We start from the raw sequence: 112116 nt of genomic DNA, 5'->3' as shown, positions 1-112116 counted from the left end.
AAGCGTTTAGCCGCGTGCGCTGGATGGACCTGTGCCGGTGACCTTCTGCATCGCTTTGAGGATTGCAGCTGACTGGTCAGCGCCCGATTGCGGGGCTGCAAGGTTGCTGAACTCGTTGATCTTGTTCCAGTTTTCAGCAAAGCCTTCGACGGTACGCTCACCATCGGGCAGCCATACCGCGTCGTTCATCACAACCCATGAGGAGTGGTAGCCACCTGCGCCAGCGCCAACGATGGCGTTGGTTGGGGCATCTTCGCTCACGAGGTAGAGTGCGGCTGGAACCACATTCACCGGATCGAACAGCTTGAAGGCTTCTTCAGGGAAGAGGTCTTCGGTCATGCGCGTGCCAGCAACCGGCGACAGCGAGTTTACGCGGATATTGTATTTCGCACCTTCGAGTTGCAGCGTCTTGGTAAGGCCGGCAAGGCCGAGTTTGGCCGCACCATAGTTGGCTTGACCAAAGTTACCGAACAGGCCGGTTGACGATGCCGTCATCAGGATGCGGCCATATCCTTGTTCGCGGAAGGTTTCCCAGCACGCCTTGGTGACGAAAGCAGAGCCCGTCAGGTGGACTTTGACGACGAATTCAAAGTCGTCAGGGGTCATCTTGGCGAAAGTCTTGTCGCGAAGGACGCCTGCGTTGTTGATGAGGATGTCGATGCGGCCCCATTTTTCCTTAACGTCGGCGACCATCTTTTCCATCTGGTCGTATTCGGTGACTGAGCCACCGTTCGACATGGCCTCACCGCCCATGGCTTCGATTTCTTTCACAACTTCAAGAGCCATGTCAGAGTGACCGGTGCCATCACGTGCGCCGCCAAGATCGTTGACGACGACTTTTGCGCCGCGGCGGGCAAGCTCAAGCGCGTATTCGCGGCCAAGACCGCCGCCTGCGCCGGTGACGATAGCAACTTTATCTTTGAAATCGATGCTCATGGGATCGTTCCTTTCCGTGCTGAATTGTTCTTTTTCGTTCGAGGTAGGAGCGCACCTTTACGCGCGCGTAAACTCAAATGTGGGCGCTGCGTGGCAGGATTTTCGCCGCCTTGCAACAGGGGGATTTGACGCAGCGCGCTGCCGTAGCGTCAGGCGCGTTGACTACAGCGTTTCAAGGGCCGGAATAAGGCCATCAAGCGAATCAATCACCGCGTCTGCGCCGAGTTCATGCGGGGGCTTGTCGCAATAACCATAGGCCGCACCGACCACCGGAACGCCAGCGGATTTGGCGGCGTTGACGTCATAGGTCGAGTCGCCGACAAAGGCGAAAGAACCGCCGCCGCAGATTTCGCGCGCTTTGAAGATCGGGTCGGGGTGGGGCTTTGCCAGGAATTGTCCGTCCGGCCCCTTGCCAAGCGAATTGCCGCCAATGACGGCCTCGAACGGTTCGATGAAATCGATCTGCGTCAGGATCGACCGGGCGAATTCCTCAAACTTGTTGGTGACGACGATGACTTTCACGCCGCGCGACTTCAGCTCGCCCACCACTTCGCGCGCGTGGGGGTAGGGCCGCGTGTGCACCGCATTGTTTTCAGAGTAGTAGGCCAGCATCTTTTTATAGAGCGCTTTGAACTCGTCCGCCGAAAGGCCCCCTTCTTTCCCGCTCTGCGCATCGACCGCCTTGGAGAGCATGATCTTCGCGCCCCCGCCGATCAGATCCTTGGAGCTATCCACCGGCACCTTTTCAAAGCCGCCCAGCTCAAGCGCGTGGTTCACCGCTTCGCCAAGGTCGCGGAAGCTGTCGACAAGGGTGCCATCAAGATCGAAACCGACGGCGTTAAAAGGAAATGTGGTCATAGCGCGCATTCGCGTGGCCCAGCGGACTTCAAACTGCAAGCATTTGCTGGCAAGCGGGCGGCAAGTTTCAGATTTACGTGTTATAGGGCCTTCGATGACTGATTTTGCCGCCATTATTCTTGCCGCTGGCAAGGGAACCCGGATGAAGAGCTCCGTACACAAGGTGCTGCACCCCATCGCGGGTAAGCCGATGCTAATGCACATTCTGGACGAGTTCGAGGTGCTCAAGCCCAAGCAGACGGTCGTGGTGGTGGGCGACCGGCGTGAACAGATTGATGCGAGCATCGCCGGCCGCGATGTCGTGACCGCGCTGCAGGACCCGCAGCATGGCACGGCGCACGCGGCTTTGCAGGCAAAGGCCGCCTTGCAAGGCTTTAGCGGCCATGTGCTTGTCACCTTTGGCGATGTGCCGATGGTGACGGCTGCGACCGTAGAGCGGCTTCTGGCCGCGTTGGCAGAGGGCGCGAAAGTCGCGGTGCTCGGTTTCAAGCCCGAAGACGCGCTCGCCTATGGCCGGATCATCGCTGACGATGATGGCACGGTTCACAAAATGGTCGAGTTCAAGGACGCGACCGAGCGCGAGAAGAAAACGCGGATGTGCAATTCGGGGCTGATTGTCGCCCATTCGGACGATATGTGGCCGCTTTTGGAGGCGGTCGACAACGACAATGCGCAAGGCGAATATTACCTTCCCGATGTCGCCACAGGCGCGATTGCGCGCGGGGACAAAGTGGTGGTTATCGAATGTGAGCCCGACGAGGTTGCAGGCATCAACAGCCGCGCGGAACTGGCCGAGGCCGAACAACGCTGGCAAGCCGCGCGCCGTGTGGAGGCAATGGACGAGGGCGCGACGCTCAAGGCTCCCGACACCGTATTTTTCAGCCACGACACGAAGCTTGGCCGCGACGTGACCATCGACCCACATGTGGTGTTCGGCCCGGGCGTCACCGTCGCCGATGACGTTCACGTCAAGGCATACACCCATCTTGAGGGTGCGACCCTCGAAAAAGGGGCGCAAGCCGGGCCCTTCGCGCGGCTTCGTCCTGGCGCGGTGATGGAAGAAGGCAGCTTTGTCGGCAATTTCGTCGAGATGAAGAAAGCGACCCTTGGTCCCGGAGCCAAGGCGAGCCACCTGTCCTACATCGGTGACGCCACCGTCGGCAAAGACGCCAATATCGGCGCAGGGACGATCACCTGCAATTACGATGGATACTTCAAATATCAGACCGTCATTGGCGATCGCGCTTTCATCGGTTCAAACTCGGCTCTGATCGCGCCTGTCACGATTGGACCTGATGCAATTGTCGCAGCAGGCAGCGCGGTCAGCCGCGATGTGGGTGCGGGCGACCTTCGCATGGTGCGCGCAGAACAACTGGTCAAACAAGGCTGGGCCGACCGCTTCCACGATGCGATGAAAAAGAAAAAGGCGGCGCAGAAAAACGGGTCAAAGAAAAGCTGACGCATGAGGGCAGGGTGCACGAGACAGTTTTGGCTGATCGCCGGATTGAGCAGCATTGCAGCATGCTCCCAAGGACCTGCAGAGCCCGTTCGCGAGGCCGAGGTGGGAACCGCCGTGGCCGCTCCGCTCAACCCTGCACCAACTGATGTTTTGGAAAGCTCGCCGGAAACGAAAGCCGATCCGAGCAAGAAAAGGACCGCCGACGCTGCATTCTGCAAGGCTGATGAGACGCCGATCTTTGCCTGTAATTTTGCCGATGGCAAGCAGGTTGCGGTCTGCGGATTGGCTAAGGGCGGCGCTGAATATCGTTTTGGCGGCGAAGAGCCTGAATTGACGCTGTTCGAGGATGTGTGGGCAACGGTCCCCTATTCTGGCGGCGGCGAGGCGCAGATCCAGTTTTCGAACGGCGACACCAATTACATCGTCTTCTCCCGCATGGTCAGGACCAATTTCAAAGAGGGCGAACCCAACAATCCGGCGATTTCCGACGGCGTGATTGTCGAGCGGTCAGGCGAGCTTTTATCGTTCAGGGTGTGTGATGGCGCGCGAGAGCCTCTCCCCATTCAGTACGATGCAGCGAACGCGGCGATGAAAAGGGTCGATGAGCTCTTCACCTTTGAAACAAGCAAAGCAGATCCGTGAATGGATGAAGAAACCGGGCCATTAACCTGCTGGCTTTGCGGGCGCGGGTTTGAAACGCTTATCCAGTGGCACCATCCGGTGCCAAAATCGAAGAAGGGCCGCGAGACTGTGCCCGTCCACCCCATCTGTCACAAGACGATCCACACCAACTTCACCAATGCCGAACTTGCGCGCATTGGCGATGATCCCGACACGATCAGGGAGCACCCGGCGATTGCCAAATTCGTGCATTGGGTGAGACGCAAAGAGCCCGATTTCCACGCGCCGACACGGCGTTAAAGCTGTGAAGCCAAGCCTCTGTCCGGGAACCATTGGCCCTTACGATTGCTAGACAAGCAGACGTGAATAAGGAGCAAAACAGTGGCTATCGGTAAATGGGTTCTTGGCGGGGTTGGCATTGCAGCGGTTGGCGCAGCGATCGCATGGGCGCAATATCGCGACATCGAAAAGCCCGCTTATGAAGTGACGCTGGCCGACGGCGATTTCGAGCTGCGCCAATACGCGCCCATGATCGTTGCAGAAGTCACCCACAAAGGCACGCGCGAGGATGTGCGGGGCAAAAGCTTTCGCAGGCTTGCGGCCTATATTTTTGGCGATGACCGTCCCGACGGCGGTGAAGAGATCGCGATGACTTCTCCGGTGATGTCTTCGCGCGTCGATCAAAATGAAGAAATCGCCATGACCTCTCCTGTGATGAGCGAAGAAACGGGGGAGGGCGAATGGCGTATGCGCTTTGTCATGCCGTCTAAATACACGATGGAAACCCTGCCTACGCCTCCGTCGGACATCTCGCTCACCAAGGTGGATGGGCGCCGCATGGCAGCGGTTCAATTCAGCGGAGATGCGAAGGAGGCCGACCTTGCCCAATGGGAGGCGAAACTTGGCCAATGGGTCGAGGCGCAAGGCCTCACGACAGTGGGCGGCGCCGAATATGCATTTTATGATGCGCCGATGGTGCCCGGACCATTGCGCCGCAATGAGGTAATGGTCGAAGTCGCTTCAGAAAGCTGAGCGATGAAAGCGGCCCGAACGGGTCGAGGTCGTCGCCTGGGGCCTGGCCCAAACGGGTAGGGGTCAGGTCTGAAACCAGATCCCGATGCGACGACCTCTAGGGGGCCAAGACGCTTGTTACACACGCTCCAATGCAGAAGGTGTGGCTGAAGCGCTGCCAGGAGAAAAATCGCGTTCCCATTCTTCGAACTCGCTGCGCGAGAGAAGATAGCGTTCGCGAGCTTCATGGAAACTGATTGCGCGTTCCTGCACCGCTCGCACCACGCCTGCTTTACGTGCAGGGGACCAGTGTGCGCGGTGGTTCTTAGGCAGACCATATTGCTTGATTGCCTGGGCGATCGACATATCGCGGGGGTACGCCATGATATTGTACTCCTTCATAAAAAATTTCGTTCCTCACGCCCCGAATGACCTGAATTTTGGCGAGCGCGCTTAACGGGGGCTTTTCAAACAGGGTTAAAACGTGATTGACGAACCCTGCCGTGGCGGGCGTGCGACGAATGGAGGCAAAAGTGTCGGCCTATTTTACAACGGCGCAAAAGCCTGCGGTAACGGCGGGGTAGGCGCTCAAGGAAAGGTCTCGAAAACGGGCAAGAAAAAGGGCGGCCTCGCGTTTGCGAAACCGCCCTTCTCGAAGTGCTTGATGCCAGGATCAGTCCATCAGTTGCTGCATCAGATAGACGAATTGCAGCGCTTGCAGCTTGGCGCGCTGTTCATTGTCAACGCCGCCTGAGTGCCCGCCGGTCATGTCCTCGAAGTAGTAATAGGGATGGCCCTGTTCCTTGAGACGCGCGGCGCCCTTGCGTGCGTGTGCTGGGTGAGTGCGATCATCGGCGGTCGATGCCCACAGGAAGGGCGTGGGATAATCCGCGTCCTCAACGATCATTTGATAGGGCGAATAGCCTTCGATCCATGCGCGCTGCTCTGGGATGCGAGGATCGCCATATTCGCCGATCCACGATGCGCCGCGCCCGATCACGTGATAGCGCAGCATATCGAACAGCGGGATCTGCACGATCGCAGCCCCGAACAGGTCCGGACGCTGTGTGAAGGCGGTCCCGACCAACAGGCCGCCCTGGCTGCCGCCCTGAATACCGAGATGTTCTGGCGAGGTGAACCCGCGCTCGACCAGATCATCGCCAATCGCGATGAAATCGTCCCAGGTGCGCTGCTTGTTTTCGCGGATCGCCGTCTGGTGCCAACCGGGGCCAAATTCGCCCCCGCCGCGCATATTGCCAAGGACAAAAGCCCCGCCGCGCGACAGCCACATCTTGCCCGTCGTGCCCAGATAGCCGGGCAGGCGCGGGACCTGAAAACCGCCGTAACCCGTCATCAGCACGGCGGTATCCCCGTTCATTTCCATACCTTCAGGTTTCACGATGAAGTAGGGGATTTTCGTCCCGTCTGCGCTGGTCGCCTCGTGCTGTTCGACTTCCATGCCGGCGGCATCGAAGTAGGACGGCGAGGTTTTGATCGGTTCAGGCGCAGCCGAACCATCGGTGTAGTAAAGCGTTGTGGGGTTGAGGAAGTCGGTGACAGAGAACATGATCTGCTCGCTCTCATTGGAGCTCGCCTCGACCTCAATGGTGGCATTGTCGGGCAGGGCGACCTCTTCGCTCACCCATGTGCCGCCTGATCCATCGGCTTCAAAATTGAACTTCAGAACCTTGCCAACGACATTATCGAGAAGCCCCACGTAAAGCGCGCCCGCCGTAATTGCGCCGCCGCGCTTCGTCTGGCGCTCTTGTGGGGCCCAGACGAGGGTCTTGGCCGCCGCATTGGGGTCTTGCTTGAACGCCTCCAGCTCGACTGCGACAAGGCTGTCTGCGGGGAAGGTGGTGTCGCCAACGGTCCAGTCGACATCGGTGGAAAGCAGCATATGCCCATCGACGATGCCGTAAGGCGATGCCTTTTTGGGAATATCCAGCTTCACCCACTCCTTGTCAGGATTGAGCCAGAAATATTCGCTCTCGTGGAAGCTGACCGCGCGAAAGGCCAGTGTTGCGTGAATTTCGCCGCTTGCATCGCGTACGAGGTTCGCGCCAGCCCAAACGTCGCTTGGCTCACCGCGAAAGAGTTCTTCGGCCTCGGCAATATCGGTGCCGCGCTTCCAGATGCGGGTGGTGAAGGGGTATTCGCTGTCGGTGAGCGTCCCTTCGCCAAAGTCACGGCCCACGAACAGTGTGTCCTCATCGAGCCATTCGACACCGCCCTGGCTTTTTTGCGGGAGCACAAAGCCGCCCTCGACGAACTGTTTGGTGGTGGTGTTGAATTCACGCAAGACGGTGGCATCCTCGCCCCCGTCGGAAAGCGCGATCATGCACATTTCCATATTTGTCGGCAGACAGGTGGAGCCTTTGTAAACCCATTCCTTGCCTTCCTCTGCGGCGAGCGCGTCAACGTCGAGCAGGACTTCCCACTCCGGCTCGTCGCTCTTGTAGCTTTCGAGGCTGGTGCGGCGCAGGAGGCCCTTGGGGTTCGCCTTGTCCTGCCAGAAATTGTAGAGGCCGTCGGGACGGAAGGTCACATACGGGATGCGGTCTTCGCTGTCGTAGATGGCGAGCGCCTCGGCCTTGAGCGTGTCGAAACGCGCGTCCTCTTCGAGCACGGCAAGGGTGCGCTTGTTCTCTGCCTCGACCCAGGAAAGCGCCTCTTCGCTGCGCGCTTCTTCGAGCCAGATGTACGGGTCTTCATCGGGACCGGGGACGCCGTCGTTCGCAGGGTCCTGGGCGTTTGCGGATGTGGTAGCGCCAATCGTCATGACTGCGGCCAGTACGCCAGCGATTGCAAGAGTTGATACAAGTTTCAAAGCCTTCTCTCCTGAAAGGATAATGGCTTTCAATGTGGGCCTTGCGGCGACGCTTGTGAAGGGATTTTTAGCGCAGACGGACGCGGGTTCTGTGTTGTTGGAGGTAGGGCGAAAGGGCCTCGCAAAACAAAAAGGGCGACCGCACTTTCGTGGGGCCGCCCTTTATCGCATTTGTTTTAGGTCCTAGCCTTCGACCTGCTCCGCCAGAACGGTGATGCCGTTTTCGCTCACCTCGGCAAAGCCGCCTTTGACATTGATCGTCTCAGGCTCGCCGCCAGCCGACTTGAACACCTGCACAGCGCCATCGTCGATGGTGCTCATGAAAGGCGCATGGCCTTCGAGGACGCCGAATTCGCCTTCTGCGCCGGGGACCACAACCATGTGGACTTCCTCGGAGCGGACCAGCTTGGCCGGGGTTACGAGTTCAAAGTGGAGCGCCATTGGGATTAGTCTTCCTCAGCGAGCTTGGCGGCTTTCTCAACCACCATGTCGATGCCGCCGACCATGTAGAAGGCTGCTTCCGGGAGGTGATCGTATTCACCGTCCACAACCGCCTTGAACGACTTCACCGTGTCTTCGAGCTGCACGAACAGGCCGGGGATGTTGGTGAAGACTTCTGCCACGTGGAAAGGCTGCGACAGGAACTTCTGGATCTTACGCGCACGCGCAACGACCAGTTTATCTTCTTCCGAAAGCTCGTCCATGCCGAGAATGGCGATGATGTCTTGCAGCGACTTGTACTTTTGAAGCGTTTCCTGAACGCGGCGAGCGGTGTCGTAGTGCTCTTGGCCAACAACCGAAGGCTCAAGAACGCGCGACGTTGAGTCCAGCGGGTCAACAGCCGGGTAAATGCCAAGCTCGGAGATGGCGCGCGACAGCGTGGTGGTCGCGTCCAAGTGAGCAAACGACGTTGCAGGCGCAGGGTCGGTCAAGTCATCTGCGGGAACGTAGATGGCTTGCACCGAGGTAATCGAACCTTTGTTGGTCGAGGTGATGCGCTCTTGAAGGTTACCCATGTCGGTCGACAGGGTAGGCTGATAGCCCACAGCCGAAGGAATACGGCCGAGAAGCGCGGACACTTCGGAACCGGCTTGCGTAAAGCGGAAGATGTTGTCGACGAAGAAGAGCACGTCCTGGCCTTCTTGGTCACGGAAGTATTCCGCCATTGTGAGGCCTGAAAGAGCCACACGTGCACGCGCCCCGGGAGGCTCGTTCATTTGACCGAAGACGAGGGCCACTTTCGAGCCGTCGCTGATCGCGTTGCCGTCTGCGTCTTTCGCAATAACGCCAGCGTCGAGGAATTCGTGATAAAGGTCGTTACCTTCGCGGGTACGCTCACCAACGCCTGCGAACACGGACACGCCGCCGTGGCCTTTTGCGATGTTGTTGATGAGTTCCTGAATAAGAACGGTCTTACCAACGCCGGCACCGCCGAACAGGCCGATCTTACCGCCCTTTGCGTATGGGGCGAGAAGGTCGATAACCTTAATGCCGGTGACGAGAATGGCTGCTTCGGTCGACTGGTCGACGAAGGCAGGCGCTTCTGCGTGGATTGGTGCGGTTGATTCAGCGCCGATAGGGCCGCGCTCGTCGATGGCTTCGCCAACAACGTTCATGATGCGGCCGAGCGTTTTCGGACCAACAGGCACAGAAATCTGCGCGCCGGTGTTCACAACTTCAGCGCCGCGAACGAGGCCTTCGGTTGCGTCCATTGCGATGGTGCGAACGGTGTTCTCGCCAAGGTGCTGGGCAACTTCGAGGACGAGCGTTTTGCCGTCGTTCTTGGTTTCAAGAGCGGTGAGAATTGCGGGCAGTTCACCAGAGAACTGCACGTCAACAACAGCGCCGATGACCTGGCTGATAGTGCCGTTGGTCGTTTGGTTAAGTGCGGGTGCGGTGGCCATGTGTCTTTCCTTAAGCCTAGCTTAGAGCGCTTCTGCGCCTGCGATAATTTCGATGAGTTCGGTGGTAATCGCCGCTTGCCGTGAGCGGTTGTACTGGATCGTCAGCTTGTTGATGAGGTCGCCAGCGTTGCGCGTTGCATTGTCCATGGCGGTCATCGATGCGCCCTGCTCGGATGCCTCACGCTCAAGCAGTGCGGTGAACACTTGTGTCTTCACATAACGCGGCAGAAGAGCTTCGAGGATTTCCTCTTCGCCCGGCTCATATTCGACCACGGCGCCGCCATCGTCCGAGGCTTCGGGCGAGGGGACAGGGATCAGCTGGTTGGCCGTCGGGTTTTGCACCAGAGCCGACTGGAAGGTCGGGAAGATCAGGTGCGCGACGTCAAACTTGCCCTCTTCGAACATTTCGATGAGTTCTGCTGCAATTGCGTCGGCTTCTTCAAAACCCGGCGTTTTCACAACCGAAGTGTCAAAGCCACCGGTGATGTGGTTGGCATACTCGCGTTTCAGGGGCGCACGGCCCTTTTTACCGACGAGGTAGAATTCCACCGATTTGCCTTGTGCGAGAAGCTCTTGCGCTTTCGCCTTGGCAGCTTTCACGAGGTTCGAGTTCAAACCGCCGCAAAGGCCTTTATCCGTGTTGACCACAACCAGAAGGTTGCGCTGGTCAGAGCCGGTGCCAGCCAGAAGCTTGGGCGCGCTGTCGCCGGAGACCTTGCCGGCGAGAGAGGCCATGACGGCGCTCAAACGCTCGGCATAAGGCCGACCCGCTTCAGCCGAGGCTTGCGCACGGCGCAGCTTTGCGGCTGCGACCATCTGCTTGGCCTTGGTGATCTTCTGGGTCGATTTAACCGACCCGATCCGATCTTTTAGTTCCTTAAGTGAGGGCACTGATGGCCTCCCTTATGCGAATTGCTTGGCGAATGCTTCGAGAGCAGCGACAGTTGCGTCCTTGGCGTCGTCGAACTTGCCGCTGTCGCGGATTGTTTTCAGAACGTCGGCGTGTTCGCTGCGGAAGTATGCAAGCATTTGCTCTTCATACTCACCGACGCGCTCAACCGGAACGCTGTCGATATAGCCGTTGGTGCCAGCGAAGATCGAAATCGTTTGCTCTTCAAATGGCATTGGCGAGAATTGCTTTTGCTTCAGAAGCTCGGTCAAACGCGCACCGCGGTTGAGGAGCTTTTGCGTTGAAGCATCGAGGTCCGAACCGAACTGGGCGAACGCCGCCATTTCGCGGTATTGCGCAAGGTCGAGTTTCATCGAGCCCGAAACCTTCTTCATCGCTTTCGTTTGAGCAGCGCCGCCCACACGAGACACCGACAGACCCACGTTAATCGCAGGACGGATACCTTGGTAGAAGAGGTCGGTTTCAAGGAAGATCTGACCGTCGGTGATCGAAATCACGTTGGTCGGAATGTATGCGGACACGTCGCCGGCCTGCGTTTCAATGATCGGCAGCGCGGTCAATGAGCCAGAGCCATTGTCAGGGTTCATCTTCGCCGCACGCTCAAGCAGGCGTGAGTGGAGATAGAAAACGTCACCTGGGTAAGCTTCACGGCCTGGAGGACGACGAAGCAGGAGCGACATCTGACGGTAAGCAACAGCTTGCTTCGAAAGATCGTCATACACGATCACGGCGTGCATGCCGTTGTCGCGGAAGAATTCACCCATCGCACAGCCGGTGTACGGCGCGAGGTACTGAAGCGGTGCAGGCTCGGAAGCGGTTGCAGCGACAACGATGGAATATTCCATCGCGCCGTTTTCTTCGAGTTGCTTCACGATTTGCGCAACGGTCGAACGCTTCTGACCAACGGCGACGTAAACGCAGTAGAGCTTCTTGCTCTCGTCATCGCCTGCGTTGACGCCCTTCTGGTTGATGAAGGTGTCGATCGCGACAGCGGTTTTACCGGTTTGACGGTCACCGATGATAAGTTCGCGCTGGCCACGGCCAACTGGCACCAGAGCGTCAACCGCTTTGAGGCCGGTTTGAACAGGCTCGGACACAGATTCGCGCGGGATAATACCGGGCGCTTTGACTTCAACACGCTGGCGAGTGACGTCGGTGATCGGGCCTTTGCCGTCGATCGGGTTGCCGAGCGCGTCAACAACGCGGCCCAGAAGGCCTTTACCAACCGGAACGTCCACGATGGTTTCGGTCCGCTTGACGGTGTCGCCTTCTTTAATCTCGGCGTCAGAGCCGAAGATCACGACGCCGACGTTGTCGCTTTCAAGGTTCAGAGCCATGCCCTGAACGCCGTTCGCGAATTCGACCATCTCACCAGCCTGAACCTTGTCGAGGCCGTGGATACGGGCGATGCCGTCACCAACGCTGAGCACGGTGCCAACTTCGCTGACTTCAGCTTCGGTGCCGAAATTGGCGATCTGGTCTTTGATGACCTTTGAAATTTCTGCGGCGCGGATTTCCATGTTTTCGAGTCCTTTAGGCCTTCATGGCTTGCGAAAGTGAGTTCAAACGGGTGCGGATCGAGGCGTCGATGCGCTCTGATCCAATGGTGACGACCAGACCGCCGAGAAGATCGGGGTTTGTGTCGGTTGTAAGCATTACGGTGCGGCCCACGCGAGCGGTGAGCTTGTCCTTGAGCGTTTTGACCTGATCGTCGGTCAGCGGGTGCGCTGAGGTGACGTTGGCCGAAACCTCGCCGCGTTGATTCGCTGCGATGGTTTTAAACGCCGAGATCATTTCCGGCAGTTTTGACAGGCGGCGGTTGCCAGCCAAAACGCCAAGGAAATTGGTGGTGAGCTCTGTCAGCTTCAATTTCTTGGCCACCGCGTTCACCGCTGCACCTTGTTCGGCGCGGGTCAGTTGCGGGTTGGTGGTGGCGGCTCGCAAATCGTCCGATTCGCTAAGGGCAGCACCCAGCGTTTCGAGATCTGTTTCGACCGCAGTCACGGTCCCGTTCTCGCTTGCGAGATCGAAGAGAGCCGAGGCGTAACGCCCTTGAAGGCTAGCCTGAATACCGGCGGAAGTTTCCACGCGCTTAGTGTCCTCTTTGAGGCATGAGAAAAAGTATGTCGGCAAGGCGAGTGATGGCGGGCATCATAAATCCCTCCTGCCGAAGTTGGCGCGCGCCTAGCAAAGGGCCTCCATCTATGCAAGCGGTCCGAGTGCGATACTCGCCGGATTCTCTGGACAGCCGCTGCAAGTTAAGTCACCTTACCAAGCGTCAAGGTGAAAACACCGTACGCAGGGAGAGAACAGATGGCACCGCAATCAGAGACGCTGACGCGCGAAAATTCCACAGCAAATCCGCTAACGATGACGCCAATGGCGCCCGAATGCGGTATCGAGGTTTCGGGCGTTTCGCTCGCTTCATGCAGCGATGAAGAAATGCAAGCGATCAAGCAGGCCATTTACGAACACGGCGTGGCGGTTTTTCGCGATCAGGAGTTTACCCCTGAAGATCATATCAAGTTTGGCCGCCGCTGGGGCGGGATTGATGTGAACAACTATTTCCCGCTGCAAGAAGAGTTCAGCGAGATCGCCATCGTCAAGAAAGAGCCCGATCAGCAGACCAATATTGGCGGGGCGTGGCACACCGACCATTCCTATGACCAGATACCGGCGATGGGTTCGGTTTTGGTGGCGCGTCATCTTCCGCCATCGGGCGGCGATACAATGTGGGCGCATATGGGCGCAGCGTACGATTCGCTGTCCGATGACCTTAAAGAGCAGATCGAAGGGCTCGAAGCGTTCCATACCGCCGACCATGTATATAAAGCCGATGGGCTGTATGCGCAGACCGACATGGGCAAGAACCTTCGCGGCCATGATCTTAAGACCGGCGCGGTCCACCCGGTCGTGATCCGCCACCCGCAAACAGGGCGCAGGATGCTTTATGTGAATAGCGGTTTCACCATCAACTTCGTGGGCCAGACCCGCGAGGAAAGCCTGCCGCTTCTGAACAAGCTTCTCGATGCAGCGTTGACCCAGACAAATCAGTGCCGCCTCCAATGGAAGCCCGGCACGATTGCGATCTGGGACAACCGCACCACCTGGCACAATGCGATGAACGACTATCAGGGGCACTATCGCGAAATGCACCGGATCACGTTGTCGGGTGAGGCGCTGGCGGCGTAGTTTGTTCGCCTACCGCTTCGCTATATGAAGCGGTGTTTTCTCTCGCTCCAATGCGGCCTTCGCTGCACTGGTGTGAGGGGGCGCTTTATAAACCGCGACGGCTTTGCGCGATCAGGCGGGCCGATTGATACGCTTTAAGCTTATTGGCCCGTGCCGAACTCTTCATCGAATGCCACGCCCAGCGCGCCCCCGATGCCGCCCGTTTTCTTCGTCTCGCACGAATAGACCAGCCGTTCGTTCGGGCGATCAGGCAGCATGGCAAGAAGCGCCGCTTGCTGTTCGCCCAGAACGCGCGCTGCATCGGTCACGCCGCAGGCGGGCGGGCTGTATTGCGCTCTCGCCTCGCGTGCCGCCTTCATCGATGCTTGCCCGAGGAGATAGCGGTCGGTGCGATAGGTTCTGGTTTCGGGGTCATAGGTGCTGACCGAGACAGCAGCCTCGGATGAAGGCACCAGAACGCGGGTCCATTCGCCGCCCACCAAGCCATATTGCGTGCGCTCATTGACGCAGCCGCCCGCCTGCCAGTCAAACTCGACATCATCGGTGCGCGCGCCGGTAATGCGGCTGCGTTCGGGGACGAGTGTGCAGATGAGCGTGCCATCGGCAGCAGGCTCTGCGCCAGCGGCTACCGCATCGGGGTCTTCGGCCTTGCCCATCAACACCGCAACGCGCTCTTCAATATCGGCATAGCTCGGGCGCGTGATCCAAACGAACACTGCCCCGATCAGGGCAGAGCCGGCGATCGCGGCTGCGAACAGGGCGCGCTGTTGGATTTGGGGCTGGTTCTGGGGCTTGTCCGCCATGCCGGCGCGCAATTGCGCGGCGGCATATCCTGCACCGATTGCCACCAGCAAGAGCACCATCGCCAGAGCCATCGCATTGTCGCGCGCGTCGAGAATTTCGATCTGCGCCTGCATTTGCGCGGCATCGCGCTTCTCTCTCACTTGATCCGCGCGCGCTTCCATCCGCGCTTCGGCCTCGGCGCGTTGCTGTTCGAAGCGGGCACGCTCCGCTGCGTTCAGATCGTCGATAGAGGTGCAGGGCAGTGAATTGACGCTCGGCTCTATTCCGTTTTCACGAAGAAAGGGGAGCAGTTCGCGCAAGGACACGGCGAAAAAGAACTCCGCGTCTGACCCGCCCGAATCCGCACCAAAACTGTTGACGCCCAGAACCCGGCCACACCCGTCGAGCAGCGGCCCGCCCGAATTGCCGCGCGCAATGGGCGCGGTGTGGAGGATGGTGTCAAACTGGCGGCTCGGTCGCTCGCCCGACAGGAACCCGCGGCTTTTAACAGGGGGCTGCGCGCGGAAGATGTCCTGGATCTCAAGCCCTTGTGCAAGGTCCACGTTCATCGGATAGCCTACGGCTGAAACCTCCCCCATATTCGCGCTTCCTCCGCCTGCGAGCGTGAGTGGCGGCAGGCGCAGCGATCCGTCGGTGATTTCGAGCAGGGCCAGATCATTGCGCGGCGACACGGCCACTGCCCGTGCAAAGGTCGCAGAATCGCCCTCGCTCGGCACGATCCCGATTTTCAGCGTATCATCGACCAATGCCTCTCGGATCACATGGGCGTTAGTAACAATCATGCGCGGAGCCACCGCAAAGCCGCTGCCGTGGGTCACGGGCGACGCTTCCTCAGAGCTTTGATCAATCAGCACAACGCGCACCACCCCGCGCGCGGCGGCGTCAATGTCGGCAGGGTCGGCCTTTGCCGCGACGGGCATCAGCAGGAGCGTGGTCAGGCCCAAAAGGATGTGAAGGTATCTGGTCATTGCCAGCGGTCTTTAGTCCTCTCCCAACATTGACCGCAAGCTTCGGGATGCGTTTAACTCTCGCAAGAGGCATTGTGCGCGCATGACCAATTCAACCAAGCTCACCGACGAGGATCGCTGGCAGGCGGTGCTGGAGAAAGACCGCCGCTTCGACGGTGCCTTTATTACAGGGGTTCATTCGACCGGCATTTACTGCCGCCCCTCGTGCCCCGCGCGAAAGCCATTGCGTAAGAACGTGAAGTTTTATACAAACGCCGCCGATGCCGAGGCTGCTGGATTGCGTCCCTGCAAGCGATGTTCACCTAACACCCAAAGCGCGGAGGAAGCGTGCGTCTTGGCCGCGATTGCTGCGATCCGTGCGCGGGTCGGGCAGGGGAAGGGGACTCTCACGCTGGATGAGCTTTCCGACCTGACCGGCTATTCCCCCACCCATTTCCAACGCCTGTTCAAGCGCACCGTGGGCCTTTCCCCTGCGGCTTTTGCGCGGGCCTTGCGAGAAGAAAGGGTGCGTGAGGCTTTGGAAGAAGGCGTGAATGTCACCGATGCGCTTTACAAGGCGGGCTATTGTGCACCTTCGAGGTTCTACGCAGATACGAAAGGACGATTGGGGATGGCGGCAAGTGAATGGGCCAATGGCGGGGAAGGCAAGCGCGTGCACTGGAGCGTGATCGACACCTCTTTGGGCGCGATGCTGGTTGCTGCGACGGAAAAAGGCGTATGCTGCCTTTCGTTTAACGAGGGTGAGGCGCAGCTGCGCGCGCGCTTTCCAAAGGCTGAAATCATCGAAGCGGGCAGTGATTTCAGAGCCTTGTTCCAGCAAGTTGTCGCAGCGGTTGAAGATCCGGCGCTCGACAATTCGCACATCCCCCTCGACGTGCATGGCACAGCGTTTCAGCAGAAATGCTGGGAGGCCCTGCGCCAGATTCCCGCAGGCGAGACGAGAAGCTATGGCGAACAGGCGGCGATGCTTGGCAATCCCAGGGCAAGCCGCGCGGTGGGCAGCGCGAATGGAGCCAACAATATCGCCATCCTCATCCCCTGCCACCGCGTGGTGCCGGCAAGCGGAGGGGTGGGCGGTTACGCCTACGGCCCCGAGATCAAGGCCGAATTGCTGAAGCGCGAAGGGGGCAAGCTGCTGTGAGGAAAGGGGGCTGGGTGCAATCCAACTTGGCGCTTTCCTAACCCCGTCCATTTCCTCTAAAGCGCGTGCTCGATGACACAGCCATACCGCCTTCCTTTTCTACCTTTTGCTACCCTTTTGGACAGCGAAAAATTCTCTGCCATTGGACAGTGTCTCAAGTGTCTCAAACATGGGCTAACCCTTTGTAATAGAGATCAGTTCTATGGAGCTTGAGATCGACTGCGAAGGCTGGCCCTCTGGCGATTGGGAAGGGCTTGCGACCCGTGCCGGCAAGGCGGCGGGCGAAATTGCGCCGGAGCTTGCCAATGCGCGCTTGCTCGTCAGCGTGCTTTTCACCTCCGATGATGAAGTCCACACATTGAACCGCGAATGGCGCGACCGGGACAAGCCCACCAATGTGTTGAGCTTCCCCATGATGGAGCGCGACGACTTGCTGAACCTTGCCGCTGACGGCCCGCCCGAAATGCTGGGCGATATCGCGCTCGCTTATGAGACTTGCGAAAGGGAGGCGGGGGAAAAAGAAGTCCCGCTTGAGCATCACGCGAGCCATCTCATTATCCACGGACTGCTGCATCTGGCGGGCCATGACCATGTCCATTCGGACGAAGAAGCCGAAGCAATGGAAGCTTTGGAGCGACAAGCTCTTGCCAAACTCGGTATCGCGGACCCATATGGTGATCGATAAATCGCGCCGCAAAAGCGGTGCGACAGTAGCACGGAGGACACCTCGTAGGCTTCATGCCAGATAACAATAATGCTTCCGCAGGAGATGCGGAGAGTAGCGCGGGGCTTTGGCCCCAGATAAAAAAGCTGGTTGGCCTCGGGGCTGACACACGCTCGCTTCGTGCGCAGCTTGAAGAGCAGATCGACGCTCACGAGGGCGAAAACGGCGATGGCGACGGCGAAACCAACGAAGACGCCAGCAGCAATAGTGGCGATTTGTCTCCGGTTGAGCGGCAGATGCTGCGCAACCTCCTGCACTTTTCCGATCATGATGCTGATGACGTTGCGGTCCCGCGCGGCGAGATCGTGGCTGTCGATGCTAGCATTTCCTGGGATGACCTTGTCGCGGCCTTTGCCGAGCATGGCCATTCGCGCATGCCGGTCTATCGCCACACCCTGGACGATGTGATCGGCATGATCCACATCAAGGATGTGTTCGCCTATCTTGCCAATGGCAAGGCGCCGCCGCGCGATTGGACCGTTCTGATGCGTCAGCCGCTCTATGTCCCGCAAACGCGCGGCGCATTGGATGTGCTTGCCGATATGCGCGCGCGCCGGGTGCATCTGGCGGTGGTGCTTGATGAATTTTCTGGCACCGATGGCCTGATCACGATCGAGGATCTGGTCGAGGAGATTGTCGGCGAAATCGAAGACGAACACGATGAGATGCCCGAAGAGTGGATCGCATCCATCGGCGAGGGCATGTGGGATTGCGACGCGCGCGCGGAGCTTGACGATGTGGGGCAATTAGTTGACCCGAGGCTCGCCGAGGTCGAAGAGTCTGTCGACACTCTGGGTGGCCTTGCTTTTGTGCTCGCAGAAGCGGTTCCCTCGGTCGGCACGATACTGGAACATTCAAGCGGCTGGCGCATTGAGGTTCTCGCAGGCGACGAAACCCATGTGAAACGTCTGCGTTTGCATGCGCCGACCTCCGAAATAGGTGCGAGCGACTTGCAATAATATCACCGACGGCGTGGTTTTTGCATTTTCTCTTCTCTTTTTTGCATCCTTTTCTGGCGCTCGTCGTAGCTCTTTGCAAAGGAGCTAATTGCAATGCCGTCACGTCGTCTTCCCCCTCTTCGCGCCCTCGAAGCGTTTATGCGCACAGTGCGCCTCGGCTCCGCGCGCGCGGCTGCTGAGGGGATTGGGTTGAGCCCGTCCGCTCTGTCGCGGCGGATCACCAACCTCGAAGAATTTGTCGGCAAAAAGTTGTTCACGCGCGCCCGCCAATCCATGCAGCTCACCGATGAGGGGCAGGCCTTTTTCGAGGCGGTGAACCCGCATATGGAAGCGCTTGCCCGCGCGGTGGAAAGCCAATCGGACAATATTGCGCTGCTTCGCCTGCGTCTGGGCGTTTTGCCGATGTTCGGCTCTCAACGCCTGTTTCCGCGTCTCGGTGAATTGCGCAAGCGTCACCCATTGCTTCACATCGACATCGACACAGCGCCCCATCTCGAAGACCGTGTGGGCGATACGCTCGATGCTGCGATCATCCTTTCACGCGGTCCGGCAAGCGGGCTTCACGCGGTCAGGCTTGATCACAATCTGGTCCACGCAATCTGCTCGCGCTCGGCCGCTGGTGTAATTGGCGAGCAGATGAATGAAGAGGTGCTCGCCAAGCAAACCTTCCTCATCCACAACGAGCTTCCCGAAAGCTTTGTCGCGTGGAAGAAGGCAAATGATCTTGAGGATCTGGAGCCGGCGGCAATTGACCATTACGATTCAGGTGCCTTGATGCTCGAAGCCGCAGCGCAGGGGCTTGGGATCGCTATCATGCACGATGACCACTTGCGCAGGGCAGGCGACAACCGCCTTACCAATCTGCCCGGTCCGGAAGTGCACAGCCCATACAGTTACTGGTTCGTGTGCAAGCCGACCGCGCTTGAGACGCGGCCCGTGCGGCTGTTCCACGATTGGCTGGTCAGAGCAGGGCTTTAACCCCTTGTGATGGAATGCTCCTTGGCCTTCTCATCCGCTTCATAGCGGATTGGCGGCACGTCGTGGGCAAAGTCGCGCAGCGGCTTTCCCAAGGCATCAAGCAGAGCCTCCTCGATACGCTTGCGTCCCTCATTGCCAATCGCTTTGCGACCCCGGAAATCGACCGGGCTGAACGGCTCGAGGAAATGGATGTGCAGGGGAAATGTGCCCTTGCGCGCAAGCACCCTCTTGGCGTTGTTCAATCCGCCTTCCTCTCCGATCCAGCCGATCCATTCGGCCATCGGGCCATAATCGATCAGCACAGGTTGAACCATGACGCCAGGTGGCGGCGGCTCGAGCACGGAAAGCATGCTGGTCTTGAACGGAAGCAGTGACTGCCCATCGGTCGTGGTGCCTTCGGGAAAGACAGTGACCGACCAATTGTCCGCGAGCGCCTCTTTCAAGGAATTGATCTGGTTCGCGACGCTCATGCGCTCCTCGCGCTTCACAAAGACGGTTCGGTTCATCTTCGCAAGCCAACCGACGAGGGGCGCGCGGGCCAGCTCCGCCTTGGCCACGAATGCGGTGCCGCAAGCGCCCGCAAGGCTGAGAATGTCGAGCCAGGAAACGTGATTGGCGATGTAGAAGACATCGCGCTTCAGATGGGTACCATGGACTTTGACCCTCGCGCCCGAAATCCGCGCGGCAAAGCGCAGGAACCACATGGGAAAAGGCGATCCATAGGCGAAGATGCGGAACAGATAGTGCATCGGCACCATCACCGTGATGAGCACGGCAAGTAGCGATGCGCGCGTGATAATCCGAAGCCATCCGAGCAAGGAGATCGGGGTTTTCTCGCCGCGCGCGGCCGCGACGCGCAATTGCCAGGCTTTCTCATCGTTGCGGGCTTGAATACCCGTGTCGGCCGCCGGCCCGCTGGCTAGATCGTGGCTCATCCCACCTGGCTCGGTCAGTCTTCGCGCGACAAGCGCACGCCGTAAAGTTCCATGCGGTGATCGACGAGACGATACCCCAGCTTTTCGGCAATCTGTTTTTGCAGCGCCTCGATTTCCGGGTCGACAAATTCAACGACCTTGCCGGTTTCCACATCGATCAGGTGATCGTGATGCGCCTCTGGCACAGGTTCATAGCGCGAGCGCCCGTCACCAAAATCATGACGGTCGAGAATGCCGGCTTCTTCAAACAGGCGCACGGTGCGATAAACCGTGGCGATCGAGATCTTGTCGTCGATCGCTGAAGCGCGTTCGTGCAGCAATTCCACGTCCGGATGGTCGTCGCTTTCCGATAGGACTTTTGCGATCACACGGCGTTGTTCGGTAATGCGCAGCCCTTTTTCGGCGCACAATTGTTCGAGGTCGATTTTCTGGCTCACGCCAAGGCATCCTTGTAAATGGGCGGCTTAGACCAGCCGGGGATCGCCTCTTCTCTACCCACGCTTGACCAAATGCTCAAGCGTGGCCCCTGTTGAAGAATGTTTGGTTGAAGAATGTCGCAAAGGCTAGCGGTTGCACAAAGCATCACCGCGCCCCCAATCAGGCAGGTGATGCTCTGATACAAACCTTGCAGCTTGCTTTACGCGGCTTTGCGACCACCAGGCTTGCGGCCAAGGCCGATTTTTTTGGCAAGATCGCGGCGCTTTTCAGCATAGTTGGGGGCAACCATCGGATAATCGGATGGCAAATTCCAACGCTGGCGATACTCTTCGGGCGTCATGTCGTAATTGGTGCGCAAGTACCGCTTGAGCATTTTGAGCTTCTTGCCGTCTTCGAGACACACGATGTAATCAGGCTTGACCGATGCGCGCACCGAAACGGCTGGCTCTGGTCGTTCTTCGACCGTGACGGGCTCTTCACCAAGGCCGGAAAGCGCGCCGTATACATTTGTGATCAGCCCCGGCACAGCGTCCACATCCACACTGTTGTTGCTAAGATGGGCTGCAACGATATCGCTGGTTAGCGTTATCAACGTCTCTTTCATTTCGATATCTATATTCTGCATGAGTTCCTCGTTTTTCTTATATTCGGATTTTTCCGATATTGTTCGCATGGCTTAACACGTGAAAATTGGCAAGTACGTGGGGCAATCACAGCCCTAAAAATCGCCAACATGTCCGATTATTGGATACAATCTATGTCTAGATTGTGCAGCCGAAAGTAATCGCATCCACCCGTTCGCCGGTGGTAAGCCGGTAGTAGTTTCGCCGTTCGCCGATGGGTTTAAATCCCACTTTCTCATACAGATGGACGGCAGGATTCCCCCTGCGCATCTCAAGGAAAATGTGCGCTGTGCCCTCATTGCGGGCGCGGTCGAACAAATGCTGGATAAGGATTTCGCCGAGGCCACGGCGCCGAAATTGAGGGGTAACCGCAATCAGTAGCAATTCTTCCTCATCAGCCGCTTTTCGGGTCAGAACGAAGCCTGCGGCGGTCCGCACGGCTTCCATATCCGAATCGTGGTGAGCCGTTTCGCCGGAAATTCGCGCCCCATCTGCGTCCACCAGCAGCGCCCGTGTCGTCGGCATCGCGAGCGCGTCGGTAATCTGCTGGCGGTTCCACGCTTCGCCATAGGTCGGGTCGAAGGCGGCCTCCATCACCTGCATGATGCGGTCTATGTCACCACAAACGGGGGCACTCATGGGGCCAGCGTCTCTCATTTGGACGGTCCAGCCGGTTTCCCGCTTGCCTGCGGTTTGGCATCGGGCTCTCGTCCATAGATCGGGGCCAGATTGCTGGTCAGCCGGCTTTCGTGCAGCAGATGGGCCGCGCGCGCATCGGGCAAGAGGTCTAGCGCGTGGCGTTCGTCATCGAACAGGGCCGCAAATTCCCTGGCTCTGTTGCCGACGATGACATTGTGAGCGCCTGCTGCGTGTGCATCATCGGGCGTGAGCGAGTGCACCGGACCCTCGGCGATGTCATTGGTGAAGTTCTGGACGAACCATTCGCCGTGCCCGCCATTCATGCAAACGGTAACCGGGCGAGGGGCGGGCTGCCAGGCGCGCACCGCCACAAGAGCAAGGGTTGGATAGCCCAGCACCTTTGCCCCCCAGGCAACGCCAAGCGCGCGGGCAGCCGCGATACCAATACGAACGCCGGTAAAGCTGCCCGGGCCAAGCGAGACGAGAATGCGATCCGCGCGCCCCTTATCAGGCAACGCTTCGATCATCGGGATAAGCCGCTCTGCGTGCCCACGCCCCATGACGCGGTGATCGGCGGCAAGCTCTTTTTGTCCATCGAACAGGGCGATAGAACACGCCTCGCTGGCGGTGTCGATTACAAGAGTGCGCGTGGCTACTGACATGGCATCGCCCTGCCAAAGGCGAGACGGGCTCGCAAGTCACTCCGTCGCGCGAAGCTCACACAATCTGGTTGAATTTACCAAATTCGGGGCGCGGCGAGCGGTCGAAAACGCTTTCCGGGTCGCCATAGCCGACCGAGCAGATGAAGTTCACGCGGTGGCGCGGGTTGTCACCGAAAAACGCCTCATTCACCTTGTCCGCGTCGAAACCCGACATTGGCCCGCAATCAAGACCAAGCGCGCGTGCGGCGAGGATCAGATAGGCGCCTTGCAGCGAGGAATTGCGAAACGCGCCTTCCTTGCGGCCCTCTTCGTCACCTTCAAACCAGCTTTTCGCATCGGTGTGGGGGAAAAGCCAGGGAAGCTCTTCGTGAAAGTCGATGTCATAGCCGATGATGGCGGTGACAGGCGCGGCGACGATCTTGTCCGCGTTTCCTTCCGAGGCAAGGCCGGCGAGGCGTTTCTTCTGTTCTTCGGATTTTACCCAGACAATGCGCACAGGCTGCATATTGGCCGAGGTCGGAGCCATCTTCATCAGGTCCCAGATCGCGTGCAATTGTTCGTCACCAACCGGCTTGTCGAGCCAGTCGTTATAAGTGCGCGCCTCGTTGAAAAGCTGCGCGAGGGCCTTTTCGTTCAGGACTTGGTCGTGGAATTGCTGGGTCATCAGGCTGCTCGCACTTCTGTAACTTCGGGAATGTAATGGGTGAGAAGGCTCTCGATGCCCTGTTTCAGGGTCATGGTGCTCGACGGGCAGCCGGCACATGCGCCTTGCAGGGTGAGGTAGACCACGCCTTCGGAAAAGCCGCGATAGGCGATGTCGCCCCCATCGCTGGCAACGGCAGGGCGAACGCGCGTTTCGAGAAGCTCGTGGATCGAGGCGATGATTTCGGCATCTTCCTCACGGTCCTCCACCATGGGGGAAAGCTCTTCTTCGGCGGGGACCGAAATGCCATCCGCGCTGCCGCCTGCGAACAGGGGCGCTTCGGATACAAAATGGTCGAGCAGGATCGTTACCACTTCGGGTTTCAACGCGCTCCAATCTACGCCCGGCGCTGCGGTCACAGTCACAAAGTCAAAACCGAAAAAGACATTAACGACCTCGCCTGTGTTGAAGATCGCCTCTGCCAGAGGGCTCGCCTCTGCTGCTTCGGGTGATGCAAATTCGCGCGTGCCGGTGGGCATCACAGTGCGTCCGGGCAGGAATTTGAGGCTGGATGGATTGGGGGTGCGTTCTGTCTCGATAAACATGAGTGATAAGATAGGTGGCGAACACGCCCCCGACAAGTGAGCTATTCTTGTCTCACATTCACTGGTCCTTCATCGCTTGGGTCCCTATAATGCTTCCCATGACCTTTCTTGTCCGGGCAAGTGTTGCCTTCTCCCTTATCGCTGTTCCCTTCGCACTCACCGCGCCAGTCGCGGCACAAGATGTGCTCCTGTCGAGCCCGCTTGCAGGCTACGAAGTGCCCGATCCCAAGGCCGTTCAGGGTGAGGATGAAACCCCGTGGCTTTACGAGGGAAGCAATGTTCCCGTCGACCGCGAGTGGGTCTTTGGCGAGATGGACAATGGCCTTCGCTATGCGGTGCGCAGGAACGGTGTGCCGCCAAACCAGGTTTCGATCCGGGTGCGTATTGACGCGGGTTCGCTTCACGAACGCGATAGCGAACAGGGCTATGCCCACCTTCTTGAACACCTCCTGTTCCGCGAAAGCACCCATCTCGGCAAAGCCGAGGCGATTGCCGCGTGGCAGCGTCTGGGCGCGACCTTTGGCGCGGATGCCAACGCCGAGACAAGCCCGACGCACACCGCCTACAAGCTCGATATTCCCGACATTGGCCCTGAAAAGCTGGACGAGAGTTTCAAACTCCTTTCAGGCATGATCAAGGGGCCGGTGCTAAGCGATGAAAACGTCGCGACCGAGCGTCCCATCGTTTTGGCCGAAAAGCGCGAGCGCGGCGGTGCGGCTTTGCGGGTAAGCGATCTTACACGCCGCACTTTCTTTGCCGGACAACGCCTTTCAGAGCGCAACCCCATCGGCACGGATGAAACTCTGGCGGCGGCCACAGGCAGTTCGGTTCAGGCGTTTTACGACCGTTGGTATCGCCCCGAAAAAACCGTGATTGTGGTGGCCGGTGATGCCGACCCGATGGTGCTCGCCAGCTATGTCGAAAAATGGTTCGGCGATTGGGAAGGGACGGGCGAGCCGGGCATTGCGCCCGATTTCGGCGATCCGGTGGCGCCTGAAGGCGCGGCCATGCTGGATGGCAGCGATCTTCCCATTGGCGAACTTGCGGTCGCGGTTGAGCCCGATCTTCCGCGCAATCTCACCTATGCCATCATGCGGCCATGGCGTCAGGTTGAAGACACGATTGTATACAATGAAGGCCTGCTTCTGGACGCGCTGGCGCAGTCGATCATCAATCGCCGTCTGGAAACCCGTGCGCGTGGTGGTGGCTCTTATCTTTATGCGCAGATTAATCAGGATGATGTCTCGCGCTCGATTGATGCAACCTTTGTCGCTTTTGCGCCGCTGGGTGAAGATTGGGAGGCGGCTCTTGCTGATGTGCGCGGCGTGATCGCCGATGCGATTGCGAACCCGCCCACACAAGAAGAGATTGACCGCGAAGCAGCCGAATTTGACGTCGCTTTCGTCAATTCGGTTGAGCAGGAAAGCGTTCAATCGGGCCGCGATCTGGCCGATAATATCGTCAATGCGGTCGACATTCGCGAAACCGTTGCAAGCCCTCAGGTGGTGCTCGACGTGTTTCGCGGGATGCGGGACCGGATGAAACCTGAAGAGGTCCACGCACGCACCAAGGCCCTGTTTGAAGGCGACGTCGTGCGCTCGGTCTATGTTACCCCGGCAATCGGTGAGGCCGACAAGGCCAAGCTCGAATTGGCGCTCGCAAGTGAGGTGACAATCGACGACACCGCGCGGCTTGCGGATAATGCGATCTCTTTTGAGGAACTTCCTCCCATCGGTGAACCGGGCACGATCACTGAGCAAGGCCCGCTTGGCATTCTCGACATCCAGAAAGTGTCCTTCGCCAATGGCGTCAATGCGATCCTTTGGTCAAACGATGCAGAGCCGGGCCGCGTGACGGTGAAAGTGCGCTTTGGCGCCGGCTACCGCGCATTTGACGAAGACACCGCCGTTTACGCCAATCTGGGGCAGGGCGCGCTTGTCGGTTCGGGCCTGGGCGACCTTGGACAGAATGAGCTCGACCTCCTCGCGACAGGGCGCAAGCTCGGGTTCAATTTCGACATTGATGATGCGGTTTTCACATTCACGGCGCAAACCCGTTCAAGCGATGTGGCCGATCAACTTTACCTGTTCGCTGCAAAGCTGGGCGACCCGCGCTGGGACGAAGATCCGGTGATCCGGGCAAAGGCAGCCGCAGAGCTTGCCTATAACACCTATTCAACCGGACCTGCCTCGGTGCTGAGCCGTGATCTTGAATATCTCACCACCGCCAAGGACCCGCGCTTTGCGATCCCGACGCCGGAAACCCTTTCGGGCGTCACGCCAGAGGGTTTCCGCGAGGTGTGGGAACCATTGCTTGCGCAAGGGCCGATCGAGGTGCTCGTCTTTGGCGAATTCGATCAGGCTGAAATCATCGAGAAGCTGCGCACAACGTTCGGCGCTTTGCCGGAGCGTGAAGCGATCGCGCCCGAGGTTGCCTCGCGCGTTCCGGCTTTCCCGGTTGGCGTAAACACTCCGCAGGTCGTCACCCATAGGGGCGATGCCGATCAAGCTGCCGCGGCAGTGGCATGGCCAAGCGGCGCAGGCATGACGCGTATCCGCGAATCGCGCCAGCTTGAAATCCTGGTGCAGATCTTCAGCAACCGCCTGCTCGATGCGATGCGCGAGCGGGCAGGGGCAAGCTATGCGCCGCAAGCCTATTCCGACTGGCCCAGCGACGTTAGCGCAGGGGGCAAGATCGTCGCTCTTGCCCAACTGAAGCCTGAATTCGTTCCTGTTTTCTTTGCCGAAGCACAAAAGATCGGTGCAGACCTTGCCGCCAATCCACCCACGGCAGACGAGATCAACCGCGTCACCGGCCCGCTGGGACAGCGCGTGCGGCGTGCCTCTACCGGAAACCAGTTCTGGCTCTACAACCTCGAAGGCGCGAGCGAGGACCCGCAGCGTATCGAGCTTCTTCGCTCGCTCCTGTCGGATTATTCCAACACCACGCCCGAAATCATGAAATTCCTTGCGCAAAGGTATTTCTCAGGCGTTGAACCCTTCAAGCTCGCTGTGCTCCCCGAGGGCACAGAACTCGGGGAAATTCCGGAGGTTGCCGGCGCTTCAACCGCTCCCGTGGCGGCGCCTTTACCGGCGCAGGCTACGGGCCGCTGATCGCGCTGATCGAGTGCGTCGTTCAGACTGCGCTTGAAATTAAATTGCCCCAAAGTTGGGCTATGCTTTACATATGCGCTGCGCGCGGATAGGCGCGCGCCCTGATTATTTAACAATGGACGATTTGACCGTGGCCCAAGATTGGCAACCCGAAAGCTGGAAGAGTTTCGAAGCAAAGCACCTGCCCCACTATGAGGACGCAGGCGAACTGGCTGAGGCAGAGGGGACGCTCGCTGCCTATCCGCCACTCGTCTTTGCAGGCGAAGCGCGCGCTCTGAAAGCTGACCTTGCCAAGGTCGCCAAGGGCGATGCTTTCCTTCTTCAAGGCGGAGACTGCGCGGAGAGCTTCAAGGAATTTCACCCCAACAACATCCGCGACACGTTCCGCGTTTTGTTGCAGATGGCGGTGGTGATGACCTTCGGGTCAAAGCGCCCCGTGGTGAAAGTGGGCCGCATGGCTGGCCAATTTGCAAAGCCGCGCTCTTCGCCGACCGAAACGCAAGGTGATGTGACCCTGCCAAGCTATCTTGGCGATAACATCAACGGCATCGAATTTGACGCTGTTCAGCGCCGCAACGATCCGGCCCGCATGGTGCGCGCGTATTCGCAAGCAGCTTCGACGCTGAACCTGCTGCGCGCCTTTGCTGGCGGTGGATATGCAAACCTTCGCCAGGTGCACCAGTGGACGCTCGAATTCATGGGCCGCACGCCTTGGACCGAAAGGTTCGCCGAGACTGCCGATCGCATTGGCGAGGCGCTCGATTTCATGGAAGCGTGCGGGGTTGATCCCAACACCGTGCCGCAATTGCAGGGCACCGATTTCTACACTAGCCACGAAGGGCTTTTGCTGCCTTACGAACAGGCGCTGACCCGCAAGGATTCGCTGACGGGCGATTGGTATGCGACCAGCGCCCATATGCTCTGGATCGGGGATCGCACTCGCTTCCCGGGCAGCGCGCACATTGAATTTGCGCGCGGTATTCAGAACCCTCTCGGCATGAAGTGCGGGCCGAGCCTTGAACCTGATGCGCTTCTCAAGCTGCTTGATGAGCTTAACCCGGGCCGCGAGGCGGGGCGCATTACGCTGATCTCGCGCTATGGCCACGACAAGGTGCTTGACGGCCTGCCCAAGCTGGTGCGCGCCGTGAAGGCCGAGGGGCATCCGGTGGTATGGTCGTGCGACCCGATGCACGGCAATGTGATCAAGTCGGACAGCGGCTATAAGACGCGGCCCTTCGACCGCATCCTCACCGAGGTCAAAGGCTTCTTCGACGTGCACCGCGCAGAAGGCACGCATCCGGGCGGCATCCACATCGAGATGACCGGTCAGGACGTGACCGAGTGCGTTGGCGGCGCGGTTGCGATCACCGACGATGCACTGGGCGACCGCTATCACACGCATTGCGACCCGCGCCTCAATGCCGAGCAATCGCTCGAGCTCGCCTTTGCGCTGGCCGAGATGCTCAACGCGGAAACCAGCGAGCAGCGCACGGCAGACGCGGCCTAGACCGCTTCGCACCTCGGTAATGTCCCTAGGGGCTATTCCGGCGCTGGCTATGGTAGGCCGGGGCCATGCTCCTCGCTGCGCCATCGACCGTCGCACCGCTTGCCATTCGCGCTGAGGACAGCGCAGTGGGCGGTGATGTGCTGCGCATGATGCTGGACACCGATACACTGCTTTTTGGCTGCATCGCTTTGGCCCTTCTGGCGATGGTGACGGTGAGCCGTGTCGCGGTAAAACGCCGGAAAAGCCGCCGTGTCCGGCGCGAGGCCCAAGCGCAAACACAGGCCATTCACGAATTTCTTGAAAACTTGCGCGAAAGCCCGGGCACTGCGCGGCAAGGTGTATGGCATTATGATTTCGTGACCGGGGCACAGCGGTCTTCGGATGAGTTGAAAGCCCTTTTCGGTGGCGAGACGGCGGCCAATGATCCGGCGCTGGATTTCGCCCGGTTCGCGCGTGAAAATGAAGCGGCAAGCAAGCCTTATGAAGCGCGCTTTGCCATCAATGGCGTTGAAGGCGCACAGCGTTGCTTTGTTCTTCGAGCCTGTAACCTGCCCGGTGCGGGCGGCACGAACCATCGTGCGCTTGCAATCGTGCGCGAAATCGAGCCTCCGGCAGCTTGTGATTGAAACCTATGGTTATCCTGCGCATTGAAGCGGCATGGATAGAACACACAGCGACATTCTCATCATCGGTGCCGGTATGGCGGGGCTCTCTTGCGCGGACGCGCTCAAAAAGGCGGGGCGCGAGGTGCGACTTCTGGACAAGGGACGCGGTCCGGGCGGGCGCATGGCGGCGCGGCGTGCGGAGATTTCGGGTGCAACGGTGTCCTTTGACCACGGCGCGCAATATTTCACCGCACGGGACGCTGCATTCAAAGAGGTGGTGGCCAACTGGCACGCGGCGGGCGTTGTCGCTCCATGGCCGGCGGCGGGCGAGGATGCCTGGGTCGGCGTTCCCGGAATGAATGGCCCCATTCGCGCCATGGGCATTGAACACGATGTGCACTGGGGCGTGCGCGGCCAAACTTTGAGCCGACTGGACCAAGGTTGGTTGGTCGATGCAGGCGATGATAGCTTCACTGCCGACACCGTCCTTATCGCTGTCCCGGCAGAGCAGGCCGCAGAAATCCTCGCCAATGTCGCGGATGATCTGGCGAGCGTGCCCGCGGGGGTCGAATCGGCCCCGTGCTGGGCGGTGATGGTGGCTTTTGAAGAGCGGTTACCCATCGAATCGGACGGGCTTCGTGATGCCGATGCGAGGATTTCCTGGGCGGCGCGCAATTCCGCCAAGCCACAGCGCACAGGAAGCGAAACCTGGGTGCTTCACGCATCACCGGAGCGATCCCGTGAGATCATCGATTCCCCCAAGGAGGAAGCTGCCAAACTTCTCCTCGCCGATTTCTTCGCGCAAACAGGCGCGGCGCCGCAAGAACCCGTGCACCTTGTGGCCCATCGCTGGCTCTACGCCATGCCCGCCGCCGTCAAAGGCGACGCTGCGCGCTTTGATACGGCGCTAAATCTGGGAATTGCGGGAGACTACCTCCACTCCCCGCGCGTCGAAGGCGCATTCCTCTCGGGCCGCGCTCTTGCAGAGGCGGTGATTGAGAGCGGCAAGTGAGGAAAACTGGCTGGGGTGGCAGGGATCGAACCTGCGAATGCCGGTACCAAAAACCGGTGCCTTACCACTTGGCTACACCCCAGCAGGAGGGGGCGATATAGCGGGTCTTTCGCGGATGTGAAGAGGCGATTTAAAGAAATTATGCACGCGCCGCGCGGCGCTGCGAAAGTTCGCTCTCTGCCTTGGCCAAAACCTTGTGGTTAATCCCGTAAAAGAACAGCGCGCCTGCCGCCGGGATTAGGATGCCTGCGGGGATGAAGGCAAAGGCGATCTGTATGCCCCAAAGCGCGGTTTCGCTCTGCTCGCCTTCTGCAACAAATCCGGTGAGGTCGAGCGCGAGACCGGGAAGAAACGAGCCGAGCCCAACGCCTGCTTTCACCCCGAACACCGATGCCGCAATCACAAGCGCGGTCATCTGTCGTCTGGTTTTCCAGTCGATATACTCTGCGATGTCAGTGAACATCGAATAGGAGAGAACCATCAGCAGGCCAAAGCCGATGCCAATGGCGAGCTGCATAAAGGTTTGCGGCCACACCGCGCCGAGCGGCAAGGTGTAAAAGACCATGATAAACACCGCCATCGACGCGCCAGCGCCGATCAGCAGGTGCGATTTTTCGAACCATCGCACGAGGAAATTGCCAAGGATAACGCCCGACACCTGTCCAATCGCAAGCGCGGTCAGGAACAGTGCGGGGCGATCAAAGAACAGGAACACCGGGCTTCCGTCATCACCTGCGACATATTTGAAGAAGAAGGGCGCCGTCGAGGCGCGCGCAGCGATGGAGGTGACGCCAAGGACCGCAGCGATCACGACGGCGATCCACGGACCTGTGCGCAGCAGCACTCCCAAATCCCCTTTGACCGATCCGTTCTGAGGGGTTGGCGGAATGCGCTCTTTGGTGGTGGCAAAGGTGGTGAGAAGGCAGGCGACTGACACCGCTGCGATGCACGAAACGGTAAGCAGCAGGCCCAACCGCTCATCCCCGCCGCCAAATTCGCGCACAAGCGTTGTTCCAAGCGCACCGACCAGAATACCGCCGCAGGCTGAAAAGAACATGCGAAAGGCGGTCACGCGGGAGCGTTGGTGCGAGGAGGGGGAAATCACGCCCAGCAATCCGCCATAGGGCACATTGGCCACCGTAAAGGCGAGCATGCACAGCGAGTATGTCGCATAGGCCCAGATGAGCAGGGCGGTGCCGCCCATATCCTGGGGCGCGCTGAAGATCAGCACCATGCTCAGCCCCAGAGGAACCGACCCGAACAGGATATAAGGCCGATAGCGGCCCCAGCGCGTGCGCGTGCGGTCGGCCACCATGCCCATCACCGGATCGGTGACAGCATCGATCAGTTTTGTGAGGAGAAACATGAGCCCGATAGCAGCGGGCGCAAGGCCGCCGAGGTCCACGAAGAAATAGAGCAGGTAAAAGCCGAAGAAATTCAGCATCAGGCCGGAAGCCAGATCTCCCACGCCATAGCCAAGCTTTTCACCAAGGCCGATGCGTTCATGTTGTGCGCTGTGCGCCTGATCGGCCAAATTCCGGTCCCTCTCCACTCTCGAAAATGACAATGGGCCGGAAGCCCGAAAACTTCCAGCCCATTCGACTGATCAGGTTGAGTGTCGGTCAGAACGTATAATCGAGGTTCTTGCCTTCAAAATCGGCGGGCGAATGGCGTTCGCGCAATTGCTGGTCCTCATCGCCCCACACCTTGTTGACAAGGCGGCCGCGCTGAACACCGGGGCGCTTGGCAATTTCGCGCACCCAACGGCCAACGTGGGGATAGTCTTCCTCGATCGAGAGGAATGTTTTTGCATCATTGTAAATCGTGCCGACAAAGAACGGCGCGAGCCATGGGAAGTTGGCAATGTCGGCGATCGTATATTCGTCGCCCGCAAGATATTGCGTCTTGGCAAGCTGATTGTTCGCAACATCAAAAATGCGCTTGGTTTCCATCGCATAGCGGTTGATCGGATATTCGTATTTCTCCGGCGCATAGGCATAAAAGTGCCCGAACCCGCCGCCGATGAAGGGGCCGGTGCCCACCTGCCAGAACACCCAGGAAAGCACTTCTGCGCGCGCTGCTGGATCGGTGGGAAGGAATTCGCCGAACTTTTCGGCCAGATGGACAAGGATCGCGCCGCTTTCAAAAACGCGAATGTCTTTCTCGCCGCTTGCATCGACCATCGCCGGGATTTTCGAATTGGGGTTCACTTCGACAAACCCGCTGGTGAATTGCTCGCCTTCGCCGATGTTGACGGTGTAGGCGTCATATTCTGCGCCTTCGTGCCCCTTTTCGATCAGCTCCTCGAGCATGACCGTCGCCTTCACCCCGTTGGGTGTCGCGAGCGAATAGAGTTGAAGCGCGTTCTCCCCTCGCGGCAATGCTTTCTCTTCGCGAGCGCCGGCAGTCGGGCGATTGATATTGGCAAAGCGGCCACCGCTTTCGGTATCGGCGCTCCAGACGGCGGGCGGGGTGTAAGTTGGGTCAGCCATAGATGCGTCTTCCTTTCATGCGAGGGGCAAGTGGTATTGCGCGCCCTCATCTTCGGGGCAAAACGTGGCGACTTCTCGTGCGCGATGCAAGCGGATTGGCCCCAAGCTTTCGCTGGCCGGAGGAAAGACGATCTTGTGTAACCAAGTGCGCAATGTTTGGAGCTTTCGCGGATAGCCGCTAGGAGGCGCATATGGCTGAAAACGCGCACTCCTTTTACGATATGCACGCCCACGGCATGGTCCGTGTCGCGACTGCAACACCGTGCCACCGCACCGCCGATGTGGCGTATAATACCAAGGGTATTCTAGCAGAGGCGAAGAAGGCGGGAGAGCGGCAAGTCGATCTTGTCGTCTATCCCGAGTTGTGCATCTCGTCCTACGCGATTGACGATCTCTTGCTTCAGGATGCGCTGCTCGATGCAAGCGAGGCCGCGATTGCAACGATTGCCGAAGCCAGCGCTGATATTTCGCCGGTCCTGATCGTGGGCGCGCCTCTGCGCCGTAACAACAAGCTCTACAACTGCGCCGTGGTGATTGCCGGGGGAGAGGTGCTGGGTGTGATCCCCAAGTCCTACCTCCCCAACTATCGCGAGTTTTATGAAAAGCGCCATTTCAGCCACGGGCGCGGCTGTCAGGATTTGTGGATCGGGATCAACGGCGAAGAAGTGCCCTTTGGCACCGACCTGATTTTCGCCGCTTCCAATCTTAAAGGTTTCACGTTCGGGGTCGAGATCTGCGAAGACTATTGGGCGCCCAATCCTCCGGGAACGATGGCTGCGCTCGCAGGCGCGCTGATCTTGTGCAATCTTTCGGCCTCTCCCATCACCATTGGCCGGGCCGATGATCGGCATTTGCACTGCCGCTCCAGTTCATCGCGTTCGATCTGCGCCTATGTCTATTCAGCAAGCGGCCATGGTGAAAGCACGACGGACCTTGCGTGGGACGGGCAGGGCGTGATCTACGAATTGGGCGACCTTCTTGCGCAAAGCGTCCGCTTTGATCTCGATGCCGAATTGTGCGTCACCGATATCGACACCGACCGGATCGCGGGCGAACGGATGCGCAATCAGACCTTCTCTGACGCCGCAGAGGCCCATGGCCGGCCCGAAGACACGTTTCGCCGGATCGTGTTCGAACACAATTACACCACGGGCGACATCGGCCTTGAGCGCAAGATCCGCCGCTTTCCCTTTGTGCCCAACAATCCCAAAACGCTTGAAGAGGATTGCTACGAGGCATTCAACATTCAGGTCGATGCGCTTTTAAGGCGCATCCAGGCCACCCGCGCAAAGAGCCTCGTGATCGGCATTTCAGGCGGGCTCGACAGCACCCACGCCCTTATCGTTGCGTGCAAGGCGTGTGACCGGCTGGGCCTGCCGCGCAGCACGGTGCGCGGGTACACCATGCCCGGTTTCGGCACGTCCGATGGGACCAAGTCCAACGCCTGGAAGCTGATGGAAGCGTTCGGCATCACCGCTGAAGAAATCGACATCAAGCCGGCTGCCACCAGAATGCTTGAAGACATGGGCCACCCGTTTGCAAAAGGTGAGCCGCATTATGATGTGACATTCGAGAACGTTCAGGCGGGACTGCGCACCGATTACCTTTTCCGTCTTGCAGGGCAACATTCCGGGTTCGTCGTTGGCACAGGCGACCTTAGCGAACTCGCGCTTGGCTGGTGCACCTATGGCGTGGGCGACCACATGAGCCATTACGGCGTGAATGCTGGCGTTCCCAAGACGCTTATCCGGTTTCTCATCCGCTGGACGGCTGAAACCGCGCAGTTTGACGACACCTGCAGCAAAATCCTGCTTAGCGTCTACGACACGGTGATTTCACCCGAACTCGTGCCGCCGGGCGAAGATGGTGCTATTCAGGACACCGAAGCGCACGTCGGCCCTTACGAGCTTCACGACTTTTTCATCCACCACTGTATCCGATACGGCCAACATCCCGGCAAGATTGCATTTCTAGCTTGGCACGCGTGGCGCGACGCCTCGGCGGGTGAATGGCCTGATGGCCTGTCCGAACACCGCAAGCGCGAATATGACCTTGCCGAAATTGCCAAATGGCTCGAGACATTCTTGCGGCGCTTCTTCGGCTTCTCCCAATTCAAGCGCAGCGCCATTCCCAACGGGCCCAAAGTGTCATCGGCTGGCGCGCTAAGCCCGCGCGGCGATTGGCGCGCCCCAAGTGATGCGGTGGCCGATGTGTGGTTGAATGAACTGCGCGACAGCCTGCCCGACGACGCTTTTTCCGAATAAAGCACCGGGAAGCTCGAAAGCCTCCCGGTGCCTTTTGCGATCCTCAAAATGGGGGGTGAGGATCGACTAACCGCGATCGAGTGAGAAACGGCCCGGACCAAAGGCGGCCACGACAAACATTCCTCCGGCAACCGACAGGTTTTTAAGGAAGGATGTCATCTGGTTCTGATCGGCAAAATCGGCATGGAACAGCGCGGCCGCAGCGATGCTGAACACCCCGAGGGCAGCGGCGGCATATCGCGCCTTGTAGCCGACCAAAAGCATCAGACCGCCAAGGATCTCTAGCGCGAGGGTGGCGTAGTAGATGGGCTCTGCCAGAGGCAGGCCGACGCTTGCGATGTAGCCGATGGTGCCTTCGGCCGCGCCAATCTTGTTCACGCCTGCAAGGATGAAAAGGCTGGCGAGGAGCAGACGACCGACAAGCGCAGCCGCGTCTTGCGACCGGCTGGCTGAAGCGGGCGTGGCCGGATTTGGCTGCAATGTGTCTGTGATCGTGTTCATGCAATTGGTCCTTTCTGGTGAGGGTGGACGGCTTAGGCCGCGAGCTTCGCGATTTCGTCGTGCGCGGCGTCGATCTTGGCGTCGCCGTCTTTGCCCATGATCCCGTCAGCTGCGATCACTTCAACCACTTCAATGCCGAGAAATCCAAGGAAGAAAGTGAGCCAGCCGGACATGAAGTCGATGTCCGAGCCGACCGGCGTGCCGCCCGATGCGATGGTGATAAAGGCCTTCTTGCCTTCCAGCAGGCCCTTGGGACCATTCTCGGTGTATTTGAACGTGGTGCCAGCGCGCGCGACAAGGTCGGCCCACGCCTTGACGCTTGCAGGCGCGCCAAAATTGTAGATCGGTGATGAAATCACGATTGTGTCGGCGGCCTGAAGCTCACCAATGAGCGTGTCGGCCAGCGCGGCGAGTTCGGATTGCTCCGGGCTGCGCTCATCCGGGCTGGTGAGCCCTGCGTTAAACCGCTCCCAGCTTTGATAGGGCAGATCATCGGTCGCAAGATCGCGCCGCGTCACGGTCGCCGCCTCTTGCGCGGAAAGTTTCTCGACAAGGGCACTGCCAAGATTGTTTGAAACGCTGTCATCGTTGCGGATGCTGGCGGTGATGTGAAGGATATGGGTCATGGGAAAAGCTCCTGAAACGGGTTGAATGAAAGGGGTGGGGCCGGCCTGTGGGGGTAAGGGAAGGGCCGGCCCCGGGGGGATGCGTCTCAGGCGGCGTCGACGAGGACGACTTCGCTGTCTTCGATCGCGGTGACAGTCACGCTCCTGGTGCCCGTAATTGCCACACCGTCGCGTGCATTGGCTTCGACGGTTTCGATGCGGACCTTGCCTTGTGCTGGCACGAGGTAGAGGTGGCGCGAGGCGTCAGCGACCTCGTAGGTGACACTGGTTCCGGCCTTGATCGTTGCGCCCAGAACCCGCGCATCGGTGCGGATGGGCAAGGCTTCGTTATCGTTGGCCGAACCACTTGCCAGAGGCACGAAAGAGCCGGCACGATCCCCCTTGGGAAAGGCGCGCGCGCCCCAATCGGGAGTGCCGCCGCGCTGGTCTGGAATGATCCAGATCTGGAAGATCTGCGTGTCCTCGTCTTCGCGGTTGTATTCAGAGTGCTGGATGCCGTTGCCCGCGCTCATCACCTGAACATCACCAGCCTCGGTGCGACCTTCGTTGCCCTGATTGTCGCGGTGCGTGATCGCGCCTTTGCGAACGTAGGTGATGATTTCCATGTCCGAGTGCGGATGCGGGGGAAAGCCGGTGCCCGGAGCGATGGTGTCATCGTTCCACACACGCAAGGACCCCCAGTTCACGCGGGCCGGATCGTGATAGCCAGCGAAGGAAAAGTGGTGATGCGCGTCGAGCCAGCCGTGGTTTGCGCTGCCAAGGCTCTCAAAAGGGCGCAGTTCAACAATGGGCTTTGTCATGGATGTAACTCCTGTTCCTTGAGAAGGACGCCTCGTTGCAGAGCGCGTTCCTCGCTTTGTTGAGCAAGGAATTAGGGGTGTTTCATCGAACAAGTAACTGCGATAAAACTTGCTAAAATGTTCAAATTATCTGAACATGAACCCATGAAGCTTGGCGAACCCAGTCTTGACCATCTGCGCATCTTCCTGACCGTGGTGGAGGAAGGAAGCTTTGGCGCAGCGGCGAGGCGCATGAACCGCGCCGTGTCTGCGATCAGCTATGGAATTGCACAGTTGGAGGCGCAGCTAGCGGTCACATTGTTTGAACGCGAAGGCTCCCGAAAGCCGGTCCTGACCAAGGCGGGCGAGGGGCTTTTGACAGAAGCGCGCCATGTCGCGGACGGGGTCGATAGCCTGCTTGCGAAGACGCGATCCTTGCACGCAGGGCTCGAAAGCAATCTGGCACTTGTGGTCGATGTCATGGTGCCGGGCGATGTGACCGCGCGCATCCTCGCCGCCTTTCGCGAACGGTATCCGACCGTTGCCCTGCGCTTGCGGGTCGAAGGGCTCGGCGCGGTGGCGCAATGCCTGATCGAGGAGGGCGCGCAGGCCGCCATCGGTGGCCCGGTGGTGAGCGATGAGCTCGGCCTTGAGCGGCAGGCTCTGGGAAAGGTGGATCTAATCCCCGTCGCCGCGCCTGACCATCCGCTCGCCGCCGCCGATATTGCGCCGGGTGAAAGCCGCAAGCACCTGCAACTGGTGCTCTCGGACCGGTCCACCCGAACCAAGGGGCGCGAGTTTTCAGTGCTGAGCCCGCTGACATGGCGGCTGGGCGATTTGTCGGCGAAGCATTCGCTTTTGAAAGAGGGGCTGGGCTGGGGCAATATGCCGCGCGCCATGGTGGCGGATGATCTGGCAGGCGGGCGCCTGGTTGAACTCGATCTTCCCGAAGAGCCCGGCGGTCATTACCCGCTTTATGCGCTGTGGCGGCGCGACACTGTGCTTGGCCCGGCGACCAGTTGGGTGATTGATGAATTTAAGGCTGCGCTGGCTGCCTGAAGTCTGATCAGCTTCTGAGCCAGGCGATTGCTTCGGCCCTGTTACCAAATATCTCGAGATTGATGCCGCTATTGATGCGCTTGTATTGCATCGTGACGAGCGCTGAATCTGCGACGATTGCGGTGCGAATGACCCCGAGCCTTGCTGATTCGTGCACCACGAGGCGAATACCGTCTGCGATTTCGCGCTTCTGCGTGACGAAGCCGGTCAAATCACCAAGCACGCGCATCTTGATCCCTGCGGAGTAGAATGGCTTGGCCTGAAGCAACAGTTCGCGCGAGAAATCGGCGAGCACGTCGGCATCCCAAAGACCGGATACTTTGAAGAAAACTTCGTTTCGGACCATATCCGGAACGACCGAAAAGGAAGGAGTGAGCGTTTCCATGCCTTCGATATAAAGAGGCTTGGTAAAAATATGCCTAAGCGGGAGCCTAGTCTGTTTCTCCGAACCACACCGGCTCGTCGCCGCTTTTCCAAGGTGTGAACTTGGGCATGACGTTCCTAAACAGATCGGACGCAAGATGCGCTTCGAGCCATGGGTGCAAGTTGGGCAAATCCTGCGCATCGAACCAGTCGCGATTGTGGTTGGCGAACTGGCGGATGAAGGGGAAGAGCGCGATATCGGCAAGGGTGCGTTCGGGGCCGCACATCTGGCCGTGCTCGCTAAGACGCGCGTCCCATTTTTGCAGGATTTTGAGCCCCTCGGCCTGATGATCGACTTCCCCGAACCCCGGCTCGTCCTCATAACGATTGGGGTATTTGTATCGGTCGAGGTGGTGCTTGAACGCGCCATCTGCCTCAGCGATCAGATCGGCGTCGTCGCCTGCGAGCCAGCCTTCGGGATCGTTTTGCAAGAGCGCCCAGCGGGCAACCGCGATGCTTTCGTCGATCACCTCGCCACTATCTAGCACAAGCACAGGCACGGTCGCCTTGGGACTCGCTTCGATCAATTCGGGAGGCTTGTTGGCGAGTTTCACCTCGCGCAAGGTCACCGTAATCCCTGCAATCCAAAGCCCCATGCGCCCGCGCATCGCATAGGGGCAGCGGCGGAAGGAGTAGAGGATGGGAGCTTGGCTCAGGGCTTTTCTCCGCGCTGCTTTGCCAAATCACGTTGACGCTGGCGCTCGGCATAGCGGGCGCGCTGGGCCTCGCTCTTTTCATCGTAGCAATGGGGGCACGAGACGCCTTCGACATAATGCTCATGCGTCATCTCTTTGTCCGTGATCGGGCGGCGGCACGCGCGGCAAAGGTGATAGTCGCCTTCTTCAAGCCCGTGTTTGACCGTCACGCGCTCATCGAAAACGAAGCAGTCGCCGTGCCACTTGCTCTCATCTTCGGGCACGGTTTCGAGATATTTCAAAATGCCGCCCTTGAGGTGATAGACCTCGTCCACGCCTTCACCCCGAAGGAAGCTCGTCGATTTCTCGCAGCGAATACCGCCGGTGCAGAACATTGCGACCTTCTTCTTGCCCTCAAGCAATTCCTCGCGGTTGTCGCGGAACCACTTGGGAAATTCGCGGAAAGAGGTCGTCTCCGGGTCCACCGCGCCCTCGAACGTGCCCACGGCGACTTCATAGTCATTGCGGGTGTCGATGACGATGGTGTCGGGGTCGGAGATAAGCGCGTTCCAATCCTCGGGCGCGACATAGCGGCCAACAGAGGCGCGCGGGTCAACGCCGGGTTCGCCCATAGTGACAATCTCGCGCTTGAGCCGCACTTTCATGCGGGCAAAGGGTTCTTCCGAAGCGGTCGAATATTTGACCTCAAGCCGCTCGCATCCGGGGAGCGAGCGGATATGATCCACCACCGCGCCGATTGCATTGTCGCTTCCAGCGATGGTGCCGTTGATGCCTTCATGCGCGAGCAGGAGCGTGCCCTTGGTCCCCGCCTCCTCGCAGAGCGCAAGCAATGGCTCGCGGATCGCCGCGGGGTCATCAAACGGCGTGAAGCAGTAGAGGGCTGCGACTGTGTATGTGTTGGCCGCCATGGCTCAAACCCGCATGACCCAGCCGTGCTGGTCCTCGATTTTGCCGTTCTGGATGCCCACGAGCTTCTCGCGCATTTTCTGGGCCATCTGGCCGATGCCGCCGGTGCCGATGGTGAACTCGCCCGAGGGGGAGGCTACTGTTCCAACGGGGGTTACGACCGCCGCTGTCCCGCAAGCGAGCGTCTCCAAAAGCTCTCCGCTTTCCGCTTCCTCGCGCCATTGGGTGATCGAATAGGGTTCCTCGCGCACCTCAAGCCCCTCTTCGCGCAGCATGGCGATAAGGCTGTCGCGGGTGATGCCGGGGAGGATCGTGCCGGTCAGCGGCGGGGTGATGACGCTGCCATCGCGGCGGATAAAGAACAGGTTCATGCCGCCCAATTCTTCGACCCATTTGTGTTCGATCGCATCGAGGAACACCACCTGGTCGCAGCCGTTCGCAATCGCCTCGGCCTGGGGCACCAGAGATGCCGCGTAATTGCCGCCCGTCTTGGCAGCGCCTGTGCCGCCGGGGGCAGCGCGCACGTAGTCCTGGCTGACCCAGATCTTGACCGGATTGACGCCGCCCTTGAAGTAATTGCCGCTGGATACGAGGATCACGACGAATTTGTATTGCGTTGCCGGACGCACGCCGAGAAAAGCCTCGGAGGCGAACATAAAGGGCCGGATGTAAAGCGAGCCGCCTTCGACCTCCGGCAACCAATTGGCGTCTTTCTGGACCAGCAATTTGACCGCTTCGAGGAACAATTCCTCGGGGATTTCGGGCATCGCCATGCGGCGCGCACTTGCATTAAAGCGGCGCGCGTTTTGCTCTGGCCGGAACATGGCGAGCCCGCCGTCTTCGTGACGGAAGGCTTTCATGCCCTCGAAAATCTCCTGCGCATAATGCAGCACCGATGCCGCCGGATCGAGCGCGATGGGTTCGCGCGGGCCAAGCGTCGCCTTGTGCCACCCGCCTTTGTCCGCGTCATAATCGATCACCACCATGTGATCGGTGTGCACCTTGCCAAAACCGGGATCGGCAATGCGCGACAGACGCTCTGCATCAGGGGAGGGCGAGGGGTGTGGGAGTGACGTAAATTGCATGGGAAACGCCGATAATGCGCAGTTGCTTTCCAATCAAATGAAAAGGGCCAATCCTCGCCCGTAGGAGGATTGACCCTTTCATGGTCAGCGGCGGTAAGCGCCGCTCACGAAGCCTTACTCGGTAGCCGAAATTACCGAGTATGCCTCGCGCGGAAACTTGCCGACCTCTCTACTGAACCATGAGACATCGGATCACCTCCTTTCGCGCTATTAAGCCAAGACCCCTGCCGATCACCGGGGGAGCCGAGAGCCGCGTTCGCCGCTGGCCTCGCCACTATATGTGAATCTTCACAGGCCTCTTCGCAAGACTTGAAATTATCTTTTCCCACGTCATACTCGGCCGCTGTCGCTCAGTGGTCTGAGTATCAAGCGCCCGAGGGTTTCCCGAGGGCGCTTTTTGATTCACACAGCCCAGGTGGATAAGGCTGGGGACGCAGCGTGCATAAGCCTGTGGATATTAATGTATAGAATCGGAAGGGGAGGGTCTTTGTTCGCGCACTCGCATCCGCGAGCGCGTCCGCGCTAGTTGTCCGCAGCGTAGCGTAGGGAATAGCACCGAGGACGAAAGCGCGGATGCGCTTTCGAAAAGCAAACAGCTCTACCGGCAATCCTCGATCACGCGCGTGATCTCTGCCCATGCAGGTAGGTAGAGCGTGTGTTCACCCTCGACACCGATCGCGATGCGGCCTTTTGTGATCGCCATTGCATCGAGCAAACTGTCTTGCGCAGACAGCGTGGCTGCCACAATCGGGCGGCCCTCGATGGGGCTTGCAGAAAGAGAGCGGCTCGTCGTTTCGGTCTGAACTTCCATTGCCAGCGGCAAGCGTGAAGGCCCCCGCGTGAAGCGCGCCAGTGCAATCTGACCGCCAGCGCATCGCACCATGAAGGCCGGTCCGGCTGTCTCAGTGCTCATGAACATTGCGAAGCTCTCGTCCCGCTCATCGGCATAGCGCCATATCCCCGGCGTTTGCGGCGCGTCGAGATAGTTTTCGAAAACAGGCTCGCGAACAATCGGGGGCGGCGTAGGCGCTGGCGGCGGGGCGGGCCTTGCGACCGGAGCAGGGGTGGGCGTCGCCCCTGGCTCTGGCATATCAGGGCCCGCAACGCAGGCCGCAATTCCGAATGTCAGGGCAAGCGCGCCCGCGGCGGTGAAGTAAGCTGCTTTCATAGCGCCTAAATGCGCGCTAACGCTGCGCGCGTCTATGACTAAAGCGCCGAAATCACCCAAATCTCGCGTGGATCACCTGCTGGTCGAGCGCGGTCTTGCCGAAAGCCGCACGCGCGCTCAGGCGCTGGTCATGGCGGGTGTGGTGTTCGTGGGCGAGCAAAAGGTCGCAAAGCCCGGGCAACAGGTGGCACAAGATGCCGATCTCGATGTGCGCGGGCGCGATCATCCCTGGGTGAGCCGCGGAGGGATCAAGCTGGCGCACGCAATAGAGCACTTCGGGATCGATGTCGCGGACGCTGTGGCGATGGATATCGGCAGTTCGACCGGCGGCTTTACCGATGTGCTGTTGCAGGGCGGGGCGGATCATGTCTTCGCAGTGGATTCGGGCACCAATCAGCTGGCATGGAAGCTGCGCCAGGACGAACGCGTCACCGTGCATGAACAGACCAGCGCACGCATCCTGACCCGCGATCATATCGACAAGGACTGCAACCTCGTCGTGTGCGATGCGAGCTTTATCGGGCTTGCAAAAGTGCTCGAACGCCCGCTCGAACTGGCGGCGCAAGAGTGCCGGTTGGTCGCGCTGATCAAGCCTCAGTTCGAGGTCGAAAAACACGAAGTCGGAAAAGGCGGTGTGGTGCGTGATACCGCTCTGCATGAACGTGTATGCGGTGAAGTTCGCGAGTGGTTAGAAGGGCTTGGCTGGACAATCGAAGGCATCGTGACAAGTCCGATCACCGGCCCGCAAGGCAATGTGGAATTCCTGATTTCGGCGGTTCGCAAATAGCGCGCTATTCCAGATCAAGCGATCCCAGCTTCGCGTCCAGATCGATTGCGATCTGGCCCAACACTTCAACGCCGCTCTCTTTGGCATAGGCATCGACGCCGTATTCCGCGACAAGTTCGGCTTGGCGCTGATCACGCTCGCGTAAAAGCTGCGCGATCTCTTCGCGATAAAGCGCAACCATGGCGGTCACGAAGCGGTTGACCAGACCGTCCTCTTGCGTGTGATCGACGCTAAAGTCGGGCAGGTGTTCGATCATGACATCGGCGGGATAAAGAAATTCATTGGTCACGAAGCGATTGGTCGTGAACCAGCTGTGCGGAATGCCATTGGTGTCGATCGAAAGCGCGATCAGATGCGTCACATGGGCGCGCGCGTCTTCGCCCTGGGGTGGCCAGACCTTAGGTTCCAGCCCTTCGGGCAATTGCGTGCGGTGGAGGAAAAGGTGGAAATGGCCGTGTTCGTCCGTGTCCCGGTTGCCCGGCGCATGGACGTGATAATACCAGCGGCTCTTGCAGAATTTGTCGCGCGCATCGCTCTTGGGATAATGGGTCCAGAAGGTTGCGCCGTCTTGCGGTACCACGCGCAGCATCAGTGGCTTTTGCTCCTGCGCCATCTGTGTGATCGTCTCGATCACGATAGCGGCGGCCTCTACCTCGCTCATCGCAGGTTTAGGCGCAGTCTCTGCACCGGTTATTGAGGCGGCTGCGGTAGTCATCGCGGCAGGTTTTAGCGATTGGGCAGCGATAGTAACAGCCTCAATTGCAATCAAATATGGGCGCCAGATACAAAACGACCGGCGGCACCATGATGTTGCCCCCGGTCGAATTACAGCGTCGTAATGCGCTTTGCTTGAGCTTATGCAGCTCCGCAATCGGCGCCTTCGCACGGAGCCATTTCGTCTTCGGCCATTTCACCTTCGACCATTTCGCCTTCGGCCATTTCGCCTTCAGCCATTTCGCCCTCGGCCATTTCGGCTTCGACAGCTTCTTCAACCGAAGTTTCGTCAGCCATCGTGTCAGCGTCTTCAGCAGGAGCCGAGCAAGCAGCGGTTGCCAGGGCCAGACCGCCAGAAACGGCGAGCAGCGAAGCAAAGTTGGTTTTTTTCATTAAATCTTCCCCTCGATGGGAGCGTGTGCCCGATACGGCATGATCCCAGTTGGTGGATGGAGCGCAAAGAAGGTCCTGCCGGCGCACCCCGAATCACGGCAAGAATGTGGCAACGCTAACAGAATGCCGCAAAAGGGCGAGCGCTCTTTCAAATTAGGCCATCACAAGGTCGCCGGCGCCGCTCTTTGTCCATTGATTTTGTAACATTTCGCCCGTTCCCCTGCGACACGGGCGGGCGTGAATTTGCAGAGATTGCCTGCTCGTGTATCGCTTCCCCAAACGCCCATGATGTGCGAATCGCACATAAATCGGGGCATCAGGAGACGCAGGTGAACTTTCTGGCATCGAAAGCACAATTGAGAGCAAGCTTTGTCCGTTGGTCGCTTTTTCTGGTTCCGCTGATCGTGCTTCTCGGTTTTCTGGCCGGGCAATTGGGCAGTCCATCGACGGCTTGGTTCCAGGCGCTGAACAAGCCCGCGATCTATCCTCCGCCTGCTGCGTTCGGGATCGTGTGGACCATTCTTTATGTGATGATCGGTTTTTCGGTCGCGCTGGTGGCAAGCGCGTGGGGAGCCTTTGGCCGAGGCATCGCCATCATTGCTTTTGCGGTGCATTTTATCGGCAATCTGGCTTGGACATATGCCTTTTTCGGGCTTCAGAACATGGAGCTTGGTCTTGGCGTTTTGATCTACACCGTGGTCACATTGCTGGTGGTCATGTGGCTGTTCTGGCGCGTGCGGCGCGTGGCTGCCCTGATCCTTGTGCCCTATCTTGCGTGGGTGCTTTTTGCGACTGCGCTCAACTGGCAATTCATCGCCGAAAATCCCGATGGCGGGGTGATCCCTCAAGAAACAAGAGCGGTCGAGCGTTTCGAGCTTTGACTTAACCCCTTGCTCTTGGGGCGGCAAATAGCCAAATAGAAGCCCATGCAAAGCCAGAACCCACTGATCGCCGACCTCGTCAAACTCGCCAATGGTGCCGCTGGAACGGTTGCCGGCATGTCGCGTGAAGCGCGCGAAAATGCGCGGGAGCGTTTGCGCGAAGGCCTTGCCGGCATGGACTTTGTGAGCCGTGAAGAGTTCGACACGGTGAAAGCCATGGCGCAAAAAGCACGCGAGCAGGCCGACGCTCTCGAAGCGAAAGTGGCCGAGCTCGAAGCGAAGCTTGCCAAGAAATAAGCCCCTCAGAATCGCTGCGTAAAACGGCATTGCGCGAAGGTGCGATTGCTCTAGTTTGCTGCTTGTCCGCAATTCTGGAGCAGCCCACATGAAACGTATTCTTCTATCGACCGCCGCAGCATTCGCGATGTGCGGCGCGCCCGCTTTCGGGCAAGACGGTGAGGAAACCTTCGGAGGCGCGAAGGGCGCTGACCTTTCGATTGAGGCGATGGAGCCCGATGGCTCGCCCGTCACCCTGGGCCGTGCGGGCGAATATCCGGCGGACATTGCGCGCTATCTTCTCGCAAACGGACCAGGCAGTGCCAATCTGTCGCCCGATGGCGAAACGATCGCTTTTTCATGGGATGTCACCGGCCAGCCCGAGCTTTGGGTGATGCCGGCATCGGGCGGCGTGCCCCAGCAGATGACCTTTCAGACGGGCGTGAACTTCCCGATCTGGACACCCGACGGATTGGCGCTTTTCTATTCCGCTGACCGTGACGGGAATGAGCAGCCGGGCTATTTCGCTCTTTCTGCCGATGGCTCCACCGAAACCGAAATCCTGCCCGCCAAACGCGGCGATTTTCGCAGCTTCGGCGGTTTTGCAGCTGACGGCAGCTTTATCTACGCCTCGACCGCGCGCGGTGCGGGCGTATTCGACATTTACCGCGGCCAGATGGACGGGTCATCGCAGATGATCTTCCAGTCCGAACTCGGCCACCAGGCGCGCTCGATCTCTCCTGATGGAAAATACGCCATCGTGACCGAGACAGTGGGCGAAGACGGCGACAACCTTTACCTGCTCAATCTTGAAAGCGGCGCAATGACCACCGTGTCAAAACCAGCCGAGGGCGACCGGGCGAGCCATACTCTGGGCGGGTTCGAGTGGCGACCTGATAGCGAGGGGTTTGGTTTTTCCACCAATTCCGGCCGCGAATATGGCGCGCTCTCGATCTACGACATCGAAAGCGGTGATATCGAAACGATCGCGGCGACTGATGCCGATATCGAGAACCTCGAAGTGTGCGGTAAGGAGGACGGCCAACTCGTCATCTATACCGAGAACCGCGACGGTTTTGACACGCTCCGTATCCGCAACGGGAGCGACGGCAGTGACCGCACAGTGCCCACCTTGCCGGAGGGCAAATATTCGCTCGATTGCGAGGGCGATGTCGATCCCAAGCTTCTGGTTCGCGTCAATGGCTGGCAAACGCCGGGCGAACTTTGGATGGTCGATCCGGTCGAAGGCACGGGCGAAAAAATCTTTGCGGCCAATCTTGCAGGGCTCGATCCCGAACGGCTGATCCGTCCGCAAGTGGTGCGCTATAAAGCGCGTGACGGGGTTGAGTTGCAAGGGCTTTTGTATCTCCCCGAAGGCGCAGAGCAGGGTGAGAATGCCCCTCCGGTTGTCTTCTCGGTTCACGGCGGACCGTCTGGACAATCACAGGCGAGCTTTGATCCGGTGGCGCAATATCACGCCGCGCGCGGCGTCGCCGTTTTTGAAAGCAATGTGCGAGGCAGCACCGGACTGGGTCGGACCTATGCAACACTCGATGACCGGGAGAACCGGCTGGATTCGGTGCGTGATCTTGTCGACCTCAAGAATGCGCTTGCGAACGATGGCCTGATCGACGCAGAGCGGGCGGCGGTCATGGGCGGTTCTTACGGCGGCTACATGGTCAACGCGGTGCTGGCTGAATATCCGGGCGAATTTGTCGCTGGCGTTTCCCTGTTTGGCGTGGCCGACTGGATCACCGCGCTCGAAGTGGCCTCGCCCTCGCTCAAGGCGTCAGACCGGATCGAATATGGCGATATCACTGAGGAGCGTTGGCGCGAGTTTTACAAGGTAAACTCCCCCATTCGCAAAGCCGATCAGATCACCGTGCCCGTGCTTTACTCACACGGCGTGCAGGACCCGCGTATCGACATTTATGAAACCGAGGTCATGGTCAAAACGCTGCGCGCAAACGGCGTGGACGCGCCCTTTGTGCGCATCCCGGATGAAGGGCATAGCTGGCGCAAGTTGTCGAACCAATTGTTCTATTTCCGCAAGCAGGCCGAGTTCCTGGAAGAGCAATTGGGGCTTTCGGGCGCCGAGTGAACCTAAGCGCTCCCGCCATACTCATCGCCAGCCGCCCGCATGGCGAGAACGCAAGCATTGCGCGGGTCCTGACCGAGGAACACGGCCTTGTTGCCGGATATGTTCCCGGCGGGCGGGGCAAGCGCATGGGGCCGGTGATGATCCCGGGCAACAGCGTTGCGATCGAACTGCGATCAAAGTCCGACGCGCAATTGCCCTATGCCAAGGTTGAACTGGCACAAAGCCGCGCGCCGTGGATGACCGAGCCGCTTCCCGCCGCTGCGATCAACTGGGCCTGCGCGCTCACGGCAACCACTCTGCCGGAGCGCAATCCGTATCCCTCGCTCTACGCCTCATTGAGCGCGCTGCTGGATGCGATCTGTTCGGCACCCAGCGCGCGCGGATGGCTGGCCGCGATGGTGGCTTATGAAGCAATTTTGTTGCGCGAACTGGGCTATGGCGGGGCAAAACCCGATATAAGCGCACCGTTTGAGGCACAATTTGAAAATTTTCGTGCGCTCCATCGACCCATTCGCGACTACCTGCTTGCAGGAAACCCGCGCGATGTTATGGCCGCCCGAACCGCTTTGGGAGAGCGGCTCAAACGCATGATTTAAGTGAGAACTGACATGAAAATCGCCGTTCTGCCCGGAGATGGCATCGGACCTGAAGTAACCGCCCAGGCGGTCAAGGTGATCGAAGCGCTGAACCTGCCGGGTGTCATTCTGTTTGACGGGGACGTGGGCGGTGCCGCCTACAAGGCGCATGGCCACCCGCTCCCGCCCGAAACACTGACCTTGGCGCGCGAATGCGACGCGGTGCTGTTTGGCGCGGTCGGCGACCCCGATTGCGACAATCTTGAACGGCATCTGCGCCCTGAACAGGCGATCCTTGGCCTGCGTAAAGAGCTTGGCCTGTTCGCCAATTTGCGCCCCGCCAAGGTGTTCGCAGGGCTCGAACATCTTTCCCCGCTAGCCCCCGAAAAGGCGGCGGCAATCGACATGATGTTCGTGCGCGAACTCAATGGCGATGTGTATTTCGGCGAGAAAGGCACAAGGGAAGGCAAGGACGGCTCGCGCGAGGGGTGGGACATGATGTCCTATTCCGAAAAGGAGGTAACGCGCATTGCGCAGGTTGCCTTCCGCACTGCGCGTGCGGGCGATGACAAACACCGTGTCACATCCGTCGATAAAGCCAACGTGCTTGAAACCAGCCAGGTGTGGCGCGATGCGGTGATTGCCGCGGCTGGCGCGCATCCCGATATCGCGCTCGACCATATGTATGTCGACAATGCCGCGATGCAGATCATTTCCAATCCGGAGCGTTTTGGCGTGATCCTGACGGGCAATCTGTTCGGAGATATCCTTTCCGATCTGGCCAGCGCGGCGGTGGGGTCGATCGGTCTTTTGGCCAGCGCCTCCATGGGCGAGCGGCAGACCGAGCATGGCCTGTTTGGCCTTTACGAACCCATTCACGGCAGCGCGCCTGATATTGCCGGTGAGGGCAAGGCGAACCCGATGGCGACAATCCTTTCAGCAGCGATGATGCTGCGCCATTCCTTCGGGCTTGAGGCCGAGGCAACCCGCGTCGAAGCAGCGGTTGCGAAAGCGCTTTCAGACGGCGTTCGTGGCGGGGACCTTGGCGGAACGCACGGGACCGAGGCGATCGGTCAGGCGGTGCGGGAGCGACTGTAACGCGGGAGCGGCGCGGTGCTTCAACTCGCGATTATCCTGCCAACGCTCAATGAAAGCGGCAATCTCGCGCCGCTGATTGCGCGAATTGAGGCGGCGCTCGGGCGCGACAATTGGGAAGTCCTCATCGTCGATGATGACAGCGCGGACGGCACCGCTGACGAGGCGCGAGCATTGGCTCTTGAAGACCCGCGCATCCGGGTCATTCAACGCATCGGCAGGCGCGGCCTTGCAAGCGCGGCAATCGAAGGGTTCTGTGCCACCGCTGCGCCATATGTTGCGGTTATGGATGCCGATCACCAGCATGACCCGGCGCTGCTGAAAGGAATGCTGGAGGCCTTGCAAAAGGGGGAGGCAGACATCTGTATCGCAAGCCGATTTGCCCCGGGTGCAAGCACCGATGGATGGGACGAGCCCGAGCGCGAGCGTTTATCGGGATTTGCCAACCGGCTGGCGCGCTGGATCACCGGAACCGAGCTTAGCGACCCCATGAGTGGCTATTTCATGCTGGCAAGCGAACGCGCCCGCAGCCTTGCGCCAAGGCTTTCCGGCATCGGCTTCAAGATATTGCTCGATGTGCTCGCAACATCGGACAGGCCCATGCGGGTCAAGGAATTTCCCCTGAACTTTGCCGCCAGGCGCGAAGGGACCAGCAAGCTTGACCGCGCGGTGGCATTCGATTTTCTGGCCGGGGTCTATGACAAGACCTTGGGGCGCGCAATCCCGACGCGCTTTGCCCTGTTCGGGACGGTCGGCGCGGCGGGCGTCGTGGTGCATATGGCCATGCTCGCGTTCCTTTATATCGCCGTGGGAGAAGGCTTTGCGCTATCGCAAGGGATCGCCGTTCTCACTGCGATGAGCTTCAACTTCTGGCTCAACAACTGGCTGACCTACCGCGACCGGAGGCTCAAGGGAGCGCGCGCTTTTGTGAAAGGGTGGATCGGCTTTTGCCTCGCCTGCTCGGTCGGGGCGCTTGCCAATGTGGCCGTGGCGACATTGCTGGAGGATGCCGGTGTGCTCTGGGTGGGCGCAGCCTTGGCGGGCATTGTGGTGGGGGCGGTGTGGAACTACGCGCTGTCGAGCCGCTTTGTGTGGGGGCGGTTTTAGTTACCTCCACCCGTCGAGCCACATCCAGAATTCAAAGCTTCTCTCTCCGTCGAGCGGCGCAGCGGTAAGGATGGGAAAGAATACCGCGAATACCGCGATACTGCTTGCCAGCGCGGCGTAGCTCAGTTTTGACCAGCCCGCCTCGCGAAGGTCGCTCAACGCCAGGGCGAGGGCAGCGAGCAGGAAGAGGCTGGGCGTCACATAGTGATAGTAGAATTGCACAGGCTTGGGCGCGAAGGCCCAGAAGCCGAGCGCAACGCAGTATCCTGCCACCACACCAAGGCGGGCCCAATCGCTGCGCAAAATACCGACCGCGCCGCACCATACAATCGCCGCCAGCCCCAAAAGCATCGTCACCGGATTGCCGATCAGCAGCACTCCGCGCTGTGCCCCGTCGACCTGCTCGTACAGATACCAGATGCCGCGCGTATTGGCGGCCCATTGTTCCCACGTACTCTGGTAAGTGTGGGGGCTAAGCACTTGTTGTTGCAATTCAATAATCTGAGTGTGGAGGCCAAACAGGCCATGCTCGACAAGCGGCGATGGATGCATATCATCGCCCAGCCAATAGCCCGGGGCAAAGGTCACAGCGTAGGTGACAAGCGGCAAAATGCCGAGCCATGCGAAGGCTTCGAGAAGGCTGATGCCGGGGACAGGCGCCCCTCTGCGGCTTAGGAGCAAACGCCTGCGGCCTGCTGATAAACGCGCGGCGAAAAAGGCGAGGCCGGGCAGCACCGCCATCGGAACCGCGTTCCATTTCGACCCAAGCGCACAACCGATGGCAAGACCGGTGAGGATGAGCCTGCGCCGACCCGTTTCGGGCTGGCGAATGGCAGCGGCGAACTGCCATGCGGCAAGGGCAAGGAAGGCGACCATGAAAATATCGAGCATTGCGATGCGCGCCTGCACGAAGAGGTGAAACCCTGTGATCAGAAGCACGCCAAAGCCGATGGTGGCAAACCGGTCCTCGGCCGCGTGCCAGAGCGCGCGCATGCTGGCGGCCAAAGCGATGGTGCCCGCAATGAGCGACATGATCCGCCACCCCAGCGGATTGTCTCCCGCCATCGATATACCGGCCGCGATCAGCGCCTTGCCCAGCAGCGGGTGTTCGGGATTGTCATAGGGCACTACGGCCCCGCCAAACGCTGCCAGCATGTCGCGCGCGGCGGGCAAGTAGTGGATCTCGTCGAAGAACGGGATGCTCGGCGTTGCAAGGCGGATTGCAGCAAGACAAGCGAACACCAGCGGGATGATTACGCACCAGCCCCATGGATCGGTATCGTGTTGCAACGGGGCCGCTGGCGGCGTCTCGCTGGGTGTAAGTTCAGGTAAAGCCGCGCTATTCATTGCCCTTGGCGGGTTACGCAAAGCCAGCGGCGAGGGCAAGCGCTCTTGCAGGCAAGCGGGCTGAGGACTAAGCGGCGCACATTATGAAAAAGACCACTGGCATGGACCGCGCGACGACGCGCAAATGGCGCCCGCAAACGCAAGCTGTTCGCGGCGGCACCTGGCGCTCAGAAAATGGCGAGACGAGCGAGGCTTTGTTCCTCACCTCGGGCTACACCTATGACGATGCGCAGACGGTGGCGGACCGCTTTGCGGGCGAGGCGCAAGGAATGACCTATTCGCGCCTTCAAAACCCGACCGTTGCGATGCTGGAGGAGCGGATTGCGCTGATGGAGGGGGCTGAGGCCTGCCGCGCTCAGGCGTCCGGTATGGCTGCTATGACGGCGGCGCTTTTGTGCCAGGTATCCGCTGGCGACCACGTGGTTGCCGCGCGTGCGGCTTTCGGGTCGTGCCGCTGGCTGGTCGATCATCTGCTGCCCCGCTTCGGGGTCGAAACCACCGTGATCGACAGCGCGGACAATGCCGCATGGGAAGAGGCAATCCGCGGCAACACAAAGGTTTTCTTCTTTGAAAGCCCGGCCAATCCCACGCTTGATATCGTCGATCTTCAACACGTGTGCGATCTGGCGCGTGCGCATGGCATCACCACCGTGGTCGACAACGCCTTTGCATCGCCGGTGTTGCAACGTCCGATGGAGTTTGGCGCCGATGTCGTGGCCTATTCCGCGACCAAGTTGATGGACGGCCAAGGCCGCGTGCTTGCGGGTGCGGTTTGCGGCTCGGAAGAGTGGATCAACGAGGTGCTCCTCCCGTTTCAGCGCAACACCGGACCCAATATCTCGCCCTTCAACGCATGGGTGGTGCACAAGGGGCTGGAGACGCTTTCGCTTCGCGCGCATCAACAAAGCCGCAATGCGGTCGAGCTCGGCCAGTTTCTGGAGCCGCGCGTGACCAAAGCGGGCGGAGTGATGCAGCATCCGGGTCTTGCCAGCCACCCGCGCCATGAACTTGCCAAGACGCAGATGGACGCAACCGGCCCGATTTTCGCCTTCGATGTTCAAACGCGGGAGCGTGCATTTCAGGTGCTTGATGCGCTGCAATTGATCGACATCTCCAACAACATTGGCGATGCGCGCAGCCTCATGTGCCACCCGGCCAGCACCACCCACGCCAACATGGGCGAAGAGGCGCGCGGCGAAATGGGCGTGACCGAAGGGCTCCTTCGCATCAATGTCGGCCTCGAGGATATTCAGGATCTTATAGAAGACATGGATCAGGCGCTGACAGTGGCGGGAATTTAGCATTTAGGGGGGCAGCCCGCCGGCTTTTATGCGACTGGAAACAGAAGCTGTCTGTCCGCTCACGACCCAAGTTCTGCCATATGGAGATATTGATCAAATAGGAGACCTGAACCATGTAGGATGGCAACCGGCAGAGAGATTGATCTATGCGACCACCGCGGCCCGAGAGTGCTGAATTCGAAGTTTTGATGACAACGATTGAGCAACAGCTTGTCGCTGATGGAATCGAGATTCCCTCCCGCCCGATATTTGCCATGATGGAAGTGTCGAAGCAGTTCAAGATACAGTTGCGAGGCGGTCCTCGGACGGCACATTCCACGGCTCAAGAGATAAAGGAGATCGCCTACGCTGACGCTATCTCTGAGTGGTATGAACGAAACTACAACGCACGGCTTAATGAAAGCCCAGGTCCACTTCGAACGGCTCTTTTGGTGGACGGCGATTTGTACAGTCTGAGAATTCCTTGGCAGTTGGGAAGCGTGGCTTACGTATCAACCCGGGAATGGCTGCCAAGTCCGTGTATCTCGCGTGGGCCGGTTAAAGCCAATGTGGTTCAGTTTTTGGATGACATTACTCCCGCCCGCGCCAAAAGACTTTCAGATAGGGCATTGAGGGACATAGCCGAGGCCTTCGCGATCGCGTATCCAGCTGCATCCACCCTCACTAGTTCGAGCCATAAGCTTATTTCTATCGCACGAGGCGACGCACAGGCAGCAGTCACAAACCTAATGGCTATGGAACAGCGTTACGGTGAGTCTAGGTGGGCTTCACTGCAAGCCGCTGAAAAAACGATAAAAGCTGCTATCGAATTAACAGGTGCCAAATTTGAGCAAACTCATAACTTGCAAAAGCTATACGATCAGTTGACTGCGGCAGGAATAAAATTTGATGCTAGAAGTCTGATCTATAACCTGCAGTGCTGGCCTAGTATTCGCTACGGTGAAGACCCTTCGACACGAGAACAAGCGCTCCTAGCTCATCGGTCGTCCCTCGAATTGGTAAACAGTATTAGGGAGACTGGCGTGCCCTTATAGCTTTGAACAGGGAAAATCAGAACAACTAGCCGCCGTTCCGCTTTCACCCCACGAATGGACGTAAATCGGCTTACTAAGACGAGTTTCAAGCAGACTTCCTCAAAACCCGCCTTGTGCGTTGCAGCATAACCCACTAGGCGCGGCGCAAATCGCTTTGGGCGGCACTGATCGACAATTTGGTCGTTGTCGCGATACGAAATCAGGATTCCTCACATGACCCAAACCGCTTCCTTTGCGGAGACATTCCGCCGTGACTGGCTGGCCCAGCCGCGCGCTGACATCCTGGCCGGCATTGTTGTTGCGCTCGCGCTAATTCCGGAAGCGATCGGCTTTGCCCTGATCGCAGGGGTGGACCCGAGCGTTGGCCTGTATGCAAGCGTCGCGATTGCGATGGTGATCGCCTTTACCGGCGGGCGTCCGGGCATGATCTCTGCCGCGACCGCCGCGGTGGCGGTTGTGGTGATCCCTTTGGTGCGCGATTACGGGGTCGAATATCTTTTTGCCGCAACCATCCTCATGGGCATTTTCCAGGGGATTGCGGCGGTCCTGCGGCTTAACCTGCTGATGCAATTCGTCTCGCGCAGCGTCATTACCGGCTTCGTCAATGCGCTCGCGATCCTTATCTTCATGGCGCAAATCCCGCAGCTTATGCCCGGTAACGAGGGCGTTGGCCCATGGACATGGGCTATGGTCGCGATTGGCCTTGGCATCATTTATGGCTTTCCGCGCATCACCAAGACCATTCCAAGCCCGCTGGTGGCCATCGTCCTGCTGACGGCGGCAACGATCTATTGGGGTTTGCCGGTCAACAATGTTGCAGGCGAAGGCGAACTTCCCAGCGGCCTGCCAAGCTTTGCCATCCCGAATGTGCCGTTGACGTGGGAAACCCTTGTCATCATCGCACCCTATTCACTGACAATGGCGGCGGTGGGCCTTCTGGAAAGTTTCCTCACCGCGCAAATCGTCGATGACATGACCCACACCGACAGCAACAAACAGCGCGAAGGTGCAGGGCAGGGCATTGCCAATATCGTGGCGGCCTTCTTTGGCGGCATGGGCGGCTGTGCAATGATCGGACAGTCGGTGATCAACGTTGCCTCTGGCGGACGGGGACGCTTGTCGACCTTTACCGCTGGTGCGTTCCTGTTGTTCCTTCTGACGGTGCTTGGCCCCTATGTGGGGCAGGTTCCCATGCCTGCGCTCGTCGCGGTGATGATCATGGTCAGCATCGGGACGTTCAGCTGGAATTCGATCCCCAATCTGCGCCGCCATCCGGCGACCAGCTCTATCGTGATGGTTGCAACCGTCGTGGTGGTGGTCTGGACCCACGATCTGGCGCTCGGCGTGCTGGTGGGTGTGCTGCTTTCAGGCATCTTCTTTGCGCAGAAGGTCAAGAACCTGTTCACCGTCGAGCGAGTGCGTCGCCCCAACAGCTCTGTCTATGTCGTCACAGGCGAAATCTTCTTCGCCAGCGTCGAGAAATTCCAGGACATGCTCGGCCCTGAAAGCCAGTATGAGGACGCAGCGCACCATGTGGTGATCGACGTGTCCAAGGCGCATTTCTGGGATATTTCCGCCATCGGTGCGCTTGAAAAAGCGGTAGAGCGGATGCGCCGCAACGGCCGTCACACGCGGGTCGTGGGCCTTAATGCGGCAAGCGCTGATCTGTTCGACAAATACGCGCTTGAAGATCGCACCGGGCTGGAACTTGGCCTCGCGCCGCATTGATCGCGGCGGAACCGAAAAAGCAAAGAGCCGAGGCCATGCGTGGTTACGCGCACACCTCGGCTCCTAAGCACATCTGTCCCGGTCAAAGGGTCTCTTTCGGGACAGTCAGAACGACTTTCGTGGCCTATAGCCGGTGCCTCTTGAGAAAGGGGCACGGTGCATAGTATTTCCGCACGCCTTAAAGAAACCGGGAAGAATGCGCTTAACGCGGATTTAACCAAAACGGACCTTTTTGACGTGACAATACTTCGTCCGCCAAATTGTTGGACTTGTGATTATTTCGGGCCGGTGTAGCGTTCCGATCATGGCTGAAGCACATGACCCCCTGTGGCAGGCCCCTGCTGATCATATCAAGGATCTTGGCATCAGGGCTGAGAAGGTTCTTGCACCTTCCGATTATCGCGCTGTTCTCCCCGGTTGCGGGACCAGATGCACGGCACCGCGTTCGGAAGAACTGGAGGCTTTGGTCCTCCACAAGGGCAACCTTGGCGAGATGCCGGGCGATGCAATTGTGAAGGCGCTGGACGAATTTGCGCCGACCTTTGCCAATGAAGTTTTCGTAGTCTTTACCAAGGGCGGGGAGCCGTTGGAGGATCAGACTCACGTGCCAAGCCGCGACTGGTTCTTGTCGACCGCACTGAACCAGCGCAGCACAATGTACCACATCGAGCGGCCCGAGCGCATGGCCGCAAGCTATGTCGGGCATGACAGGGTGCTGGTTGAAACGGCCTACCAACGGCTGATGCTGGTCAGCGGCAATGACACGGGGATCACTCCGCACCTGATTCGCGACGGCTATTTCGACCGCGCGATCACCGATATGATCCGCGAGTGTCTGAAGCCGGGGATGACCTTCCTCGATATCGGTGCAAATTTCGGCACCTACACGCTGATCGGCGCGGACGCTGTCGGCCATGAAGGCCGTGTCATTGCGGTCGAGCCGGCGGGCGAGATTGGCTATCTGCTGAAAGAAAACGTCGCCATGAACGGCTATGGCGGGACGACCAGTGTCGAACGCTGCGCGGTGGGCGATGAGCCGGGAAGACTCACGCTTTACGAATTTTCCTCAAGGCAGGGCGGAAACACCGTCATTCCGGTCGTGGCGCAGGCGGCGCAGGAAACTTATGGCGAGACGGTAAACACCCGCGACGTGCCATGCCGCACACTCGACGAGATCGTCGAAAGCCACGGGCTTGAGCGGGTTGATCTGATGAAGATCGACGTCGAGGGCTTTGAGTATCAGGCATTTTTGGGCGCACGCGGAATGCTCAAAGCCCATCGCCCGCGCATCATCATGGAATGGCTCGGCGGTTTTTACAAAGACCGCGAAGAGATAGGCCGGGCGCTCTGGGACCTGCTGACGGGTGAACTTGGATACGACTTGCGCCGTATCGAAGGCAATGCAACAACCCGGCCCATAACCTACGACGAGCTGTCACAAATCGAACATTCCGACCTGCTCGCCGAACCAAAGAGCTAATACCATGCACTAGAGAGGGGCATATATGGCGAACCGGGTTGAGTTGATTTTCGATTTTGTGAGCCCCAACGCCTATATGATCTGGTGGCCCCTTCGCGAGGTGGTGAAGCGCACCGGGGCAGAGCTTGATGTGACGCCGGTGTTCCTTGGCGGAATGCACAAGCTGACCGGCAATGCCCCGCCGATGATCCGCAATAAGGACGTGAAGGGCAAGGTCGAATATGACATGCTCGAAATGCAGCGTTTTATTGCCAAGCATCAGCTCAGTAATTTCAAGATGCACCCACAATTCCCGTTCAATTCCATTACCTTGCAGCGCATGCTTTACGCAGCCGACCAGGACGGGCGCGGGGTGCAGTTCGCCGAAGGCCTGCTCCCCGCAATCTGGGAAGAGGGCATTGATATTACCGATCCGGAGGCCCTTGGCCCAAGCGTTCAGGCGGCCGGTTTTGATGCAAAAGACCTGTTCGAGCGCAGCCAGAGCCAGGAAGTGAAGGACGGGCTGGTCGCCAATACGTCAGATGCGGTGGACAGGGGCGCGTTTGGCATACCGACGATGTTTGTGGGAGCAAAAGGAGAGAAGGGCGAAATCTTCTTTGGCAAGGAACGCCTTGGCCAGATTGAAGAGGAACTGGCGAAGGGTTAGTCCTTTGCCATGAGAGTATTTTTAACACATCCTGCGTTTGTGACGCCTTACTGGCTTAATTAAATCCACCCGGCCCAGCTCGACAATCACCACGTGCAATTGATCTGCCGCGTCGAGGACAAAAGCGGCGCGCGCAAGGGTATTGGCGTCTTCGAGCGGCTAGTCCTTGGGCCCTATGCTCCACTGGGGCTTGAGGGGATTTGATTCACGCGAGCTTGGGGCTCGTGCTGCGAATTTTGGGCCGACAGAAAAATTTTTCATTGTCAGTCAGCCATCTTAGGTAGCGTGTTCAAGCCTTGGCGTTGCAGACACCAAAGATTTCTCGTTATTATTGGAAAGTAGACTATCGCCATGATAACATCGCCTTACATCAGCGACAAATTGCGAAAGTTTAGAGATGCAGCTAAATGAGAATGAGCGCGTTGTCTTGTTCGATGCTGAATGCGTGCTTTGTTCAGCCAATGCGAAGCTCATTCTCAAACACGATCATCGCCAAATATTTCTTCTCGCTTCTATGCAAGGCGAAGTCGGGGCTCGGTTATTTACAGAGAATGGGCTCGACCCCAAAAACCCGTCCACAATTCTTGTGATCGAGAAAAATTTGGTTCGCAAGGATAGTGATGCAGTCCTTTCTATATATGAAAATCTGAAATTCCCCTTTAATTTGATGAGGATTTTCAGACTGGTACCCGCAGCCTTTCGCGATCCAATCTATCACTTCATCGCACTTAACCGCTATCGAATTTTTGGCCGGCGCGACACGTGCTGGGTGCCCCCCGAGGAATATAGGTCGCGCCTTCTTTAACTCTGGACAGTCAGCTTAATATGAAGGTTCTCATTCTTGGCGGTTATGGAGTGTTTGGAGGGCGATTGACGCAGTTGCTCTCTGACGTTCCGGATTTGACGATTTTTGTCGCTGGACGCGATAAAAAGAAAGCAACCGCGTTTTGCGCTTCCCAAGAGGGGGCAACTCGAACAGAACCTTATGCGCTTGATCGGCGTGATACAGCCGAAGCCTTGAAGGATCTTCAACCAGATCTGCTGGTGGACGGCACCGGTCCATTCCAACAGTATGGTGAAGCACCCTATGGCGTTGTCGAAGCCTGTATAGATGCTGGAGTAAATTACTTAGATTTCGCCGATGGCGCTGACTTCGTTCTGGGTATTTCAAGGTTCGATAAACCCGCCAAGAAAGCGGGCATCTATGCACTTTCTGGCGTGAGCAGTTTTCCTGTTTTGACCGCGGCTGTTTTGCGTGAGTTTGCCAAAACAATGGACATAGAGAAAGTTTCAGGCGGAATTGCTCCATCGCCGTATGCAGGTATCGGCCTAAATGTCATGCGTGCTGTGGTCGGATATGCTGGGGCACCGGTAAAGTTACGGCGTGATGGCTCAAACACTGTTGGTGTGGGTCTTGCTGAGAGCAGGCGCTTTACAATCGCAGTTCCGGGGCGGATGCCGCTTCGCAATATCCATTTTTCTCTGGTTGATGTCCCGGATTTGCAGGTCATTCCGCCTCAACATCCCACAATGACTGACATCTGGATGGGGGCAGGGCCGGTTCCAGAAGCGCTGCACCGTGCTCTTAATTTTTTAGCGAAAGTGCGGCACCTGTTTCGATTACCTTCACTCGTTCCGTTCTCGCGTCTTTTTTATAGTGTGCTGAATATCATGAGGTTCGGCGAGCATCGTGGCGGTATGTTTGTGACGGCTAAAGGGTGTGCAAACGGTAGGTTAGTCGAGCAGAGCTGGCACCTGCTCGCTGAAGCTAACGATGGCCCCCTTATTCCATCGATGGCAATCGAGGTACTTATTCGAAAAGCGATAGCAGGAAACCAACCAGAGGTTGGCGCCCGGCCAGCTGTAAATGCGCTCGACTTATCGGATTACGACCTGGCGTTCAAAGATCGCAAGATTTTTACAGGCATCCGTGATGATTTGGCGCATGGTCCGATTTACCGAACTGCCCTTGGTTCTGCATTCTACAGCCTGCCGCCTCAAGTGATTGAATTGCATGACAGTATGACCGAACGGCAATGGGTCGGAACGGCAGAAATTTGCCGAGGTACCAGTTTGCTTGCAAAAATTGTTGCTTTTTGCCTGAGTGCGCCACCGAATGGAGATAATACCCCAGTAACAGTCACCTTTAAACCAGACGACAATGGCGAATTGTGGACCCGTAATTTTGGTGGCAAGCTTTTCAAGTCACATCAGCGACTGGGGAAAGAAAAGAATGCATACCTGATAGTGGAGAAGTTCGGCCCAATAGATGTCGCGTTGGCACCAATTATAGAGGAGCAGCGATTTCGGCTAGTGCCAAGACGTTGGTCCGTCTTTGGAATACCATTGCCCAAGAGCTTGCTCCCCGAAGGAAACACCTTTGAATCACAAGAAGGCGGGCTCTTCAAATTTGATGTAGAGATTGCCGCTCCGCTGGTCGGGTTGATTTGTTCTTACAGAGGAACTCTCAGACAGCAATCGCAATCACTTGCGCCATCGCAAAGGACGAAAGTCGGCAAATAGCTCCCCTCACACGGTCAATCAGCCACCAGCTGCAAGAAGCCCCACTTCGGCGTGCTCCTGAGATCAAAGACAGGTTGATCAGTATGTCTGTTTGTTTCGCCACCTTTCCGTTTTGCGCAACAACCCTTGTTTCATTCAGGGGAAACTAAGGGGATTATCTGCAATGTCGCTCTTGATGGGCGAGAAATGATCGTTACCTTGGGGCCAGCCATGAAAGAACTCTTCCAACACGCAGCCACCACCGAAGGCATCACCGTGCGGGTCGCGGTCAACTTCCTGCCGGAGCAATCGCATCCTGAGGCGGGCAAGTGGTTCTGGGTCTATCACATCCGCATCGAAAACGGCTCCCACGAAGAGGTGAAGCTGCTCACCCGTCACTGGCGCATTACCGATGCGCGCGGGATGGTGAACCATGTCGATGGGGAAGGGGTTGTGGGCGAACAGCCTTTGCTCGGACCTGGCGAGAGCCACGATTATGTCTCGGGCTGCCCGCTGACCACGACGCACGGCTCGATGGAAGGTTTCTACACCTTCGCGAAAGCTGATGGCAGCCACTTGGAAGTGCGCATCCCGTTCTTCCCGCTCGCTGCGCCAGAGACCGCAGAACGCTAACCGCAGAACGCTAACCGCAGAACGCTGACGGCTGACGACTGGCGGGCGCTGGAAACCGGCGCTCGATAGCGTAGCTTTGGCGCGTCAAACGAGGCGTTGCATCCTGAAATCTTGCAGTAAATGCGAGTGCGGCCTAAGTCGTCTTTCGTGAAACGCACCCATCTCCCCTTGAACGCATTGCGGGTCTATGATGCCGCTGCGCGCCATCTTTCCTTTACGCGGGCGGCTGATGAGCTGGCCGTGACACCGGCAGCCGTGGGCCAGCAGATCCGCGCGCTTGAAGATCACCTTGGCGTGGTGCTGTTCCGGCGCACGTCCAAGGGATTGGAATTGACGCCCGAGGGTGAGGCCGGGCTGGACCCCTTGCGTGAGGGGTTCCTGCGGTTTGAGGAAAGCGTGTCCGCGATGCAGATGGGGCAGTCGAGCGATCGCTACACCATTGCGGCTCCGCGCGAGTTCTACGCCTCGTGGCTGGCGCCGCGCATTGCTCCGTTTCAAGCCTCGACGCCCGGAGTGCAATATATCCTTGCGCCCGATGAGGCCTCCGATTTTACCGAGGCGAACCTGGACCTCGCGATCCGTTTTATCGCTGGGCCGGGCGAGCTTCAGGGGGTGCAATTGGCGCCAGCCTTGCAGGTGCTTGTCGCGGCGCCCAATGCGCGCGATGCGTGGATTGACTGGCCCGAAGCGCGGCTGCCGGAAGGCACGAACGCTTGCGTCAAAACCGCCAGTGCAGGACAGGCGATGAGTTCGGCGCTCGCCGGCATGGGGCGCACCGTGCTGCCGCTGGCCTTGGTGGAATCGGCGCTTGAAGAAGGGCGATTGGTGAAGCTCGACGAACCGGTGGAAGGCAAACGCGCCTATTGGCTGGTGGCTCCGGTGCCGCAATGGCGATCCAAGAAGGTGAAGGCGCTGGTCGAGTTCCTCACCGGTGAGTGACGTCCCGACACTGAAAACCGACCGCTTCACCATGCGCCGATTGCAGCGCGGGGACGAGGTGGCGATGTTCCCGACCATGGCGGATGAGGAGCAGAGCCTTTACCTGACAAGGCCGAAGTTCGAGAGCGAAGAGGAGCTGTGGGACTGGTTCACAGACCCCGCTTGGCCCGGCCGCACATGGATCGCGGTCGATAGCGCGAATATGGTCGTTGGCCGCTTTGTCGCAGGGCCCGGCCATGGCTCGGATGACGCGCACGGCCCGGTGTTTGAAATCGGCTATATCACTGCCAAGCACGCGCAAGGGTCAGGGGTCGCGCGCGAGTGCACGAGGGCGCTTATCGACCACCTGTGGCAAGAGGGCGCGCGCAAGATCACCGCCGAAGTCGACACCCGCAACACGCCATCCGTGCGCCTTCTGGAAAGCCTCGGCTTCACACAAGAGGCGCATTTGCGCGAGCACGAGGTCACCCATATCGGCATGTGCGACGTGTATTGGTATGCGAAATTGCGCGGCGAATAACCCGCATCTGACCACCTCGCCTAGAGCCGTGTCGCGTCCTCTTCGTCCAGGCGTTCGTCTCCGGATCCTTCCGCCCGTCGCTGGCCATTCCTCTGGGCATTCATCTGGGCATCCCACTGCGCCTCATATTCGGCGCGCCATGCGGCCACCTTGCGATCAATCGAATCGCGGATCGCCTTGATCTTCGCCGGATCATTGGCCTCCTTGCGCTTCATCTCGGCATATTCCTCGCGCACCCTTTCATAGACCGGATGGCCGGGCCCGATATCCTTCTCCTTCGAGTATCGTTCGGGCAGGCGGTTGCGCAGGAAGAACATGACGAGGCTTTCATTGTGCGCGCGTTCGGTCGCCACCACCTCGCCACCCCGGATAATCTTGCGCTCCGAGCCTTCGATCGCGCGGGCGAGCGCCGTGTCCTCCAACCGGTTCACCCCCAGCTGCGCTGCCCGCTCCCACGCGGCTGCAAAGCCCTGTGCCCCCGGCATCTGCCTCAGTTTGTAAAGCGCCTCCATTGAGCGCCCGATGTGCCTCGCCGCGCTGGTGACGATGCCCGTCGCCGCCAGATGAGCGACAAATTCGCGCTGAAGATCAGGCGTGATCGAGTTCGCGCGGGGGCGCTTGTGGATATAGGGCTCAAAGGCGAGCAGCGGATCGCCGGGCTCAGGCGGCTCGCTCACAAAGGCCACGCGGCTGGTCGCTTGGCGAGGGGTTTTGCGAGTGGGGACGGGGAGGTTGGGCATGAGGCGGTCCTGCGGGGCGCAAAGGGCAAGGACCGGGGGATATTGCAGAATATTAGGGTGTAGGAAATACAGCTTTCACTACGATAAAAGTCAGTACTTGTACTTGTTAACGACATTTCTGACGCTGTTGAATTCGTCGTCTCGGACTTGAAGTACAGCCATGAAATCAAAGTAAGGGGGGCGGAAGCTAGCTTCGTCCCAGATCTTCGTAAGATAGTCTCGGAACCGTTCCGCCCTTTTTAGTCTGATTGCTATGTCGAAGGAGGACGCCCATTTGGACAAATCGTTCCGAACTCGCTGATCGAAAATCGGGGTGTCTATTGAGACAGCATCAAGGTATGAAAACTCTCCTACCCAGAACCTGACATGATAAATTCCAACACTAGTCGCTCTGTAGATGAAGCTTGTGGGGTCGATGTCATCAGCAACGTTTAGCTCTCTGTAGTGTGAATAAGGGGTTTCAATAAGTTTCTTGTTTGCAAGCGTCCGGAGTGCTTGACCAATTTGTCTGCTGTCAAATCCGTGGTGCTTCATTTCCCGTTCAATATCTTCCCCAGTAAAGAATCCGTCATTGTCCCTACTTCCACTGTTTGAGGCACAATAGGATACAATCAAGGGCTTGAGAAAATGCTCTTTTGAGTCGCTAGCATGAACATCAAACACGTTGCAGGCAACTAATGAGGACTCGCTGTTGAAATAGCGATACTGACCTAGCAAGGCATGCTTTGTGAATTCGTGGTAAGGTACAAGGTAATTTCCCGATTCATCTTCAAGTTCGACAATTTTTTTGGCTTCAACATTTGGACTACCAACAAAACCCGTGATGAGCTCGATCACGGATTTGGTATTTCCACCTGTAATGTTCCCGAGGAACTGCTGAATTCTCTTGTTGGACCTGACCGACCGCAACATCGCCCGCAAGAAAAGCACAATACTTGATAGATTAAACCTAATGCTTTCGAGCGCGCCGTGAGCGGCTTGCCCCTCCGCTACCCGCAAAGCAAAAGTCAGACGTCTTTTGATAACTTCGTCAGCTGGTGGAGGAGAGATTGTGAGAATTTTGTTCTGGTAAGCTGAAAGTGCCCCTGACATTTTCGACAAATAGAAAGTGCTTGGTCGTAATGACACGAAAACGTGGACTGTCCTTGTGGCTGCAAACTCCTGTGCAATCAAAAAAGCGTCTTGCTGTATTTCGAATGATCTTTGGTCGGCGTTGTCGACAACTATAATGACTCTCTGATTTCGGCCCTGAGCCAAATGAGCGAGTGATTGCTTAATGTGTGCTGGACGATCTGCAGTCTTCTTCAGCAGAAACCTTGTTCTTGCAAGCTTGTAGGATTGCGGCTCGGCCTCCTTGTTCTGTCCCTCCAAAGAGTTGTCAAACCTCTCTAGTTCTCGATGATAGATTGACTCAACAAATGAAGCCTCTTCAATATCTACAGAATAATTATCATAGAGGAGGTTAGGTATAGTTGTTAGGACGTGTTCCTTTATGTCATCAGTAAGGGTTGCTGATGTTCCGAGGTCGATGGTCAAGAATAATGTTCGAGAGTGGTCATCCTTCGGAATGCTCAAGAACAGGTTCTCAAAAAAGGACGACTTCCCAACCCCTACATCCCCGATGACGACTATTGGTCGAGAGCCAGCACCCACAAATGCCTGCTCAGCTATTTGTCCCGACTTTGAAGCATAGTCTAAGGCCGCAGGCTTCGAACCATGAGTATCAACCCGATTGTATCTCGACGTTATCGCTTGTTTGCTCAGAAGCAGATTGCGATTGTTCGCCTCAATGGCGACGTAGCATTCCTTATAGAATTCGGGTCGTAACTCCGGATTGTCCTCGATTTCTTCTAAAAGAAATGACCCAAGCTGGCGAAGCTCTTCTTGAAGATCGCTTCGATATCGAAAGCTCTGAGGTTCTGGGATGTGATCCGAGGCCTTCGCTGGGATTCTAATGTTCTGCCTGTCCGATAAGTTGCGTTGCGCTCGTTCTTCGTCGACACCCTCCGGCGACAAAAGGCTCCACAAGAGAGGGAATTCCCTGAGATAGGTGTCAAACCCGTCAAAGATATATGCGAACCCATCCAGCGGCGATTTGCCTGGTCCAAACGCGAGAAAAATTGCGATTTGAGGGCCATTGCAGACCACCGCTAGCTGCGCACCTTGAAAAGCACAGTAAGGAATTACTTGCTCTACCGCCGACTTTAGATGCGGAGAAGCGTCAGTTTGTGATCGTAGTTTATAAAGGTTTTTGGGCCCTGAATTTGGGAGAAGGGTCCAAGGTAGCGCTTCTTTCTTGGCTTCCAAAATTGCCTGTGACCGCCCTAATTTGTAGTCACTTCGCCCGCCTCCATCGTCAAAAGTCTCAACTTCAATGTCGGGTTTCTCCCACCCAAGACACTCTGTCAGCAGACGGTCAATGAACTGAAACCGATTTTGAGCTTCGTTCCAATGGTCGCTATCCATTGGGAACTGATCGATGATCTCTTTGAGGCGGACGCGACCTTCGCTCATGTCAATTGATGCTTGCATAGGATGGACCTTGCTTGAAAGCGATGAAGAGCGAAAGAGAATTCGACACCTTGACCCCACCAAAGAATCCCCCTAAGCGCCCCTCCATCTGAGGGCAGGGCTCGCTTTGGTGGTCCCCTAACTCGAACATAGAGCTGAACATTGGCGGCTCCTGATACCTTCACGGGTAAATGGGTCGGCAAAGTAATCCGGTGCTTTGATTGTGCTGGGTGGAGCGTTTCAGGCTCGTGCTGCTTTCGCTGGATCCCGGCCTTTGACCGGACCCACTCGCGAATGCCACGATACTGCTTCTCTTCATCTCCGGTTCCGTTGAACGCCAATTTACGTTCGCGCTTGCGCTGATGCGTTTCGGCAATATGCCGCGCACCCTTCAGCAAAAGTGGGAACCGGTTTTGCGCCCGGAAGGGTCGCCATCGAACGAAGTGAGTTAATATGCCAACTATCAACCAGCTGGTCCGCAAGGGCCGCACTCCGCAGAAGGCCAAGTCCAAGGTCCCTGCGATGGAGCAGAACCCGCAGAAGCGCGGTGTTTGCACCCGCGTCTATACGACGACCCCGAAGAAACCGAACTCCGCTTTGCGTAAAGTGGCCAAGGTTCGTCTCACCAACTCGCGTGAGGTGATCTCCTACATCCCTGGCGAAGGTCACAACCTGCAAGAGCACTCCGTTGTGCTTATCCGCGGTGGCCGTGTGCGCGACCTTCCCGGTGTTCGTTACCACGTCCTTCGCGGCGTGCTCGATACGCAAGGGGTCAAGGACCGCAAGCAGTCGCGTTCGAAATACGGCGCGAAGCGTCCGAAGTAATTGAGGCGCTGTGACGGCACTCTCCTCCGCCCTTCCACCATACCGGTAAAATTCCGGGTGGAAGGGCGGGGGAGAGGGCCGGCACAGCAAGGGCGCTCACGGATGTGAGTGACCACTCCAAAGGAGTTTTAAAAGATGTCACGTCGTCGTCGTCCCGAGAAACGGGTCATTCTGCCCGATCCCAAGTTTGGTGATCAGGTTCTGTCAAAGTTCATGAACAACCTTATGCTCGACGGTAAGAAAGCCGTTGCAGAAGGTATTGTGTATTCGGCGCTTGATGCGGTTGAATCGAAAGCCAAGGCCGATCCGGTTCAGCTGTTCCATGACGCTTTGAACAACGTAAAGCCGCAGGTTGAGGTTCGCTCACGCCGTGTTGGTGGTGCAACCTATCAGGTGCCGGTCGAGGTTCGTCCCGAGCGTGCACAGGCACTGGCCATTCGCTGGCTGATCGGTGCAGCGCGTGGTCGTCCTGAAACGACCATGTCGGCGCGCCTTTCGGGTGAGCTGCTGGATGCCGCGAACAACCGCGGTAACGCCGTGAAGAAGCGTGAGGATACGCACCGCATGGCGGATGCGAACCGCGCGTTCTCGCACTACCGCTGGTAATTGGATGTGGACAGCCCGGGCCTCAATGCACTTGTGGTCTTGGGCTTGTCACATTCGTAACTATATGGGGCGCTGACCTGTTGGTTAAGCTTTTTCAGGCGGCCCCCTACTCGAACTAAGGAATTGCACATGGCCCGCGAATATCCGCTGGAGCGCTATCGCAATATCGGCATCATGGCGCACATCGATGCTGGTAAGACTACGACTACCGAGCGTATTCTGTATTACACCGGAAAGTCCTACAAAATCGGCGAGGTCCACGATGGTGGCGCGACGATGGACTGGATGGAGCAGGAACAAGAGCGCGGAATTACAATCACTTCCGCTGCGACGACCTGTTTCTGGAACCCTGAGGATCCTGAAATGGACCCAATGGGCGATCCGGCAGAGCTGCGTAAAAACACGCCAAAACACCGCATCAACATCATCGACACCCCAGGGCACGTCGACTTCACCATCGAGGTTGAGCGTTCGCTTCGTGTGCTCGACGGTGCTGTCGCATGTTTTGACGGCGTTGCCGGAGTTGAGCCTCAGTCTGAGACCGTTTGGCGCCAAGCTGACAAGTACTCCGTTCCTCGGATGTGCTTCATTAACAAATTGGACCGCACCGGCGCAGACTTCAAATACTGCGTTCAGTCGATCATCGATCGTCTTGGTGCCACGCCGGCTGTGCTTTATCTCCCTATCGGCATCGAGAGCTCGCTCAAGGGTCTTGTTGACCTTGTAAACCAGCGTTCGATCATCTGGAACAACGAGGACCTTGGTGCTTCCTATGAGTTCGGCCCGATCCCTGACGATATGGCTGACGAAGCGGCTGAGTACCGTGAGAAGCTGATTGAGCTTGCTGTTGAGCAGGACGATGATGCGATGGAAGCTTACCTCGAAGGTAACGAGCCATCAGCGCAGGAGCTCAAGCGTCTTATTCGCAAGGGTACGCTCGAACAGGCATTCGTGCCGGTCCTGTGTGGTTCTGCGTTCAAGAACAAAGGCGTTCAGCCTCTCCTCGATGCTGTGATCGACTACATGCCGTCACCGATCGACGTCCCTGCGATTAAAGGCGTTCTGCCTGACAGCGATGAAGAGGCCGCGCGTCCATCGTCGGATGACGAGCCGTTTGCAGCGCTTGCGTTCAAAATCATGAACGACCCGTTCGTAGGCTCGCTCACCTTTACGCGTATCTATTCTGGTCACCTCACCAAGGGTTCAGTTCTGAACTCGGTGAAGGCCAAGAAAGAGAAAATCGGCCGTATGCTGCTTATGCACTCCAATGACCGTGAAGACATTGATGAGGCGTTTGCTGGCGATATCGTCGCGATCGCTGGTCTTAAGGAAACCACCACTGGTGACACGCTTTGTGACGCTTCCAAGCCGATCATTCTCGAGCGTATGGAATTCCCGGACCCCGTGATTGAGCTCTCGGTGGAGCCTAAGACCAAAGCTGACCAAGAGAAGATGGGTGTCGCACTCAACCGCCTCGCGGCTGAAGACCCCAGCTTCCGCGTCACCACCGACCACGAAAGCGGTCAGACGATCATCAAGGGCATGGGCGAGCTTCATCTCGACATTCTCGTTGATCGTATGAAGCGCGAATTCAAGGTGGAAGCAAACGTTGGTGCGCCGCAGGTGGCATACCGCGAATCGCTGGGTCGTGCGATCGACGTCGACTACACCCACAAGAAGCAGTCGGGTGGTACGGGTCAGTTTGCCCGCGCCAAAGCGACCTTCACACCGGGTGAGCGTGGTCAGGGCATCGTCTTTGAAGACTCCATCAAAGGCGGTAACATTCCGAAGGAATACATCCCGAGCCTCGAAAAGGGTATCCGTGAGCAAGCCGACAGCGGCTATCTCATCGGCTTCCCGATCATCGACTTCACCATCCACCTCACAGACGGCGCCTATCACGACGTCGACTCGTCCACCGTGGCGTTTGAAATCTGTGGTAAGGGTGCGATGCGCGAAGCGGCTGAACGGGGCGGCATCAAGCTGCTTGAGCCTGTGATGAAGGTTGAAGTCGTGACCCCCGAGGACTACCTCGGCGACGTCATCGGCGACCTCAACTCACGTCGTGGTCAAATCCAGGGCACAGACAGCCGCGGCAACGCACAAGCTGTCGAAGCTTTCGTCCCACTGGCTAACATGTTCGGCTACGTGAACGAGCTGCGTTCCTTTACCCAAGGGCGCGCTCAGTACTCCATGCAGTTCAGTCACTACGACGAAGTGCCGCAAGCTGTGGCGCAAGAGGTCAAGGAGAAGCTTGCTTAAGCGAGCAACACATTCTATGGGCGGCGCCACGTTGATGCGGGCGCCGTTTTCTCCCCGCTAACAATGCACATTTGAATAAGAAGGTTATTAGAGAAATGGCGAAGGAAAAGTTTGAGCGTAATAAGCCGCACTGCAACATCGGCACCATCGGTCACGTTGACCACGGTAAGACGACGCTGACAGCGGCTATCACCAAAGTTATGGGTTCTGCTGTCGATTTCGCAAACATCGACAAAGCTCCTGAAGAGCGTGAGCGCGGCATCACCATCTCAACTGCACACGTTGAGTACGAAACTGATGCACGTCACTACGCACACGTCGACTGCCCAGGTCACGCTGACTATGTTAAGAACATGATCACCGGCGCGGCACAAATGGACGGCGCGATCCTCGTTGTGAACGCAGCTGACGGTCCAATGCCACAAACGCGTGAGCACATCCTGCTCGCACGTCAGGTTGGTGTGCCTGCTCTCGTTGTTTACATGAACAAGGTTGACCAGGTCGACGACGAAGAAATTCTCGAGCTGGTTGAACTCGAAGTTCGTGAACTCCTCAGCGAGTACGGCTTTGACGGCGACGATATTCCAATCGTCAAGGGTTCGGCTCTTGCTGCTCTCGAAGGTCGTGACGCAGAAATCGGCGAAAACTCCGTTAAGGCTCTGATGGAAGCTGTTGACAGCTACATCCCACAGCCTGAGCGTCCGGTTGACCAAGACTTCCTCATGCCAATCGAAGACGTGTTCTCGATCTCTGGCCGTGGTACGGTTGTTACCGGCCGCGTCGAAACCGGCGTTGTGAACGTTGGCGACGAAGTTGAAATCGTTGGGATCAAAGACACCGCGAAAACGACTGTTACCGGCGTTGAAATGTTCCGTAAGCTGCTTGACCGCGGTGAAGCTGGTGACAACATCGGTGCCCTGGTACGTGGCGTCGCTCGTGACGAAATCGAGCGTGGTCAGGTTCTTGCGAAGCCGGGTTCGGTTACTCCGCACACCGAGTTCTCTGCAGAAGTTTACGTCCTTTCGAAGGACGAGGGTGGCCGTCACACGCCATTCTTCGCGAACTACCGTCCGCAGTTCTACTTCCGTACGACCGACGTAACCGGCGAAGTGATCCTCCCAGAGGGCACCGAGATGGTTATGCCTGGTGACAACGTGACCATCAACGTCAAGCTGATCGCTCCGATCGCTATGGACGAAGGTCTGCGCTTCGCGATCCGTGAAGGCGGCCGTACCGTTGGTTCGGGCGTTGTGGCGAAAATCACCGCCTAATTCGGCTTAAGGCCTTTCGGGGTCTGAACGAGATAATGGGGCCCGGCTCACGAAAGTGCGCCGGGCTTCTTATTATGTAAGCCTTATTTCCCTTGGGAGTTTCCGATTGGAGGTGCGGCTTTTCGGCATTGCGACGATCTGAGGGAATTTCTGGGTTGCCAGAATCCAACAGCCTCGATATACGCGCGCCAACTCCAGCGGCGATTCCGTTGCCGTTGAAACGAAATTCATGGGGCCTCCCATTCCGGATCCGTCATTTTTGATGGGAAGGGGCAGGGCGGGCCTTTTACTTTTTGTAGGGCGAGGTTCCCCGAAACTTTGTTCTCTGGCTCTTTCGCATTGGTAGTAGGTAATGGAAGCACAGAATATCCGTATTCGCCTTAAGGCATTCGACCACCGCGTTCTCGATCAGGCAACTGGTGAGATTGCAGATACAGCACGTCGCACGGGTGCTCTTATTCGTGGCCCCATTCCTATGCCAACGCGCATTGAGAAATTTACCGTGAACCGCGGTCCGCACATCGACAAAAAGTCGCGTGAGCAGTTCGAAGTTCGCACTTACAAGCGTCTGCTCGACATCGTGCAGCCGAACGCCCAGACCGTCGATGCGCTGATGAAGCTCGACCTTGCTGCTGGCGTGAACGTCGAGATCAAACTCGCCTAAGCGCGTTTGCCTCCGCCCGTCGGCCGGGCGTTAAACTGACCGGGAATTTGGGCCTGCCATTGGCCCCGCCGAAGGAAACTTCGGCAAGACATATGGATACCGCCGGATCTTTCCGGGCTGAGTCCTCCGTCTCGCCAAACCACTCCAACCGGAGAGGGGCGGCATCAGCCCAGACGGGGCTCAGTTTCAAAATTTGGGTTGGCACGCACCTTTGGGATGGTCTCAAGGGTGCCTCTGTAAGGAGTATTGACGATGCGCACTGGCGTGATCGCGAAAAAGGTTGGGATGACCCGCCTCTTCCAGGAGGATGGACGGCACGTGCCTGTGACCGTTCTCTCGCTGGAAGATTGCCAGGTCGTTTCCCACCGCACACAGGACACGGACGGCTACTTCGCTGTTCAACTGGGTGCAGGCGAAGCAAAACAAAAGAACGTAAACAAACCGCAACGCGAGCACTTCGCGAAAGCGGGCGTGGGCCTCAAGGCTCGTATGGCTGAATTCCGCGTGGATGGCGAAGACGGCCTTGTGCCTGTCGGCTCGCTCATCAGTGCAGAGCACTTTGTGGATGGTCAGAAGGTTGACATCACCGGGCACACCCAAGGTAAGGGTTTTGCAGGTGCGATGAAGCGCTGGGGTTTCGGCGGTCTTCGCGCAACCCACGGTGTTTCGATCTCTCACCGTTCGCACGGTTCGACGGGTAACCGTCAGGATCCGGGCCGCGTGTTCAAGGGCAAGAAGATGGCTGGTCACATGGGTGACCGTCAGCGCACTCAGCAGAACCTCGAGATTGTTCGCACCGATGCGGATCGCGGTTTGCTCTTCGTTAAGGGCTCTGTCCCTGGTTCGAAGAATGGCTGGCTGCTCGTTCGCGACGCTGTGAAGCTCAAGCATTCCGATGATCTCCCGTTCCCGGGCGCTGTTGTTGAGGCCGCTGGTCCAGCAACGCAAGATGCCGCACCTGCACCAGAAGCTGAAGCGCCCGCCGCTGATGCTCCTGCAGCTGACGAAAATAAGGAGGGCTAAGCCATGAAGGTGAAGGTCCAGAAAATCGACGGGAAAGCCTCGGGCGATATCGAACTCAATGATGATGTGTTCGGTGTAGAGCCTCGCGCTGATATCCTGCACCGGGTTGTCACTTGGCAGCTCGAAAATCGCCGCGGGACGGCACGTCCAACGCGTGAGCGTTCGGATGTTGCTCGCACAGGCAAGAAGTACGGCAACCAAAAAGGTGGTGGTACCGCTCGTCACGGCGATCGCGGCGCTCCGATCTTTATCGGTGGTGGTAAGGCCCACGGTGCGCGCAAGCGTGACTTCAACCAGTCGCTGAACAAGAAAGTTCGCGCGATGGGTCTGAAGATGGCACTTTCGACCAAAGCCAAAGACGGTCTCGTGGTTGTCGACAGCCTCGCGCTGAAGGATGCCAAGACGCAGGCCCTCAAAGCTCACTTCGACAAGCACGGCTTTGCCGGCAAGGTCCTCGTGATCGACGGCGAGTCTGTGGACGCTGGCTTCAAGCAGGCAGCGAACAACCTGAAGGGCGTCAACGTCCTCCCGGCTGCTGGCGCGAACGTCTACGACATTCTCAACCACGACACGCTGGTCCTCACCAAGGACGCGGTCGAAAAGCTGGAGGCGCGCTTCAATGGCTAAGAAAGAAGCAGTCGACGCGCGGCACTATGACGTGATCCTCGCCCCTCACATCACCGAGAAATCGACCATGGCGTCGGAATCGAACGGTGTTGTGTTCAAGGTGGCGAATGATGCGACCAAGCCGCAGATCAAGGAAGCGGTGGAAGCGATCTATTCGACGAAAGTCGTCTCAGTGAACACCATCCTTGTTAAAGGCAAAACCAAGCGCTGGAGGGGCAAGCCCTACAAGCGTTCCGATTTCAAGAAAGCAGTGGTGCGTCTCGCCGAAGGCGAAATGATCGATATCACTGAGCAGGTCGGCTAATGGCACTTAAGAATTACAACCCGACAAGCCCGGCACGCCGTGGCCTTATTCTGGTCGACAAAACTGGCCTCCACAAAGGTGGCCCGGTCAAGTCGCTCAGCGAAGGTAAGCGCAAGACCGGTGGCCGCAACAACAAGGGCCATGTGACTTCGCGCGGTATCGCTGGTGGTCACAAGCAGAAGTATCGCATCATCGACTTCAAGCGTCGCAAGTGGGATATGGCCGCAACCGTGGAGCGTATTGAATACGATCCTAACCGCACCGCTTTCATCGCGCTTCTGAAGTACGAAGACGGCACGCTTGCCTACATTATCGCGCCTCAGCGTCTTGCTGTCGGTGACAGTGTGATCGCTGGCGAGAAGGTCGACACAAAGCCTGGCAACGCCATGCTTCTGGGTCAGATGCCGGTCGGCACGATCTGCCACAATGTCGAGATGAAGCCGGGCAAGGGCGGTCAGATCGCCCGTTCTGCTGGCGCTTATGTGCAGATTGTTGGCCGTGACCGCGGCATGGTGATCGTTCGCTTGAACTCGGGCGAACAACGTTACCTGCGCAGCGATTGCATGGGCACGGTTGGTGCGGTTTCTAACCCTGACAACCAGAACCAGAACTTCGGCAAAGCCGGTCGTACCCGTTGGAAGGGCCGTCGCCCTCTCACTCGTGGTGTTGCAAAGAACCCGGTTGATCACCCCCACGGTGGTGGTGAAGGCCGCACCTCTGGTGGTCGTCACCCAGTGACGCCATGGGGCAAGCCGACCAAGGGTGCTCGCACTCGTAAGAACAAGCAGACGGACAAGATGATCATCCGTTCGCGTCACGCTAAGAAGAAGAGGTAAGAGACGATGGCACGTTCCGTCTGGAAAGGTCCGTTTGTCGAGCTCAGCCTTCTCAAGAAGGCCGAAGAGGCACAGGATGCCGGCAATGCAAAGCCGATCAAAACCTGGTCACGCCGCTCGACTATTCTGCCGCAATTCGTTGGCCTGACGTTCAACGTTTACAACGGTCAGAAATTCATCCCCGTAGCTGTTTCGGAAGAAATGGTTGGCCACAAGCTTGGTGAGTTCGCTCCTACGCGCAACTTCCCCGGCCACGCGGCTGACAAGAAGGGCAAGCGATAATGGGTAAGGCAAAGTCTCCCCGCCGCGTTGCTGACAACGAGGCTCTGGCAGTGGGTGCGCAAATTCGCGGCTCCGCTCAGAAGCTGAACCTCGTTGCCGAGCTGATCCGCGGTAAGAAAGCTGAAGAAGCTCTCAACATCCTCGCGTTCTCCAAGAAGGCGATGGCAAAAGACGCCAGCAAGGTTCTCGCATCTGCGATTGCCAACGCGGAAAACAACCACGATCTCGACGTCGACGCGCTCGTCGTTGCTGAAGCATCGGTTGGCAAGTCGATCACGATGAAGCGCTTCCATACGCGCGGTCGTGGCAAGTCGACGCGCATCCTGAAGCCATTCAGCAAGCTGCGCATTGTTGTTCGTGAAGCAGAAGAGGCATAAACCATGGGTCAGAAGAGTAATCCGATCGGTCTGCGTCTTCAGATCAACCGCACTTGGGATAGCCGCTGGTACGCTGAAGGGCGTGACTATGCGGGTCTTCTCAAAGAGGACATCCAGATCCGCAAATACATCCTTGAGAACCTGCCACAGGCTGCGATCTCCAAGGTTGTTATCGAGCGTCCGGCGAAACTTTGCCGTGTATCGATCTATGCGGCTCGTCCAGGTGTCATCATCGGCAAGAAGGGTGCAGACATCGAAAAGCTGCGCACCAAGCTGTCGAGCATGACCAAGAGCGAAGTAAAGCTGAACATTGTCGAGATCCGCAAGCCGGAAATCGACGCCAAGCTCGTAGCTCAAGGCATCGCCGACCAGCTTATTCGCCGTGTGGCATTCCGCCGTGCGATGAAACGCGCTATGCAATCTGCTATGCGTCTGGGTGCTGAAGGCATCAAGATCGTATGTGGCGGCCGTCTTGGCGGTGCCGAGATCGCCCGTGTCGAGCAATATCGCGAAGGCCGGGTTCCACTTCACACGCTGCGCGCGAACATCGATTACGCTGAAACCGAAGCGCTCACCGCTTACGGCATCATCGGCATCAAGGTTTGGGTCTTCAAGGGTGAAATCCTTGGTCATGATCCAACCGCGCAGGATCGTCTCATGATGGAAGCTCAGACTTCCGGCGTGCGTCCTGCTCGCTGATTGCAGATAAGGTAAGAGAAAATGCTGCAACCAAAGAAAACCAAATACCGCAAGGCGTTCAAGGGTAAGATCCATGGCAACGCCAAGGGCGGCACCACGCTGAACTTCGGTTCTTACGGCCTCAAGGCCCTGGAACCAGAGCGTATCACCGCGCGTCAGATCGAGGCGGCTCGCCGTGCGATCACCCGTGCGATGAAGCGTCAGGGTCGGCTCTGGATCCGCGTATTCCCAGACGTGCCGGTTTCTAAGAAACCTGCTGAAGTCCGTCAGGGTAAGGGTAAAGGCTCGGTTGAATACTGGGCAGCCCGCGTGAAGCCAGGCCGCATCATGTTTGAACTTGATGGCGTCCCGGGCCCCGTTGCTGCGCTCGCATTTGAGCGTGCCGCAATGAAGCTGCCGATCAAAACCAAGGTTGTTGCCCGTTTTGGCGACACCTCACACTTGGGAGGTGAATAACCATGGCTTCTACTGAAGATCTGCGCGCAAAGACTGACGATCAGCTTTCTGCTGACCTGACCGAGCTTAAGCGCGAGCAGTATAACCTGCGTTTCCAGGCTGCGACCAACCAGCTTGAGAAGCCGTCACGCATCAAAGAAGTGCGCCGCACGATCGCTCAGATCAAAACGCTCCAGAACGAGCGTGCCGCGGCCACGAAGGTGTAAAGGAGCAAGACAATGCCAAAGCGTATTCTTACCGGTACTGTCAGCTCTGACAAAACCGATAAAACCGTGACCGTTCTGGTCGAGCGTAAGGTGAAACACCCTCTTTATGGGAAAATCATCCGCCGCTCGAAGAAGTATCACGCGCATGACGAAACCAATGAGTACACCATTGGTGATGTTGTTCGCATCGAAGAGACAAAGCCGATCTCCAAAACCAAGACATGGATTGTGAAAGACCGTGTTGTGGCTGGCGGTGTTCAGGCGGTCGAAGCTGATCTCGATGTCGAGGCAGCTGGTAACTAATTGACGCGCCTTTCTTTCGGGAAAGGCATTTTGACGATGGAACTGCTGAGCCCCGGTCACTGTCGGGTGTCCCAGTAAGCCAAGAGAAGGAACCGGATCCATGATCCAGATGCAATCCAATCTCGACGTCGCGGACAACAGCGGCGCCAAGCGCGTCCAGTGCATTAAAGTGCTGGGCGGGTCTAAGCGCCGTTTTGCCTCCGTTGGCGACGTGATCGTGGTCTCTGTGAAAGAGGCTCAGCCACGCGCAAAGGTGAAAAAAGGCGACGTACACCGCGCCGTCATCGTGCGCACGAAGAAGGACGTTCGTCGCAAGGACGGAAGCGTAATTCGCTTTGACAGCAACTCTGCTGTGCTTGTGAACAAGTCGAACGAACCTATCGGCACTCGTATCTTTGGCCCAGTTGTTCGCGAGCTTCGCGGCGCGGGCTTTATGAAAATTATCTCGCTTGCTCCGGAGGTGCTCTAAGATGGGTGCTGCTAAGATCAAGAAGGGCGACGAAGTCGTCGTACTGTCGGGCAAGGACAAGGGCCGCAAGGGCACTGTCCAGCAAGTCATGCCGAAGGATGGCAAGGTCATCGTTGAAGGCGTGAACGTTGCGACCCGTCACCGCAAGCCGAGCCAGATCAACCCGCAAGGTGGCATCGAGCGTTTCCCCGCTCCGATGGACATTTCGAAGGTTGCTGTGGCTGATCCGAAGGATGGCAAGCCCACCCGCGTCCGCTTCGAAGAGAAGGACGGCAAGAAGGTGCGTGTTGCTGTAAAGAGTGGGGAGGCTATCGATGGCTGATTACACTCCGCGTTTGAAGTCCAAGTATGAGGACGAGATCGTCAAGGCGATGACCGAGAAGTTTGGTTACACCAACCGTCTTCAGGTCCCGCAAATCGAGAAAATCACGCTCAACATGGGCGTGGGCGAAGCAAGCCAGGATAAGAAAAAGATCCAGACGGCTGCTGAAGAGATGGCTCTGATTGCCGGTCAAAAGCCGGTCATCACCAAGGCGAAGAAATCGATCGCTCAGTTCAAGCTGCGCGATGGCATGCCAATCGGTTGTAAGGTAAACCTTCGCCGTGCACGCATGTACGAATTTCTCGACCGTCTCGTGACCATCGCGATGCCTCGTATTCGAGATTTTCGTGGTCTCAACCCCAACTCGTTCGACGGCCGTGGCAACTACGCCATGGGCATCAAAGAGCAGATCATCTTCCCAGAGATCAGCTACGACAAGATCGACAAGGTCCGGGGTATGGACATTATCGTGACCACCACCGCCAAGACCGACGAAGAAGCTCGCGAGCTCCTGCGTTTGTTCGGCTTCCCCTTCGAGGGTGAGGCAGGCGATCAGAAAGAGGCGGCCTAACAGGCCCGCCTCTTCCATGACAGCAATTCAATAGGAAGAGAGCTTAAGTCCAATGGCGAAACTGAGTTCGATCAATAAGAACGAGAAGCGTAAGGCTCTCGTGAAGAAGTACGCAGCGAAGTATGAAAAGCTGAAGGCAATCGCGAATGACGAGAGCCTTGACGAGAGCGAGCGCCTGATGGCCCGCCTCAAGATGGCTGAGCTTCCTCGCAATGCGAACCCAACCCGCGTGCGCAATCGCTGCGCCACCACCGGCCGCCCACGCGGCTATTATCGCAAGTTCGGCATCAACCGTATCGAGCTGCGCAATCTCGGCAACCGGGGCATGATCCCTGGTCTGACCAAGTCGAGCTGGTGAGGAGCTAACAGATGGCTATGACCGATCCACTGGGTGATATGCTCACCCGCATCCGCAACGGCCAGCGTGCGAAGATGGACAGCGTTGTCTCTCCAGCTTCCAAGCTGCGTGCAAACGTTCTCGAAGTTCTCACTCGCGAAGGCTACATCCGTGGCTATTCCGACGATGCTTCGGGCAAGCACCCGCAGCTTCGCATCGAGCTGAAGTATTTCGAAGGCGAGCCTGCGATCAAGCATGTCGCTCGCGTATCCAAGCCAGGTCGCCGCGTCTATTCGGGTTCTCAGGAACTTCCGACTGTGCGCAACGGCCTTGGCATCACCATCGTCTCGACCCCGCGCGGCGTCCTTTCGGACAACGAAGCACGCGAAAACAAGGTCGGCGGCGAAGTGCTTGCGGAGGTCTTCTGATGAGCCGCATTGGTAAAAGGGCAGTGGCTATCCCTTCAGGGGTAACTGCCACGATCGATAACGGCACTCTCACCGTAAAGGGTCCCAAGGGCACTCTTTCGATGGGTCTGTCCGACCTTATCAGCTACAAGGTTGAAGGCGACGAGATCGCTGTAAACCCGGCGAACGACAGCAAGCAGGCACGCTCTTTCTGGGGCATGCAGCGCACGCTGGTCTCGAACCTGGTAGAAGGCGTCACCGAAGGTTTCTCCAAGACCTTGGAAATCTCCGGTGTTGGTTACCGTGCAAAGGCTCAGGGCAAGACCCTGAAGCTTGAGCTTGGTTTCAGCCACGACGTCGATCTCGTAGTGCCTGAGGGCCTCACCGTTAACACGCCCGATCAGACCACTGTTGAGGTTTCCGGCATCGACAAGCAGGCCGTTGGCCAGTTTGCCGCCGAAATCCGCAAGTGGCGCAAGCCTGAACCTTACAAGGGTAAAGGTATCAAGTATCGCGGCGAGTATATCTTCCGCAAGGAAGGGAAGAAGAAGTAAGATGGCAAAACTATCTCTCTTTGAACGTCGCCGTCGCCGTGTGCGCACCGCTTTGAAAGCGCGCGCCGGGGGCAAACCACGCCTCAGCGTTCATCGCACGGGCCGCCACATCTACGCACAAGTCATCGACGATGCCGCGGGTAAGACCGTTGCAGCTGCCTCGACGCTCGGTGCGAAGGCTTCTGGCGCCAATGTCGATGCCGCTACCCAAGTGGGTAAGGACATCGCAGCGGCCGCTAAGAAAGCTGGCGTGACCACTGTCGTGTTTGATCGCGGCGGGTTCCTGTTCCATGGCCGCGTTAAGGCGCTGGCCGATGCCGCTCGTGAAGGCGGGCTGGAGTTCTAAAGATGGCTGACGATAAGAAACCAGAAGAAGCAGCGACCGAAACAGCTGCAACCGAAACGCCAGCTGTAGCTGAAACGCCTTCACAGGCGGCTGAAGACCAGTCGGCGGCGCAAGAGCCTTCCGCTCAGCCAACCGAAGAGCCCAAGACCGAAGCGCCTGCTGAAGAGCAGCGTGGTCGTGGGAATGATCGGGGTGGTCGTGGTCGCGGTGGTAACAACCGTGACGGCGGTGGCCGTGGTCGCGGCCGTGGCCGTGGCCGTGACAACAAGCGCGAAGAAGAAGATGATGGCATCATCGAGAAGCTCGTCCACATCAACCGTGTCTCGAAGACGGTTAAAGGTGGTAAGCGCTTTGGCTTTGCAGCTCTCGTCGTGGTTGGCGATGGTCAGGGCCGCGTTGGCTTTGGTCATGGCAAAGCGCGCGAGGTTCCAGAGGCGATCACGAAGGCAACTGCCGCTGCTCGCAAGAAGATGATCCGCGTTCCTTTGAAAGAAGGCCGCACGCTGCACCATGACGGCAATGGTCGTTTCGGCGCTGGCAAGGTCACCGTTCGTACAGCGCCTCCGGGTACCGGTATCATCGCTGGTGGTCCGATGCGTGCTGTGTTTGAGAGCCTGGGCGTTGCTGACGTTGTCACCAAGTCTGTGGGCACTTCGAACCCTTACAACATGATCCGCGCAACTTTTGCAGCGCTCAGCGACCAGACTTCGCCGAAGTCAGTGGCTCAGCGTCGCGGTAAGAAAGTTGCCGACCTTCTGGGTCGTGGCGGTGCCAGCGAAGCTGAAGCGGCAGTCGATGCCGCTGCAATTGCGGAGTAACCGACAATGGCTACCATCAAAATTAAACAGATCGGTTCGCCGATCCGTCGCCCAGAGAGCCAACGCAAGATCCTGATCGGTCTTGGCCTCAACAAGATGCACAAAGTCGTCGAGCGTCAGGACACCCCTGAAGTGCGCGGCGCGATCGCTAAGATCCCGCATCTGGTGACCGTAGTCGACTAAGTTCCAGTCGGCACTGACATTCAAGACGGGCCCGTCATGCGATTGCCTCATGGCGGGCCCGCTTGCGTTCGGGGGGGAGGGTGGTAGTCTCAACCCGCGTCATTGCGACGCTTGGGGACTGAAAAACTTGAAGCATTTTAGTGTCTTAGGGGCGTTTGCCCTTGTGGCGGCGGGTGTCGGCCTATCGGGCTGCGCGACCACTACGGCGCCGGGGACTTCCGCCGGGATCGTGAAGGACCTGGCCCGCGAGGCAAGAGCAATCGCGCGGGGGCGCGGCTACGCAAGCTCACAAGCCTTTAGCGGCGGCTCGCTCGAGGAGCGCGAGGAAGGTACACTGCGATACACGCTTAAAGCCGGCGAACGCTACATCGCAATCGGCCTGTGCGATGAGCCATGCAAAGACATCGACCTCATCGTTCAAAACGAGAACGGCCTCGAAATGGCCCGCGACACTCAGGAAGACGCCATTCCGATTGTTGAGCTTGCGCCGGAGAGAAATGGGGTAGCGCTCTTTCGGGTAAAGATGATCCGCTGCGATCGGGCGCCGTGCGCCTATGGGGCCGGGGTGTATCGCGAATAAGCGGCCCTGCGGATCGCCGTATCGTGGGCGTGGGCCCCGCCAGAACCATTATTCATTAGGCGTATTGGCTGCGACCTGCTAGTACGCTTTTGCTGACGTCGAAATTTGCGACGGACTTCGATTTTTAGACGACCGCCGCTTGCCATTATTGGCCCCGGCGTAAACCTGACTACGACTTCCTTTCAATTCACGATTTGATGCACGACCGCAGGGCATGTCGCCTTGCGGCAAACCTTATGCGTTCTTGAAAGGAACCATTATGAGCATGACCGGAACAGTTAAATTCTTCAACACCGACAAAGGCTATGGCTTCATCCAGCCTGACGATGGCTCGAACGACAGCTTCGTCCACATTAGCGCCGTGCAAGCCGCAGGCATGCAAACGCTCGATAAAGAGCAACGCCTCAACTACGAAGTTGAAACCGGCCGCAACGGCAAGGAAAGCGCTGTAAACCTTTCGGCTGCTGACTAATCGACCAATTCGCTCCTCCCGTCCTCTGTCAACAAAGAGGGCGGGAGTTGCACCTTCAGGTCTTATTCCAACCAACAGTAAAGGGCGCAGCATGGCCGCGACATTCGAGTTCTACGATGCGAGGGCAACTGAAGCTGCGCAGGCGGCGCAAGAGGCGACCCTCGACAATGTACGAGAGCGAAATCTGCGTGCCGAACGCACGTGGCGTGATCTCGCCGATCGGTCTCGCAAGGCAGCGCTCGTTCGCGAAAAACAAAACAACGCGCGCACGGCTGACAATTAGGTCAATCGGTCTCGTTGGTTGTCTGACCGCGAGATATGCTGCTGTGCAGCGCCATTTCCCCTTGCACCCCTACGCACTCTGAGCTAGTGGCCCGCCTTCCAAATAGCGCGTTGCCCCATGGTGGGGCCGTATCTAGAAAGCGAAAGCGAGTGCAACGATGAAACTCAACGACATCCGTGACAATGATGGTGCCCGCAAGGGTCGTATGCGTGTGGGCCGTGGTATCGGCTCTGGCAAAGGCAAAACTGCTGCACGCGGTCAAAAAGGTCAAAAATCCCGTTCCGGTGTAGCGGTCAACGGCTTTGCCGGTGGCCAAATGCCGCTTCACATGCGTCTGCCAAAGCGCGGGTTCAACAACCCGTTTGGCAAGGACTTTGCTGAAGTGAACATCGGCATGGTGCAAAAATGGGTCGATGCAAAGAAGATCGACGCCAAAAAGGACATCACCGAAGAAGTTCTTCGCGAAACCGGGCTCGCCCGTGGCGGCAAAGACGGTGTTCGTCTTCTTGGTAAAGGCGAAATCAAAGCGAAAGCGAAATTCGTCGTCACTGGCGCCACGAAGGGCGCGATTGCTGCGGTTGAAAAAGCCGGTGGCAGCGTCGAAGTGACCGCTCCTGCTAAAGAAAAAGCAGACGCCGAATAATCATCTTTCAACATCCCGGTGCGGCCTTTGATCGCGCCGGGATGATGAAAAGTGGCACGCAGGGTTCGACAAGTGACCTTGCGCTTCCTATTTAAGCCGACACATATCTGGCTTCACCTCGGGAAGACACCGAGGGACATCCATAGGATCGACACCCAAAATGGCTTCACGCGCCGATAATATCGCGAGCAATCTGAACTTGGGCAATTTCGCTCAGGCGACCGAACTGCGCCAACGCATCTGGTTCACCATTGGTGCGCTGATCGTTTTCCGCTTCTTGAGCTTTGTGCCGCTGCCCGGGATCAACCCGCTTGCGCTCGATGTTCTGGCTGAATCGCAGCAAGGCGGCATCCTTGGCATGTTCAACATGTTCACCGGCGGCGCGCTGGCGAATATGAGCCTGATCGCCTTGGGTGTGATGCCATATATTACGGCATCGATCGTTGTTCAGATGGCCTCGGCGCTTCACCCGACCCTGTCCGCTCTCAAGAAAGAGGGCGCTACAGGGCGTCAGAAGCTGAACCAATACACACGCTACGGCACGGTTTTCCTGTGCGCGATCCAAGGGTATTTTCTCGCCACGGGCCTTGAGACGCTTGCAAGCGCGCAAGGGCTCGAGGCAGTTGTGAACCCGGGCTATATGTTCCGCATCGGCGCCGTAATCAGCCTTGTCGGCGGAACCATGTTCCTTCTTTGGCTGGGTGAGCAAATCACCGCGCGCGGCATTGGTAACGGCGTCAGCCTGATCATCATGGCAGGCATCGTGGCGCAATTCCCGGTCTTTGCCATGAACATGTTCGAAGGCGGGCGCACCGGTTCGATCGCTCCTGGCATTATCATCACCTTCCTCGTGATGGTCGTCGTTCTCATCCTGATGATCAGCTTTGTCGAGCGCGCGCAGCGCCGCCTCTTGATCCAGTATCCCAAGCGCGCAACGCAGCGCGGCATGATGCAAGCCGACCGCTCGCACCTTCCGCTGAAGCTTAACACCGCCGGCGTTATCCCGCCGATCTTTGCAAGCTCGCTTTTGCTGCTGCCTCTGACGATCAGCTCGTTTGCCGGCCAGTCGATTGACACAAGCTCAACCTCGGGAAGCTTGATCCAGTCGCTGAACCAATATCTCCAGCACGGCGAGCCGATTTACATGACGCTCTATGCGCTCGGCATCATCTTTTTCTGCTTCTTCTACACCGCGGTCGTCTTCGATCCGGAAGAGCACGCGGAAAATCTCAAGAAAAATGGCGGGTTCATTCCCGGCATTCGTCCGGGCAAACGCACGGCGGAATATCTTGAGTATGTGCTCACCCGCATCACCGTTGTGGGCGCGATCTACCTCACCGTGGTCTGCGTGGTGCCAGAATATATGATCGCGCAAACAGGCATTCCGCTTTTCCTTGGCGGCACCAGTCTTCTGATTGTGGTGAACGTGACCGTGGATACGATCAGCCAGGTGCAGTCACATCTGCTTGCGCACCAATATGGCGATCTTATCAAGAAGGCTAAGTTGAAAGGCCGGATGCGTTAAGGCATCGTTGGAGCGACATTAGATCTAGCCGCGTTCATTGGGCCAGTGACCCATTCGAAACGGCGCGGATAATAAGGGGCGTTTTTTCCGTGAACATCATTCTTCTTGGTCCTCCCGGTGCTGGTAAGGGCACGCAAAGTGCAGGGCTCGTCGAGCGCCACGGCATGAAGCAGCTCTCGACCGGCGACATGCTGCGCGCAGCGGTCAAGGCAGGGACCCCTGTTGGTCTCGAAGCCAAAGCCGTGATGGACCGTGGCGAACTGGTTTCCGACGAAATCGTCTCGAACCTCATTGACGAAAACCTCGCTGCGATGCCCGCCGACCAAGGCGCGATCTTCGACGGTTATCCGCGCACCGCGGCCCAAGGCGAGCAATTGGACACTTTGCTGGCGAAGCATGACCGTTCGCTCGACCACGTGATTGAACTGGCCGTTGATGTCGATGCTCTGGTCGAGCGCATCACGGGCCGCTTTTCCTGCGCCAATTGCGGTGCGCTCTATCACGACACCGCCCACCCGCCTGCGAAAGAAGGCGTGTGCGACAATTGTGGTTCAACCGAATTCAAGCGCCGTCCCGACGACAATGAAGCAACTGTACGCACCCGCATGGAAGAGTATCGCGAGAAAACTGCGCCGATCCTTCCGGGCTATGAAGCGCGCGGCATTGTGCAGCGGGTCGATGGCATGGGCGAAATCGACGAGGTCGCGGCTGCGATCGACGCGATCCTCAGTAGCTAAAAGGGCGGCCTAAACCACCGCTTTTATGCTTGCGGGCTTTTCAGCCTATGCTCAATCTCCTAATCCGGGACGTCTTGACCCTGAGGAGATGAATTTTGCGCCTGAGCACTACCAGTTTGTTTGCAAGTTTGAGCCTTGCAGCCTTTGCGGCCGGCGCATCGCCTGCAATGGCCGAGGTTGCTGAGGCGCATGACGATCATTTCATTACCAAGGCAGAAGCAGTCGTGGATGCCGACCGCAAGGCGACATGGCTTGCATTGATTAGCCCTGCGCGGTGGTGGTCGGGCGAACACACATGGTCTGCCGATGCAGCCAACCTACGACTGACCCCGCAGGCTGGCGGCTGCTTTTGCGAGACCATTCCGGAAACCGAGACCGCTGACGGGGGCTTCACCCTTGAAGGCAGCGTTGAGCACATGCGCGTGATCCAGGCCTATCCCGAAGTGGCATTGCGGATGACCGGTGCGTTGGGCCCCCTGCAGAGCGAGCCGGTGACCGGCATCCTCACCGTTGCGATCAGCGAAGCGGAAGAAGGGCCAGAGGGCGAACCGCGGACCCGCATTGTCTGGGAATACAATGTCGGCGGTAAAATGCGCTACCCCGTACCGGTGATCAGCCAGGCTGTAGACGGTGTCATGACATTGCAGCTTGTAGGCCTTGCGGAGCATCTGGGCGCGGTTGAACTGCCAGAACGCGGGGCGACGCCCGAAGATGCTGATCCCGAAGAAGTATCAGAGGGCGAGGGCGAGGGTGCAGAAATGGCCGACGAGCCGCTCGAGGGCGCTTCTGACACCGAGCTTGAGGCGGACATAGATAGCGGGACGAGCGCGGAGCCAAGTGTCGATGAAGCGTTTGGAGATCTGAGCGGCGACGCAGGATAGGAACGCGTCAAGGGCATGTCTTTATCGGATACGTGCGCTCAGTCTCAGCTCGAAGTTTGGCGGCCCACTTCCCAACTGCGCGCTCATGATGCCGGTCGGCTGAATACGGATAAAGCGAACGTTCGGGTCGGTGCCATCGCCGCTATCGCTCGGCACGTATGTGAAATCGTTCCCATCGGTTGAGAAGGAATAGCAGTCGCTGGTCGATGCAAATCCTGCAAAGGGGCACGAAACATTGGTGGCGGGCGATCCGTCGGTGAATTCGATCGGGCCAGAGCCGGCAGTCCCGAAATCAGCCAGAATCAAAGCCAGCCTCTCAGGCAATGCCTCAGTCACGAACACGCTGCCTTCTGCGGGCGGGGCATTGCCAGCATTGAAAACGGTGATGAGATAGGAAACACTTGCTCCGGGAACGTTGAAGTCGGTCCCGTTTGCGTTGACCGCACCGGTGTTGACCTTCGTCACGCCCAGATCTGCGCGCAGGTTTGCGTGAAAGCTTTGGGAAAAAGCGATGATGCTCGCACTTTCTGCATCGCCTGCGGCGACTCCGCGTTCGTTATCCTGATCGCGGTCTTCATCAACGCGAAGGGTGATGTTTGCCGAGTTGATGGCGCAATAACGCAGCCACCCGCCATCGCCATTGTTGCGTGTTGTTTTCTTGGCAATCACAATCGGGTTTGCGCTGCCGGACACGCCATGGCTTACGCCAGAACAGCCATTGTCCCACCCGCGAATGGTCGCAGGGCTGATGCGCGTGCTCCAATTGATGGTCGTTCCTGCTGTGTCGGGAAAACTTGCATTTTGCCCGCTTTGGATGGCGATCCATCCGATCCGCTCGGTCGTGGGGAAGGGGCCGCTATTGGCCTGGCTGCGCTCGATCGCGAGTTGAAAGCCGGTAGACGACGCGCTTTGCGCGATAGAGGTGATGTGCGGGCGCGAGCTGTCATTGGCGACATTGCGGGTCTCGCTGTTGGCGGTTTGCAGCTGGTGGAGGATGATCGGCGCGCCGTTCATTGGCCCTGCAAAATTGACGGTGCGCCAACTGGCAACGCCGCCTGAAAAACCTGTTCCAAACTGCACGTTGTTAAGCTCGACAAAACCCGCTTCGATAATGGTGCCGTCTGAAAGCAGATGCCGTCCGGGCTCCACCGCGATATACTGCACGGGCTGAGCCACGTGTCGGCCGTCCCAGTTGTCAGGTTCGAGGATCAATTCATCGAACCCGGTCGTCGTCACATTGGTGATGCGGATCGAGGCCGAATTGTTCCCCGAAGAATCCGAGATCGCCACGACAACGGGCGGTACGTCAAACTGCTCTTGAAACGGCACGAAATCCGGCGTTCGATTTGAGCCAAGCGTGTCATGCGCGGTAAAAGTGCCAGCCTCGAGCCGGCCAGCTTGGGCAGGCGCAGGCAGAAGCGAACACAGAAAGATGAACGCTCCTGCCAATGAGGCGCCAAAAGTAAGGGTTCGCATTGTCGAAATCGCGCTGCCATTCCTCATAACAATGCGATTGCTTAGCGGATAAACCTTAATCCAGGTAAAGTTACACAGTAAAAGGTTGTAATTCGGCCTAAGGCCTTCATTTACTGCACGGCGAACGCAATAACTGCTAATCGCGCATTGCCCTTCAAGAATTCACTGTGACATTTCTGAGTGCCTTAGTGAGGCTCGAGTAGGTGGTCGCGGATCGACTGCGTTTCTGGCTCGCTGTTTTTGGCTGTTGACGCGCTCAATGATTCCCCCTATCCGCGCGTTTCACTCGACAGAGTCGTAGTCAGTCCGGTCAGGAGCCCACTTCCTATGTGGCGTTCTATCCGGGCTTTTGCCGTTTAACGGCACGGTATGACCCGGTCGCAGTGAATTCGCGTAGAGATAGGGGTTTTCTACCCCTGTGGAGCATGGAGATTTAAGTGGCTCGTATTGCCGGGGTAAACATCCCCACAAACAAGCGTGTAATCATCGCGCTGACATATATTCACGGGATTGGCCGCACAACGGCTGTCCAAATTGCTGACAAGCTGGGCATTGCGCATTCTGCACGCGTGCAAGATCTTACCGATGAGGAAGTTCTGCGCATTCGTGAAACGATTGATGCTGATCACACCGTAGAAGGCGACCTTCGCCGCAACACGGCGATGAACATCAAGCGTCTGATGGACCTGCGTTCTTATCGTGGCCTTCGCCACCGTAACCAGCTCCCCGTTCGCGGACAGCGCACTCACACCAATGCCCGCACCCGCAAGGGTAAGGCCAAGCCGATTGCAGGCAAGAAGAAGTAATTGGGCTCGGGGCTTCTGGCCTCTCGCTCAAACACTCTTCTGACGAGTTAAAGGAATATATGAAATGGCACGCGAACCTGGCAAAGTAAGGCGCCGCGACAGAAAGAACATCACCTCTGGTGTTGCTCACATCAACGCAAGCTTCAACAACACGATGATCACCATCACCGATGCACAAGGCAATGCGATCAGCTGGTCTTCTGCTGGCATGATGGGCTTCAAAGGCAGCCGCAAATCCACCCCGTACGCAGCGCAGGTCGCGGCGGACGACGCTGGCAAGAAAGCGGCTGAACACGGCGTACGTACGTTGGAAGTTGAAGTGAAGGGCCCTGGCTCAGGCCGTGAGAGCGCGCTTCGCGGTCTTGCAGCTGTTGGTTTCAACATTACTTCTATCCGCGATGTGACGCCGATCCCGCACAACGGTGTGCGTCCTTCCAAGCGTCGCCGGGTCTAATCCACCGACGCTGATCCCATTGAGGAGTGGCGGCCGCTGCTCCTTCAACGGGTCCACAAATGCTGACGAGCGCTTTGGGCCCGAACTTTAAATCAACCCGCTAACGTAAGCGACTTAGGGGAAATCCATGTCCGTCAATATGAAGAACTGGCAGGAATTGAAGAAACCCAACGCTCTCGAAATTAAGGAAGGTGGCGACAAGCAGCGCAAGACCACTTTCGTCGCCGAACCGCTCGAACGCGGCTTTGGTCTGACTTTGGGCAACGCGCTGCGCCGTGTGCTTTTGTCGTCGCTTCAGGGCGCGGCAATCACCTCGATCAAGATTGAGAACGTGCTGCACGAATTCTCGTCGCTCGCAGGTGTGCGCGAGGACATCACCGACATCGTCCTCAATGTAAAGCAGATCGCACTCAAGATGGAAGGTGAAGGACCAAAGCGTCTTCAGCTTTCCATGACTGGTCCGGCTGAAGTCAAAGCTGGCGACATTGCTGTAACCGGCGACATCGAAGTGATGAACAAGGACCTCGTCCTTTGTCACCTCGATGAAGGCGCGACGCTCAACATGGAGCTGACCGCTGACGTTGGCAAAGGTTACGCTCCGGCTGTTCAAAACCGTCCGGCTGACGCGCCTATCGGTCTGATCCCAGTGGACTCGCTCTATTCGCCTGTCCGTCAGGTCAGCTACAAGGTCGAGAATGCACGTGTTGGCCAAGAGCTCGACTACGACAAACTCAGCCTCACCGTCGAAACCGATGGCACGGTGACCCCGGAAGATGCCGTGGCTTATGCCGCTCGCATCCTTCAGGACCAACTCACTTTGTTTGTCCACTTCGAAGACGGTATTCCACAGCCGCAAAGCGCGATGATCGGTCAGGCAGCGACCCCGCAAGAGGACGATGCCAACCAACTCAACCGTTACCTTCTCAAGAAGGTCGACGAGCTCGAGCTTTCGGTGCGTTCGGCAAACTGCCTCAAGAACGACAACATCATCTACATCGGCGATCTGGTCCAAAAGACCGAAGCCGAGATGCTGCGCACGCCAAACTTTGGCCGCAAATCCTTGAACGAGATCAAGGAAGTGCTCTCAAGCATGGGTCTGCGCCTCGGAATGGACATCCCCGGATGGCCACCTGAGAACATTGAAGAAATGGCCAAGAAGCTCGAACAAGAGCTTTTGGGCTAAGCCTTTTGGCTAAATTGGGTTCCGGCGGCGCACCTTAAGCGCCGCCAGTACCGGGCTACCTGATACGGGCCCCTTACAAACAAGGGAAATACAAATGCGTCACGGAATTTCACAGCGTAAGCTTTCGCGTAAATCGGGCCACCGCAAGGCTCTCTTCCGCAACATGTCGGCGAACCTCATCAAGCATGAGCAAATCATCACGACCCGCGCGAAGGCGAAAGAACTGCGTCCTTACATCGAGAAGCTTGTGACCCTCGCCAAGCGCGGTGGTCTTTCAAACCGTCGCCTCGCGATGAGCAAACTTCAGGATGAAACTCAGCTGAAGAAGCTCTTCGACAATCTGGCTGAGCGTTACAAAGACCGCGATGGTGGCTACACCCGCGTCATCAAAGCTGGCCCACGTGCAAGCGATGCCGCTGAAATGGCTATCATCGAATTCGTCGATCGCGACGAAGATGCACGTGGTCTGGATTCAGGTCCGGACATGAGCCAGATCGACGAATATGCAGAAGCGGAAGCAACTGCATAAGCGCGTCGAGCAAGAGACAGAAAAAAGGGCCCGTAGGAGCGATCCTGCGGGCCCTTTTCTTTTGAGGCCACAGGCTTACGGTATGCGGGTATGAAAAAACTCATCCTAGCCGCCGCCGCTCTTGCTCTCAGCACCTCAGCCAATGGACAAAGCGCCCAGGAACGCCTCGACGATCGCTACGATCTCGCGTTGGCTGCCGGATACAAGGCTTTGTTCCTTTGCGGAGCCATTGCCAATGCGGAAGCGACCGGGGCGGCGCGAAGCGAGGATAGCGTCCACCAGTGGGAATTGAGCGGCGTCTATTCCGCCATTGATCCGATTGTACGCGATCTTGAATACCGCGTGATGCGCGGCGGTGATGGCTACGTCGCCCATGTCGAAGTCGATTGGGCCGATGATATGCCCGCGCGCTTTGCCGAAGCGGAATGGAAGAGCGGTTGCAGGCTTGCGCCCATTGGTCTTACGCCGAGCATGCCGGAGACGATGGGGCCGGGCGCGGCGATCTCCAGTTCTGCGACCGCCTATGCGGTCGGCGCCGAAGATGCCGCATTGGATGATCGTCTCGACCACCTCTTCGATGACGCATTGGGTGATGCCTATGGAGACGGTGCTCGCACAACGGCAGTTCTTGTGCGGACCACCGACGCAGAAGGATCACGCTACAAGGCCCCCTATGGTCCGCATACGCCTCAACGCACGTGGTCCGTCGCCAAAAGCATCGCGGCGACGCTTGTCGGCGCGGCGGTGCACAAGGGGCAGGTCGATGTAAACGCGCCGCTGGTGCGCGATGAATGGCGCTGGGATGCGCGGCGGCAGATTACTGTTGACCACCTCCTGCGGATGGCATCGGGGCGATATTCCGACACGCCTGGCAACCGCACTGATCCCCTCTACGCTGGCGGCGCTCTGGTCGAGGAAGTCGCGACCGATTGGCCGCTCATCTACAAGCCGGGCACGCATTACCGCTACGCCAATAATGACACGCTTATGGCAGTGAAAGCGGTGACGGACCGGTATGAGGACTTCGATCCTGCGCAATTCTTCGAAGCTGTTGGCATGGAGCATACCGTTGCCGAAACGGATTGGGCAGGGGATTACATCCTCTCCAGCCAGGTGTGGTCGACCGCGCCGGACCTGGCCGATCTGGGAGAGCTTTACCTCAATGATGGCCTGCTCCCCAATGGCACCCGTATCCTGCCCGAGGGCTGGCTCAACTACGTCTCGGACCCTAGCGGCCCGCAGCCAGAGGGGCGCAGTTGGGGCTATGGTGCAGGCTGGTGGCTCCTCAATAAGGAGGAGGGCATTCCCGACGACACCATCCTTGCCGCGGGCAACCGGGGCCAATACATAGTGGTCGTGCCGTCCCGCGATGTGGTCATTGTGCGCCGCGGAGAGGACATGGTGGGCACCCGCTTTGACATTGTCGCCTTTGCCCGCGATGTGCTCGAGGCGCTGGAGAAACAGGGCGGTTGAAGACCTTTAGTTGATGAAACACCTGCGTAGCGCGGATTGAGCGAATTTACGTTCACAAAAACCGCCCTTAACCTGAACATCCCCTGCAAGGCTTGCTCAGAATCACCTCATATTTGTTCATCTAAAAGGGTTTCACAGTGAACGGGAATGGTCCCGACCACTGGAAAACCCGAGGATGAATCCAATGACTAAGCTCACCCAAAATATCACCAAGGGCACGCTCGGGACTGTCGCGGCTGGCGCGATGGCCCTGGCGTCCGCTTCTCCTGCCATGGCTGACCGTGGCCGCGACCGGGGCATCGACGCAGGCGACGTGATCGCAGGCGCCGTTGTTATCGGCGGGATCGCCGCTCTTGCCGGCGCCTTCGACAAGGACCGCAACCGCGATCGCCATTATAACAACCGCAATTACAACACCGGCTATGCCTATAACCGTGGCCAAGGCCAGCGTGCGATTGAACGCTGTATCCGCGTGGCCGAACGTCAGGCCCGCCGCTTCGGAGGCTATCGCTACGCCGATGTGACCCAGATCCGCGATGTTGACCGCACCCGTTATGGCTGGCGCGTCAAGGGCCGGATGGAAGTCCAGGGCTTGCAAGGACGCGGCTATGGCTATGGCAATCGCGGATATGATCGCGGCAAATTCACCTGCCATGTCGACGGACGCGGCCGTCCACAGGTCGACTTCAGCTCCATTCGCGGCCTTTGATGCGCGCGTCTTGGCAGCTCACCTTTAACCTTTAACCCACCAAGGCGGTTCAGGCTTGCGTAAGCCTGGGCCGCCTACCTATGTTAGATACATAGGGGCGTTTGGTGGGCGCACCCTTTCGACTGACAACAACAGGAGGGAGCATATGGCTCACCAAAACCGAATTGCTGGCAAAAAGGGGGCTTGGGCAAGCCTTCTGGCCGCATCATCTCTCGCATTCACTCCGGCACAGGCGCAGGCCGCCGAAGTGGCGCCCGTTGGAACCGCCGGATACGCGACCGGATTTATCGCTCAAACCACTGCTGGCAGCACGGGCGCGACCGCTCTTGATGCGCTTGGTCCAAAGGCCCCCGGCGCGGACAATGTGCAGGAATATGGCCGCTATGGCTGGCGCCGTGGCTGGCGCGGCTATCGTCACCGCCGCGGCGTTCGCGCGGGCGATGTGATCGCAGGTGTCGCAATCCTTGGCGGGATCGCCGCGATTGCCAGTGCCGCGAGCAACAATCGCCGCCGTGAACGTGAGCGCGAGGTCGTCGTGGTAGAGCGCGAACGCGATTATCGCTATCGGCCCGAAAATCGTCGCAGCACCGTGCGTTCAACCACCAGCGGCTCTGGCATCGACAATGCGGTGTCCATGTGCCTCAATGAAATCGAGCAGGATATCCGCGTCGACAGCGTCGATGGCGCAAGCCGCGTGGGCACTGGCTGGATCGTGACCGGCTCGCTTTTCGATGGCTCGGGCTTCTCGTGTCAGATTGACAACTCGGGCAACATCTCGGGCATCGACTATGGTCGTGCTGGCGGTGTGTCATCGCTTGGCAGCGGCCAGAGTTTTGCCTTGGCTGGCGGGCGCGCAGAAGGACAACTGTCCGACGACCGTTACGCCAATGCGCGTGCAGGAGTTGGCGGCACGACGCGCCCTGACCTTTCGATTGATCCGGCAGATGCGGGCGGTTCTGACGCTCCGCAGATCGCGATCAATCAAGAAGATGACCGGCTCCCCGCCTATCCGGGCGGTCCGCTTCCAGGCGAAGAGTTCCGCGACTGATCGCGTGCAAATTTAATCCTTTACGGATGAGTTGGGGGAGGGCGCTTGCTCTCCCCTTTCTTTTTGGCCCCTTTCTCTTTGGCCTTCTTCCACTTCGGATTTGCCGTAACTGGGCAGACCCCATTCAAATCGAATGGCTGCTGCGCGCAAGGTGAAGCCCGCAACGAAGGCTGCAATCCAGATCGCCCAATTGCTTACGCCAACCGGCAGGAGCATGGCGGCGACCGTCATCACGGAACTAAGCGCGGCGGCGGTCACGTAAAGCTCTGGCTGCATGATGATCGAGGGGCGGCCAGCGACCACATCGCGAATGACGCCGCCGACACAGCCCGTGATCACACCCATAAGAGCAGCGGGAACGGGCGGAATACCATAGGCAAGCGCCTTTGCACTGCCGAGCACGGCATAGGCCGCAAGTCCCAGCGCATCGGCGTAGTCGAGCAGCTTCCCGTCCCACCATCTGACCGGCGTGAACCACACGATGAGCGCGGTGCCAAGACACACCGCCGCCACATACGGGTCCTGCATCCAGAAGACCGGCGCATCGATCAAAAGGTCGCGTACGGTTCCCCCGCCAACCCCTGTGACCAGCGCGAAAAAGCCCATGGTGACAAATGTCTGCCGCTCACGCGCTGCGACCAGCGCGCCGGACAGCGCAAAGACCGCAATTCCCGCAAAATCGAGCCAGTCGAGGATCGGGGTGAGGACGGTTTCATCCATTAGCTGAACGCCTTGTTTCGCGATTTGCGGCGACGAAACATGAGGATGCAGCCAAGCGTGGCTCCGGTAAGCGAGAGGCCGGCAAACAGGATCAGGATCGGGTGGCTTGTCGCCTCGCGCTCGGACAGGTCCATAATGTGAAGGCCCCACATGAAATCGAACCAGCGCCACCACTGCGTGCGCACCGCTTCGATCTCTCCGGTGTCGCGCCCGACGTAGATATGGGTCGCATCTTCAAGCGTGACTTGCCAGACGGGGCGCGGGCGGCGAAAATCGAAGGGCACTTCGTCTGCCTCGAAAAAGCGCACCGATTTGACCTTATCCCCGCCGATGATGCGATCTGCGACAATGGCGCGCGCTGTGTCGGCGGTTACGGCTGCGATGGGTTCGCCGCTGGCGTAGTCGATGCGCGTGACCGTGCCGTCAAGCGTGGTGAGCAGCGCCACCGCGCGGCCTTCCTGCATGACTAGGCGCATATCTTTGAGCCCTGCATCACTGGTCGCAAACGCGCTGCCCTCGATTACGAGGGGTGCCTCTTCTACGCCCACGCGCAGGTGTTCACCGCGCACCTCCTCGATGGGTTTGATCGTCATGAACAGCCCGCTGGCAAGCCACATGACGATGGGAACACCGACAAGCCAGCCAAGCCAGACGTGCCATTTGGCAAGGAGCGGCATATTTGAATTCTTAGCCATAGGCGGCCCCATGGCGCGGGCGCGCTAGCTGTGCAAGATATTCCCGATGGCCTGCGCTGCCGCGATACAATCAAGGTCGCTCATCAAAGGCCCCATGATCTGCATCCCGCATGGAAGCTCGGCCCCTTGGTGTGTGCCAGAGCCAATGGGCAGCACGCTTGAGGGCAAGTGCGGGAAGGTCGCGATCCCTGCCCATGCAAGGCCGGATGCGCCGGGCACCTCTTCGCCATTGATCCGCATCGGCTGGTCGAACGCGCGTTTGTCGCTGTGCTCAATGGCGAGCACGGGGGCAGGGGGCGCAATGACAAAGTCATAAGTCTCGAACAGGGCGGCCCACTGCGCCTGATTGGCGCTTTGCGCATCGAGCAGGTCGAACCAGTCGGTGGCACTTGCCCGCCTGCCGCTTGGCGAAGGCGCGCCTCTGGCCATCGCCACATTGAGCATCATCATGTAATCGTCGAACTGCTTTTTCAGATCGGGCAGAAGGTCGCTCTTCCGGTCCACGGTGACGCCCGCCTTCCCAAGCGCCTCGATCGCGGCCTCGGTGGGTTCGGCAACGCTTTGGTCGACGGGTGCACCGGGATAGTCTGTGACAGCAAGGATGCGGCAATCCTTTAGGGGCCTGGATCGCCGCGTCAGCGGGTATCGGCTCGTCACCTGCATCATTGCAGCCAGATCCTGCGGATTGCGTGCGAGCGGACCGGCCACTGAAAGGATGCCGTCGTGGGCAGCGATGAAGCCGTCTTGCTTTGCCATTTGCGGGTGATCGTGCCCGGCTTTGGAGATGATCCCCCAAGTGGGCTTATGCGCCCATACACCGCAAAAATGCGCAGGAACGCGGACCGATCCGCCAATATCGGTGCCAAATTCCATCGGCACCATGCCAGAGGCAACCGCCGCCGCGCTTCCTCCCGATGAACCACCCGGCGAGCGGCCCGTGTCATGAGGGTTGTTTGTGCGACCATAGACCGGGTTGAAGCTCTGCCAGTCGGTGAGATCGACCGGCACATTGGTCTTGCCCACGATGACGGCTCCGGCCGCTTTCATACGCGCGACAAGCTCGCTGTCCCTGGGCGCGATGTAATCGGTGTGTTCCTTGTGCCCCCAACAGCTTTGCAGGCCCGCCACATCGAAGCTTTCCTTGACCGTCATCGGCACACCGAACAGCGGCTGGTCACCCTTGGGGCCGGCTTGATGCATCGCCTTGGCTGTCTCGGCTGCGCGTTCGAAATCGGGCACGGCAAGCGCGTCGATCTCTGCGTCGAGCTGCTCGATGCGCGTAATTGCCGCATCCACGGCCTCGGCCACAGACAGTTGCCCGCTGCGAATAGCCGCCGCTGTTTCAAGCGCGCCGGGCTTATCGGTCAGTTTCGGATATACCATTTTGTGTGTTCTCTCCCTCTCCTGGCGAAGGGGTCTAACCCATCAACGGTCCACAAAGAAGTGGACTCAGCCCGGTTTTCGCGCTGCTCCCCCGAGCGCAAGTCCAAACCCGAGGATCGGCGCCGCCCCATACGCGACAAGCACGAATGGATAGCTCGCCATAAGCCCGGTGAGGGAGAACCCCGCCAGCGCCCCTGCCAGAGCAAACCGTTCCGCAGGCGGGCGGGGCAGGGCTTTGAGGATCAGGAGAAATGCGATCAACAGGCTCGATATGAGCCAGAGGGCAAGCCATGGAGCGACCACGATAAGATCGGCGATGAGCCCCTCGACGAAAGGCTGGGGCGGCAGTCGGCCGCGCACGGCGGCTGAAAGACCGGCTGCAAAGCCTGCAATCGCGGTCACGCCCAGCTTCCAGTCGAGCCATGCAAAATACAGCCCCACGCTCGCCAGCATGAGCGCGAAGGACGAGGCTGCATCGGGCTGCAAGAGGGAGAGAAAGATCGCAGCGAGCAGGACGGGCGCGGCAAAGGGGCGATCACGCGCGGCAAGGCACGCGATCAGCGGGATCGTCAGCGAACCCACGTGCAGCGATAGCCCGCCGGCAGCGACCCACCGCTGGACCCCGTTGACATCCGGCCCGAGGATCAAGGGCGCAGCGAGCAGTATAAGAAGCGCCAACACAACCGCGCGGCGTATGTATGGCGCACGCGGCACCGGGACAAAAGCAATCGCGGCGAACCCTGCTGCAAGGGCCGCCGCGTTCACAATCATATAGTTTTGCGGTGCGCCAAATAGCGCGAGGAAGACCAGCCCCGACAAGGTGGGCACGCCAAGGGCGAGCATCGCGGCAATGCGCAGCCTTAGCCACGACATCCCGCCAGAGCTCGCCCCATCGCGTGCCATCACATATGGATAGGCTTGCCCTGAACCGCCATCGCGGCTTCCTTAAACGCCTCGGCGTGGGTGGGGTGCGCGTGGCAGGTGTAGGCGATGTCTTCGGACGTTGCGCCAAATTCCATCGCTTGCGCGGCCTGTGCGATCATCGTGCCCGCAAGGCTGTTGATCATCCAAACGCCCAGAACGCGGTCGGTTTCCGCATCCGCAATGACTTTCACAAAGCCGTCGGTGTCGCGGTTTGCCTTGGCGCGGCTGTTCGCCATCATCGGGAATTTGCCGACCTTGACCTTGGACTTGTCGCCGCCCGCTGCCTCAATCGCCTGTTCGGTGGTTAGGCCAACGCCTGCGATTTCCGGCGTGGTATAGACCACGTTCGGGATTACATCGTGGTTCACAATGCCGGTTTCGCCAGCGATATTTTCAGCCACGGCAACGCCTTCATCCTCGGCCTTGTGGGCGAGCATCGGGCCGGGGACCACATCGCCAATCGCCCAGATGCCATCAACGCTGGTGCTGAAATCGTGATCGATTTCGATCTGGCCGCGATTGTTCACCTCAAGGCCGGCCTTGTCGAGCGCAAGGCCATCGGTGTTGGGACGACGGCCAATGGAGACGAGCACATGGCTTGCCTCCACAGTCTGCTCATCCCCGCCTTCGGCTTTCTCGATGGTGAGATTGACTGTCTTGCCCTTCACCTGCGCACCCGTGACCTTGTGGCCAAGCATCCAGTTGAGGCCCTGTTTCTTGAAGATCTTGTTCGCTTCCTTGCGCACTTCCTCGTCCATGCCGGGGAGGATCTGCGGCAGGAATTCAACCACGGTGACCTTCGCGCCAAGGCGACGCCAGACCGAGCCAAGCTCAAGGCCGATGACACCGCCGCCGATGACGACAAGGTGCTCTGGCACTTCGGAAAGCTCAAGCGCGCCGGTGCTGTCAACGATGCGACCGGCTGCGTTATCGACCTCGACACCGGGGAGAGGCGTGACGGAAGAACCCGTTGCGATCACGATGTCTTTCGCGGTGACGGTCTCATCACCCACTTTGACACTATGCGCATCGACGAAAGAGCCGAGACCTTTAAGCCATGTGACCTTGTTCTTTTTGAACAGGAACTCGATGCCGCCGGTAAGATCGCCCACGGCATTGCGCTTTTCGGCCATCATTTTCGACAGGTCGAACGTTGCCTTGGCATCAATGCCCCAGGTTGCAAAGTGACCGCCCTCGGCCTCTTCAAACAGTTCGGAGGCATGAAGCAGCGCCTTTGACGGGATACAGCCCACGTTGAGGCAGGTTCCGCCCAGCGTCTCGCGGCTTTCCACGCAGGCCGTCTTGAGGCCCAATTGCGCCGCGCGAATGGCAGCGACATAGCCGCCTGGGCCAGCGCCGATAACAAGGCAATCGTAGTCGTATGAAGTGTCAGCCATGGTTCGTCTTGATCCCGTTCGTTTGGCTAAAGATGTGATAGCGTGAATTTGAATCTCTTTGGTATCTAGGCACTTTGATCCGGTTTCGCCATTGCTGTTTTTGGCGAAGAAGTTGTCATTTTGTGCGCCGCAGATGCCAGTAAATGCCGATTGTGACGTATTTTTCCAATGCTGAAAACGCGGAAGGAAGGAGCAGTGCCTTCATCGCGATCTGTTTGAGCGGGTGTGTGGCGACGTTTCGGCGGGCCGAGACAATCTCGACCGGTAGGCCTTTGAGGCTGCTGCGAAAGTCGGCAGGTGTTGCGCCATTAAAGCCAAGCTCTTGGATCGTCTCGGGCGAATTGCCTTCGTCATCAACGAGGCGGTCGAGAAAGGCGCGGTTGCCTCGCGCAAGATGCGCCCATGGCCTGCGCGTTTTGATCAGCCGGTGATGCCCGAAGGGCGAGTGCCACAGGGGCGAAAAACCGATGAAGAGATCGCCGCCGGGCTTGGCGTGATTGACCAGCGCGGCCAGCGTTTCGCGCAGGTCCAACACGTGTTCCATGACATTGCACGAGGTTATGATATCGGCGGGTTCAAGCGATTGTTCGCGAATATCGCCGCACACGAATTGGGCTTTATCACCCCATTGGTCAGCATGTTTGGCCTTGGCAAAGGCAATGTAATCCGGGTTGATGTCGATCCCGCACGCGCTTTTGGCTCCCGCCTCAAGCATGGTGTGCACCATCCCCCCGCGCGCGCAGCCAAAGTCGAGCACGTGCTTGCCCGCCACATCTGGCAATCCCCCAAACCGCGCCCAAAATTGGGGCAGGGTTTGGGTTACCGAGTGGTTATAGCGGCGCCTGTTGAATTCGGCGTCGAAGCCTGTTTGGTCGGTTGGGGCAATGGTCCCCATGGCCTTACAGATCAATCAGCATCCGGGTCGGATCTTCGATCGCTTCCTTGATGATCTTAAGCGCCGTCACAGCCTCGCGGCCGTCGATCAGACGGTGGTCATAGCTCAGCGCAATATACATCATCGGACGGATCACGACCTCGCCATTGATCGCAACAGGGCGATCTTCAATGCGGTGAAGACCCAGCACTGCGGACTGCGGCGGGTTGATGATCGGGGTCGACATCAACGATCCGAACACACCGCCGTTGGAGATGGTGAACGTGCCGCCGGTCATATCGGCCATGGTGAGCGTGCCGTCCTTGGCGCGCTTGCCGAAGTCAGCGATGTCTTTCTCGATGCGGGCAAAGCCCTTGTCCTGGCAATCGCGGATCACAGGGACCACGAGGCCGTTCGGAGCCGATACGGCGACCGAGATATCGACATAGTCGTGATAGACGATCTCATCGCCTTCGATATAGGCGTTGACGCTTGGCACGTCTTTCAATGCGAGGCACGCAGCTTTCGCGAAAAAGCCCATGAAGCCCAGACGGATGTCGTGCTTCTTGGCGAACATATCCTTGTATTTGGTGCGCGCTTCGATGACCGCGCTCATGTCCACATCGTTGAACGTGGTGAGCAGCGCCGCCTCTTCCTGAGCGCCTTTGAGACGCTTGGCGATGGTCTGGCGCATACGGGTCATCTTGACGCGTTCTTCGCGGCGTTCGCCGGCTGCGGCTGGCGCTGGAGCTGCTGATGCTGCGGGCGCAGGAGCCGGTCCTTTGTCCTTGTTCTTGGCCGCTTCGAGCACATCTTCCTTGGTGATGCGCCCGCCTTTGCCGGTGCCCTTGATCGTCGATGGATCGACACCGTGCTCAAGAACCGCGCGGCGGACCGCCGGGGACAAGGTCTGCGATGCGTCAGAGGAACCCTCGGCGTTTGCCGAAGATGCCGCCGGAGCAGGTGTGTCTTCCTTGGCCGCAGCAGGCTTTGACGCAGGAGCGCCTTCACCCTCTTCGACGATCGCGAGAACAGCGCCGACTTCGACAGTGTCGCCTTCGGCTGCGCGGTGTTCGCTCAAGATGCCTGCAACAGGCGAGGGCACGTCAACCGCGACCTTGTCTGTTTCAAGCGAGCAGATCGCTTCATCGACGGCGACCGCGTCGCCCGGCTGTTTCAGCCATTCCCCGATGGAGCCTTCTGTGACCGATTCACCCAGAACCGGGACTGTGATTTCTGTAGCCATTTCGAGTAATCCTAAATTTGAATCGGCGTAAAATTATTCAGCAAGACCAAGAGCTTCGGCAACAAGGCGGGCTTGTTGTTCAGCGTGGCGTTTGGCAAGACCCGTGGCAGGCGAAGCCGATGCCGCGCGCCCGACGTAGAAAGGCCGCATTCCGAAATGGCCGCCCAGTTCGAGCGCCTTTTCGATCTGGTTTTCAACGAAGAACCACGCGCCGTTGTTCTTGGGCTCTTCCTGACACCAGATGACCTCTTTGAGGTTCTTCATCCGGCTAAGGCGCAGGCCCAAAGGCTCGCCCGGGAAGGGGTAGAGCTGTTCGATGCGGATGATCGTGATGTCGTCGATGCCTTCTGCATCGCGCTTCTCGATCAGGTCATAGGCGACCTTGCCCGAACACAGGACAACGCGCTTGATCTTTTCATCGGCGGGGCTGTCCGGCTCCATCGAAGGGTCGGACTTGATCCGCTTGAATTGCCAGTCGCCGAGGAATTCCTCGCGCGAGGATTTCGCCATCGGGTGACGCAAAAGCGATTTAGGCGTCATGATAACGAGAGGCTTGCGGAACGGACGCAGCATCTGGCGGCGCAGCACGTGGAAGTAGTTGGCAGGCGTGGTGATGTTGCACACCTGGATATTGTCGCTCGCGCACAATTGCAGGAAGCGTTCAAGGCGAGCCGAGGAGTGTTCTGGCCCCTGACCTTCGTAACCGTGCGGCAGCAGCATCACGAGCCCGTTTGCGCGCAGCCATTTGGCCTCGCCCGCCGCGATATACTGGTCGATCATGATCTGCGCGCCGTTGGCAAAGTCGCCAAATTGCGCTTCCCACAACACCAGAGACTTCGGATCCGCCATGGCAAAGCCGTATTCGAAGCCGAGCACGCCGTATTCGGAGAGCGTGCTGTCGTAGACCTCGAACTTGCCGTGGGGCAGGGTGGTGAGGGGGATGTATTTGTCTTCGGTTTTCTGGTCGACCCACACCGCGTGACGTTGCGAGAAAGTGCCGCGGCCTGAATCCTGACCCGACAGGCGAACGCCATATCCTTCCATGACGAGGCTGCCGAAGGCGAGCGCTTCTGCGGTGGCCCAATCAAAGCCTTCGCCGCTTTCGAACATCTCCGATTTTGCCTTGAGCACGCGGGCAAGCGTCTTGTGGATGTTCACATCATCGGGAACGCTCGTCAAAGTGCGGCCCAGCGCGTCAAACGCCTTGCGCTCGATTGCGGTTTCGATGCCGCGGCGCGCGGTTTCGTCATCGGCCGGCTTGTTAAGGCCGGTCCAACGCCCGCCGAACCAGTCCGCCTGATTGGCCGAATAGCTCTTGGCCGCCTCGAACTCTTCTTCGAGCAGGTCGACAAATTCCTGCGCAACACTCGCGCGGTGGCCTTCGTCGATCACGCCCTCTTCGATCAGGCGCTGTTCGTAAACGCGGCTGACCTTGGCGTGGTTCTTGATCTTGTCATACATCAACGGCTGGGTGAACTTGGGCTCGTCGCCCTCGTTGTGGCCAAACCGGCGATAGCACCACATGTCGATCACCACATCGCGGTGGAAGGTCTGACGGTATTCAATCGCCAGCTTGCACGCGAAGGTCACCGCTTCGGGATCATCGCCGTTGACGTGCAGGATCGGCGCCATCACGCCTTTTGCAACATCGCTTGGATAGGGCGAATTGCGCGCAAACTTTGGCGAGGTGGTAAAGCCGATCTGGTTGTTGATGATGAAGTGGATGCAGCCGCCCGTGTCATAGCCGTTGACGCCTGACAGGCTGAGGCTTTCCCACACGACGCCTTGACCCGCAAAGGCCGCATCGCCGTGGATGAGGACGGGCAGGACCTCTTTCTTCGAGGCCAGATCATCGCGGATCGCCTGCTGCGCGCGCACCTTGCCCAGAACCACCGGGTTCACCGTTTCGAGGTGAGAGGGGTTGGGCGTGAGCGACATGTGCACGCTAATGCCGTCGAATTCGCGGTCGGTGCTGGTTCCGAGGTGATATTTCACATCGCCCGAACCACCCACATCTTCGGGGTTGGCGGTGCCGCCGGAAAATTCGTGGAAGATAACCTTGTATGGCTTGGCCATCACATTGGCGAGGACGTTCAAACGCCCGCGGTGCGCCATGCCGTAAACGATTTCGCGAACGCCAGCCGAGCCGCCGTGCTTGATAACGGCCTCAAGCGCCGGGATCATGCTCTCGCCGCCATCAAGGCCGAACCGCTTGGTCCCGACATATTTCTTGCCGAGAAATTCCTCGTAACCTTCGCCGCGAAGGACAGCAGCGAGGATCGCCTTTTTACCCTCTGGCGTAAATTCGATCGTATCGCCGGGGCTTTCGAACTTGTCCTGAAGAAAACGGCGTTCTTCGGTGTCGGCGATGTGCATGTATTCAAGGCCGACATTGCCACAGTACACTTCGCGTAGCCGTTTATGGAGCGCGCCAATCGTGGTCCACTCCATGCCAAGAACATCGCCGACATAGACCTCTTCGTTTTCCTTGCCGTCAAGACCATGGAAGGCGAGGGTGAGGTCGGCGGGATCGCCGCGTTTCTGGCTGATGCCCAGCGGGTCGAGATTTGCCGAAAGATGCCCGCGCACGCGGTAAAGCCGCACAAGGGTCATCGCCTTGTTCGACAGGTCCGATGCGTAACGCAGTGCCTCTTCGTCGGTTGGCTTGCCCGCTGCTTTTGAAGCGGATTTGACCGCCTTTTCGACCTCCAGACGCATCTGCGTCGGGTCCATCGCGCCGGTCAGATCGGCGCCCGCATCGGCGACTTCGCTCATCCATTTGGGATTGCCCCAGGACGGGCCCGGTTGGGGGCCTTCCTGATCGATCATTTCAGGGATGAAACTGGCGGTCTCTTTGTTCATGAGCTTTGTCCTGGGGAGGAGGAACGGGGCGTTCGGCCATTTTTGGCAAAACGCCCCTGTAGTTTTAGGCCATTTCTTTCAGCATGGCATCGAGCGTGGTGCCCAGTTCTGATGGCGAAGGCGAAACGCGGATGCCCGCGTCTTCCATCGCTGCGATCTTGTCTTCTGCGCCGCCTTTGCCGCCGGACACAATCGCGCCGGCGTGGCCCATGCGGCGGCCCGGAGGCGCTGTGCGGCCTGCGATAAAGCCGACCGTTGGCTTGGAGCGGCCCTTGGCGGCTTCTGCTTTAAGGAATTCCGCCGCTTCTTCTTCAGCCGAACCGCCGATTTCGCCGATCATGATCATCGATGTGGTTTCGGGGTCATCAAGGAAGAGGTCGAGCACGTCGATAAAGTTGGTGCCGTTCACAGGGTCACCGCCAATGCCGACTGCTGTGGTCTGGCCAAGGCCAACCATAGTGGTCTGGTGCACGGCTTCATAAGTGAGCGTGCCGGAACGCGAAACAACGCCGACCGAACCCTTCTTGAAGATCGAACCCGGCATAATGCCGATCTTGCACTCATCAGGGGTCAGAACGCCGGGGCAGTTCGGACCGATGAGGCGCGATTTGGAGCCTTTAAGGGCAGCCTTGGCGCGCACCATATCGAGCACGGGGATGCCCTCGGTGATGCAGATGATGAGCTCGACTTCCGCGTCAATCGCCTCACAAATCGCGTCTGCTGCGAAGGGTGGGGGGACGTAGATGCAGGAAGCAGTCGCGCCCGTTGCCGCTTTCGCTTCGGCTACGGTGTTGAACTGCGGAATGCCGATATGCTCGGTTCCGCCTTTGCCCGGCGTCACACCTGCCACCATTTGCGAGCCGTAATCGAGGGCCTGCTGCGTGTGGAAGGTGCCGGTGTTACCGGTCATCCCTTGCGTGATGACCTTGGTGTCTTTGTTAATCAGGATGCTCATTTCTATTTCTCCACCACTTCGCGAAGCCCAAAAAGCACGCGATCTCCTATCAAGTATCGGTTGGATTTCATGACGTTGAACTGCAGTACAAACACAGTGCCGTCATCACCGGTGACGCGCCACTCCGGCTTGTAACCTTTGTTCGGCTTGCCGTTCTTTTTAACTCTATCCGTTTCGTTGTCGGGCGCACCACCAAGGGCCACCATCAGCGCGGCTTCGACCGTTTCGTTTTCTGGCAAAGCATCGACGAAAAAGTTCACGTTGCATTGGGTGAAATCGTATTCGAGCACTTGGTCGGTTTGCGAAACGACCAATCCGGGGCCGCTTGCAATCAGCATATCAGATGGCGAGGCCTTCCTTGCTACTGCAATGTCGCTGATCGAAACCTGCAGCCCCTCATCATTCGCAACCTCGGATACGCCTGCCTGCTGACCTTGAGTGTTGACGCAAAACTTCACGAATGCGTCAGCCATGTCTGTGGCCACAAAAGTTTGCGGCGCTGGCGGAGAGTTTCCTCCGCCAGCCAGACCAAGTTCCATTGGCCGCCCTCTGTCATCACGCCACATTGCTCCATCCTGAGCAAATAGCGCAGATGGCATCACGGCAAGTGCTCCGGGAATTACGAGAGCGGCGAGGACCTTACGCAAGGCTGCTATCCAGGCCCTTACACGCCTCAAGCAGCTCTTCGACTGCGTCGGTTGAGACTTTGAGGTTGGCTTTCTCTTCGTCCGAAAGCTCGATTTCGACCACTTCCTCGGTGCCGCCTGCGCCGATCACTGTCGGAACGCCGACGTAAAGCCCGTCGAGGCCGTATTTGCCTTCGACGAAGGAGGCGCAAGGAAGGATGCGCTTCTGGTCGCCGAGATACGCTTCGGCCATCGCAATCGCCGATGTGGCGGGCGCGTAGTAGGCCGAACCATTGCCGAGCAGGCCAACGATCTCGCCGCCGCCCTTGCGGGTGCGGTCTACGATTTCGTCGATGCGGGTCTCGGAGACGCCTTTGATCTTGGCGTAATCGTCAACCGGAATGCCGTTCACCGTGGTGTAGCTTTTCACAGGAACCATGGTGTCGCCGTGGCCGCCAAGCACGAAGGCGTTGACGTCTTTGACGCTGCAATCGAACTCCCATGCAAGGAAAGTCGCAAAGCGCGCGCTATCGAGAACGCCTGCCATGCCGACGACCTTGTTGTGGGGGAGGCCGGAGAACTCACGCAGAGCCCACACCATCGCGTCCAATGGGTTGGTGATGCAGATAACAAAAGCGTCAGGCGCATTGTTCTTGATGCCTTCGCCAACGGACTTCATCACGGACAAGTTGATGCCCAGAAGGTCATCGCGGCTCATGCCAGGCTTGCGCGGAACGCCAGCGGTGACGATCACAACGTCTGCGCCAGCGATATCGGCATAGTCGTTAGAGCCGGTGATCTTGGCGTCGAAACCCTCAACCGGGCCGCACTGCGACAGGTCCAGTGCCTTACCCTGCGGCATGCCTTCGGCGATGTCGAACAGGACAATATCGCCAAGCTCTTTCTTAGCGGCGAGGTGAGCGAGCGTGCCGCCAATCATGCCTGAACCGATAAGCGCGATTTTCTTGCGAGCCATAAAGGGGTGATCCTTCCCAAAAAGTCTTGCGGGACGGACATATCACACGAAGGAGCGTAAAAGGCGATTGTCCCAAGCCGCCAGACTCCGGTCTTTGGGCGGACCTAGGCTGGCATCAGGGTGATTGCAACCGTGAATAGGGCGCAAGTGCCATCTATCTTTGCAAACAGTTTGCAATTGCAATAAGCCTATGCGCAAACACCTAGTCTTTGCAATAGCTCGCCTTTAGCGGAAAGGATTGGCTCAGGCGCTCGCCCGTTGCCTGTCATCGCCGCGCTCTTGCGAGAGCAGCATGGCAGCAAGGTAATCGGGCACCGCGCGGCTGAAGTGATAGCCCTGGCCAAGGTTACAGCCCGCCGCGCGCACTGCGGATACCTGATCGGCGGTCTCGAGCCCTTCTGCGACAATATCCATGCCAAGAGTATTGCCCATCTTGGCCACCGCCTGAATGATCGCATCGCTCTTTTGCCCGGCCTGAGAGCCGGAGACAAAGCTGCGGTCGACCTTGATCTTGGAGAAGGGGAAGGAGTTGATATAGCTCAAGGAGGAGTAGCCCGTGCCGAAGTCATCGAGCGCAAAGCGCACGCCCATCTCGGACAGTTCTTCGATAAAGGCGGCCGTTGCGTGATTGTCCTCGATAAACAGGCTTTCGGTCACCTCAAGCTCAAGCCGGTGTGCGGGAAGGCCGGCTTCGCGAAGTGCGTTCTTGATCCCCAGAGCAGCGCCGGGCGCACGGATTTGCAAGGGCGAGAGGTTGACCGCGACCGTCACATCGTCGGGCCAGCTTGCAGCGATGCGCGCGGCCTGAACCGTGATCCAGTTGCCAAGCGTGACAATGACGCCGGTTTCTTCGGCGACCGGGATGAATTCGTCCGGGCGAAGCTCGCCCTTGTCCGGGTGGAACCAACGCACCAGAGCCTCGAACGTCTTGATCTTGCCGGTTTCCAGATCAACGATCGGCTGGAAGAAGATCGAAAGCTCGTCACGCTGGATCGCGGTCCGCAGCTCGGCTTCGATCTCGCGTCGGCGCACAAGGTCGCGGCTCATGGACGGCTCGTAGAAACACGTCTGGGCACGCCCGCCCACCTTGGCATGATAAAGCGCAAGGTCGGCGCGTTGCATAAGCTGCTCGGCATCTTCGGTGTCATCGGGCAAAAGCGCAACGCCCAACGACGCGCGGATCTCAAGCAACTCGCCATCAATGCGCATGGGGCACATGATCTCGCAGTGGATTTCGCTCGCGATAAGCTCTGCGTGTTTGAGGCCATCAATCGGGCACAGCACGATGAACTCGTCGCCGCCAAAGCGGGCAACGGTGCTGCCGTCAGGCGTCACATCCTGAAGGCGCTGCGCCACGCCTTTCAGAACCTTGTCGCCTACAGGGTGGCCGAGAAGATCGTTGACCTCCTTGAAGCGGTCGAGGTCGATCCAGATAAGGGCCAGCTTGGATTCTTCGGTGAAATTCTCCATCGCCCGCGCCAAGGCCTGGTTTAGTCCCGCACGGTTCGCAAGGTTGGTGACCACATCGGTGTGGGCCTGAATTTCCATCTTGGTCGCAAGCAGCGCATTGGCATTGGCAGACGCAATGGAGTCGCGCAGTTCGCTGAAAATGCGCCGGGTGATAACCGATTGGGCAGTGATCAACAGGAAGATTGTCAAGCCAAGTGCAGCATATGCGATTTGCATCGTCCAGAATGAGGCAACTGCAATAGGGATGCATGAGAAGGTCAATTGGCCAATAGCAATGATCGGACGACCTGCATTGCGCGCAGAGACGCCGACCCCATAGCCCAGCGCATTGGCAACCATCAGCACCTGAACCTGCGATACGGCATCGACCAAAATTGTGAAGGCAGCGGTCGTTCCAAGCGCCAAAGCGAAGCTGAATGCTCCTATTTCGTAGGTCAGTTCGAGCGTGGTCACCGAGTTGTCTTCGTCATCAGGCGACAGTCCCAAAGAGGCGACGATGCGCACGGCGGCGATGATAGCCAAAACAGCGGCCGCGAGCCAAAGACCTGGTAGTTGGGAAACCCAAGCTGCCGCCGAAGCCGCAGTGACAGTGGTCACCGCGCCAATAACGAGACTAAAAGGGCTGGAATATAGCGCTTTGACCAAGGTTCTGCGAACCACTTGATCAACCGCGTTCTCTTCTGGACGCCCTAACACAAGATATTTCAGCTTAAAGATGTGGTTCGTCCTGCTGCTACCCACGCAAGGGTCTACCCTCAAGAAGTCACAGAGTGGTTAACACCGGTTCTATGCCCTTTTGGCAAAGGACGGTTTACGCAGTAGCACTAGACGACCAACCCGCTGAGTGCGCTTTGGCGCGTTATGACCCTGATTAAGCCGGTTGCCGTCCAAGCAGGGCGTGAGGGTCAACGCCTTCGCCTTCCCATATATCGAGCGCCTGATGATAGGTCGTCGGCTCTAGGATATTGAGCCTTCTTCGAACTTCTTCGATTGGAAGCGGAAGAAGGTCGAGGATCGGCTGTTCGACGATGCGCTGGGTCAACCGGCCATTGCGACGCGCCTGGAGGAATGCGCGCAGAACCGGAGCTTTGGTCGGAAGCTTCATTTTCATGAGGAGTGTGCCGAGCCAGCCTAGGAAGAGGTGCCCTGGGCTGGGGCGTTGGTCAAAGAGAAACGCAAGGAGGCATTGCTCCCCCAAAGTATCGCGCCCATAGCCTGTCAAGACATGGAGAATATCGTGGGTGTCGCGGAGCCGGTTATTGTACCATTCAATGCCATCTTCAAGAATAGCGCTATCCTTGCGATATACGTTCGCCTCTTCGATTAGTCCCGCAGCGGTCAGCCCCTCGGATTCCATGAAATTGCAATAGATATCGGCGAAACTGCCTTTTGGCATCTGCCTCAAACGTGCGTGATCGTCTAGAATATCGGGAAGATATGGCTCGGTCTGGTAAATGTGTTTGCCCCGATCAGTGGCAAGGAATGCGGCTGCTTCCTCACCGACTGCACGCCAGGGCATGGAGTCGAGAACGCCAAACAGTTCGTCGGTACGATCCTTGTCTTTCACAAGGATGCGAAGGTGTTTCCAACCTTTCCCAAAATCGAACTTCGGACGCACGCGGTCAGGGTGATTGATCGGAAGCGTTTCAACGCCAGTCGGCGTGATGCGGGAGATGGTATCTGGCGACATAACGCCGCCTTCATTGTCCCCGGCATGCTGCAAAAGGAACGAAGACGCACCTGCGTCCTGTCCCTTAGTTTCGCTCTGCCGCCCCTGTTTTTTCAGCAGGTCAGCGCCGTCGTTGAAATCTACCCGCGATGCCATGCGCAAAACGCTGGCGCAGGGCTGATTCTTTGTCAACGGCCGTTAACCTTGTGATAACCACCAAAAGCGCCGCAAACTGGCGGGTTCAACACCGATGCATCAGATCCCGGCGCGCTTGCTGAACGGTTCAGGATTGCCCCGAAACGCTTGCCGCAAGTCGCCGGTCAAGTGTTCGCGTAATACCCAGCCACCAGTCGTAAGTGTCACGATCGCCTTCGAAAAAGGCTTTTTCCGCCTGCGCGCGTGCTACTTTGGCAGCGCCCAGACCGTGCTGTGCAAAATGATGGAGCGCGGCGCGAAGCACCCGGTCAGCGGCTTCGCGACCTGGGCCATTGTCATTCGCCACATTGCTTTGCGCTTGTCTGAGAATTTTCTTTGCAGCCCCAGACTTTGCGTGGGTAAGTCCGGATGGCTTGGCCGGGGCAAAATGGATCGACATGGGGGCTTTTGTCCAAGTTTGGCAAAACTCTGACGCGAGGGTGGGGGCGTCGCGTCGGCTTGCTGTGATGGGTTACGAAGTACCCACGGAGCAGCTAAGGCTTTGTGTGAAACTAGGGTTGAGAGCGCGTTAACCCTGATCCTGGCCGAAGATATCCGGTGGGTCGCCCGGTGTCGGAAAAATGCGGGTTCGGGAGCTGCGGCGGGACGCACCGACTGCCTCTAATGCGAAGCGCCTTCTGGCGGTGTGTTTGCGCTCTTTTCCTTCCCCTCTAGGAGTTCGGAACGCGCAACATCGCTTTTCCATTGTCCGGCGCGCGAATAATCCTCGCGGACCTGGCCAACGGTGGATACGCTCGTGTCGCGTCGCACCGCGCCGGGTCCGGCAATCGCTTGGGCGGGCACGGCTGGCTCCTTGTAGGCCGGCGATGGGCTTCGCACATTGGCTGGTGCAGGCGCGGCCAGACTTACGTCCTGGACCGGCAAGCGCGGCGGGTTTTCGAGCGCGGGCAGGGCGGTGATGCGCGCCTCTACCCCCGGCTCGATCCCGGCATAGCTTTGCGTGAAAGCGCGCTTTTCGCCGCCCGCACCGCGATTGCGGTAGAAACGGTGCGCGCCGATGGTGCCGACGTGATCCAGGCTGGAGGCCCAATACGGGTTCACCCAAAGCGTGTGGTAATGCGTTGCGTGGCCAATCGGCGCGTAAACGCTTCCGCTCAGCGCTTCATTGGCGATGCTTTGTGCATCCTGCCAGGAACGCCCCTTGGCCTTGCGGCTGAGGCTCCCGTCGCAAGTGAAGCTGAACTGGCATCCTGTGCTGCGGTTGGACCCTTGATAGACCACACCGCACACGCTGCCCGGCCAACCCGGGTGCGCCACACGGTTCAGAACCACTTGTGCAACCGCGCGCTTGCCCGCCTCGCTTTCGCTTGCCGCTTCGTACCAGATCGCCTGTGCAAGGCAGTTGCTGGCGCGCAGGTGGCCGGTTCCGCCGTGGCTGAAAAACGGATTTGCTCTTGGTCCTGCGTCGATCAATTCGCCCAATTCATGACCCGCCTCTCCCGTCTTGGGCATGGTCGCATCAGTCGAGGGCAGCGCGATCAGCGTTTCGCGCGGCGGATCGGCAAGGAAGAAAAAGGCAGAGCCCGGAAAGCTCATACCCGGCTTTTCAAATGGCATGGCAGGATTGCGGGCGAGCGCCTCGCGAAGCTGATCGCTTACCATTTGCGCCTCGGTCGGCGCATCGCCGGGAAGTTTGCCAAGGTTCTGCGCGGCTGCGGCAACCGCTGGCACTGCAACAATCGCAAGCAGCGTCATCGCGCGCGCGCCGGGCGTCCAACCCGGTTTTGCCGGTTTGGGTGCAGGGCTCGCCTCTTCGGCGCGTGTCGGAGCGTGTGTTTGACGCAGTATAGAGCGTTTCCGCGCTGCGGATTTTACCAGCGGCTCAGGCGCATTGTCGCTGCGAAAAATCGGCCTGTCGAAACGCAACGGTTCGCCAGCGCCCGATGCAGCTGCCGGTGAAGGCATGGCCGGTTTTTTGGGCAGGGCATTCCTGAAGACCGGGACGTGCGGCTGTGCGATCTCTTCAAAGTCTGCTTCGACCACTTTCTTTGCGTAAAAGTCAGCCGGATCGAACGGTGTCGCGGCGCTTTTATCGGGGCGTGTTTCATTGGGCAGACAGATCACCGCAGGGGTGCGTCTTCCAAATGGCATGCCGCGTAAAATGCGGCGGCCCAAGAGTTTCCTGATCAAAGTCATAGCGCGCATTGGCGCGTAGCCTGAGAGGTGTTCGATGGGGAGCGAGTTGCAAGGGTGTGTCCCGCAACCGCACAGCAACGGCAAATTCGTTAACGTGACGGTTTTGGCAGGTTGGCCTGATCGCCATTCTGACGACGGGCCGGATCGCCCGAAGGCGTGGGTGAGGGTGGTACCGGGCTGATGCATCACGCTTTAAAGGCAAGACAGGGGCGCCGGGTGCAGCGACGAACCTTCTTACGAGCGATAACACACCAGCCCGGAGCGGCGGGTTAGGAGCGCCGCATCTCAATAACTCGATTTTGCCTGCGACAGGCTTTCGTTGCGACCCGAAGAGCCTCACCGACAAGATGTGTCAAAGAGAGGAGCATGTGATCGCGGATTTTACAAAACGGCGACACTTAAGAATTCCTGTAGGGGGGGTATTCAGCGGCAAAACCTTGCGCGTTGTCAATGGGTTGAGAAAGAGCCGTGTCGTCGATCTTAGGTTCGTAGAAGTGCCATGGTCCTAGCTGGCCGACCAGTTAACACGCCTTAATCTGCGACAACGGCGGCGCGAGGTGCAAGTTGATTCGCCTCCACTTCGGAGGGGACGTTTGGAAAGCGGATTGCACCGCCACTTCTTTAGCTTCGTCAGGTGCGGATCGGGGACTGCCCGCAAGAGAAGGTTACTGCGAACACACGGCGCACCATGGCCCCGCTGTCGCACGTGACCGAGAGGCTGTGTTGATTGGCTTTTGGATTTGGTGAGGCGGCTTGCGCCCAGCGCCTGATGCGCGCTTCGGGTCTCAGGCCCGGTCAGCCAAACACTTCAGCGTGAAACAGGTCCATCGGGGCGATCGCCGCGGCGGGCATTGTCGCCGCGCTGCTTGCTCCATCCGCATCAGGGGCAGGGAACCAGTTGCCGTATGTCTCTTCGCCAAATCCATTGGCGGTGAGATAGTCGATCACACCGCGCTCGTCCTGATAGTTGGCGTAGCGGATGTTGCCATCGGCCTCCATGATGGCGCGCAAGAATGCTGTGCCATCGGTGAGCGCGAAATACACCTCCTGCAACCCGTCACCATCATAGTCATC

The 112116-nt window shown here is 58.4% G+C and carries 119 protein-coding genes and 1 tRNA gene; 70 read left to right on the top strand and 50 right to left on the bottom strand.

The window, feature by feature from the left end; translation table 11 throughout:
* Window positions 1–6: 6 nt before the first annotated feature.
* Window positions 7–936: an SDR family NAD(P)-dependent oxidoreductase gene (locus MWU38_RS01925; protein ID WP_247270145.1), complete on the bottom strand. Its 930-nt coding sequence runs from the start codon at window positions 934–936 to the stop codon at window positions 7–9.
* 162 nt (window positions 937–1098) lie between these two features.
* On the bottom strand, window positions 1099–1794 hold the full coding sequence (locus MWU38_RS01920; protein WP_247270144.1) for an HAD hydrolase-like protein: 696 nt from the start codon (window positions 1792–1794) through the stop codon (window positions 1099–1101).
* A gap of 94 nt (window positions 1795–1888) precedes the next feature.
* Between MWU38_RS01920 and glmU the strand changes: the two genes are divergently transcribed.
* From glmU to MWU38_RS01900, 4 genes are all read left to right on the top strand, one after another.
* Window positions 1889–3253, top strand: a complete 1365-nt coding sequence (glmU, locus tag MWU38_RS01915; protein WP_247270143.1) for a bifunctional UDP-N-acetylglucosamine diphosphorylase/glucosamine-1-phosphate N-acetyltransferase GlmU — start codon at window positions 1889–1891, stop codon at window positions 3251–3253.
* 45 nt (window positions 3254–3298) lie between these two features.
* Window positions 3299–3895 carry a hypothetical protein gene (locus tag MWU38_RS01910; protein ID WP_247270142.1) on the top strand — a complete coding sequence of 199 codons (597 nt, stop codon included), beginning with the start codon at window positions 3299–3301 and terminating at the stop codon, window positions 3893–3895.
* Window positions 3896–4174 (top strand): HNH endonuclease, encoded by a 279-nt coding sequence (locus tag MWU38_RS01905; protein WP_247270141.1) that lies wholly within the window; start codon window positions 3896–3898, stop codon window positions 4172–4174.
* Window positions 4175–4255: 81 nt separating this feature from the next.
* Window positions 4256–4906 (top strand): heme-binding protein, encoded by a 651-nt coding sequence (locus tag MWU38_RS01900; protein ID WP_247270140.1) that lies wholly within the window; start codon window positions 4256–4258, stop codon window positions 4904–4906.
* Window positions 4907–5023: 117 nt separating this feature from the next.
* On the opposite strand, the gene MWU38_RS01895 is transcribed toward MWU38_RS01900, so the two are convergent.
* The 7 genes from MWU38_RS01895 to MWU38_RS01865 all read right to left on the bottom strand — a co-directional run bounded on the left by MWU38_RS01895 (window position 5024) and on the right by MWU38_RS01865 (window position 12617).
* Window positions 5024–5269 carry a DUF1153 domain-containing protein gene (locus MWU38_RS01895; protein WP_247270139.1) on the bottom strand — a complete coding sequence of 82 codons (246 nt, stop codon included), beginning with the start codon at window positions 5267–5269 and terminating at the stop codon, window positions 5024–5026.
* Between the two features lie 289 nt (window positions 5270–5558).
* Window positions 5559–7715, bottom strand: a complete 2157-nt coding sequence (locus tag MWU38_RS01890) for a prolyl oligopeptidase family serine peptidase (RefSeq protein WP_247270138.1) — start codon at window positions 7713–7715, stop codon at window positions 5559–5561.
* A 183-nt stretch (window positions 7716–7898) separates the two neighbouring features.
* A complete protein-coding gene (locus tag MWU38_RS01885; RefSeq protein ID WP_247270137.1) occupies window positions 7899–8156 on the bottom strand; it encodes an ATP synthase F1 subunit epsilon in 258 nt (85 codons plus the stop codon).
* Window positions 8157–8161: 5 nt separating this feature from the next.
* Window positions 8162–9619, bottom strand: coding sequence for a F0F1 ATP synthase subunit beta (atpD, locus tag MWU38_RS01880; RefSeq protein ID WP_247270136.1), 1458 nt, complete (start codon window positions 9617–9619; stop codon window positions 8162–8164).
* 21 nt (window positions 9620–9640) lie between these two features.
* On the bottom strand, window positions 9641–10510 hold the full coding sequence (locus tag MWU38_RS01875; RefSeq protein ID WP_247270135.1) for a F0F1 ATP synthase subunit gamma: 870 nt from the start codon (window positions 10508–10510) through the stop codon (window positions 9641–9643).
* A 12-nt stretch (window positions 10511–10522) separates the two neighbouring features.
* Window positions 10523–12049 carry a F0F1 ATP synthase subunit alpha gene (gene atpA, locus MWU38_RS01870; RefSeq protein WP_247270134.1) on the bottom strand — a complete coding sequence of 509 codons (1527 nt, stop codon included), beginning with the start codon at window positions 12047–12049 and terminating at the stop codon, window positions 10523–10525.
* A gap of 13 nt (window positions 12050–12062) precedes the next feature.
* Complete coding sequence (locus tag MWU38_RS01865; RefSeq protein WP_247270133.1) at window positions 12063–12617, bottom strand: F0F1 ATP synthase subunit delta; 555 nt, start codon at window positions 12615–12617, stop codon at window positions 12063–12065.
* Window positions 12618–12842: 225 nt separating this feature from the next.
* Between MWU38_RS01865 and MWU38_RS01860 the strand changes: the two genes are divergently transcribed.
* A complete protein-coding gene (locus MWU38_RS01860) occupies window positions 12843–13721 on the top strand; it encodes a TauD/TfdA family dioxygenase (protein WP_247270132.1) in 879 nt (292 codons plus the stop codon).
* Between the two features lie 140 nt (window positions 13722–13861).
* Here the strand turns inward: MWU38_RS01860 and MWU38_RS01855 are convergent, their stop codons facing one another.
* Window positions 13862–15493 (bottom strand): trypsin-like peptidase domain-containing protein, encoded by a 1632-nt coding sequence (locus tag MWU38_RS01855; protein ID WP_247270131.1) that lies wholly within the window; start codon window positions 15491–15493, stop codon window positions 13862–13864.
* Window positions 15494–15575: 82 nt separating this feature from the next.
* Here MWU38_RS01855 and ada point away from each other — a divergent pair, with 82 nt between their 5' ends.
* From ada to MWU38_RS01835, 4 genes are all read left to right on the top strand, one after another.
* A complete protein-coding gene (gene ada / locus MWU38_RS01850) occupies window positions 15576–16634 on the top strand; it encodes a bifunctional DNA-binding transcriptional regulator/O6-methylguanine-DNA methyltransferase Ada (protein WP_247270130.1) in 1059 nt (352 codons plus the stop codon).
* 202 nt (window positions 16635–16836) lie between these two features.
* Window positions 16837–17319, top strand: coding sequence for an rRNA maturation RNase YbeY (ybeY, locus tag MWU38_RS01845; RefSeq protein ID WP_247270129.1), 483 nt, complete (start codon window positions 16837–16839; stop codon window positions 17317–17319).
* A gap of 53 nt (window positions 17320–17372) precedes the next feature.
* Window positions 17373–18317: a hemolysin family protein gene (locus MWU38_RS01840; protein WP_247270128.1), complete on the top strand. Its 945-nt coding sequence runs from the start codon at window positions 17373–17375 to the stop codon at window positions 18315–18317.
* Window positions 18318–18410: 93 nt separating this feature from the next.
* The gene (locus MWU38_RS01835) at window positions 18411–19295 is read left to right on the top strand and encodes a LysR substrate-binding domain-containing protein (protein WP_247270127.1); all 885 of its coding nucleotides are present in this window, start codon (window positions 18411–18413) and stop codon (window positions 19293–19295) included.
* On the opposite strand, the gene MWU38_RS01830 is transcribed toward MWU38_RS01835, so the two are convergent.
* The 7 genes from MWU38_RS01830 to MWU38_RS01800 all read right to left on the bottom strand — a co-directional run bounded on the left by MWU38_RS01830 (window position 19292) and on the right by MWU38_RS01800 (window position 23840).
* Window positions 19292–20230 (bottom strand): lysophospholipid acyltransferase family protein, encoded by a 939-nt coding sequence (locus MWU38_RS01830; protein WP_247270126.1) that lies wholly within the window; start codon window positions 20228–20230, stop codon window positions 19292–19294. The two genes, MWU38_RS01835 and MWU38_RS01830, sit on opposite strands and share 4 nt — an antisense overlap.
* Before the next feature lie 14 nt (window positions 20231–20244).
* The gene (locus MWU38_RS01825; RefSeq protein ID WP_247270125.1) at window positions 20245–20667 is read right to left on the bottom strand and encodes a Fur family transcriptional regulator; all 423 of its coding nucleotides are present in this window, start codon (window positions 20665–20667) and stop codon (window positions 20245–20247) included.
* Between the two features lie 200 nt (window positions 20668–20867).
* Window positions 20868–21293, bottom strand: a complete 426-nt coding sequence (locus MWU38_RS01820) for a MucR family transcriptional regulator (RefSeq protein WP_247271219.1) — start codon at window positions 21291–21293, stop codon at window positions 20868–20870.
* A gap of 136 nt (window positions 21294–21429) precedes the next feature.
* Window positions 21430–21930, bottom strand: coding sequence for a GNAT family N-acetyltransferase (locus MWU38_RS01815; RefSeq protein WP_247270124.1), 501 nt, complete (start codon window positions 21928–21930; stop codon window positions 21430–21432).
* A 14-nt stretch (window positions 21931–21944) separates the two neighbouring features.
* The gene (gene tsaB / locus MWU38_RS01810; protein WP_247270123.1) at window positions 21945–22592 is read right to left on the bottom strand and encodes a tRNA (adenosine(37)-N6)-threonylcarbamoyltransferase complex dimerization subunit type 1 TsaB; all 648 of its coding nucleotides are present in this window, start codon (window positions 22590–22592) and stop codon (window positions 21945–21947) included.
* A 55-nt stretch (window positions 22593–22647) separates the two neighbouring features.
* On the bottom strand, window positions 22648–23256 hold the full coding sequence (locus MWU38_RS01805) for a malonic semialdehyde reductase (protein WP_247270122.1): 609 nt from the start codon (window positions 23254–23256) through the stop codon (window positions 22648–22650).
* Entirely contained in the window at window positions 23256–23840 is a 585-nt protein-coding gene (locus MWU38_RS01800) for a NifU family protein (protein WP_247270121.1), read from the bottom strand. The genes MWU38_RS01805 and MWU38_RS01800 overlap by 1 nt, the downstream gene beginning before the upstream one ends.
* Before the next feature lie 98 nt (window positions 23841–23938).
* On the opposite strand from MWU38_RS01800, the gene MWU38_RS01795 reads away from it, so the two are divergent.
* The 4 genes from MWU38_RS01795 (at window position 23939) to MWU38_RS01780 (ending at window position 30077) form a co-directional block, all read left to right on the top strand.
* Complete coding sequence (locus tag MWU38_RS01795; protein ID WP_247270120.1) at window positions 23939–26953, top strand: M16 family metallopeptidase; 3015 nt, start codon at window positions 23939–23941, stop codon at window positions 26951–26953.
* A 130-nt stretch (window positions 26954–27083) separates the two neighbouring features.
* Window positions 27084–28460, top strand: coding sequence for a 3-deoxy-7-phosphoheptulonate synthase class II (locus tag MWU38_RS01790; RefSeq protein ID WP_247271218.1), 1377 nt, complete (start codon window positions 27084–27086; stop codon window positions 28458–28460).
* A gap of 65 nt (window positions 28461–28525) precedes the next feature.
* Entirely contained in the window at window positions 28526–29086 is a 561-nt protein-coding gene (locus MWU38_RS01785; RefSeq protein WP_247270119.1) for a hypothetical protein, read from the top strand.
* Between the two features lie 31 nt (window positions 29087–29117).
* Window positions 29118–30077, top strand: coding sequence for an FAD-dependent oxidoreductase (locus MWU38_RS01780; protein ID WP_247270118.1), 960 nt, complete (start codon window positions 29118–29120; stop codon window positions 30075–30077).
* 7 nt (window positions 30078–30084) lie between these two features.
* Here MWU38_RS01780 and MWU38_RS01775 read toward each other — a convergent pair.
* The 3 genes from MWU38_RS01775 to yghU form a co-directional block, all read right to left on the bottom strand.
* Window positions 30085–30159: transfer RNA gene (locus MWU38_RS01775), tRNA-Gln, on the bottom strand.
* Between the two features lie 57 nt (window positions 30160–30216).
* On the bottom strand, window positions 30217–31611 hold the full coding sequence (locus tag MWU38_RS01770; protein WP_247270117.1) for a glycoside-pentoside-hexuronide (GPH):cation symporter: 1395 nt from the start codon (window positions 31609–31611) through the stop codon (window positions 30217–30219).
* A gap of 88 nt (window positions 31612–31699) precedes the next feature.
* Entirely contained in the window at window positions 31700–32569 is an 870-nt protein-coding gene (yghU, locus tag MWU38_RS01765) for a glutathione-dependent disulfide-bond oxidoreductase (protein ID WP_247270116.1), read from the bottom strand.
* 191 nt (window positions 32570–32760) lie between these two features.
* On the opposite strand from yghU, the gene MWU38_RS01760 reads away from it, so the two are divergent.
* A complete protein-coding gene (locus MWU38_RS01760; protein ID WP_247270115.1) occupies window positions 32761–34833 on the top strand; it encodes an NAD(+) synthase in 2073 nt (690 codons plus the stop codon).
* Window positions 34834–34899: 66 nt separating this feature from the next.
* Here the strand turns inward: MWU38_RS01760 and MWU38_RS01755 are convergent, their stop codons facing one another.
* From MWU38_RS01755 to MWU38_RS01745, 3 genes are all read right to left on the bottom strand, one after another.
* On the bottom strand, window positions 34900–35334 hold the full coding sequence (locus MWU38_RS01755; RefSeq protein WP_247270114.1) for a DoxX family protein: 435 nt from the start codon (window positions 35332–35334) through the stop codon (window positions 34900–34902).
* Between the two features lie 32 nt (window positions 35335–35366).
* Window positions 35367–35960 carry an NAD(P)H-dependent oxidoreductase gene (locus tag MWU38_RS01750; protein WP_247270113.1) on the bottom strand — a complete coding sequence of 198 codons (594 nt, stop codon included), beginning with the start codon at window positions 35958–35960 and terminating at the stop codon, window positions 35367–35369.
* Window positions 35961–36046: 86 nt separating this feature from the next.
* Entirely contained in the window at window positions 36047–36748 is a 702-nt protein-coding gene (locus tag MWU38_RS01745; protein WP_247271217.1) for a pirin family protein, read from the bottom strand.
* A 156-nt stretch (window positions 36749–36904) separates the two neighbouring features.
* On the opposite strand from MWU38_RS01745, the gene MWU38_RS01740 reads away from it, so the two are divergent.
* Window positions 36905–37798, top strand: a complete 894-nt coding sequence (locus MWU38_RS01740) for a LysR family transcriptional regulator (RefSeq protein ID WP_247270112.1) — start codon at window positions 36905–36907, stop codon at window positions 37796–37798.
* A gap of 7 nt (window positions 37799–37805) precedes the next feature.
* Here the strand turns inward: MWU38_RS01740 and MWU38_RS01735 are convergent, their stop codons facing one another.
* From MWU38_RS01735 to MWU38_RS01715, 5 genes are all read right to left on the bottom strand, one after another.
* Window positions 37806–38183, bottom strand: a complete 378-nt coding sequence (locus tag MWU38_RS01735; RefSeq protein ID WP_247270111.1) for a hypothetical protein — start codon at window positions 38181–38183, stop codon at window positions 37806–37808.
* Window positions 38184–38229: 46 nt separating this feature from the next.
* Entirely contained in the window at window positions 38230–38862 is a 633-nt protein-coding gene (locus MWU38_RS01730) for a glutathione S-transferase (protein WP_348646869.1), read from the bottom strand.
* A gap of 11 nt (window positions 38863–38873) precedes the next feature.
* A complete protein-coding gene (locus MWU38_RS01725; RefSeq protein WP_247270109.1) occupies window positions 38874–39785 on the bottom strand; it encodes a rhodanese-related sulfurtransferase in 912 nt (303 codons plus the stop codon).
* A gap of 3 nt (window positions 39786–39788) precedes the next feature.
* Window positions 39789–40868, bottom strand: a complete 1080-nt coding sequence (locus MWU38_RS01720) for a branched-chain amino acid aminotransferase (RefSeq protein WP_247270108.1) — start codon at window positions 40866–40868, stop codon at window positions 39789–39791.
* Between the two features lie 598 nt (window positions 40869–41466).
* A complete protein-coding gene (locus MWU38_RS01715) occupies window positions 41467–42036 on the bottom strand; it encodes a hypothetical protein (RefSeq protein ID WP_247270107.1) in 570 nt (189 codons plus the stop codon).
* Window positions 42037–42070: 34 nt separating this feature from the next.
* On the opposite strand from MWU38_RS01715, the gene MWU38_RS01710 reads away from it, so the two are divergent.
* Window positions 42071–42823 carry a TlyA family RNA methyltransferase gene (locus tag MWU38_RS01710; RefSeq protein WP_247270106.1) on the top strand — a complete coding sequence of 251 codons (753 nt, stop codon included), beginning with the start codon at window positions 42071–42073 and terminating at the stop codon, window positions 42821–42823.
* A gap of 4 nt (window positions 42824–42827) precedes the next feature.
* On the opposite strand, the gene MWU38_RS01705 is transcribed toward MWU38_RS01710, so the two are convergent.
* Window positions 42828–43538 (bottom strand): hypothetical protein, encoded by a 711-nt coding sequence (locus MWU38_RS01705; protein WP_247270105.1) that lies wholly within the window; start codon window positions 43536–43538, stop codon window positions 42828–42830.
* 140 nt (window positions 43539–43678) lie between these two features.
* Window positions 43679–43930, bottom strand: coding sequence for a hypothetical protein (locus MWU38_RS01700; protein ID WP_247270104.1), 252 nt, complete (start codon window positions 43928–43930; stop codon window positions 43679–43681).
* Between the two features lie 329 nt (window positions 43931–44259).
* Here MWU38_RS01700 and MWU38_RS01695 point away from each other — a divergent pair, with 329 nt between their 5' ends.
* From MWU38_RS01695 to MWU38_RS01670, 6 genes are all read left to right on the top strand, one after another.
* Window positions 44260–44811 carry a TspO/MBR family protein gene (locus tag MWU38_RS01695; protein WP_247270103.1) on the top strand — a complete coding sequence of 184 codons (552 nt, stop codon included), beginning with the start codon at window positions 44260–44262 and terminating at the stop codon, window positions 44809–44811.
* Window positions 44812–44856: 45 nt separating this feature from the next.
* On the top strand, window positions 44857–45108 hold the full coding sequence (locus MWU38_RS01690) for an accessory factor UbiK family protein (RefSeq protein ID WP_247270102.1): 252 nt from the start codon (window positions 44857–44859) through the stop codon (window positions 45106–45108).
* 88 nt (window positions 45109–45196) lie between these two features.
* Complete coding sequence (locus MWU38_RS01685) at window positions 45197–47188, top strand: S9 family peptidase (protein ID WP_247270101.1); 1992 nt, start codon at window positions 45197–45199, stop codon at window positions 47186–47188.
* Window positions 47185–47784 carry a recombination protein O N-terminal domain-containing protein gene (locus MWU38_RS01680; protein ID WP_247270100.1) on the top strand — a complete coding sequence of 200 codons (600 nt, stop codon included), beginning with the start codon at window positions 47185–47187 and terminating at the stop codon, window positions 47782–47784. Before MWU38_RS01685 ends, MWU38_RS01680 begins: the two co-directional genes overlap by 4 nt.
* Window positions 47785–47796: 12 nt before the next feature.
* On the top strand, window positions 47797–48861 hold the full coding sequence (leuB, locus tag MWU38_RS01675) for a 3-isopropylmalate dehydrogenase (RefSeq protein WP_247270099.1): 1065 nt from the start codon (window positions 47797–47799) through the stop codon (window positions 48859–48861).
* Window positions 48862–48876: 15 nt separating this feature from the next.
* Window positions 48877–49965: a glycosyltransferase family 2 protein gene (locus MWU38_RS01670; RefSeq protein WP_247270098.1), complete on the top strand. Its 1089-nt coding sequence runs from the start codon at window positions 48877–48879 to the stop codon at window positions 49963–49965.
* On the opposite strand, the gene MWU38_RS01665 is transcribed toward MWU38_RS01670, so the two are convergent.
* Entirely contained in the window at window positions 49966–51312 is a 1347-nt protein-coding gene (locus tag MWU38_RS01665) for a phospholipid carrier-dependent glycosyltransferase (protein ID WP_247270097.1), read from the bottom strand.
* A gap of 83 nt (window positions 51313–51395) precedes the next feature.
* On the opposite strand from MWU38_RS01665, the gene MWU38_RS01660 reads away from it, so the two are divergent.
* From MWU38_RS01660 to MWU38_RS01615, 10 genes are all read left to right on the top strand, one after another.
* Window positions 51396–52613, top strand: a complete 1218-nt coding sequence (locus MWU38_RS01660; RefSeq protein WP_247270096.1) for an aminotransferase class I/II-fold pyridoxal phosphate-dependent enzyme — start codon at window positions 51396–51398, stop codon at window positions 52611–52613.
* Between the two features lie 188 nt (window positions 52614–52801).
* A complete protein-coding gene (locus MWU38_RS01655) occupies window positions 52802–53647 on the top strand; it encodes a HEPN domain-containing protein (RefSeq protein ID WP_247271216.1) in 846 nt (281 codons plus the stop codon).
* Between the two features lie 213 nt (window positions 53648–53860).
* Window positions 53861–55375: a SulP family inorganic anion transporter gene (locus tag MWU38_RS01650; RefSeq protein WP_247270095.1), complete on the top strand. Its 1515-nt coding sequence runs from the start codon at window positions 53861–53863 to the stop codon at window positions 55373–55375.
* 304 nt (window positions 55376–55679) lie between these two features.
* A complete protein-coding gene (locus MWU38_RS01645; RefSeq protein ID WP_247270094.1) occupies window positions 55680–56855 on the top strand; it encodes an FkbM family methyltransferase in 1176 nt (391 codons plus the stop codon).
* A gap of 25 nt (window positions 56856–56880) precedes the next feature.
* Complete coding sequence (locus MWU38_RS01640) at window positions 56881–57501, top strand: 2-hydroxychromene-2-carboxylate isomerase (RefSeq protein WP_247270093.1); 621 nt, start codon at window positions 56881–56883, stop codon at window positions 57499–57501.
* A gap of 397 nt (window positions 57502–57898) precedes the next feature.
* Window positions 57899–58306, top strand: a complete 408-nt coding sequence (locus MWU38_RS01635) for a DCC1-like thiol-disulfide oxidoreductase family protein (RefSeq protein ID WP_247270092.1) — start codon at window positions 57899–57901, stop codon at window positions 58304–58306.
* Window positions 58307–58326: 20 nt separating this feature from the next.
* Entirely contained in the window at window positions 58327–60024 is a 1698-nt protein-coding gene (locus tag MWU38_RS01630) for an SDR family oxidoreductase (RefSeq protein ID WP_247270091.1), read from the top strand.
* A 210-nt stretch (window positions 60025–60234) separates the two neighbouring features.
* Window positions 60235–60636 carry a Co2+/Mg2+ efflux protein ApaG gene (gene apaG, locus MWU38_RS01625; RefSeq protein WP_247270090.1) on the top strand — a complete coding sequence of 134 codons (402 nt, stop codon included), beginning with the start codon at window positions 60235–60237 and terminating at the stop codon, window positions 60634–60636.
* Window positions 60637–60783: 147 nt separating this feature from the next.
* Window positions 60784–61575 carry a LysR family transcriptional regulator gene (locus tag MWU38_RS01620; RefSeq protein ID WP_247270089.1) on the top strand — a complete coding sequence of 264 codons (792 nt, stop codon included), beginning with the start codon at window positions 60784–60786 and terminating at the stop codon, window positions 61573–61575.
* Window positions 61568–62095: a GNAT family protein gene (locus MWU38_RS01615; RefSeq protein WP_247270088.1), complete on the top strand. Its 528-nt coding sequence runs from the start codon at window positions 61568–61570 to the stop codon at window positions 62093–62095. The genes MWU38_RS01620 and MWU38_RS01615 overlap by 8 nt, the downstream gene beginning before the upstream one ends.
* A 20-nt stretch (window positions 62096–62115) precedes the next feature.
* Here the strand turns inward: MWU38_RS01615 and MWU38_RS01610 are convergent, their stop codons facing one another.
* Together MWU38_RS01610 and MWU38_RS01605 are read right to left on the bottom strand one after the other, a co-directional pair.
* Complete coding sequence (locus MWU38_RS01610; protein ID WP_247270087.1) at window positions 62116–62835, bottom strand: hypothetical protein; 720 nt, start codon at window positions 62833–62835, stop codon at window positions 62116–62118.
* 90 nt (window positions 62836–62925) lie between these two features.
* Complete coding sequence (locus tag MWU38_RS01605) at window positions 62926–65349, bottom strand: hypothetical protein (protein WP_247270086.1); 2424 nt, start codon at window positions 65347–65349, stop codon at window positions 62926–62928.
* A gap of 450 nt (window positions 65350–65799) precedes the next feature.
* Between MWU38_RS01605 and rpsL the strand changes: the two genes are divergently transcribed.
* The 31 genes from rpsL to MWU38_RS01450 all read left to right on the top strand — a co-directional run bounded on the left by rpsL (window position 65800) and on the right by MWU38_RS01450 (window position 85215).
* On the top strand, window positions 65800–66171 hold the full coding sequence (gene rpsL, locus MWU38_RS01600) for a 30S ribosomal protein S12 (protein ID WP_034954477.1): 372 nt from the start codon (window positions 65800–65802) through the stop codon (window positions 66169–66171).
* Window positions 66172–66306: 135 nt separating this feature from the next.
* Window positions 66307–66777: a 30S ribosomal protein S7 gene (gene rpsG, locus MWU38_RS01595; protein WP_247270085.1), complete on the top strand. Its 471-nt coding sequence runs from the start codon at window positions 66307–66309 to the stop codon at window positions 66775–66777.
* 129 nt (window positions 66778–66906) lie between these two features.
* Window positions 66907–69039: an elongation factor G gene (gene fusA, locus MWU38_RS01590; RefSeq protein ID WP_247270084.1), complete on the top strand. Its 2133-nt coding sequence runs from the start codon at window positions 66907–66909 to the stop codon at window positions 69037–69039.
* 95 nt (window positions 69040–69134) lie between these two features.
* Complete coding sequence (gene tuf / locus MWU38_RS01585; RefSeq protein WP_247270083.1) at window positions 69135–70310, top strand: elongation factor Tu; 1176 nt, start codon at window positions 69135–69137, stop codon at window positions 70308–70310.
* A gap of 352 nt (window positions 70311–70662) precedes the next feature.
* Window positions 70663–70974: a 30S ribosomal protein S10 gene (gene rpsJ / locus MWU38_RS01580; RefSeq protein ID WP_006831877.1), complete on the top strand. Its 312-nt coding sequence runs from the start codon at window positions 70663–70665 to the stop codon at window positions 70972–70974.
* Between the two features lie 252 nt (window positions 70975–71226).
* Complete coding sequence (rplC, locus tag MWU38_RS01575; RefSeq protein ID WP_247271215.1) at window positions 71227–71997, top strand: 50S ribosomal protein L3; 771 nt, start codon at window positions 71227–71229, stop codon at window positions 71995–71997.
* Window positions 71998–72000: 3 nt separating this feature from the next.
* Window positions 72001–72624: a 50S ribosomal protein L4 gene (gene rplD, locus MWU38_RS01570; RefSeq protein WP_247270082.1), complete on the top strand. Its 624-nt coding sequence runs from the start codon at window positions 72001–72003 to the stop codon at window positions 72622–72624.
* Window positions 72617–72928 (top strand): 50S ribosomal protein L23, encoded by a 312-nt coding sequence (locus MWU38_RS01565; protein WP_247270081.1) that lies wholly within the window; start codon window positions 72617–72619, stop codon window positions 72926–72928. Before rplD ends, MWU38_RS01565 begins: the two co-directional genes overlap by 8 nt.
* Window positions 72928–73764, top strand: coding sequence for a 50S ribosomal protein L2 (gene rplB, locus MWU38_RS01560; protein WP_247270080.1), 837 nt, complete (start codon window positions 72928–72930; stop codon window positions 73762–73764). Before MWU38_RS01565 ends, rplB begins: the two co-directional genes overlap by 1 nt.
* A gap of 6 nt (window positions 73765–73770) precedes the next feature.
* The gene (gene rpsS, locus MWU38_RS01555) at window positions 73771–74046 is read left to right on the top strand and encodes a 30S ribosomal protein S19 (protein ID WP_223071243.1); all 276 of its coding nucleotides are present in this window, start codon (window positions 73771–73773) and stop codon (window positions 74044–74046) included.
* Complete coding sequence (rplV, locus tag MWU38_RS01550) at window positions 74046–74423, top strand: 50S ribosomal protein L22 (protein WP_247270079.1); 378 nt, start codon at window positions 74046–74048, stop codon at window positions 74421–74423. Before rpsS ends, rplV begins: the two co-directional genes overlap by 1 nt.
* A gap of 3 nt (window positions 74424–74426) precedes the next feature.
* Window positions 74427–75122, top strand: a complete 696-nt coding sequence (rpsC, locus tag MWU38_RS01545; protein ID WP_247270078.1) for a 30S ribosomal protein S3 — start codon at window positions 74427–74429, stop codon at window positions 75120–75122.
* 21 nt (window positions 75123–75143) lie between these two features.
* Window positions 75144–75578 carry a 50S ribosomal protein L16 gene (gene rplP / locus MWU38_RS01540; protein WP_247270077.1) on the top strand — a complete coding sequence of 145 codons (435 nt, stop codon included), beginning with the start codon at window positions 75144–75146 and terminating at the stop codon, window positions 75576–75578.
* A gap of 2 nt (window positions 75579–75580) precedes the next feature.
* Window positions 75581–75784, top strand: a complete 204-nt coding sequence (gene rpmC, locus MWU38_RS01535) for a 50S ribosomal protein L29 (protein WP_247270076.1) — start codon at window positions 75581–75583, stop codon at window positions 75782–75784.
* Window positions 75785–75796: 12 nt separating this feature from the next.
* Window positions 75797–76087 (top strand): 30S ribosomal protein S17, encoded by a 291-nt coding sequence (gene rpsQ / locus MWU38_RS01530; RefSeq protein WP_247270075.1) that lies wholly within the window; start codon window positions 75797–75799, stop codon window positions 76085–76087.
* Between the two features lie 100 nt (window positions 76088–76187).
* Window positions 76188–76556, top strand: a complete 369-nt coding sequence (gene rplN / locus MWU38_RS01525; protein WP_223071237.1) for a 50S ribosomal protein L14 — start codon at window positions 76188–76190, stop codon at window positions 76554–76556.
* A 1-nt stretch (window position 76557) separates the two neighbouring features.
* The gene (gene rplX / locus MWU38_RS01520; RefSeq protein ID WP_247270074.1) at window positions 76558–76878 is read left to right on the top strand and encodes a 50S ribosomal protein L24; all 321 of its coding nucleotides are present in this window, start codon (window positions 76558–76560) and stop codon (window positions 76876–76878) included.
* Entirely contained in the window at window positions 76871–77449 is a 579-nt protein-coding gene (rplE, locus tag MWU38_RS01515) for a 50S ribosomal protein L5 (protein WP_247270073.1), read from the top strand. The genes rplX and rplE overlap by 8 nt, the downstream gene beginning before the upstream one ends.
* Window positions 77450–77501: 52 nt before the next feature.
* Window positions 77502–77807: a 30S ribosomal protein S14 gene (gene rpsN, locus MWU38_RS01510; protein ID WP_223071234.1), complete on the top strand. Its 306-nt coding sequence runs from the start codon at window positions 77502–77504 to the stop codon at window positions 77805–77807.
* 11 nt (window positions 77808–77818) lie between these two features.
* Window positions 77819–78214, top strand: a complete 396-nt coding sequence (gene rpsH / locus MWU38_RS01505) for a 30S ribosomal protein S8 (RefSeq protein WP_247270072.1) — start codon at window positions 77819–77821, stop codon at window positions 78212–78214.
* Complete coding sequence (gene rplF, locus MWU38_RS01500; RefSeq protein ID WP_247270071.1) at window positions 78214–78747, top strand: 50S ribosomal protein L6; 534 nt, start codon at window positions 78214–78216, stop codon at window positions 78745–78747. Before rpsH ends, rplF begins: the two co-directional genes overlap by 1 nt.
* A gap of 1 nt (window position 78748) precedes the next feature.
* On the top strand, window positions 78749–79093 hold the full coding sequence (rplR, locus tag MWU38_RS01495; protein WP_247270070.1) for a 50S ribosomal protein L18: 345 nt from the start codon (window positions 78749–78751) through the stop codon (window positions 79091–79093).
* Window positions 79094–79095: 2 nt separating this feature from the next.
* Window positions 79096–79911, top strand: coding sequence for a 30S ribosomal protein S5 (gene rpsE / locus MWU38_RS01490; protein ID WP_247270069.1), 816 nt, complete (start codon window positions 79096–79098; stop codon window positions 79909–79911).
* 6 nt (window positions 79912–79917) lie between these two features.
* Entirely contained in the window at window positions 79918–80094 is a 177-nt protein-coding gene (gene rpmD, locus MWU38_RS01485) for a 50S ribosomal protein L30 (protein ID WP_223071230.1), read from the top strand.
* A gap of 127 nt (window positions 80095–80221) precedes the next feature.
* Window positions 80222–80674 carry a hypothetical protein gene (locus MWU38_RS01480; protein ID WP_247270068.1) on the top strand — a complete coding sequence of 151 codons (453 nt, stop codon included), beginning with the start codon at window positions 80222–80224 and terminating at the stop codon, window positions 80672–80674.
* A 259-nt stretch (window positions 80675–80933) separates the two neighbouring features.
* Window positions 80934–81146: a cold-shock protein gene (locus MWU38_RS01475; protein WP_247270067.1), complete on the top strand. Its 213-nt coding sequence runs from the start codon at window positions 80934–80936 to the stop codon at window positions 81144–81146.
* A 91-nt stretch (window positions 81147–81237) separates the two neighbouring features.
* Window positions 81238–81429 carry a hypothetical protein gene (locus tag MWU38_RS01470; protein WP_247270066.1) on the top strand — a complete coding sequence of 64 codons (192 nt, stop codon included), beginning with the start codon at window positions 81238–81240 and terminating at the stop codon, window positions 81427–81429.
* A 157-nt stretch (window positions 81430–81586) separates the two neighbouring features.
* Window positions 81587–82072, top strand: a complete 486-nt coding sequence (rplO, locus tag MWU38_RS01465; RefSeq protein WP_247270065.1) for a 50S ribosomal protein L15 — start codon at window positions 81587–81589, stop codon at window positions 82070–82072.
* A 160-nt stretch (window positions 82073–82232) separates the two neighbouring features.
* Window positions 82233–83597 (top strand): preprotein translocase subunit SecY, encoded by a 1365-nt coding sequence (gene secY, locus MWU38_RS01460; protein WP_247270064.1) that lies wholly within the window; start codon window positions 82233–82235, stop codon window positions 83595–83597.
* Window positions 83598–83686: 89 nt separating this feature from the next.
* On the top strand, window positions 83687–84334 hold the full coding sequence (locus tag MWU38_RS01455) for an adenylate kinase (RefSeq protein ID WP_247270063.1): 648 nt from the start codon (window positions 83687–83689) through the stop codon (window positions 84332–84334).
* Window positions 84335–84501: 167 nt separating this feature from the next.
* The gene (locus MWU38_RS01450) at window positions 84502–85215 is read left to right on the top strand and encodes an SRPBCC family protein (RefSeq protein ID WP_247270062.1); all 714 of its coding nucleotides are present in this window, start codon (window positions 84502–84504) and stop codon (window positions 85213–85215) included.
* Between the two features lie 21 nt (window positions 85216–85236).
* On the opposite strand, the gene MWU38_RS01445 is transcribed toward MWU38_RS01450, so the two are convergent.
* Window positions 85237–86691: an H-type lectin domain-containing protein gene (locus MWU38_RS01445; RefSeq protein WP_247270061.1), complete on the bottom strand. Its 1455-nt coding sequence runs from the start codon at window positions 86689–86691 to the stop codon at window positions 85237–85239.
* 437 nt (window positions 86692–87128) lie between these two features.
* Here MWU38_RS01445 and rpsM point away from each other — a divergent pair, with 437 nt between their 5' ends.
* From rpsM to MWU38_RS01410, 7 genes are all read left to right on the top strand, one after another.
* Window positions 87129–87497 carry a 30S ribosomal protein S13 gene (gene rpsM / locus MWU38_RS01440; protein ID WP_247270060.1) on the top strand — a complete coding sequence of 123 codons (369 nt, stop codon included), beginning with the start codon at window positions 87129–87131 and terminating at the stop codon, window positions 87495–87497.
* A 64-nt stretch (window positions 87498–87561) separates the two neighbouring features.
* Complete coding sequence (rpsK, locus tag MWU38_RS01435; RefSeq protein WP_007164597.1) at window positions 87562–87951, top strand: 30S ribosomal protein S11; 390 nt, start codon at window positions 87562–87564, stop codon at window positions 87949–87951.
* Between the two features lie 127 nt (window positions 87952–88078).
* Entirely contained in the window at window positions 88079–89134 is a 1056-nt protein-coding gene (locus MWU38_RS01430; protein WP_247270059.1) for a DNA-directed RNA polymerase subunit alpha, read from the top strand.
* 94 nt (window positions 89135–89228) lie between these two features.
* Entirely contained in the window at window positions 89229–89663 is a 435-nt protein-coding gene (rplQ, locus tag MWU38_RS01425) for a 50S ribosomal protein L17 (protein WP_247270058.1), read from the top strand.
* Between the two features lie 90 nt (window positions 89664–89753).
* On the top strand, window positions 89754–91136 hold the full coding sequence (locus MWU38_RS01420; RefSeq protein WP_247270057.1) for a serine hydrolase: 1383 nt from the start codon (window positions 89754–89756) through the stop codon (window positions 91134–91136).
* Between the two features lie 184 nt (window positions 91137–91320).
* Window positions 91321–91845 carry a hypothetical protein gene (locus tag MWU38_RS01415; RefSeq protein WP_247270056.1) on the top strand — a complete coding sequence of 175 codons (525 nt, stop codon included), beginning with the start codon at window positions 91321–91323 and terminating at the stop codon, window positions 91843–91845.
* 145 nt (window positions 91846–91990) lie between these two features.
* Entirely contained in the window at window positions 91991–92893 is a 903-nt protein-coding gene (locus MWU38_RS01410; protein WP_247270055.1) for a hypothetical protein, read from the top strand.
* A gap of 12 nt (window positions 92894–92905) precedes the next feature.
* Here the strand turns inward: MWU38_RS01410 and MWU38_RS01405 are convergent, their stop codons facing one another.
* From MWU38_RS01405 to MWU38_RS01330, 16 genes are all read right to left on the bottom strand, one after another.
* Window positions 92906–93613: a trimeric intracellular cation channel family protein gene (locus MWU38_RS01405; RefSeq protein WP_247270054.1), complete on the bottom strand. Its 708-nt coding sequence runs from the start codon at window positions 93611–93613 to the stop codon at window positions 92906–92908.
* Window positions 93613–94308 carry a hypothetical protein gene (locus MWU38_RS01400; RefSeq protein WP_247270053.1) on the bottom strand — a complete coding sequence of 232 codons (696 nt, stop codon included), beginning with the start codon at window positions 94306–94308 and terminating at the stop codon, window positions 93613–93615. The genes MWU38_RS01405 and MWU38_RS01400 overlap by 1 nt, the downstream gene beginning before the upstream one ends.
* Before the next feature lie 24 nt (window positions 94309–94332).
* A complete protein-coding gene (locus MWU38_RS01395) occupies window positions 94333–95691 on the bottom strand; it encodes an amidase family protein (protein WP_247270052.1) in 1359 nt (452 codons plus the stop codon).
* Window positions 95692–95757: 66 nt separating this feature from the next.
* Window positions 95758–96594: a hypothetical protein gene (locus tag MWU38_RS01390; RefSeq protein ID WP_247270051.1), complete on the bottom strand. Its 837-nt coding sequence runs from the start codon at window positions 96592–96594 to the stop codon at window positions 95758–95760.
* Window positions 96594–98012 (bottom strand): dihydrolipoyl dehydrogenase, encoded by a 1419-nt coding sequence (gene lpdA / locus MWU38_RS01385; RefSeq protein ID WP_247270050.1) that lies wholly within the window; start codon window positions 98010–98012, stop codon window positions 96594–96596. The genes MWU38_RS01390 and lpdA overlap by 1 nt, the downstream gene beginning before the upstream one ends.
* Window positions 98013–98127: 115 nt before the next feature.
* Window positions 98128–98907, bottom strand: coding sequence for a class I SAM-dependent methyltransferase (locus MWU38_RS01380; protein ID WP_247270049.1), 780 nt, complete (start codon window positions 98905–98907; stop codon window positions 98128–98130).
* 4 nt (window positions 98908–98911) lie between these two features.
* Window positions 98912–100132 carry a 2-oxoglutarate dehydrogenase complex dihydrolipoyllysine-residue succinyltransferase gene (gene odhB / locus MWU38_RS01375; protein WP_247270048.1) on the bottom strand — a complete coding sequence of 407 codons (1221 nt, stop codon included), beginning with the start codon at window positions 100130–100132 and terminating at the stop codon, window positions 98912–98914.
* A gap of 33 nt (window positions 100133–100165) precedes the next feature.
* Window positions 100166–102994 (bottom strand): 2-oxoglutarate dehydrogenase E1 component, encoded by a 2829-nt coding sequence (locus MWU38_RS01370; RefSeq protein ID WP_247270047.1) that lies wholly within the window; start codon window positions 102992–102994, stop codon window positions 100166–100168.
* A gap of 64 nt (window positions 102995–103058) precedes the next feature.
* The gene (sucD, locus tag MWU38_RS01365; protein WP_247270046.1) at window positions 103059–103949 is read right to left on the bottom strand and encodes a succinate--CoA ligase subunit alpha; all 891 of its coding nucleotides are present in this window, start codon (window positions 103947–103949) and stop codon (window positions 103059–103061) included.
* 2 nt (window positions 103950–103951) lie between these two features.
* Window positions 103952–104422: a hypothetical protein gene (locus MWU38_RS01360; protein ID WP_247270045.1), complete on the bottom strand. Its 471-nt coding sequence runs from the start codon at window positions 104420–104422 to the stop codon at window positions 103952–103954.
* Between the two features lie 166 nt (window positions 104423–104588).
* Window positions 104589–105551, bottom strand: coding sequence for a malate dehydrogenase (gene mdh, locus MWU38_RS01355; RefSeq protein ID WP_247270044.1), 963 nt, complete (start codon window positions 105549–105551; stop codon window positions 104589–104591).
* Window positions 105552–105794: 243 nt separating this feature from the next.
* Window positions 105795–107543, bottom strand: a complete 1749-nt coding sequence (locus MWU38_RS01350; RefSeq protein WP_247270043.1) for an EAL domain-containing protein — start codon at window positions 107541–107543, stop codon at window positions 105795–105797.
* Window positions 107544–107892: 349 nt separating this feature from the next.
* Window positions 107893–108846 (bottom strand): Coq4 family protein, encoded by a 954-nt coding sequence (locus MWU38_RS01345; RefSeq protein ID WP_247270042.1) that lies wholly within the window; start codon window positions 108844–108846, stop codon window positions 107893–107895.
* Window positions 108847–108973: 127 nt separating this feature from the next.
* Window positions 108974–109285 (bottom strand): hypothetical protein, encoded by a 312-nt coding sequence (locus tag MWU38_RS01340; protein WP_247270041.1) that lies wholly within the window; start codon window positions 109283–109285, stop codon window positions 108974–108976.
* A 221-nt stretch (window positions 109286–109506) separates the two neighbouring features.
* The gene (locus MWU38_RS01335; protein ID WP_247270040.1) at window positions 109507–110997 is read right to left on the bottom strand and encodes a cell wall hydrolase; all 1491 of its coding nucleotides are present in this window, start codon (window positions 110995–110997) and stop codon (window positions 109507–109509) included.
* Between the two features lie 840 nt (window positions 110998–111837).
* On the bottom strand, window positions 111838–112116 hold a 279-nt coding region (locus tag MWU38_RS01330), incomplete at its 5' end, for a hypothetical protein (RefSeq protein ID WP_247270039.1).

The organism is Qipengyuania sp. S6317L1 (assembly GCF_023015615.1).
In the GTDB taxonomy this organism is placed as follows: Bacteria; Pseudomonadota; Alphaproteobacteria; order Sphingomonadales; family Sphingomonadaceae; genus Erythrobacter.
This window is presented reverse-complemented; position numbering and strand designations above follow the sequence as displayed.

Coding starts and splice junctions, on each gene's coding strand:
- MWU38_RS01925 (WP_247270145.1), bottom strand. CDS start 936: ATGAGCATCGATTTCAAAGATAAAGTTGCTATCGTCACCGGCGCAGGC.
- MWU38_RS01920 (WP_247270144.1), bottom strand. CDS start 1,794: ATGACCACATTTCCTTTTAACGCCGTCGGTTTCGATCTTGATGGCACC.
- glmU (WP_247270143.1), top strand. CDS start 1,889: ATGACTGATTTTGCCGCCATTATTCTTGCCGCTGGCAAGGGAACCCGG.
- MWU38_RS01905 (WP_247270141.1), top strand. CDS start 3,896: ATGGATGAAGAAACCGGGCCATTAACCTGCTGGCTTTGCGGGCGCGGG.
- MWU38_RS01895 (WP_247270139.1), bottom strand. CDS start 5,269: ATGGCGTACCCCCGCGATATGTCGATCGCCCAGGCAATCAAGCAATAT.
- MWU38_RS01885 (WP_247270137.1), bottom strand. CDS start 8,156: ATGGCGCTCCACTTTGAACTCGTAACCCCGGCCAAGCTGGTCCGCTCC.
- atpD (WP_247270136.1), bottom strand. CDS start 9,619: ATGGCCACCGCACCCGCACTTAACCAAACGACCAACGGCACTATCAGC.
- atpA (WP_247270134.1), bottom strand. CDS start 12,049: ATGGAAATCCGCGCCGCAGAAATTTCAAAGGTCATCAAAGACCAGATC.
- MWU38_RS01860 (WP_247270132.1), top strand. CDS start 12,843: ATGGCACCGCAATCAGAGACGCTGACGCGCGAAAATTCCACAGCAAAT.
- MWU38_RS01855 (WP_247270131.1), bottom strand. CDS start 15,493: ATGACCAGATACCTTCACATCCTTTTGGGCCTGACCACGCTCCTGCTG.
- ada (WP_247270130.1), top strand. CDS start 15,576: ATGACCAATTCAACCAAGCTCACCGACGAGGATCGCTGGCAGGCGGTG.
- ybeY (WP_247270129.1), top strand. CDS start 16,837: ATGGAGCTTGAGATCGACTGCGAAGGCTGGCCCTCTGGCGATTGGGAA.
- MWU38_RS01840 (WP_247270128.1), top strand. CDS start 17,373: ATGCCAGATAACAATAATGCTTCCGCAGGAGATGCGGAGAGTAGCGCG.
- MWU38_RS01835 (WP_247270127.1), top strand. CDS start 18,411: ATGCCGTCACGTCGTCTTCCCCCTCTTCGCGCCCTCGAAGCGTTTATG.
- MWU38_RS01830 (WP_247270126.1), bottom strand. CDS start 20,230: ATGAGCCACGATCTAGCCAGCGGGCCGGCGGCCGACACGGGTATTCAA.
- MWU38_RS01820 (WP_247271219.1), bottom strand. CDS start 21,293: ATGCAGAATATAGATATCGAAATGAAAGAGACGTTGATAACGCTAACC.
- MWU38_RS01815 (WP_247270124.1), bottom strand. CDS start 21,930: ATGAGTGCCCCCGTTTGTGGTGACATAGACCGCATCATGCAGGTGATG.
- tsaB (WP_247270123.1), bottom strand. CDS start 22,592: ATGTCAGTAGCCACGCGCACTCTTGTAATCGACACCGCCAGCGAGGCG.
- MWU38_RS01805 (WP_247270122.1), bottom strand. CDS start 23,256: ATGACCCAGCAATTCCACGACCAAGTCCTGAACGAAAAGGCCCTCGCG.
- MWU38_RS01800 (WP_247270121.1), bottom strand. CDS start 23,840: ATGTTTATCGAGACAGAACGCACCCCCAATCCATCCAGCCTCAAATTC.
- MWU38_RS01795 (WP_247270120.1), top strand. CDS start 23,939: ATGACCTTTCTTGTCCGGGCAAGTGTTGCCTTCTCCCTTATCGCTGTT.
- MWU38_RS01785 (WP_247270119.1), top strand. CDS start 28,526: ATGCTCCTCGCTGCGCCATCGACCGTCGCACCGCTTGCCATTCGCGCT.
- MWU38_RS01780 (WP_247270118.1), top strand. CDS start 29,118: ATGGATAGAACACACAGCGACATTCTCATCATCGGTGCCGGTATGGCG.
- yghU (WP_247270116.1), bottom strand. CDS start 32,569: ATGGCTGACCCAACTTACACCCCGCCCGCCGTCTGGAGCGCCGATACC.
- MWU38_RS01760 (WP_247270115.1), top strand. CDS start 32,761: ATGGCTGAAAACGCGCACTCCTTTTACGATATGCACGCCCACGGCATG.
- MWU38_RS01755 (WP_247270114.1), bottom strand. CDS start 35,334: ATGAACACGATCACAGACACATTGCAGCCAAATCCGGCCACGCCCGCT.
- MWU38_RS01750 (WP_247270113.1), bottom strand. CDS start 35,960: ATGACCCATATCCTTCACATCACCGCCAGCATCCGCAACGATGACAGC.
- MWU38_RS01740 (WP_247270112.1), top strand. CDS start 36,905: ATGAAGCTTGGCGAACCCAGTCTTGACCATCTGCGCATCTTCCTGACC.
- MWU38_RS01735 (WP_247270111.1), bottom strand. CDS start 38,183: ATGGAAACGCTCACTCCTTCCTTTTCGGTCGTTCCGGATATGGTCCGA.
- MWU38_RS01725 (WP_247270109.1), bottom strand. CDS start 39,785: ATGGCGGCCAACACATACACAGTCGCAGCCCTCTACTGCTTCACGCCG.
- MWU38_RS01720 (WP_247270108.1), bottom strand. CDS start 40,868: ATGCAATTTACGTCACTCCCACACCCCTCGCCCTCCCCTGATGCAGAG.
- MWU38_RS01715 (WP_247270107.1), bottom strand. CDS start 42,036: ATGAAAGCAGCTTACTTCACCGCCGCGGGCGCGCTTGCCCTGACATTC.
- MWU38_RS01710 (WP_247270106.1), top strand. CDS start 42,071: ATGACTAAAGCGCCGAAATCACCCAAATCTCGCGTGGATCACCTGCTG.
- MWU38_RS01705 (WP_247270105.1), bottom strand. CDS start 43,538: ATGACTACCGCAGCCGCCTCAATAACCGGTGCAGAGACTGCGCCTAAA.
- MWU38_RS01700 (WP_247270104.1), bottom strand. CDS start 43,930: ATGAAAAAAACCAACTTTGCTTCGCTGCTCGCCGTTTCTGGCGGTCTG.
- MWU38_RS01690 (WP_247270102.1), top strand. CDS start 44,857: ATGCAAAGCCAGAACCCACTGATCGCCGACCTCGTCAAACTCGCCAAT.
- MWU38_RS01685 (WP_247270101.1), top strand. CDS start 45,197: ATGAAACGTATTCTTCTATCGACCGCCGCAGCATTCGCGATGTGCGGC.
- leuB (WP_247270099.1), top strand. CDS start 47,797: ATGAAAATCGCCGTTCTGCCCGGAGATGGCATCGGACCTGAAGTAACC.
- MWU38_RS01665 (WP_247270097.1), bottom strand. CDS start 51,312: ATGAATAGCGCGGCTTTACCTGAACTTACACCCAGCGAGACGCCGCCA.
- MWU38_RS01660 (WP_247270096.1), top strand. CDS start 51,396: ATGAAAAAGACCACTGGCATGGACCGCGCGACGACGCGCAAATGGCGC.
- MWU38_RS01655 (WP_247271216.1), top strand. CDS start 52,802: ATGACAACGATTGAGCAACAGCTTGTCGCTGATGGAATCGAGATTCCC.
- MWU38_RS01650 (WP_247270095.1), top strand. CDS start 53,861: ATGACCCAAACCGCTTCCTTTGCGGAGACATTCCGCCGTGACTGGCTG.
- MWU38_RS01645 (WP_247270094.1), top strand. CDS start 55,680: ATGGCTGAAGCACATGACCCCCTGTGGCAGGCCCCTGCTGATCATATC.
- MWU38_RS01640 (WP_247270093.1), top strand. CDS start 56,881: ATGGCGAACCGGGTTGAGTTGATTTTCGATTTTGTGAGCCCCAACGCC.
- MWU38_RS01635 (WP_247270092.1), top strand. CDS start 57,899: ATGCAGCTAAATGAGAATGAGCGCGTTGTCTTGTTCGATGCTGAATGC.
- MWU38_RS01630 (WP_247270091.1), top strand. CDS start 58,327: ATGAAGGTTCTCATTCTTGGCGGTTATGGAGTGTTTGGAGGGCGATTG.
- apaG (WP_247270090.1), top strand. CDS start 60,235: ATGAAAGAACTCTTCCAACACGCAGCCACCACCGAAGGCATCACCGTG.
- MWU38_RS01610 (WP_247270087.1), bottom strand. CDS start 62,835: ATGCCCAACCTCCCCGTCCCCACTCGCAAAACCCCTCGCCAAGCGACC.
- MWU38_RS01605 (WP_247270086.1), bottom strand. CDS start 65,349: ATGAGCGAAGGTCGCGTCCGCCTCAAAGAGATCATCGATCAGTTCCCA.
- rpsL (WP_034954477.1), top strand. CDS start 65,800: ATGCCAACTATCAACCAGCTGGTCCGCAAGGGCCGCACTCCGCAGAAG.
- rpsG (WP_247270085.1), top strand. CDS start 66,307: ATGTCACGTCGTCGTCGTCCCGAGAAACGGGTCATTCTGCCCGATCCC.
- fusA (WP_247270084.1), top strand. CDS start 66,907: ATGGCCCGCGAATATCCGCTGGAGCGCTATCGCAATATCGGCATCATG.
- tuf (WP_247270083.1), top strand. CDS start 69,135: ATGGCGAAGGAAAAGTTTGAGCGTAATAAGCCGCACTGCAACATCGGC.
- rpsJ (WP_006831877.1), top strand. CDS start 70,663: ATGGAAGCACAGAATATCCGTATTCGCCTTAAGGCATTCGACCACCGC.
- rplC (WP_247271215.1), top strand. CDS start 71,227: ATGCGCACTGGCGTGATCGCGAAAAAGGTTGGGATGACCCGCCTCTTC.
- rplD (WP_247270082.1), top strand. CDS start 72,001: ATGAAGGTGAAGGTCCAGAAAATCGACGGGAAAGCCTCGGGCGATATC.
- MWU38_RS01565 (WP_247270081.1), top strand. CDS start 72,617: ATGGCTAAGAAAGAAGCAGTCGACGCGCGGCACTATGACGTGATCCTC.
- rplB (WP_247270080.1), top strand. CDS start 72,928: ATGGCACTTAAGAATTACAACCCGACAAGCCCGGCACGCCGTGGCCTT.
- rpsS (WP_223071243.1), top strand. CDS start 73,771: ATGGCACGTTCCGTCTGGAAAGGTCCGTTTGTCGAGCTCAGCCTTCTC.
- rplV (WP_247270079.1), top strand. CDS start 74,046: ATGGGTAAGGCAAAGTCTCCCCGCCGCGTTGCTGACAACGAGGCTCTG.
- rpsC (WP_247270078.1), top strand. CDS start 74,427: ATGGGTCAGAAGAGTAATCCGATCGGTCTGCGTCTTCAGATCAACCGC.
- rplP (WP_247270077.1), top strand. CDS start 75,144: ATGCTGCAACCAAAGAAAACCAAATACCGCAAGGCGTTCAAGGGTAAG.
- rpmC (WP_247270076.1), top strand. CDS start 75,581: ATGGCTTCTACTGAAGATCTGCGCGCAAAGACTGACGATCAGCTTTCT.
- rpsQ (WP_247270075.1), top strand. CDS start 75,797: ATGCCAAAGCGTATTCTTACCGGTACTGTCAGCTCTGACAAAACCGAT.
- rplN (WP_223071237.1), top strand. CDS start 76,188: ATGATCCAGATGCAATCCAATCTCGACGTCGCGGACAACAGCGGCGCC.
- rplX (WP_247270074.1), top strand. CDS start 76,558: ATGGGTGCTGCTAAGATCAAGAAGGGCGACGAAGTCGTCGTACTGTCG.
- rplE (WP_247270073.1), top strand. CDS start 76,871: ATGGCTGATTACACTCCGCGTTTGAAGTCCAAGTATGAGGACGAGATC.
- rpsN (WP_223071234.1), top strand. CDS start 77,502: ATGGCGAAACTGAGTTCGATCAATAAGAACGAGAAGCGTAAGGCTCTC.
- rpsH (WP_247270072.1), top strand. CDS start 77,819: ATGGCTATGACCGATCCACTGGGTGATATGCTCACCCGCATCCGCAAC.
- rplF (WP_247270071.1), top strand. CDS start 78,214: ATGAGCCGCATTGGTAAAAGGGCAGTGGCTATCCCTTCAGGGGTAACT.
- rplR (WP_247270070.1), top strand. CDS start 78,749: ATGGCAAAACTATCTCTCTTTGAACGTCGCCGTCGCCGTGTGCGCACC.
- rpsE (WP_247270069.1), top strand. CDS start 79,096: ATGGCTGACGATAAGAAACCAGAAGAAGCAGCGACCGAAACAGCTGCA.
- rpmD (WP_223071230.1), top strand. CDS start 79,918: ATGGCTACCATCAAAATTAAACAGATCGGTTCGCCGATCCGTCGCCCA.
- MWU38_RS01475 (WP_247270067.1), top strand. CDS start 80,934: ATGAGCATGACCGGAACAGTTAAATTCTTCAACACCGACAAAGGCTAT.
- MWU38_RS01470 (WP_247270066.1), top strand. CDS start 81,238: ATGGCCGCGACATTCGAGTTCTACGATGCGAGGGCAACTGAAGCTGCG.
- rplO (WP_247270065.1), top strand. CDS start 81,587: ATGAAACTCAACGACATCCGTGACAATGATGGTGCCCGCAAGGGTCGT.
- secY (WP_247270064.1), top strand. CDS start 82,233: ATGGCTTCACGCGCCGATAATATCGCGAGCAATCTGAACTTGGGCAAT.
- MWU38_RS01450 (WP_247270062.1), top strand. CDS start 84,502: ATGGCCGAGGTTGCTGAGGCGCATGACGATCATTTCATTACCAAGGCA.
- MWU38_RS01445 (WP_247270061.1), bottom strand. CDS start 86,691: ATGCGAACCCTTACTTTTGGCGCCTCATTGGCAGGAGCGTTCATCTTT.
- rpsK (WP_007164597.1), top strand. CDS start 87,562: ATGGCACGCGAACCTGGCAAAGTAAGGCGCCGCGACAGAAAGAACATC.
- MWU38_RS01430 (WP_247270059.1), top strand. CDS start 88,079: ATGTCCGTCAATATGAAGAACTGGCAGGAATTGAAGAAACCCAACGCT.
- rplQ (WP_247270058.1), top strand. CDS start 89,229: ATGCGTCACGGAATTTCACAGCGTAAGCTTTCGCGTAAATCGGGCCAC.
- MWU38_RS01420 (WP_247270057.1), top strand. CDS start 89,754: ATGAAAAAACTCATCCTAGCCGCCGCCGCTCTTGCTCTCAGCACCTCA.
- MWU38_RS01415 (WP_247270056.1), top strand. CDS start 91,321: ATGACTAAGCTCACCCAAAATATCACCAAGGGCACGCTCGGGACTGTC.
- MWU38_RS01410 (WP_247270055.1), top strand. CDS start 91,991: ATGGCTCACCAAAACCGAATTGCTGGCAAAAAGGGGGCTTGGGCAAGC.
- MWU38_RS01405 (WP_247270054.1), bottom strand. CDS start 93,613: ATGGATGAAACCGTCCTCACCCCGATCCTCGACTGGCTCGATTTTGCG.
- MWU38_RS01400 (WP_247270053.1), bottom strand. CDS start 94,308: ATGGCTAAGAATTCAAATATGCCGCTCCTTGCCAAATGGCACGTCTGG.
- MWU38_RS01395 (WP_247270052.1), bottom strand. CDS start 95,691: ATGGTATATCCGAAACTGACCGATAAGCCCGGCGCGCTTGAAACAGCG.
- MWU38_RS01390 (WP_247270051.1), bottom strand. CDS start 96,594: ATGGCACGCGATGGGGCGAGCTCTGGCGGGATGTCGTGGCTAAGGCTG.
- lpdA (WP_247270050.1), bottom strand. CDS start 98,012: ATGGCTGACACTTCATACGACTACGATTGCCTTGTTATCGGCGCTGGC.
- MWU38_RS01380 (WP_247270049.1), bottom strand. CDS start 98,907: ATGGGGACCATTGCCCCAACCGACCAAACAGGCTTCGACGCCGAATTC.
- odhB (WP_247270048.1), bottom strand. CDS start 100,132: ATGGCTACAGAAATCACAGTCCCGGTTCTGGGTGAATCGGTCACAGAA.
- MWU38_RS01370 (WP_247270047.1), bottom strand. CDS start 102,994: ATGAACAAAGAGACCGCCAGTTTCATCCCTGAAATGATCGATCAGGAA.
- sucD (WP_247270046.1), bottom strand. CDS start 103,949: ATGAGCATCCTGATTAACAAAGACACCAAGGTCATCACGCAAGGGATG.
- MWU38_RS01360 (WP_247270045.1), bottom strand. CDS start 104,422: ATGGCTGACGCATTCGTGAAGTTTTGCGTCAACACTCAAGGTCAGCAG.
- mdh (WP_247270044.1), bottom strand. CDS start 105,551: ATGGCTCGCAAGAAAATCGCGCTTATCGGTTCAGGCATGATTGGCGGC.
- MWU38_RS01345 (WP_247270042.1), bottom strand. CDS start 108,846: ATGGCATCGCGGGTAGATTTCAACGACGGCGCTGACCTGCTGAAAAAA.
- MWU38_RS01340 (WP_247270041.1), bottom strand. CDS start 109,285: ATGTCGATCCATTTTGCCCCGGCCAAGCCATCCGGACTTACCCACGCA.
- MWU38_RS01335 (WP_247270040.1), bottom strand. CDS start 110,997: ATGCCATTTGGAAGACGCACCCCTGCGGTGATCTGTCTGCCCAATGAA.